Raw genomic sequence first — 113,354 nt, forward strand, 5'->3', positions numbered from 1 at the left:
ATCGTGGAGGCGGCCGGCGGCCAGCTCGGCGCGGTGATCGACCTGGTCAACGGCACCCAGACGGCGCGCTTCGCCTTCGACGCGCTGCGCAAGGGCGGCAAGCTGGTGATGGTGGGCCTGTTCGGCGGCGAGCTGGCCATCCCGCTGCCGCTGATGCCGATCCGCGCGCTGACCATCCAGGGGAGCTACGTCGGCAATCCCAAGGAGCTGCGCGCCCTCGTCGCCATCGCCGAGACCGGCGCACTGCCGGGAATTCCGATCACCGCGATGCCGTTTCCGGAGGCCAATACGGCGCTCAACCGCCTCCGCGACGGCAGCGTGGTCGGCAGGATCGTGCTCACGGCCGCGTGATCATCATTGCTGGTGCGGAAAGGTGTGAAACGGAAGATGGAGCCGGTTCTTTAATCAAGTCTTAGCCTCTAGCATCTGCGCAACAAAGCGAGAGCGGATATGGGCGTGGCTTTGCGGCATTTCCTGCGCGACATGACGCTGCTCGTGCAGGACGAAGCGGACCCGGCGCGGCAGCAAGGTGCCGCGATGGAATTGCTGCGACGGCTGGTGGGCCAGGGGGGGTGGCTTGCGCCCGACTTCAGCGCCGCCGGACCTGCCTTTCGCCAGGTGCTGCTCTACAACGATCCGCTCGATCGCTTCTCGCTCGTGGCCTTCATCTGGGGCAGCGAAGCGCGGCAGACGCCAGTGCATGACCATGGCATCTGGGGCGTGGTCGGCGTGCTCGAGGGCGAGGAGATTTCCACCGAGATGATCCCCGACCCTGGCGGCGGACCGATGCGCCCGGGTCGCCAGGACCGCCTCCAGGCCGGCGAGGTGATGCTGCTCGGGGCGCCCGCCTACGACATCCACAAGACCGCGAACGGCCAGCCTGGGGCGCCCGCCATCACCATCCACCTCTATGGCGGCAATATCGGCAGCGCCGAGCGGCGGGTCTATGACGAGGCGACCTCGGCGGCGACCGTGATCCGCAGCGGCTACGACAATCCGGTCTTGCCGAACCCCTGGTCGCTGCCGGTCGCGATCTTCGCCTGACGTGGCACCAGGAAACGCGAAGAGCGCCATGGCGGGGGCCATGACGCTCTTCGGTGTGTGGGCCCTGGGCCCCGGGTCGCAAGCCTCAGCGGCGAACGACGGTCCAGCCGCCCTGGGCAACCTCGGTGGCGCGCAGGTCGCCCAGCGAGACGGAGGTGCCGCCCTCGGCGATGTCGACCGGGCGGCGGCCGGAGCCCGCCAGCATGGTGCCGCCGGTGCGGTCGGGGCGGTTGTGGATGAAGCCATAGACCGGATAGACGCGGCCGAAGGTGGTGTCGGAATGGCCGGTCTGGATACGCACCGCCGACCAGTCATTCGCCGCCGAGACGTCGACCACGTTGACGCCGCGCATCACCGTGCCGCGGGCAATGCCGGGGCCGCCCCAATTGGCATGATGGATCTCGATCTCGCGGGCGCCGATCACCCGCTCGACCACAGCGACGTGGCCCATGCGCATCGCGCCGGTGCCCGGCATCGCCATCACCGAGCCGGGCTCGGGGCGGTGCGAACGGTCATACAGGCCCGAGGCATTGTGCCACCAGTCGCGGCCATTGCCGCTGATCGCCATGCCCGTCGCTTCGCGGGCGTAGGGTACGCAGGAGATGCCGCCGCCATAGCCGCCGCCGTATCCGCGCGAGGCGACCACCCGGCGACCGCCGCGACCCATGGAGTAAAGCCGGCCCGGCGGACGGTAGGTGCCCACGCGACCGAAGCTGACATGGCTGAAGCTTTGGTAGCCGAAGGCGCCACGCATGGCCTGGCTGCGGCCGGGCTGGGCAGCTGCGCCGCGCGCGCCATGCGGGCGGATCACCTGGGGTGCGGCGCTGCGCGCGACGGGCCGTGCGGATTGTCGATCGGGGGCTCGGGCTTCGGCTTCGGAAACACCGAAACCGCTGATCAGGACCACCGCCGCGAGAGCCACCGGGAACAACCGCATGCAAACCCCTTATTTCAACCGCCTCACCGTAACGTGAGGAAACTCTGCTGCGGTTTGGGTAAGCGGGGCGCGGTTAACAGACAACCCAGTTTGGGCGTTACCCGGCGTAACGCGATGTGATTCGTCGGAAACGCATGTTTCATATGCAGGGGTTGCGGACGTCAATCCTAACATTCGGCGACTTGGTGTTACACATCACAGTGTGGCGGCAGATTTGCCACATATGGGCGATACGCGATCGTATGCCGATTCCGCGGACCGGCCCCGAGGATTGGGGCCGGCCCGAAACCTGAACTCAGCGGCAGGCGGTGACCATGATTTCGACGAGATGACGCGGATCGGCCATGTTCGCCTGCACGCAGGCCCGCGCCGGGGCGCCGCCTTCGGGCAGCCAGTCGATCCAGAGCTTGTTCATCGCGTCGCGGTCGCGGATGTCCTTGAGCCAGATCTGCGCAACCAGCAGCCGGGTCTTGTCAGTGCCGTGGCCTTCGAGTGCGGCGTCGATCTTGGCGATCACCTGGGCAGTCTGGCCGGTGATGTCCTGGCTGAGGTCATCGGCGGTCAGGCCGGCGAGGAAGACGATGTTGTGGTATTCGACGGCGCTCGACAGAACCTTGTTGCTGCCGTGGCGGGTGATCTTGCTCATGCGGACGGATGCTCCTGCGGTGGAAACCAGCGCCTTCGTAGAACAGTTCGCCCGGCTTCGAAAGATTCCGCCGACCTGAGGCGCAAACGACCGCCGTACGTCACGGCACCGCGTATTCGCCCCCCGCCTCGGCCGCGAAGACCATCGTCTCGAACACGCTCGCGCCATGGATGGCCTCCGCGACCGGCAGCAGATAGGCCGGTCCGCCCGCCACGGCCGCCGCGAAGGCGGAGAGCTCGGCGCGCTCGATATCCGTGGTCGGGTAGTCGCGCGTCCAGCCCTGGCCCTCGCGCGGCGTGAAGATCACCTGCTCCTGCCCGCGCATCTCGACATGCGCCTTGTCGCCGAACAGCGCGATACGCCAGTAGCGCGGCGCATAGGCCAGCGTGGCGAAGCCGCCCGTCGCACCCGAGGCGAAGCGGAACAGCCCCGCCGTCGTGTCGTCCAGCCCATTGTCCAGCACCAGCGCCTTCGAGCGCACCGTCACCGCCGCGATCGGCCCGGCGAGATTCACCATCATGTCGATCATGTGGATGCCCATGCCGCCCATCCCGCCCAGCGGGCTCTCAGAGCGGTCCGCGCGCCACATGCCCGCCTTGTAGGCGATCGCGCCCGGCCCGCTGATATGCCCCTCGACATGGAGGATGGTGCCGAGCTCGCCGGCTTCGACCAGCGCCTTCATCTCCGCCGTGCTGGGCAGGAAGCGCCGGTTGTGGCCGAGGGCCAGGACCACGCCGGCCTTCGCACAGGCCTCCACGGCCGCCTCGGCGGAGGCCTTGCTCATGGTGAAGGGCTTTTCGACGAACACATGCTTGCCCGCACGGGCGGCGGCGATCACCTGGTCCGCATGCGCCTTGTGCGGCGTCGCCAGCACCACGGCCTTCACCGCCGGGTCGGCCAGCACGGCCTCATAGCTCGCCTCCAGCCGGATGCCCTGCGCCTTGGCGAACGCCTCCGCCCGCTCCGGCCGGCCCGTTGCGCCCGAGACGAAGCGGATGCCCGCCGCGTTGTTGCCCTGCACGCTGGCCACGAGCTTCTGGCCCCAGCCGCCCATGCCGATGATCGCGGTATCCAGCATCCGATATCCCCTCAACCCTGTTCCAGGCTCGCCGCCATGCGCGGCAGCTGCACCATGCCCCAGCCCACCACCAGTGCCGAGAGCGCGACCGCCACCAGCACCGGCCATTGCAGGCCGAACACCTCGCCCGCCGCCCCCAGCGCCAGCGCACCCGCCGCCGGGCAGCCGCGCGTGATCAAACCCCACAGGCTGAGCACCCGCCCGCGCATCGCAGGGTCCGCGGCACTTTGCGCCAGCGTCTGAACCGAGATGCCATGCACGCTCGCCGCCGCGCCCATCGCGGCACCCGCGACGAGACCCAGCGGAAACCACCCGGTAATGACGAACCCCGCCGTCGCCACCGCCTGGCATGCGATCGCCAGCACCGCATACCGGGTCGTGCCGCCCAACCGCCCGCGTGCGGCGACCAGCGTGCCCGCGACCAGCGCCCCGATCCCGAACGCCGCGGTGAGGAAGGCCAACGCCTCGGCCCCGCGCCCGAAGGCACGCTCGACGAAGGGCGGCAATATCTCCTGCACACCGCGCAGCAGGATGGCGGAAACCGCCGCAAACGCCAGCAACGGCCCCAGCCCGGGATGCCGCGCCGCATAGGTGATGCCCTCACGCACCTCGCCGAACAGACTCGCTGTCGCCGGATGCCCGCGCCGCTGCGCCGGATCGATCACCAGCATCGGCAAGGTCGCCGTCGCGATGAAATAGGCGAAGGCATTGCAGAAAATAGCCGGCGCCACGCCCGCATAGGCGATCAACGGCCCGGCCAGCGCCGGCCCCACGAACCGCGCCACGTTGAAGCACAGGGAATTCAGCCCCACCGCCGCCGGCAGATCGGCGCGGGGAACGATCCCCGGCATCAAGGTCTGCCGCGCCGGCTGCGCGAAACTCGCGGCAATCCCGGACAGCATCTCCAGCGCCAGCAACAACCCGATCGTCATCTGACCGGCCAGCACCAACGAACCCACGAGCAAGGCCACCACCCCGATTGCCGCCTGCGTCACCATCGCCAGCCGCACCCGGTCCACCCGGTCCGCAATGGCGCCTGCGATCGGTGAGGCGATGACCGCCGGCGCCAAGTCACAAAACGCGACCATCCCAACCCAGAACGCACTGCCGGTGAGCTGCCAGGCGAACCAGGACACCGCAATCCGGTGCATCCACAAGCCCGTCCAAGCAGTCAGCGACGCGCCGAAGAAAATCCGTGCATTCCGATGCGCCAGCGCCCGCGTCAGCGTGGAGAGGACAGCCATGCGGGGTTAAGCAAGGCCAGGGGGCGCTGCCCCCTGGACCCCCGCCGGGGATCGCGCCGATCCCCGGGCCCCTGCGTGTGTTGCCCCCGGGCATGGATGGGGTGAGCTAGTGGGAAGCGCCGGGGTGGGAAGGGGGCCCGTCGAGGGAGCTCCGCTGGCACTAGCGTTCCACGCGCCCCCTTCCCACCCCGGCTCGCTTCCTGCGAGCCTCAACACCCTACCAACCCGAGAACCAAGAGATGGAGGTCCAGGATCGACACGATCCTGGCGGGGTCCAGGGGCAGCGCCCCTGGCCTTGTTTCCCCCGCCTGGCTCACCCTCTCAGCGCGGGCGTGCTGCGGATTGGCGCACGCAGTCGCGGGCCAGGCGGTCGCGTTCGTAGGAGCGTCCGGCGATGTCGCTTTGAGCGCGTTCGTTGGAGATCGAGGTTTGGCTGCCGAGGCGATTTTCGCCTTCGTCGATGCGCATCTGCTGACCGCGGTCGCGGAACAGGACAACGCGCTCGGATTCGCGTCGGCAGGCTTCCTCGATGGTGGGGGCGCCGGCGGATGTGGTTGCGGTGGGCGCGGGTGCGGGTGACGGGTCGGAGAAGGCGCATCCGGCCATCATCAGCGTGGGCAGCAGCGGGAGAAGCAACGCGACTCGGGTCATGTCAGGCCTCGGCGGGGATGGCCTTCGACAGTAGCGCGCGCAGGCCCTCCGCGTCGAACCGGGCGCCGCGGTCGAGCGGCATGGCGGCGGCGGCCTCGATCAGGGCGGGGTGGAACTCGGCCCCTTCGCGGGTGAGCGTCCAGAGTGGAGCGAGGAAGGGCGCGCGCGGCAGGATGTCCACCAGCGCGAGCAGGCGCAGGCAGAGCGCGAGGCCGGGCAGGGTTGCCAGGCCGGCCCGGGCGTCGATGGCTTCGGCCCAGGCGGCGGCGTCGCGGTCGGCGAGGGCGAGGGTGGTGGCTTCCCCGTCGGGATGGGCGAAGCGCAGCAGGCGGGGCTGGCCGAAGGTCTCGGCCGCGGCGGCTTCGCGGGCGACGTCCCAGGCTTCGAGCAGATCGCGCGGGCGGACGGCGGGCAGCGCCTCGGGCGGGAGGGCGATGGCGTAGGTGAGGACGCCGTCGGGGGCGCGGGCGCAGCGGATGGAGGGCACGGGAATAAGGTGGCCATGCGGGCGCCGAAGCGCCAGGGCTTGAACGTGGCGCCGCCCGGCACAGCGTGGCTTGACTGCCCCGCTGGTCCGGGCAGGCTCGGCGCCATGACCCATCCCGCCGATCTCTCCCTTGCCGAACTGCGCCAACGCGTCGAGGCAGGCAGCCTCTCCGCCCTGGATTTGGCCGAGGCCTACCTGGAGCGGATCGCGGCGCGCGAGCCGGTGCTGCGCGCCTTCGCCTGGCTGGACCCGGCGCTGGTGCGCCGCGAGGCGGCAGCGATTGATCGGAGCTCGTCCAAGGGTTTGCTGTTCGGCGTTCCCTTTGCGGTGAAGGATGTGATCGACACCGCGGACCAGCCTTCGCAATACGGGTCGCCGATCTGGGCGGGGTGGCGGCCGCGCTCGGACGCCGCCTGCGTCGCCGCGGCGCGGCTCGCGGGCGCGAACATCATCGGCAAGACGGTGACGACGGAGTTCGCCACGCGCCATGCGGGGGCGACGACCAACCCGGCCAATCCCAGGCACACGCCGGGCGGTTCGTCCCAGGGATCGGCGGCGGCGGTCGGCGCGGGGGTGGTGCCGCTCGCCTTTGGTACGCAGACGGCGGGCAGCGTGATCCGCCCGGCGGCCTTCTGCGGTGCCGTCGGATTCAAGCCGAGCTACGGAACCCTGCACAGAGCCGGCATGAAAGTCATGAGCGAAAGCCTTGATACCATTGGGATTATGGCGCGCAGCGTGGTGGACGCCGCCTATGGCATGGCGGCCCTCACCGGGCGTTCGCCCGGCGACGTGACGGCGAAGCCCGCGCGCGCCCCGCGCCTCGCCGTGGTGATGGGCCCGCAGGCGGATCTCGCCGCGCCGGAGACGATCGCACTGTTTGAGCGCGTGGCCGAGGCGTGCCGCCGCGCAGGCGCCACGGTCACTCCGGTGACACTCACGCCGCCCATGGGCGAGGCGTTCGAGGCGCATCCCTTCGTGATGAACATGGAGAGCGCGGCGTCCATTGCGTGGGAGATGGACCATGCCCGCGCGCTTGTCTCCCCGGTCCTGGCCGAGCGCATGGAATGGGCGCGCGCGCAGGACCCACAGAAGCTGGAGGGCGGCCGCGCCGCCTTCGCCGCCGCGCGCGCCGCATTCCCGGCGATGATCGAAGGCTTCGACGCCGTGCTAACCCCCGCCGCCCCCGGCGAGGCGCCCGAAGGTCTCGGCTGGACCGGCGATCCCGGGTTCAACACGCTGTGGACGCTGCTGCATGTGCCCTGCGTCACGGTGCCAGCCGGAAGCGGGCCGCGCGGGCTGCCGCTCGGCGTGCAGGTGGTGGGGCGGATCGGCGAGGACGGCGCGACGCTCGCCTGGGGCGAGTGGGTGGCGCGGGCGATCGGCTGAGTGGAATTCGGGCGGCGGTCGTCAGCGAGGCGCCGTTGCCGGTCAAGCCGTAAATGCGGCGGCGCCGATCGGCTTCCTCGGCCGACCGCGCTTGGTGCTTCCGGTCGGTGGCAGCTTTGCCCAGCTGGAGGCGCTCACCGACCCTTTGCGCGCCGCGCGCGGCTGTTCGGTCGAGCGGGCGTGTTGAGTGGCGCTCTGCGAGCATGCGACGTCCGTACAGGGAACGCATGAGTGCGGCTGCCGCCCTTGCCGCGGCGGAACGTGACCTCTCCTCGGGGCGCATGGTCCCGGCTCTGCGAGGCTTCACGCTGGCAGAGGCGGACCCGGCCCACGCCTTGCCGGCCGCGATCGGTGCGGCGCGGGCTGCGCTGCGCCTGGCGTGGTGTGACACGGCGCTGCGGGCGGCGCGGCGCGCGCGCGTCCACCTCGGCGGCGCCCCGCTCGGCGAGCTCCCGGATGCCCAGGCTCAGCACGCGCATCTGCGGCGGGAGTTGCGCATCTGTCGGGCGCGGCTGCGTGAGGCGCCCGGCCCGGGCAACCTCGCGCCGGTCGTTGAGGTGCTGACCAGCGCCGGGCGGCTGCGCGCCGCGCGCGCGCTGCTCGGCACGGACCTGTCCGATCCGCTGCTGCGCCTGGCCGACGCCGGCCTCGCGCTGCGCGAAGGGCAGGGGAGCGGGGCGCTGGTCGCCCTCGCCGCCGAGCCGGGCCTGCCTGAGTGGTTATGCGCGCGCTTGGCCGACACCCTGCTCTCGGCAGGTGAGGGCGACGCCGCGCGGGCCCTCGCGGCCGCCCTGCCGCCCGCCCTCGGCCTGCCGATCCAGGTCCGCGCCGGGCTGTTCGACGACCCGCCCGAGGCGCGGCTTCGCGATGCCGAGGCCTGGCGCGACGCCGCCACGGACGTCTCCCAGGCGACCGACGCCGCGCGCCACGGCCTCACCGCCGCCCTCGACGCCGAGCGACTGCTGCTGGACCAGGTGCCGCGCCTGCCGGCCGCGCCGCACCGCGCGACGCTGTTCGCCTATTGGGATTCACCCGCGCCACCCGATGATGTCGCCGCCGTCTTCGCCAGCTGGGCGCGGCACAATCCCGGCCTCGCGCTGCGTCGCTTCGACCGCGTTACCGCGCAGGCCTATGTCGGGGAACGCCAGGGCGAAGCCGGCGTCGCCGGTTTCGACGCCTGCCCCAACCCCTCCTTCCGGTCGAACCTGCTGCGCGCCGCGGCGCTGTATGCGGAAGGCGGTCTCTACGCCGATGCCGATGAGCGCTGCCTCGCCCCGATTGCGGACTGGATCGCGCTGGCGCGGCGCGATTTCCTCGCCGCCGTGTCGTCCGAACGGCCGCACTACCTGCACACGCAGTTTCTCGGCGCGCCGCCGGGTCACCCGCTGTTGCGCGCCGCGCTCGCGACCATGATCGCGGATCTTGTGGCGGCGGGCCGGGCGGGTGTGGCGCTGCGGAACTGGGAGAGCGGCGGCCCGGGATGCTTCACCCGTGCGCTGATGGCGGTGCGTGCGGGCAGCGCGCCGACGCTGCGGCTGCTGAGCACGCCCGCCTATCGGGCGCGCGTGGAACTTGCCGACGACCTCGCCTACAAGCGCGACGCGGCAGCCAATTGGCGCGTCTGATCACCCCCGCGCCGGAAACACCCCCGGCGCGGTGGCGAGCTCCGCCACGGTATCAAAATCGCGCAGCACGGCGTCGTCGGGCATCTCGACCTCGACCATCCGGTCGGCGTGCTGGCCCGCAAGATGCCGCGCGCCGACATCGCCGGTGATGGCGAGCATGGCGGGAATGAATTCGCGAGACCAAAGCATCGGGTTACCCTGCTTGCCGCGATAGGTGGGCATGACGATCGCGCGCCCCTCCTCGGGGTCGAAGGCGGCGAGCAGCTTGTCGAGCATCGCCGCGCTGATCAGCGGCATGTCGCCCAGGCAGACCAGCACGCCATCGGCATCGGGGGGGATGGCGGCAAGGCCCGCCTTGAGGCTCGCCGACAGCCCCTCGGCGAAATCCTCGGCATGGATGAAGGCGACGCGGCGCCCGGCCAGGGCCGCCTGCACCGCCTCATGCTCATGCCCGGTAACCACGATGATGGGGTGCGCCTGGCTTTCCAGCACGCGATCGACCACGCGTGCCACCATGGGCGTGCCTTTGGTGTCGCGAACCAGCAGCTTGTTCAGCGGTGCCATGCGGCGGGACCGCCCGGCCGCGAGCACCAGCGCGGCGATCTTGCGGGCGCGGCGCGGCGCGTTGGGCGGCGGCGGTACCTTGGGCGCCTCACCGCGCGGCAGCGGCCGGGTCTCGATCTCCTTCAGCAACCCGCCCACGCCCATCGCCATGATGTCGCGCGGCGTGACCGCGATGCCGGCGAACAGCCGCTGCAGCACCCAGTCGAAGCCGTTGAGCTTGGGGCTCCGCGCGCACCCGGGCAGCACGATGGACGGCACCGCGCCCACGCTTCCCAGGCACAGCAAATTCCCCGGATCGACCGGCATGCCGAAATGCGCGATGGCGCCGCCGGCGCGGATGATCGCTGCCGGCCCGGTATCGCGCCGGTCCACCACGGCCGAGGCGCCGATCAGCAGCAGCATCTCCGCCCCTTCCTTGAGCAGGGCGCGGAGCGCGGCGGCGGCGGCGTGTTCCTCGTGCGGGGTGCGGCGCACCGGCAGCAGGGATCCGTGCAGCGCCTCCACCCGGGCGCGCGTCGCCTCGATGGTGCCCTCCATCACGCTTTCCTTGATCCCCGGCAGCTCGGTGAGGACGAGGCCCACCTTGAGCGGGCGGAAGGGGTGGACGGCGATGGGCGGGCGGCTGCCCTTGGCGATCGTCTCGGCCAGCTGCAGCACCGCGCCGGGCGAGGCGAAGGGGATGACCTTGATGGTCGCCACCATCTCCTTCGCACTCACCGGGGTGTGGTTGGGTAGCGTCGCGACAGTGAGGCTCTCATCCATCTGATTGATGCGGTCGATACGCGCGGCGTCCAGCACCAGCAGCCCGGCTGCCTCGGCCATCAGGTTCACCCGGCCGGTCGCCGCGCGGCTGCGCGCGAGCAGGGCGCCGCGCAACGCCTCGGCAAGCCGGTCCGCGGCCTCGTCCTCCGGTATCTCGCCGCGCGCGAGGCGGGCTGCGATGACCGAGCCATGGCCCTCGGCCCGCAAGGCGACGATCGCCTCCGCATCCAGCGCTGTGCCCTTCTTGATCACCCGACCCTTGAGCCGGATGGTGTGGGCGAGGATCGCGCCCTCCGCCTCCTCGAGCGGCGTCGCCCCGAAATTCACGCGCTGACCTTTGCCGCCATGGCGGGCTGAGCGCGCACCGCGCCGAGGGACGCGCCACGCCGGCACGCCACGATTTCCGCCATGATGGACAGCGCGATCTCGGCCGCCGTCACCGCGCGGATGTCGAGGCCCACCGGGGCATGGATGCGCGCGATCGCCTCGGCGCCATGGCCGAGCTCCGTCAACCGGGCCACACGCTTCGCATGCGTCCGGCGCGACCCTAGCGCGCCGATGTAGAAGGCGCCCGAGCGCAGCGCGATGTCGAGCGCGGGATCGTCGAGCTTCGGGTCATGGGTCAGCGTGACGACGGCGGTGCGCGTGTCCGGCGCGAGTTCGGCCATCGCATCGTCGGGCCAGGCATCGATCAGCGTCACGCCGGGCAGGCGTTCCTCGGTCGCGAAGGCGCGGCGCGGGTCGATCACGGTGACCGCGAAGCCCAGCGCCGGCGCCATCGGGGCGAGCGCCTGTGTAATGTGGGCGGCCCCGATGACCAGCAGCCGCAGCGGCGGATTGTAGGGGTGGATGAACCAGGCCTCACCCTCGAGGTTCAGGTTCCCGGCGGCATCGGCGTCGAGGGCCGCGAGAGCCGCCTCGGCCAGAGGGCCGGGCACCTGGTCGGCGGGAAACAGGTGCTGTGCGCCGTCCGACAGCCGCGTCAGCAGCGCGACCGGACGCTTGGCCGCGCGTTCCGCTTGCAACCGCGCGAGGGTCTCGGCCCTCACGCCAGCGGTTCCACGAAGACCTTGAGCTTGCCGCCGCAGGACAGGCCCACCTCCCAGGCGCGCTCGTCGCTGATGCCGAAATCGAGCAGCGCGGGCGCACCGGAGTTCATCGCGCCCTTGGCGGCATCGGCCACCGCACCCTCGATGCACCCGCCCGAGACGGAACCCGCGAGCTTGCCGCTCATCGTCACCGCGAGCTGGGAGCCGGCGGGGCGCGGGCTGCTGCCCCAGGTCTCCACGACGGTCGCGATCGCGACCTGCTCGCCGGCATCGCGCCATGCGCCGGCAATCGCCAGGATGTCTTCGGTCATATGGGTCTTCCCTGTGAGGAGGAGAGGGAGGCGACGAGGGCGCGCAGACTGTCGAGGTTGTGCACGGGGCGGAACTCATCGACATGCGGCAGCATCGCCCGGATGCCCTGGGATTTGGGTTCGAAGGCGGCGTAACGCAACAGCGGGTTCAGCCAGATCAGCCGACGGCATGAGTTTGCCAATCGCTCGGTCGCTGCCGCCAGGCCTTCGGCGCCGTCACGGTCCAGGCCATCGGTGATCAGGAGCACGACGGCGCCCTGGCCGAGCACCCGGCGCGACCAGTCCCGGTTGAAGCGGGTGAGCGATTCGCCGATACGCGTGCCGCCCGACCAGTCCGGCACCGCCTTGGCGACCTGCTCGAAGGCCACTTCGGCGTCCCTGTGGCGCAGCTGGCGGGTGACGTTGGACAGACGCGTGCCGAACAGGAAGGTCGCCACCCGTTCGCGGTCGTTGGACAGCGCATGGAGGAAGTGGATCAGCACCTGGGCGTAGCGCGCCATGGAACCCGAGATGTCGCACAGCGCCACCAGCGGCGGGGGCCGCGTCACCCGGCGGCGGCGTTCGAGGCCAAGGATCTCACCGCCGGTGCGCAGGCTCTCGCGCACCGTCGCGCGAAGGTCGGCCACGGGGCCGGCGGGGTCGGGGCGAAAGCGGCGGGTGCGGCGCTCGTCGAGCGGCAGGACCAGTTTTCTGATCTCGCGCTTGGCGTTGGCGATGTCGGCGGCCGACATCGCCTCGAAATCCATCCCCTGCAGGCGCTCGGCCGCACTCACCGTCGCCGTCATGTCGATCTCGGGCGGGCGGTCTTCAGGCGGGCGGGGCGGCGGCTTGGGGCCGCCCTGCATGGCCTCGGCTAGGCGTCGCGCGGCCGGCGGCGGCTTTTCGGGCGGGGCCTTCTGGCCCTCCAACATGGCCATCATCGCCGCGTGCTTTCCCGCCTCCGGGTCGCGCCAGAAGAGAGAAAAGGCCTGGTCGAAGATCTCGAAATGCTCGCGCCGGCGCAGCATCACCGCGCGCAGCGCGGCGTGGAACTGGCGCCGGTCGCCGATGTCGATCCGGGTCAGCGCATCCAACGCGGCCATGGTCTCGGCGGGACCCACGGGCAGGCCGGTTCGGCGCAGCAGCCGCCCGAAGGCGGCGAGGTTCGGGGCAAGGGCGTGGGGCCCCGCCGGTCGGTCGGACAGCGGCGTCATCGGCTCCACCTAGATCGCTTTCCGCTCGAATGTCATCAGGCGGGCGGTCGCTCGAGCGCGGCTGGATCGCCCCTAGCGGGTGATCATCCGGCCCTGCGCATCGTAGTAGATGGTTCGTCCGGAGCCATCGACACGGCTGCTGCCGGTGATGGCGCCGCGCGCGTCGCGGGTGGTGGTCGTCCCGGCGGTGTCGGTGTCGCGGCTGCCGCTCTGCCGCCCCGCGGGGTCGTAGAGCGTGTCCGTCCTGCCATTGCCGCTTGGCCGGCTTGACCCCGTGGGGCGACCGCCCTGGTCGTAGTAGCGGGTGGTGCCGGCGCCATCCTGCCGGCTGCTGCCGGTCGAACGACCGCTCGGGTCGGCGTAGCGCGTCGTCCCCGCGCCATCGACCCTGCTGCTGCCCCCGGGCGTCATCCCGAGCGAGGTGCCGTCCTTCTGCGCCTGCGCCGCCGGCGCCAGCGCCAGGAGGCCAGCAAGGAGCAAGGCGGAGCGGATCGGCGTCATGGCGGGGGTTCCTTCTGCGCCGAGCACCTTAGCGGTGTTCATCATTGACCCGTGGCTTCCCTGATCAGGCGTTCCGCCTCGTCGCCGCGCAGCTTGGTGATGTCGTCCTGGTATTTGAGCAGGACGCCTAGCGTCTCGTCCACCACTCCGGGCTCCAGCTCCACCGCGTCCAGCGCCGCAAGCGCGTTGGCCCAGTCGATCGTCTCGGCGACACCGGGCAGCTTGAAGTAGTCGCCCTCGCGCAGCGCCTGGACGAAGGTCACGACCTGGGCGGAGAGCGTCTGCGGGATCGCCGGCGCCCGCAGCTTCAGGATCGCCCGCTCCCGCGCCGCGTCGGGGTAGTCCACCCAATGATACAGGCAGCGGCGCCGGATTGCGTCATGCACCTCGCGCGTGCGGTTGGAGGTGATGATCACCACCGGCGGCACCACGGCCTTCACCGTGCCGAGCTCGGGAATGGTGATCTGGAAATCGGCCAGCACCTCAAGCAGGAAGGCCTCGAAGGGCTCGTCGGCGCGGTCCAGCTCGTCGATCAGCAGCACGGCCGGCTCGCCGGTGATGGCGCTGAGCAGCGGACGCTCCTGCAGGAATTCCGGCGCGTAGATGCCGCGCTCCATCGCGGCGCGGTCGCGCTCGCCGGCGGCCTCGGCCAGGCGGATCGCCATCAGCTGGCGGGCGTGGTTCCACTCGTAGGCCGCGGCGGAGAGATCGAGCCCGTCATAGCATTGCAGTCGCACCAGACGGCGCGGCAGCTGTGCCGCCAGCACCTTCGCGATCTCGGTCTTGCCGGTGCCCGGCTCGCCTTCGAGGAACAGCGGCCGTCCCATGGTCAGCGCCAGGTGGATGGTGGTGGCGAGCGCCTTGTCGGCGACGTAGCCACCCTCGGCCAGCAGCAGCCGCGTCGCGTCGACGGTCGCGGGCAGCGGCATCAGAGGAACATCAGCGCCAGGATCACCAGCCAGATCACCGACCCGCCCCAGAACCACAGCGACAGGCCGAACGGCTCCATCAGCAGCATTGTGCGCAGCGGGCTGATGACCATCGGCGCGTTGTCCACCACCGCCGGACCCGGGCGCGGCGCGGCGCCGTGCACGGTGATCGGCGCGGCCTCGTTCGGGTGCGCCAGGTATTCGGTGTCGGTACCCGAGACCGGCACACCCTGCCGCGCCGCCTCGATCGCGGCGTCCTGGCCGGCGGTGTCCGTCTGCGGGGCGGCAAACGCGGCGGCCGGGGCGTTGGCCGCGGTCATGTGCGCGGCGAAGCGGTCGAAGAACTGGTCGGCCATCTGCTTGGCGGTGGAATCGATCAGCCGGGCGCCGAGCTGCGCCATCTTGCCGCCGACCTGCGCCTTGACAGCGTATTTGAGGATGGTGCCCGCGCCGTCATCGGTGAGCTGCACGTCGGCCCCGCCCTTGGCGAAGCCCATCGCGCCGCCATTGCCCTCGCCGGCGATGGTGTAGCCATTGGGCGGGTCGAGGTTCTCGAGCTTCACGCGGCCGGCGAACTTCGCCGCCATGGGGCCGAGCTTGACCGCGATGCGCGCGGAGAAGCCATCCTCGGTCCGCTCCATCGTCTCGCAGCCGGGGATGGAGGCACGCAGCACCTCGGGCTCGTTCAGGCCTTCCCAGACAGCCTGACGCGGCGCCGCGATGTGGCGCTCACCAGTCATTTCCATGTGCTCGATCTCCGATTGTTGCAGGGAGAGTAGGGCCGGGGTCGCGTGGGTGAAAGAGGGGTCGGCGGAACCGGGTACGGGGAGCGGCGGTTTGGCGCCACCAGGCGTTTGGCGCCATGATGAAGGCGACGCGCAACCCAGCCGGAAATCCTCCCATGCCGTACATCATCGCCGACGACCTGCCCGACCAGCCCGCCGGCATCCGTTTCCGCGCGCTTCTTGATCGGCCCCAAATTCTCCGCATGCCCGGCGCGCACCTGGGCATCGCCGCCCTGCTCGCGAAGAAGGCGGGGTTCGAGGCGCTGTACATGTCGGGTGCCGCGATGAGCGCGACGATGGGCCTGCCCGACCTGGGCATGATCACGGTCGACGACGTCGCCTGGCACATACGCCAGGTGGTGCGCGCCTCGGCACTGCCGGTGCTCGTCGATGGCGACACCGGGTATGGTGAGGCGCTGAACGTCATGCACATGGTGCGCTGCTTCGAGGAGGCGGGGGCAGGGGCCGTGCATCTGGAAGACCAGCTGCTGCCCAAGAAGTGCGGGCACCTGAACGACAAGAAGCTCGCCGGTGCCGACGAGATGTGCGCCAAGGTCGCGGCCGCCCGGCGCGCCCGGCGCAACCTGGTCGTGATCGCCCGCACTGATGCCGTCGCGAGCGAGGGGATGGATGCAGCGGTCGATCGCGCCAAGCGCTACCTCGATGCCGGCGCCGACGCGATCTTCCCCGAGGCCCTGGTCACCGCCGACATGTTCCGCGAATTCGCCGCCCGGATGCCCGGCGTGAAGCTGCTGGCCAACATGACCGAGTTCGGCCGCACGCCGTTCTTCACCGCGGAGGAGTTCCAGGCGATGGGCTATGCCATGGTGATCTGGCCGGTGAGCCACCTGCGCATTGCCGCGCGTGCGATGGAGGATCTCTACACCGCCATTGCGCGGGAAGGCGGCACCCATACCTGCGTCGACCGCATGCAGACCCGGACGCAGCTGTATGAAACGATCAACTATCACGCCTATGAATCGCTCGACGCCAGCCTGATCGCGACGGTGGTGCCGGAGGCCATGCCGCAGGGTAGCTGATCAACTGATCGCGTAGGCGAAGATGAAGGCGATGATCACGAGCACAAGCGAGATCCCCAGGATCCAGCGCACGTGACCCGTGGTGCTGGCGCCGCGCACGGCATCGGTGGAGCCAGGCGGGCGGGGCGGCTCTTTCTCAGTCTCGGTCATGCCCTTGGGAACATTCCATGGACGGGAAGGTTTCATGGCGCGCTCCGCAGCCCGCTGGCATAAGGGAGGCCCGCGAAGGAGACCGGCGATGATGGCGCGGTGGAAGGCGCAGCCTGAACGCAGTGCGCGTGCGCGCGCGTCTCGCCGCGACGCGCGCTGATCCCGCATGGCAGCACTCGCGGCCCTGCTGCTGAGTCTCGCCGCACTAGGCGCGACGGTGATGGTCTTCATCGGCATCATGGGTGCCGGGCAGACCCAGGGGGCGATGAAGCCCGTGCTCTACGCCTGCATGGCGGTGGCGCTGGCGGTGCCGTTCGCCGCCTTCTGGGCCTGGGGGCGCGTGCGCGCCGGGGCGGGGTACGGGCCGGTGATGCTGGTGCTGCTGCTATGCGCGGCGGTGCCGGGGATCTTCGCTGCGGCGGGACAGCTGGTCGATGCAACCGCCGCGCCCGCCGCCGCCCGGCCTCGTCCCTCCGGCACGGATGCGCAGGCCTGGGCCGCCTTCTTCGCCATCCACCCGGACCCGGAGGCGGTGGATCTCAGCCACCTCGGCCTGGACGCCATCCCGCCCGAGGTGCTGCGCATGCGCCGCCTGGCCGAGCTCGTGCTGACCGGCAACCGCATCACGGCCATCCCCGACACGCTGCTCGATCTGCCGGAGCTGCGCATGGTGATGCTGCGCGACAATCCGGTGCCGGCCGAGGAATTCCGCCGCTTCGGCCAGGTCTCGGAGGCGGCGCTGGCGAGTGGCCGGCGCGCGCGGCCCTTCGCCATCGTGCAATGATGCCCGTGGCGCGCCGCGCCCGGACGCGCCAGGATCACCCGCGGGAGGACCCTGCCATGGACGCGCCTTTGCCACCGCAGAACCTGTGGGACCGCTCGGCGGAATCGCTCGGCAACGTGGTCGAGCTGCAGCACGTGAATCTGCAGGTGCCGGACCCGCTGCTGGCCACCGCCTTCTACATCAGCGCGCTCGGCCTGACGCGCGATCCGTATCTGATGACCGGCATCGACAACATGTGGGCCAATGCCGGCATCAGCCAGTTCCATCTACCGACCGGGCGCGCGCAGGTGCTGCGCGGCACGGTCGGCCTGATGCTGCCCGACCGCGCCCAGCTGCTCCACCGGCTCGACCGCGCGCGGCGCTGGCTTAGCGGCACCCGCTTCGCCTTCGCCGAGGCGGAGGACCATGTTGCCGTCACCTGCCCCTGGGGCAACCGGATGCGCTGCCATGCCCCGGACGCCGAGCGCTTCGGGCGCGTCACACTGGGCATCCCCTATGTGGAATTCGACGTCGCACCCGGCACGCTGGGCGGGCTCGCACGCTTCTATGAGCAGATCGTGGGCGCGCCGGCCGCCATCATGGACGGCACGCTGCAGGTCCGCGTGGCGCGCGAGCAGTACCTCGCCTTCCGCGAGACCGATACGCCGCAGCCGGAGTTCGACGGCCACCACATCCAGCTCGCCTTCGTCGATTTCGGCGGCGTGCACCGGAAGCTCAGCGAGCGCGGGTTGATCTCGCGCGAGGATAGCGAGCACCAGTACCGCTTCACCAGGCTGGTCGACCCCGAGGATGGCCGGCTGCTGTTTGAGGTCGAGCACGAGATCCGCAGCACCACACACCCGCTATTCGCCCGCCCGCTGGTTAACCGCAACGCTGCCATCAGCAACACCCGCTACGCACCGGGGCACGAGGCGACGCACTGGGCCATGCCCCCGGCTTGATTTTTGCAAGCGCTCTCAGGAGCGTCACACATCCCCGCCCCGGAGCCCGCATGCGCATCGCCTTCGTCCTCGCCCTCCTGCTCAGCTTCGGCGCCTCCGCCCAGGATGCCGACCACCCGCCCAATGCGCGCATGGTCGTGGGCTCCGATTTCGGCGTCGCACCGTGGATGATGCGCGGCCCCAATGGCCCCGAAGGCTTCGGCGTGGACCTGATGAACGAGATCGCCCGCCGCCTTGGCCGCCCGGGCGTCGAGATCGTGGACATCAACTTCTCCGGCCTGTTCGCGGCGCTGTTCGCCAAGCGCTTCGAATTCACCGCGAACCCGCTGAACATCACCGAGGAACGCGCCCAGCGCATGCTCTACACGGAGCCCTTCTTCGCCACCGGCAACGGCTTCATCGTCCGCCGCGGCGAGACGATGACAGGGCTGGAGGCGCTGCGCGGCCGTGCCATCGCGGTCAATCGCGGCACCATCTCCGACACCTGGGCGACGGCGAATGCGGAGCGCTTCGGCTTCGAGGTGCAGCGCTACGACACCTTCCCGGACAGCGTGCAGGCGGTCCTCACGCGGCGAGCCTTCGCCGCGATCAACGAGATCCCCACCGCGGTCTATGCGGCGAGCCAGAACCGCAACATCACCGTCGCCTTCAACGACTATACGGGCCGCAATTTCGGCATCGCCTTCCGCCAGGAAAGCCGCGAATACCGCAATCGCGTCGAGATGGTGATCGAATGCATGAAGCAGGACGGCTTCATGGCGCGCCTGCATGAGCGCTGGTACGGCGCGCCGCCGGCCGAGGGCACGTCGCTGACCACCGTCTTCCCCGGCTTCGGCCCGCCCGGCCTGCCCGGCTTCGAGGACACGCCCCACACCTTGACCTGCAACTGATCCGCGGGCGCGGATGGAGCGCTTCGCCGACTACTATCTCAACGCCGAGATCCTGCTGCGCTATGGCCCGGAGATCGTCGCGGGTCTTTGGGTGACGATCGGCGTCGCGGTCGCGACCGTCGCCATCGGCCTCGGGCTGGGCTTGGCGATGCCGGTCGCACTGATCGCGCGCGTGCCGGTGCTGCGGTGGGTCATCGCCTGCTGGATCGAGGTGTTCCGCACCCTGCCGCAGTTGGCCGTCATCATCTTCGTCTATTTCGGCCTGCCTTATGCGGGCATCACCATGTCGCCCTTCTGGGCGACAGCCGGCGCGCTGGGGGCGGTGCTCTCCGCCTTCGCCGCGGAAATCTTCCGTAGCGCCATCCAGGCGCTGCCGCCGGGACAATGGGATGCGGCGGCGGCCCTCGGGCTGCGCTTCCGCGCGACTTTCTTCCTGGTGATCCTGCCCCAGGCCATCCGCCTGGCCGTGCCGCTGCTGACCAACCGCACCATCGCCATCATCAAGGGCACCGCGCTGGGGACGGCGGTGTCGCTGCCGGAAATCCTTGGCCGCGCGCAATCGGCCATGGCGATCGCGGCAAACCCATCGCCGCTGACTCTTGCCGCCGTGCTGTACCTCATCCTGTTCCTGCCGCTGGTGGTCGCGAGCCGCTGGCTCGAAGCCAGCCGCGTGGTGCCGCGCTGATGCCCGAATGGCTCGACCTCCTGCTCGAAAACTTCGCCGACCCCGACAGCGCCGCCCGCGCCTGGCCGCTGCTGCGCCAGGGCGTGGGCTTGACCCTGAAACTCACCGCCGTCGCTCTGCCGCTGGGGCTACTGCTGGGCCTGCTCATCGGCATGGCCTATGCCCTTGGCGGCCGCGTCACCCGCGCGCTGCTCATCATCTACATCGACCTGTTCCGCGCCTTCCCCGTGCTGGTGCTGCTGATCCTCGTCTATGTCGGCCTGCCCTTCCTCGGCCTCACGCTGCCGGCCTTCGCCGCCGCCGTCCTCGCTTTGGTGCTCAACAATTCCGGCTACTTCGGGGAGATCTTCCGCGCCGGCCTGCTCTCCATCCCGCACGGCCAGCGCGAGGCCGCCGCCGCCCTCGGCCTTTCCCCATTCCGCACCATGCGCCTGATCATCCTGCCGCAAGCCCTGCGCGGCATCGCCGCACCTTTGGCGTCCAACGCGCTGGAGCTGGTCAAATCCACTTCCATCGCCTCGCTGGCCGCCCTGCCGGAGCTGCTGCGCAGCGCCCGCGTCGCGCAGGAGCAGACCTACAACCCCACGCCGCTGATGCTCGCCGCACTGATGTATTTCGTGCTTCTCTGGCCATTCGCGCGCCTCGTCGCGCGGCTGGAGCGACGCATGCTGGCAAGAGGTTCGCGATGAAAGCCTGGGGCACACGATGATCCCGCCCGCGCTTCCCCCGCCCACCCCAGGCATGGCAGACCACGCCATGCCCGATTGCGCCTTCACCGAGTCGAACGACCCCGCCGACATCCTCCACCGCGTCTTCGGCTACCAGCATTTCCGCGGTGCGCAGGAACAGGTCATCCGCCACGTCACCACCGGCGGCTCCGCGATGGTCCTGATGCCCACCGGCGGCGGGAAAAGCCTGTGCTACCAAGTCCCCGCCTTGTGCCGCCCCGGCGTGGGCGTGGTGATCTCCCCGCTCATCGCGCTGATGGAGGACCAGGTCGCCTCCATGCGCGAATTCGGCGTCGCGGCCGCCGCCCTGCATTCGGACCTTCCGCCCGACGAGGCGCGCGGCACGCTGCGCGACCTGCATCAGGGCCGCCTCAAGCTGCTCTATATCTCGCCCGAACGCCTGTTGCTCGACGGCACCATGCAGCGCCTGGCGGAGATGGAAATCGCCCTCTTTGCAGTCGATGAGGCGCACTGCGTCAGCCAATGGGGCCATCATTTCCGCCCCGAATACCGCTCCCTCTCCGCGCTGGGCCGCAACTTTCCCAACGTCCCGCGCCTCGCACTCACCGCCACCGCCGATCCACGCACGGCGGAGGATATCCGACGCCAGCTCGATCTCGCCGAGGCGCCGATCTTCCGCGCTTCCTTCGAGCGCCCCAACATCCTCGTCGAAGCCCGCCCGCGCGACCATGAATTCCGCCAGCTCAGCGGTTTCATCCGCGAGGTCGGCGGCACCGGCATCGTCTATTGCGCCACCCGCGCCCGCACCGAGCAATTCGCCGAGAAAATGCGCGGCGAGGGCCTGGACGCGCTCGCCTTCCACGCCGGCATGGAGGCATCCGCCAAGCGCGACGCCCATCGCCGCTTCGCCCGCGGCGAACAGGTGGTGATGGCCGCAACCATCGCCTTCGGCATGGGCATCGACCGGCCGGATGTGCGCTGGGTCGCGCACCTCAACATGCCGCGCAGCCCGGAATCCTGGTACCAGGAAATCGGCCGCGCCGGCCGCGACGGCCTGCCCGCCCGCGCGCTGCTGCTCTACTCCGCCGCCGATATCGCGGTGGCCCGCCACCACATCGAGGATTCCACTGCCGAGCCGGAGCAGAAGCGCATCGAGCGCCAGCGCCTCGACGCCATGATCGCCATCGCCGAGACCTCGGAATGCCGCACGCGGATGCTTCTCCGGTGTTTCGGCGAAGACACGGCTGGTCCATGCGGGCACTGCGACAACTGCGCCTCGCCACCAAAAATGTTCGACGGGTCCGTGGTGGCGCAGAAGCTTCTCTCGGCCATCCTGCGGACCGGGCAGCGCTTTGGCGCCCGCCACGTGATTGACGTGCTGCGCGGCAAGCCCAATGACCGCGTGCTGCAGCTCGAACACGACAAGCTTCCCACCTTCGGCGTGGGCAAGGATGTCTCCGAGCCCGAATGGCAGGGCGTGATGCGCCAGATGGTCGCTCGCGGCCTGATCGACCTGGTCGAGGCAGGCCAGCACGGCTCCATCCCCGTGGCGACCGAGGCTGCGCGCCCCGTTCTGCGCGGCGAGGAGAAAGTCTTCTTCCGCGCCCCCGAGGCCGACCCGATCCGCGGCCAGGCGAAGGCGCGCGCGGCGGTCTCCACCGACCCGGTCTTCGAGGCGCTGCGCCTCTGGCGGCGCGGTGTCGCCCAGGCCCAGGGCGTGCCGGCCTATGTGGTCTTCGTGGACAAGACGCTCGCCGATATCGTGGAGCGCCGGCCGGCGACGCTCGCTCAGTTGCTGGAGGTGCCGGGCGTCGGCCGCTCCCGCGTCGAGCGCTACGGCGCGGCGATCCTCGCGGTGCTCGGTGGCGAGGCCGGTGAGACGCCCGCCGCCCCGCCGCGCGCGCCGGGGGAGGGGCCGGACGCTGCGCTCTTCGCCGATGCCGAGGCCGCCGCGCGCGCCGTCGATGGCGGGGTGGCCGAGGGCCTGCGCGCCTGGCGCCGCTGCCTCGCACAGGGGATGGGCGTGCCGCCCTATGTGATCTTCGCCGACAAGACGCTCGACGCGCTGGCCGACACCGTGCCGGAGGATCTGGAAGGCGTGCCCGGGATCGGCCCGGCCAAGCGCGCTCGATACGGAGAGAGCCTGCTGCGGGTGTTGGCAGGCTGATTCCTTGATAAAACACGATTCAAAACGCTATAGGTAAATCGTCCTCCGCGCGATCGCGCCTGCGGATGCCGGCAGGGCAACGCCGAAAGTAAGGCGAGCTTACTTCCTTATGAGAAACGGCGGCCGAACAATGGCTTGGCCGAAAGACGCCCGGTAAGGTGACCTTACTTCCTTACCATCACGCCGGCACCAACACCCCGCCCGCCAACCGTAACCGCCGGTCATGGAACCGCGCCACGCTCTCGCGGTGCGCGATGGACAGGATCGCCGTTCCCGGCAGCCGTTCGCGCAACAGCGCGTACAGCGCAGCCTCGCTCTCCTGGTCCAGGCTCGCCGTCGCCTCGTCGAGGAACAGGTAGTCGGGCTTCACCAGCAAGGCGCGCGCGACCGCCAGGCGCTGCAGCTCGCCGCCCGAGAGGCTGCGCGCCCAGGGTGCGTCGCGGTCGAGCTGGTCCGCGAGCGCCGGCAGCCCGACATCGGTGAGTGCCGCGCCGATCTCCGCATCGGTGAAACGCGCCTCGTTTTCCGGGTAGGCGACGGCGCGGCGCAGCGTGCCGAGCGGCAGATAGGGCCGTTGCGGCAGGAACAGCATCCGAGCGCCTTCGGGTACCGAAAGCTGGCCCTGGGCAAAGGGCCAGATGCCCGCGATCGCTCGGAAAATGGTGGATTTGCCGGACCCCGAGGCGCCTTGCAGCATCAACGCTTCGCCGGGTGCCAGCGTGAGGGACGCACCCTCGGCCAGCACGCGCCCATCGGGCAGCGCGATGCGCGCATCGACCAGCGCGAAGTCCCCCGGAGCCCTGTGCAGCCCGCCCTCGCTGCGGGCGGCCTTGGCCAAGGCGTGGCGGAAGCCGGTGAGCCGATCGACCGTCGCGCGCCACTCCGTCAGCCGGGAATAATTCTCGACGATCCAGGAGAGCGAGCCCTGCACCTGCCCGAAGGCCGACGAGGTCTGCACCAACCCACCCAGCGGAATCCGCCCCGCGAAATAGGCCGGCGCCGCGACCACGATCGGGAAGATGCTCGCCACCTGGTTGAAGCCCGCGGTGAAGAAGGTCAGGCGCTTGGTGGCGGTCATGATCGCCCACCAATTCTCGGTCAGCGCGCGGAAGCGTCCCGACAGGCCGCGATGCTCATCGGTCTCGCCATGGTACAGGGCCACGCCCTCGCTATTTTCGCGCAGCCGCGCGAGAGAGAAGCGGAAATCCGCCTCGACCCGCTGCTGGAAGAAGTTGAGCGCGATCAGCGGCCGTCCGATGAGATGCGTCAGCAGCGTGCCGATCACCGAATAGATCAACGCCACCCACACCATGTAGCCGGGGATCGAGACGCCCAGGATCTCGACCGGCCCGGAGAGCGACCACAGCACGAGGATGAAACTGCCCAGCGTGACGAGGGCGTTCATGATGCCCAGCCCGAGCGTCAGGGTGTCATCGACGAACAGCCGCGCATCCTCGGCGATGCGCTGGTCGGGGTTGTCGGTCGCGGGATCGGTCAGTGCGATGCGGTAATGCGCGCCGGTCTCGAGCCACGACGTCAGCAGGTTCTCGGTGATCCAGCGCCGCCAGCGGATCTGCAGGGCCTGCTTCAGATACAGCTGGTAGACCGCGATCAGGATGTAGAGCACCGCAAGGATGACGAACCCCGGCAAAAACCCGTCCTCGCCCGACTGCCAGGTGAAGAGCAGCTCGAAGAAGCCGTCGCGGTCCTTGGTCTCGAGCGTGTTGTAGAAGGCGCGCTGCCAGTAGGTGAGCAGCACCGTCATCCCCACCAGCGACAGGTTGAGCGCGACGACCACGGCCAGAAGCGCGCGTGCCTTCCAGCGTTCCTCGCTGCGCCAGTAGGGTCCGGCGATCGACCAGACGTCGCGGAAGAAGGGGAGCAGGCGCATGCGGGAAGCCTCTGCGACGCGAAGGGGTGACGGGGCGGCGAGGCCTCAGGGCGAGGGCGGCTGGGCGTCCAGCACGGCGAGCCATTCGGTCACGCGCCGGCGGTTCATGCCGAAATCCGAATGCCCGAACAGGCTGCGCGAGTACAGGATCAACCCGGTGTTGCCCTGGCCGGGGATCAGATGCGCCACGATGATGTCGGGGAAGTTCATCACGCTGCTGCGCTCGACCCACTGCGCCTGGCGCCGCTCCGGCCAGGCGTAGAGCGGAAAGCAGCGCGGGCGGCCATCGGCGACGCGATTGAGCGCGGCCCAGGCGGCGTCCATGCCCATCGGCACCGGCGGAATGCGCAGATGCGCCGGCAGCGGGCTGCCATGCGGTGCGGCGAGGCAGGTGTTGGGCGAGGAGGGCATCGTGAAGGCGTCGAAATCGACGGGCGTGGCCTCAATGCCCGAGGCACTGTGGCGGAACAGGACGAGCGGTGATGTCATGGGATGATCCTCAATCGGATGACGCCGCGCACATCCTCGGCGGTTACGGGCTTGCCCTTGCGCAGGATGGCGATGCGCCCGGCCGCCTGCAGCCGCATCGCGGCGCGGCGCGTGGCGGTCATCAGCGGCCGCCAATCCTCCGGCGCGAGGGCGCGCGCGACCTCGGAGGGGCAGATGCTTTTCTCCGGCCCCACGGCTTCCGCCTGCGCGAGGATGGTGGCTTCGAGCAGCGAGTCTTTCGGCGGCTGGGTCATGGCACGCACCATTCTGCGCTGGCTTGGCCCGCGCTGTCCCAGCCGAAGCGCGCGCGGCGATGACCATCCGCGCACAGCCACAGCCATTCGAGCGCATCGAAGCGCAACACCAGCACCGCGAAGTGCTCGCGGCCGTCGCTTAAGGCGGAGGGCAGCGTGGGCGTCGGGATTGCCGCGCCGGGCGGCAGGGCCGTGGTGTAGACAAGCCGCGCATTGTCCGTGCTGGTCGCCCAGGCCGCGTCGGCGATGGCGTCTTCCGCGTGCAGGGTTGCGGTGCCGCCCAGGCGCAGCTGCACCTGGGCGCCGGCATCATAGGCGTGCACGGCCACGCGCGGATCGGCCGCGATCTCCATCGCCTTGCCCGAGCGGCGGTCGCTGTGCACGCGCAACGTGCGGGTCGGTGCATCGAAGCCTCGCAGCACCAGCGTGCGGATGCGCGGCGCGCCATCCGGCCCGATGCTGGCAAGGCTCGGCGTATGGATCGGGCTGCGCCGGTCGGCGACGCCCCGCGCGAGCAGGCGGAAGGCTTCCGCAAGCGTCTCGTCCAGGTCGTCGGCAAAGCCGGGGCGGGGACGCGTCACGCGAGGAGGGCTGCGGCGGCCGCGGTGCCGCTGTCCCAGGCCGCTTCGGCGCGGCCTTCCAGGCACCAGTCGCCGGCGAGCCCCAGGCGCAGCGCGGGGTTCCACAGGCATGGCGCGCCGAGGCCCTGCTCCAGCAGGGAATAGCGCCACCGATGCGCCTGGGCGTAGCGCGGTGCCGGGAGCGGCGCGCCGGAGTGGCTCGCCAGTGCCGCGAGCAGCAACGGGATCACGGCCGCGGCGGGCTGCTCCAGGTGTTGGCGCGAGAAAGCGGGGCCGGCCTGGATGACCCAGCATTCGGCGCCGGCCTCACGGCCCGGCTTGGAACTGTCGCGCGCCGCCCAACCGATGGTGTCTCCCTTGGGCCGCAGCGTGTCGGGGAGGGGGAGCTGCTCGGCAAAGCTCGCGAGTACGGTCCAGCAGGGGGCGTAGCGGATCGTGTCCAGACGCGTCGCGGCCTCGGGCCATATGGGTCCCACCAGCTCGGCCGCCTGCGGCGCAGGGGCGGTGACCAGCACCGCGTCGAAGGGGCCGGCCCGCGTCGGCGCGCTGGCTGGGAGCGGTGCGCCCGGCTTTGCCTCGGCGGCGTCCCAATGATCCAGGAACCAGGCGCCAGGTTCGCCGCTGATCACGCCGACATGGCGCCCGAAGCTGCCCGGAATACCCTTCGCGAGCGCGCGCGGCACCGCCGACATGCCCGGCACGCCGACGCGCCGTTCGGCGTCCGGCCAGGGCGCCGCGCCGGCGTCGTCCAGCGCCTGGGCGAAGCCGGGGCCGCGCGCGCGGAGGTATTGCGCGCCGTGGTCCCATTGCAGCTTTGCGCCGTCCACCTCGGCGCGGCGCGTGGCGAGCCGGCCGCCTGGGGCGCGCCCCTTGTCGAACAGGTGCGGCGCAAGCCCCGCGGCGATGAGCGCCCGGGCGGCGGCGATGCCGGCCAAGCCGGCGCCGATGATGGCGATGGAGCGTGTCATGCGCCCGGTATGGCGCCGGGGTGGTTTCGCGCAAGAGGGATGTTTAGGCTGGGGTGATGCAAGCCATCGTCGCCGCCGTTGCCGTGAGCCCCGCGCATGGATTCTCCAAGCCGGTGCACCCCTCGATCCGGCTGGTCGCCGGCTGGGGCGTGGCGGGGGACGCCCATAGCGGAGCACTGGTGAAGCACCGCTCGCGCGTGGCGAAGAACCCCGCGCAGCCGAACCTGCGCCAGGTGCACCTGATCCATGCCGAGCTGCTCGATGCGCTCGATCTGGAACCCGGCGCGGTGGGGGAGAACGTGGCGCTGCGCGGGGTTGATTTGCTCGGGCTGCCGGAAGGCGCGCTGCTGGGCTTGGGCGAGACCGCGGTCGTGCGCGTGACGGGCCTGCGCAACCCGTGCCGTCAGTTGGACAAGTATCGTCCCGGGCTGATGGCGTCGATGCTCGGGCGCGATGCGGATGGTGGCCTGGTCCGGAAGGCCGGCGTCATGGCCGTGGTGGTCACGGGTGGCGATGTGCGGCCCGGCGACGCGGTGCGGGTGACCCTGCCCGAGGGCGAGCACCGACGCCTGATGCCGGTCTAGCGGGTCGCGTCGAGCGCGCCCTGGAGCATGTAGGCGGCCGCAGCGCGGTCCACGACCTGGGCGCGCTTGCCCCGCGTCATGTCCGCCTCGCTGATGAGCATGCGGTTCACCGCCGCCGAGGAGAGCCGCTCGTCCCAGAGTGCGGCGGGCAGGCCGCACGCCTGCGACAGTGCCAGGGTCCAGTCGGTGGCGGCCTGGGCGGCCGGCCCGTGCGTTCCGTCCATCGAGAGCGGCAGGCCGACGACCAGCCCGCCCGCGCCTTCCTTGGAGGCAATGCGCGCGATCTCGTCCGCCATCGCCTTCAGCTTGCCGCGCGGGATGGCCGCATAGGGGCTGGCCAGCATCAGTGTCACGTCGCTGAGCGCGATGCCGACGGTCTTCGCACCCGGGTCCAGCCCGAGAAGGCGCTGGCCACGCGGCAAGGCGGCGCGCAGGTCGCGCAGGTTGAAGAGCGGCATGGGCGCCGTTATGGTCCGCCCCCCGCCATCCGGAAAGTCTTCAATGTCGCTGGACCAAGCCACCGTGCGCCGTGTCGCCGCCCTCGCTCGCTTGCATGTGGAGGAGGCTGACGTCGTGCGCCTGCAAGGTGAGCTGAACGGCATTTTGGGCTGGATCGAGCAGTTGCAGGAAGTGGACGTCACCGGCGTCGAGCCGATGGCCGGCGGCGGCGCGAGTGCACTGCGCTGGCGCGCCGATGCAGTGACCGATGGCGGCATGGCGGAGAAGGTGCTGGCCAATGCGCCGGATCGCGAGGGTGAATATTTCGGCGTGCCGAAGGTGGTCGAATGAGCGTGACCGACTGGGGGATCGCCGAGGCCCGCGCGGTGCTCGCGAAGGGCTCGATTTCCGCCGAGGAATTGACCCGCGCGCATCTCGCCGCGATCGAGGCGCTGAACCCGCGCCTGAACGCCTTCATCACCGTCACCGGCGAGCAGGCGATGGATGCCGCGCGAGCCTCCGATGCGCGGCGGGGCAGGGGTGAGGCCGGGCCGCTGGAAGGCATTCCGCTCGGCGTGAAGGATCTGTTCTGCACCGCCGGCGTGCGCACCACGGCGGGGTCGAAGATCCTGGGCAATTTCATCCCGCCCTATGAGAGCACCGTCACGGCGCAGCTGCTGCGCGATGGCGCGGTGTTCCTGGGCAAGGCGAACCTCGATGAATTCGCCATGGGGTCTTCGAATCTCACCTCGGCCTTCGGTGACGTCGAGAATCCCTGGAAGAGGCACGGCCAGAACACCAGGCTGGTGCCGGGCGGATCCTCGGGTGGATCGGCGGCGGCGGTTGCGGCGCGGCTCGTGATGGGTGCCACGGGTACCGACACGGGGGGGTCCATCCGCCAGCCCGCTGCGTTCTGCGGCATCACCGGCATCAAGCCGAGCTATGGGCGCTGCTCGCGCTTCGGCGTGGTGGCGTTTGCCTCTTCGCTCGACCAGGCCGGTGCCTTCGCGCGCAGCGTTGAGGATTGCGCCATCCTGCTCGGCAGCATGGCGGGCTTCGATCCGCGCGATTCCACCTCCGCCGATGTGGCTGTGCCAGATTTCGCGGCGGCCGTGGAACGCGGCGTGAAGGGGCTTCGCATCGGCGTGCCGCGCGAGTACCGGCTTGACGGGCTTTCGACCGAGATCGCCGCGCTGTGGGACCAGGGCCTCGCCTGGCTGCGCGAGGCAGGGGCGGAGATCGTGGAGATCAGTCTGCCGCACACGCGCTACGCGCTGCCGACCTACTACATCGTGGCCCCGGCCGAGGCGTCGTCCAACCTCGCGCGCTATGATGGCGTGCGTTTCGGCCTACGCGAGAGGGGCGATGACCTGCGCGACCTCTATGAGCGCACGCGTGCCGCGGGCTTCGGCGACGAGGTGAAGCGCCGGATCATGATCGGCACCTATGTGCTCAGCGCAGGCTACTACGACGCATACTACCTGCGCGCACAGAAGATCCGCGCCCTGATCACGCGCGACTTCACCGATGCCTTCCAGACCGTCGATGCGATCGTGACGCCGACCACTCCCTCGGCCGCCTTCGCCGAAGGTGAGAATACCGATGACCCCGTGATGATGTACCTGAACGACGTCTTCACCGTGACCGCTAACCTTGCGGGACTGCCGGGTATGTCGGTGCCGGCCGGGCTGGACGGGCAGGGGCTGCCACTGGGCCTGCAGGTGATCGGGCGCAATTTCGACGAGGAGACGGTTTTCGCCGTGGGCCGCGCGATCGAGCGGGCGGCTGCATTCACGGCAAAGCCGGCGGTGATGGCATGACCTATATCCTTGAAGGCGATACCGGCCCCTGGGAGATTGTCTGCGGCCTGGAAGTCCACGCCCAGGTAATCAGCCAATCCAAGCTGTTCTCGTGTGCGGCCACCACCTTCGGTGCCGAGCCCAATTCGCAGGTGAGCTTCGTCGATGCCGGCTTCCCCGGCATGCTGCCCGTCATCAACGCCGAATGCGTGGCCCAGGCCGTGCGGACAGGCCTTGGCCTGAACGCACAGGTCAATCTCTGGTCCCGCTTCGACCGCAAGAACTACTTCTACGCGGACCTGCCCAGCGGCTACCAGATCAGCCAGTTCGCGCACCCGATCATCGGCACCGGCGTCATCGAGATCACCCTCGCCGACGGCACCACCAAGCCGATCGGCGTGACGCGCCTGCACCTGGAACAGGATGCGGGAAAGTCGCTGCACGACCAGCACCCGTCGAAGAGCTTCATCGACCTGAACCGTGCGGGCGTCGCGCTGATGGAGATCGTCTCCGAACCCGATATCCGCTCGCCCGAGGAAGCCGGCGCGTACCTCACCAAGCTGCGCCAGATCCTGCGCTATCTCGGGACCTGCGACGGCAACATGGATGAGGGGTCCATGCGCGCAGACGTGAACGTCTCCGTCCGCAAGGCCGGCGAGGAATTCCGCACACGGTGCGAGGTGAAGAACGTCAACTCCATCCGCTTCGTGATGCTTGCGGTTGAGGCCGAGGCGAAGCGCCAGATTGCGGTCTGGGAAGCGGGCGAGGAAGTGCGCCAGGAGACGCGCCTGTTCGATATCCAGCGCATGGAGACGCGGTCCATGCGCTCCAAGGAAGATGCGCATGACTACCGCTATTTTCCGGACCCGGACCTTCCCCCCTTGGTGCTGGATGCGGCCTGGGTGGAAGAGCTGCGCCTCGCGCTGCCGGAACTGCCCGATGCGCGGCGCACCCGCTACGTGGCCATGGGCCTAACGCCCTATGACGCGCACGTCCTGACGCTGGAGAAGGAGACCGCCGCCTTCTTCGACGTGGTGGCCGCGGGTCGCGACGCCAAGGTCGCTTCGAACTGGGTCACGGGTGACTTCTTCGCCGCGCTGAACAAGCACAAGCGCGACATCACCGACCCGCCGGTGAGTGCCGAAAACCTCGGCGCCATGCTGGACCTGATGGCTGACGGGACCCTCTCCGGCAAGCTCGCCAAGGAAGTCTTCGAAGCGATGGTCGAGACCGGCAAGGCTCCGGGTGCCATCGTCGAGGAACGCGGCCTTCGCCAGGTGACCGACACCGGCGCCATCGAAGCGGTGATCGACGGCGTCATGACCGCCAATGCCGACAAAGTCGCCGAGTATCGCGGCGGGAAGGACAAGCTCTTCGCCTTCTTCGTCGGCCAGACGATGAAGGCCATGCAGGGCAAGGGCAACCCGGCCGTGGTCAACCAGGTCCTCAAGGCGAAGCTCGGCGGGTAGAAGGCGCTTCGGCTGCGCCCTCTACCGTGTGCGCGGTACTAGGCGATCAGCGCACTCTGGTCTGCGATGGCCCGGCCTTCATAGACGCCGAAGTTCAGGTAGTGGGTCAGCGGGTTGATCCCCGCCGCCGCGACATCGGCATTGGCCGCCAGATAGGCACTGGTGTCGAAGGCGGCCGAAGGGTCGCGCCCTTCCTTGAACCCGAACAGGTTGTAGTGGGTCATCGGGTCGAGACCGGACGCCCGCACATCCGCGTTGTTCGCGAGATAGACGCTCGAGTCGAACAACACGTTCGGATCGCGACCTTCCTTGGCACCGAAGCGGATGAAGTGCTCGCGCGGGTCGATCCCCGAGGCTGCCACGTCCGCATTGGACAGCAGGTAGAACTCGGCATCGAACCCATCCGCCGTCGCCTTGCCGATCGCCGTGTAGGAGGCGCGGCCCTCGGCGCGGCCGAAGTTCAGGAAGTGATCCAGCGCGTTGATCCCGGACGAGGCCACGTCCTGGTTGTTCTTCAGATACAGCCCCGTGTCGAAGTCGATCGAAGTGTCGCGCTGCTCCTTCGCGCCGAACAGCCGGAAGTGTTCGAGCGGGTTGAGGCCCGAGGCCGCCACGTCCTTGTTCGCCGCCAGGTAGCCCGAGGTGTCGAAGAAGGCGTTCGGGTCGCGTCCTTCCCTGGCCCCGACCTGGCGGTAATGCGCCACGGGGTCGATGCCGGCGGCGAAGACGTCGGCGTTCTGGCGCAGGTAGAACACGCTGTCGAACAACGCGTCGCCGTCGGCGAGGTTCACGCTGCCGTTGGAGAAGCTCAGCCGCTCGACGCCGCTGAGCGTGTCGCTGCCCTCGCCGCCGGAGACGAACACCAGGTTCCCGGAAACGGTGATGTCCGCGCTGGCGAAGGTGCCGGCGAACACGGCCGTGTCGGTCCCGTCGCCGCCGAGGATGATGTCGCTGCCGGCGCCGCCACTGAGCGTGTCATTGCCCCCCTCCCCGGAGAGCGTGTCGGCGGCATTCCCGCCGACGAGGCTGTCGGGGCCCGGCGTACCCGGGACGACGCCGCCCGGGGCACCCAGGGCCAGGCTCACCACGACGGGGTCGTGGTCGGAGACTCGGAAGGGCGAGGTGCCGTCGAAGTATCCTGGCAGCCGCCCGAAATCGAGGTTGTAGTCGAGCGCATCCGCCTCGTTTGAATTCAGGTGCCACTCGCCCACGCTCGCAACCTGCGCGCCGAGGCTTGCATTGCTCAGGATGTAGTCGAGTGCGCCGAGCTGGCCATCGAAGACGTAGGAGTAGGGATTGTCGAGCCGTAGCTGCAGGTTTTCGAAGCCCGCGCCTTCGAGGTAGCTGATCGGCGCTTCCTTGAAATAGCTGTTCAGGTCGCCGAGGATCAGCTTGTCCGCGTCCGTGGTTCCGGTCGGGTTGGTCGCGAGCCAGGCGTCGAGCGCCTTGGCGGCGAGCAGGCGCTGGTTGTTCCAGCCGCCCGCACCGTCGCCGGCATCCGCATCGAGGCCGTTGCCGGCGCCGCTCTTGGACTTGAAGTGGTTGACGACCGAGGTGAAGGTCTCGCCGCTCGCGATCTCCTCCCAGGTGACGGCGAGGGCGTTGCGGCTCGTGTTCGTGCCGTCGAAGATCGTGCCGATGGTGCTCTGCGCGAGAAGGTCGGCCGAGACGTCGGCGTTGCTGAGCACCTGCACCGTGGTGCCGGCGGCAATGCGCACCTGCGTGGTGTCGTAGATGTAGCCGACCGCGATCGCATCGCCGCCGAGTAGCTGTCCGCCGGGCGGCACATAGGCGAAGGTCTTGCCGGTGGCGAGGTTGAGGCGGTTGACGATGAGTTCGATCGCATTGCCCGACGAGCCCGGCGTGAAGTCGTTCTCCAGCTCGATCAGGCCGTAGATGTCCGCATTGAGTTCACTCAGCGCGGTGATCAGCTTGCCGACCTGACGGTCGAACTCGACCTGATTGTTGGCGCCGCGGCGCTCGAGCCCGCTCGCGGTCAGGACGTTGTCGGCTTCCTCGCCGAGCGTCTTGAAGAAATTCAGCACGTTGAAGCTCGCGATATCGAGCGAGCCGCTGCGGGCCGGCGGCGCCTCATCGCGCGGCACCGTGTTCGCGAAGCTGTTGGAGCCGTTCGTGACCGAGCGCACGTGCCATTCGGAAAAGGCGAAGTCGAGCACGCCGGTGAGGTCGCTCACCGTGTCGCCCATGCTGGGCGCGGCGGCGTCGGAGAAACCCTGGAAACCGTCGAGATTGCCAATCGGGCGGTTCTGGATGTTCTCGCCGTCATCATAGGTGATGGTGCGGCTGCCGATCAGCTCCAGGTGCTGGGCGTTGCCGGCGACGTTCGGGGCATTGTCGTGGGTGTACTGGTAGGGACGTTCTCCGGCGACGAGGCGGATCTCGTTGAAGCGGTCCAGGTCGAACATCTCGGTGATGGTCAACGTTTGCGGGAAGCTGACGATCATGCCCTCGTAGCGTTCGATATCCGGGTTGGTGCCGGCCCCCGTCACGCCCGCCTCGGGCAGGGTGACGTCGACCGCGAGCGTGCGCACATCCGCGACCGCGGCGGCCTGCACGACCGAGACGCTGGTCAGCGTGATCTGGGTCACGCCGAAGGCCTCGCCGACGACGCCGGTCACCTGCACGCGGTCGCCGAGATTGACCGCGCCCGCGAGGCTGTTCTGGAAGATGAAGATGCCCTCGGAGGTCAGCCCGCTGAGATCCCAGTCGACATTCTCTTCCTGCAGGAAGAAGCCGTTGATGTTGCGCAGCGTGTCGGTGTCGCCGTCCTGGAAATCGCCGACCACGATCGCGTCGACCGTTACGGTCTGGCCGACCAGGGCGCTGGCCGCGCCCGCGCCCTGAATGGCGCTGATCCTGGTGATCGCCAGGTCGTCATTGGTGATGGTGCCGACCGCGACCGCATCGCCCAGCGCGAGGCCCGAGGAGGGGTTCGACAGGGTGACGGTGAACGTCTCGTTCGCCTCGCCCGTGGTGTCGCCCACGACCTGCACGGTGACCGCCGCAGTCGCCGCACCGGCGGCGAAGCTCGCAGTGCCGGTCAGGGCGCTGGCGATGTCGTTGGCGCTCGCCGAGGTAGGGAAGGTGATGGCGTAGTCGACGGTGGCGGCGGCCGTGGTGTCCGTGCGCGTGAGCGTAAAGGCGAGGGGCGTGGTGCCGGCGTTGCCTTCGAGGATGGCGGCGTCGGCGATGGAGACCGTGGCGGCGGTGCCGGCGGTCGAGGTGACGAGGATGTCGTCGATCCCGGCCCATTCGTCATTGCCCGCGGCGTTGACGGTGATGACGCGGACCTGCACCTGGGCCTGGTTCTCGGCGGCGGTCGGCAGGGTGACCGAGACCGGCGTGACCAGCGTCGCGAGGCTCGGGCCGCTGGTCGCATCGGCGACGAAGCCGGCGGGGATATCGGTCCATGCACCGCTCGCCCCGACGCGATACTGGACCGCCAACTGCTGGACGGCGTTGTCGACGCTGGCGTCAAGATCGCGGGCGTTGAACGAGAACACCACGTTGGAAACGCCGGTGGTGTTAAGCAGCACCACGATATAGGGGGCATCGGCGGTGCCGGAGCCGTTGAGGGCGATGGTGGGGTTGGTCAGCGCGAATTCCGCAACGCCGCCGGTCGCGAAGGTGGCGGGGTTCGTCTCGTTCGCTTCGACGTTGAGCGACACGACGCCGCCGACCAGGGGGCCGGTGCTGTCGCCCAGCACCAATTGGGGATTGGTGCCGATCGCGACCGCGTCGTTGTCCCCGCGATAGCCGATGATGGAGGGCACGTTGTCCCAGTTTCCATCCGTCGCGATCAGGCCGCCATCGGACCAATCCTGCGCAAAATTCCCGCCGAGCAACGCGTGGTAGACGTTCGACATGTAACTGGCGCCCCGATTCCAGCCATGACTCAATCGTCACGGCAATTCGGGTTCCTGATCGCCTTTACCGGGTCTTCACTCAACGAAACCCCAGTGAAAGTTTCATGTCCTGTTAATGCTTCACTTCCCGCCGGAGCCGTGCATCCTGGCGAGAGAGCCGTCTGGAGCCCGCATCGTGAAGACCATGAACCGCGCCGCCGCGGCCTTCCTTGCCGCCACCCTGGCCACGCTCGCGCCTGCCATGGCGCAGACCCTGACGCTCGGCTACGGCGCCACGGTCACGACACTTGACCCGCATTATCATAACCTTGGCCCCAACAACGCGGCGAGCCTGCACCTGTTCGACGCCCTCATCTGGCGCGACGCGCGCGCCCGGGCGCATCCCATGCTGGCCGAAAGCCTGGTGCCGCTCACCGATACGCTGTGGGAGGTGAAGCTGCGCCAGGGCGTCACCTGGCATGATGGACGCCCCTTCACCGCCGATGACGTGGTGTTCACATTCGAGCGCGTGCCGCAGGTGCAGAACAGCCCGGGCAGCTTTGCAGGCTTTCTCCGCGCGATCGAACGGTTGGAGGTGGTGGACGCGCATACCATTCGCATCCACACCCACCAGCCGCATCCGAACCTGCCGATCGACCTAGCCTCCGTGATGATCATCGCGCGCCACGCGGCGACCGGTGTAGGGGTCGAGCAGTTCAATGCCGGCGCCGCCGCTATCGGCACCGGGCCGTATCGCCTGCTCGCCTATCGCTCCGGCGACCGGATCGAATACGCTCGCAACGAGGCTTACTGGGGCGGCCAGGAACCCTGGCAACGCGTGACGCTGAAATTCCTGCTCAACGACGGGGCGCGCACGGCGGCGCTGCTCGCCGGCGATATCGACCTCATCGAGCAGATCCCGACGACGGACCTCGCGCGGCTGCGGCGCGACCCCCGCCTGGTGGTGACCGAGATCCCCTCGCTGCGCACCACCTATATGCTGCCGGACTATTCGCGCCCCGGCCCCCACCCGACCATCACCGACAATGCCGGCGTGCCCTTGCCGCGCAACCCGTTCCTCGACCCGCGCGTGCGCCGCGCGCTCTCCATGGCGATCAACCGCGATGCGCTGGTGGAGCGCGTCATGGACGGCGCCGCCCAGGCCACCGCGCAATGGGTGCCGGAGGGCGTGTTCGGCTACAACCCGGCGGTCCGCCCGATGGCCTTCGACCCGGAAGGGGCCAAGCGCCTGCTCGCCGAGGCCGGCTTCCCCGAGGGCTTCCGCATCGTCCTCGCCACGCCCAATGATCGCTGGCCCAACGACAGCCGCCTCAGCCAGGCCGTGGCGCAGATGTGGACGCGCATCGGTGTGCGCACCTCGATCGATGCCATGCCCTTCACCGCCTTCGTGCCGCGCCGCACGCGCCAGGATTTCGCGATGCAGCTGGGCGCTTGGGGCAGCAGCACCGGGGAGGCGTCGAACTACCTGCTGTCGATCGTCGCGACCTACGACCGCGCCCGGCTGATGGGCGCGGGCAACATGTCGCGTCACTCAGACCCGCGCATCGACGACTACCTGGTCCGCGGCGCCGCCATCATGGATTCGGAAGCGCGCGAGGCCATCTGGCGCGAGGCGACCGCCTACTACGCGGAGCAGGTGCCCATGATCCAGCTGGTGCAATACCTCAACACCTGGGCGCATCGCCGCGGCCTGGTGCATGATCCGCGAATGGACGAGCGCACCCTCGCGATGGGTGTCAGGCCGGTGCGCTGAACCGAAGGGAAAAGCTTCGCCATGGGCTATGATCCGCGCGACCATCATCCGCTCACCTGGCACGACGCCACGGCGGGCTTCGTGAGCGGCACGGATACGCCGCGCGCCTACCTCGAGCGCTGCCTGTACACCATCGCCGAGCGTGAGCCGGGCATCCTCGCCTGGGTCACCCTGAACGAGTCCGGCGCGCGTGCCGCCGCCGACGCAGCGACCGCCCGCTGGCACGACGGCACGCCGCTCTCGCCGATCGACGGCATGCCCATCGGCATCAAGGACCTGCTCGAAACGCTCGACATGCCGACCGAGCAGGGCTGCGTCGCCTATCGCGGCAACTTCCCCAAGCGCGACAATGCAGCGGTGGCAGCGCTGCGGGAGGCCGGCGCCGTCATCCTGGGCAAGACCGTGACGACGGAGCTCGGCGCGTCCGAACCTGGCCCCACGCGCAACCCGTTCGACGCGACCCGGACGCCGGGTGGTTCATCCTCGGGGTCGGCCGCCGCGGTGGCGGCGCGCATGGTGCCTGCCGCGATCGGCAGCCAGGTCGGCGGCTCGATCATTCGGCCAGCCAGCTATTGCGGCAATGTCGCGCTCAAGCCGACCCAGGGTGCGATCAACCGCGGCGAGCGCCAGGCGACGTCGATGAGCACGCATGGCGTCCATGCCGGCTGCATCGAGGATGTGTGGCAGGTGGCGATCGAGGTCGCCAGGCGCGCCGGGGGCGACCCCGGGCGCATGTCGCTGAAGGGTCCGGACGGCGCCCCGCCGGCGCGCCGCCCGCGCACCCTGGCGGTGCTGGAGAGCGAGGGCTGGGCGAGCCTCGATGCTCCCAGCCGGACGGCGTTCGAGACGCTGCTGGAGCAGCTCGCGGGCCTGGGCATCCGTATCCTGCGCCGCGCCGGCCACGACGCCATCGAGACGCTGGAGGCGCGTCTGGCCGATTCGCGCGCGATGGCCAACAGCATCACGGGCTGGGAGGGCCGCTGGTCGCTGCGCGCCCTGGTGGCGAACCACCCCGACGGCGTGAGCGAGCGCGCCAAGCGCCGCCTCGCGACCGCCGAGGCGATGACCGTCGTGGGCTACGAGGCGCGGCTTGCCGAACGAGCCGATGCCCAGGCCGCGCATGCCCGCATCGCGCCACTGGCCGATGCGGTGATCATGCTGTCCTCGCCGGGGCCGGCGCCGGTCTGGGCCGGCGACGTGCCGGGCAAGCCGCTGAACCCGCGCCCGACCGGCGATATCACCTTCAATGCACCCTCTTCGGCGCTGTTCGCGCCGGCGGTGACCATGCCCCTGCTTGCGGTGGGCGGCCTCCCGCTAGGGGTCCAACTCATGGGCCAGCAGGGGCAGGACGCGGAGATGGTCGCGCTTGCGCGCTGGCTCCTCGCGGAGGCCGCCCCCGTCGTGGTGTGACATGGCCGGCGCCTTGCTGAGCGTCACCGCACCCGCCGCCATGACGACACGTGATGGACATGCGGGCGATTTCATCGCGCCTGGCATTGTGCAATTCACGGCCTCGGCGTTCGTGCATTACCGAACATCCATTTATCGGGAGAAGTCATGAGCGTCGGTCTGATTGCCTTGCTGGATGACATCGCAGCCCTCGCCAAGGTCGCGGCGGCGTCTCTCGACGACATCGCAGGCCAGGCGGCAAAGGCGGGTGCCAAGGCGGCGGGCGTCGTCATCGACGACGCGGCAGTGACCCCGCGCTACGTCGTGGGCTTCGCGGCGAGCCGCGAATTGCCGATCGTGCGGCGCATCGCCGTGGGCTCACTGAAGAACAAGCTGCTGATCCTGCTGCCGGCGGCGCTGGCGCTCAGCCTGTTCGCACCCTGGGCGGTCACGCCGCTTCTCATGCTGGGCGGGGGCTTCCTCTGCTACGAAGGTGCCGAGAAGGTGCTGGAGATGGTCTGGCCGCACGCGGCGGAGATGGCGCCTGATGCCGGCGCAGCCCCTGCCGATCCAAAGCTGCTCGAGGAGGAGCGTGTCCGCGGCGCGATCAAGACGGATTTCATCCTCTCGGCCGAGATCATGGCGATCACGCTCGGAACCATGCCGGATTCGGCCTTCTGGATTCAGTGCGTCGTCCTGGCGGCCGTCGGCGTCGGCATCACGGTCGCGGTCTACGGCGTCGTCGCGCTGATCGTGAAGGCGGATGATGCCGGCATTTCGCTCGCCGTGAACGAGGCGCCGGCGCGAAGCCTGCTCGGCTTGCGCGGCGCCACCGGCACGCCCTCTGGCGCCGACCGCGCTCTTCGCCCGGTCACCCAGGCGATCGGCCGAGGCCTTGTGAGCGGCATGCCGGGCTTCCTGAAATTGCTGGGGCTGGTGGGGACGGCGGCGATGGTCTGGGTCGGTGGCGGCATCATCATCCATGGCCTGGAGGAATTCGGCCATGGCAGCCTCGGCCACGCGCTGCACGGTGCCGCGCACGCCAGCGCGCTCGCTGTGCCCGCGATCGGCGGCGCCCTCGAGTGGCTGGTGACCGCCGCTGGTTCAGGGCTGTTCGGCCTTGTCGTCGGCGGGGCGCTGGTCGTGGTTCTGCACAGGGCGGTGTTTCCCGCCGTCGCGCGCATCCGCGGCGTGGAGGCGCGACACACGCCCTGACCCTCACTTCCCCGGGCGAACCGTTCGCTGGCCACGCGCCGGCGGACAGGGCAGGCTCGGCCAAAACGAGGGGAGGGGACCATGGCCGACATCGCGCGCCGCGCCTTGGGCGGGCTTTTTCTGGCTGCACCGGCCTTGGCACAGCCCGCTCGCCCGATCGTGATCATCGTGCCTTTCCCGCCCGGCGGGTCCACCGACGTCACCGCCAGGTTGCTCGCCGAGCGCATGGCGCCGCTGCTCGGACAGCCCGTGCTGACCGAGAACAGGCCCGGCGCGCAGACCATCATTGGGGCGGAATACGTGGCCCGCTCGGCACCCGATGCCCTGACGCTGCTGATGTCCTCGGGCACGACGCTCACCATCAACCCGCTGATCGGTCGCAACCTGCCGTACCGGGTCGAGGACTTCGCCCCGGTCGCCCATGTTGCGACGCTGCCCTTCGCGATCGCGGTGCGCAACGGCCTGCCCTCCGGCATGGCGGAGTTCGTGGCGCATATCCGCGCCAATCCAGGACGTATCAACTGGGGCCATAATGGCCGCGGCAGTTTCAACCACATCGCCGGCGCGCTGATCGAGGAACGACTCGGCCTTCGCTGGCAGGATGTGCCCTATCGCGGCGACGCACCGCAGTTGAACGACGTTCTCGCCGGAACCCTCGACGCCATGCTGGTCGGCGGCGCCTCGGCGATTGCCGGGGAACGCACCGGCCGGGCGCGTATCGTGGCATGGACCGGCGAGCGGCGGCTGCCGAACCGGCCGACGGAACCCTGCTTCGAGGAAGCCTGGCCCGGAACGGTCGCGGTGACCTGGTTCGGCCTGCTCGCACCCGCCCGTTCGCCTGCGGCACAGATCGAGCGCCTCAATGCGGCCGCCGCGGCTGCGCTCGTCGACCCGCTTCTGCAGGACCGGCTGTTGGCGGAAGGCATTCTCTCCGCAGGCGGCAGCGTCGGTGAATTTTCGAATTTCCTCCAGCGCGAACGGGATCGCTGGGCACCCCTGCTGCGCCGCCTCGATATCCAGCTTGGCTGAACGGAGCAACCCATTCTGGCCTCGCTTTTCAAGGTCCAAGTAAGGTCCGAAATGGCCGTTTTAATCGGTGCGGCATCGTCTCGGTCCGAAAGTCAAACGTATAACGAAATCGGAGCCACCAGCGGTAGTTGATAGGTCTGTCAATTCTACTTGAGGTAACGTGGATGGGCTCGCCGCATTAAGCGGGCATCGCGCACCCCTACAGTGCGGGATAACCCAATTCCGCAGCCCCTCAACGGAGTATGAATTATGACATGCATAACCAAGCCGGCGCCACTCTTCCCCACTGCGGAGGGTTCGCCTCGCAGTTCCGGCACTCGTGCGCTTCGCACCCACTATGACACGCTCGAGATCACCATCGACGAGGCCGCCAGGACCCACTGGTGCCATATGCGCCCCTACGGACGCCCGTGCTTCACGGCGGAGCTCCTGCGCGACTGCGCCGAGGTGCACCGTTCACTTCGGACCATGTTCGAGCTTGACGCACCGGTTCAGTACCACGTCCTGGCCTCGCGCACGGCCGGCGTGTTCAACCTGGGCGGCGACCTGGTGCATTTCGCCGAGAGCATCCGGGCCGGCAATCGCGCCGCCCTGCGCCGCTACGGCGAAGCCTGCATCCGCATCGCCTATGACAACTACATCGCCTGCGACCTGCCGATGATCACCATCGCGCTGATCCAGGGCGACGCGCTCGGCGGCGGCTTCGAGTCCGCTCTCGCCCACGACCTGATCGTGGCCGAACGCCACGCGAAGTTCGGCCTGCCCGAGATCCTGTTCAACCTCTTCCCCGGCATGGGGGCGACGAGCTTCCTCAACCGCAAGATCGGCCCGGTTGCCGCCGAGCGACTGATCATGAGCGGTCGACTGTATACCGCCGAGGAGCTGCACGCGATGGGCGTCGTCGACGTGCTGGCCGAGGATGGCGAAGGCGAGGTCGCGGTGCGGCGTCTGATTGCGGAACAGGGCCGGAAGCACAATGCGCATCTCGCGATCTATCGTGCCCGCCGTCGCGCCAATCCGGTCACCTATGCCGAATTGTCCGACATCGTCGACATCTGGATCGATGCCGCCCTCGGGGTGAGCGAGCACGACCTGCGCAAGATGCAGCGCCTGGCCATGGCGCAGGATCGCCGCGTCCAGGCCCTGCCGCCGCAGGCTTACGGGCTGGCCGCAGAGTGAGAGGTATACGCAAGGCCGGCCCAACTTACGGGCCGGCCCGCGAGGGTCACGCCGTATTGCCGTGCCGTTCGCCACCCTTGGTGTCGGGCAGGGACTGCCGCACCCGCTCGATCTCCGTCCGGATGCGGGCGGCGAGCGCCGGCGTCGCGTGGGCAGCCGTGAACTCCTCGGGCGGCAGCGATTCGGCGGCCTGGCAGCTCTCCTCGACCGCGCGCGCGCCGAGGTTCGCGGCGATGCTCCGGATGCCGTGCGCCGCGGCGCGGAAGGCCAGGATGTCGCGCGCGGCGGCGGCGGCGACCATGCCGTCGAGCTGCGCGAGCGCATCGGTGAGGAAATCCTCGGCGAGTTCCGCCACGAACTCGGCGCCGCCCAGATCCAGCAGCCGCCCGATCACCTGGGGATCGAGTGCGGCCCCGCCGCCGCCGGCGCGATAGCGCGGATGCTCGCTGATCGCGGCAACCTTCACGGTCTCCGGCGTGCTCGCGGGGCGGTCGGACGAGGCCTCGGCCTGGGCCGATAGGCGATCGACCAGCTCCAGCAGGATGCGCGGTTCCACCGGCTTGAGCAGGAACGCGTCAAACCCGGCCTCCAGGCAGCGCTGCGGCGCATCCGAGGTCGCATCCGCGGTCAATGCGACGATCGGCACCGGCCGGCGCCCGAGTGCCGCAAACCGGTGCAGCTTCACCACCTCCACCCCGCCCATGCCCGGCATGTTAAGGTCCATCAGCACGCAATCGACGCCGCTGCCCTCGAGAATGTCCAGCGCCTCCTCGCCATTGGTCGCAAGCAGCACGCGGTGCCCCGCGCGTTCGAGGATGGTGCCGAGCACGCGGCGGTTCATCTGGTTGTCGTCGACCACGAGCACGCGGCGGGGTGCGGCGCTGAGCGGGATCGGCTGGCGCGCGTCCGGCGCCTGGGCGGGGCCGAGTGCCGCGAACAGCGCGGCCCGCAATTCGCGATCATCGGCTTCGGCCGAGACCCGGACGCGGCAGAGGCGCCGGATCAGCACGGGCGGCAGGCCGGGCGGCGCCTCGTGCGTCGCGAGGATGACGGGCAGGGAGTGCGGCGCGCGGAAGCCCGGCGGCGGGCCCGCGCCCACGATGAGCAGCGCGCGCCGTTCCTGTAGCGGCAGGCGGCGAAGCTCGGCCATCACCGCCTCGGTGGTGTCGCAGGCCTGGATCCGGTGCCCGGCCGCCCCCAGGCGCTCCGCGAGCGCCGTGCCATCACTGCCGCGCATGGTCATCATCAGCAGCGTCGCCGGGCCGGGGTCGAGCGCATCGGTGGCGCTCGCGCCGCCGTCGAACTCGAACCAGAAGGTGCTGCCTTCGCCCGGGCGGCTCTGCACGCCAATGTCTCCACCCATGGCGAGCACGAGGCGCCGACAGATGGCGAGGCCCAGGCCGGTGCCGCCGTAGCGATGCAGCGTGTCCGGATCCGCCTGGGCGAAGCTCTCGAAGATGCGCGACTGTGCCTCGAGCGGAATGCCGATGCCGGTGTCGGATACCTCGAAGCGGAGCCGGTGGCCGCCAGCCTCCAGTGGCACCGCGTCGACCGCGATGACGACACCGCCGAACTCGGTGAATTTCAACGCGTTGGCACCGAGGTTGAGGAGGATGCCGGTAAGATGGCGCGGATCCGCCTGGATCCGCAGCGGCACGCGCGGGGTCAGGTGGAAGGAGAGCTCGATGCCCTTCTCGGCGGCCTGGCTTGCCAGCAGGCGGTCCACCTCGCCCAGCAGGTGTTCGAGCTCCACCGCCTCGACCTGGACGGGCGTCGCGCCGGCCTCGATGCTGGCGAAGTCGAGGATCCCCTCGATCTGGGCGAGCAGGGAGCGCGCCGCGCCGTCAACCGTGCGCACCATGTCGCGCTGCTCATGGTCGAGCGTCGTGGTGCGCAGCATGGTGCCCATGCCGATGATGGCGTTGAGCGGGGTGCGCAGCTCATGGCTGACGCCGGCGAGGAAGATGCTCTTCGCGGCATTGGCCGCCTCCGCCTCGCGCCGCGCGCTCGATAGTTTCTTGATCAGCGTCGCCGCATAGAGCGGCACGGCGACGATGCCGAGGAGAAGGCCGGTGGCCAGGTGGGTCTGGCCCTGCCAGAACGGCGTGAGCAGTATCACGGCAGAGAAACAGGCACCGCTCAGCGCCATCGCGCCATAGAGCCAGGCCACACCGAAGCGGAAGCCGTTGCCCAGCGTCGCCCAGAGATAGATCGGCCACAGGATCGCGGCGTGCTCGCCACCGGCGTAGAGCGTCAGCGACAGGAACCCCACATCGGTCAGCAGGGCGGCTCCGCGGCGAACGCCATTCGGCTCCGGGTAGGCCCGGATGTGGATGAAGAACGCCACGGACAGCGCCACGTAGAACAAGGTCTGCTCGATCGCGACCGAGCCCGCCGGCATCACCAGCAGCATGTAGCCGCCGACGACGAAGCAGAAGGCGATGCGGTTGAGCGCCATCTCCCCCTCGCTGCCGGATTGGTCGACGGCGATATCGTGGGCAGGTCGCCATGGCAGGTTGCGCAGCCAGGCGAGCACGGTCATTTCGCTGCGGCCGAGACCGCCTGGGCATAGGGTGCGGCGTTCGGGTGATTGGCGATGAGGGCGGCTAGGGCCTTGGGCGTCATCGGCCGGCCGATATGGTAGCCCTGGACGATATCGCACCCGAGCGCGGCCAGCTCGCGCATTTGGGCTTCGGTCTCGACGCCCTCGGCCGCGATCTCGAGCCGCAGGTTGCGACCAAGGGTGACGATGGCTGCGATGATGGCGGCATCCGCATTGGCCGGCTTCAGTCCTTCGACGAAGGACCGATCGATCTTGAGCCGATCCAGCGGCAAATGCTTGACGTAGGAGAGCGCCGAATAGCCGGTGCCGAAATCATCGACCGAGATGGTGAGCCCGATGTCACGCAGCTGTGCCAGAACGCGCGACACCTCCTCCGCGTCGCGGATGACCGCGCTCTCGGTCACCTCCAGATCAAGGCAGCGCGGGTCTAGCCCGGTTTCCGCCAGCGTCGCCTGCACCAGCCGGATCAGATCGACCCCGCGCAACTGCAACGGCGAGATATTGACCGCGACTCGGAAGCACGGGGCGCCGGGCGGGTTCCACAGGGCCGCCTGGCGGCAGGCCTCGGCGAGGACCCAGGCGCCGAGCGGCCGGATCAGGCCTGTCTCCTCCGCCAAGGGCAGGAAATCGCGGGGCTCGATGAGGTTGCCATCGGGTTGGCGCCAGCGCACCAGCGCCTCGACGCCGTTGATGCGGCCCGTGTGCAGCGACAGTTGCGGCTGGTAGAGAAGCACGAATTCGCCGCGCGAGAGACCACTGCGGATATCGGCTTCCAGCACCATCAGCCGGCGCGCCAGCACGTCCATGCCGGCGTCGAAGAAGCGATAGGCGCCGGTCCGGTCCGCCTTGGCCTGGTACATCGCGAGATCGGCCCGGCGCAGCAGTTCCTCGGCCGAGACGCCATCCTGCGGCGACAGCGCGATGCCGATGGAGGAGCCGACCACAACCTCGCGCCCCTCGATCAGGAAGGGGCGGGACACGGTCTCCGCCACGCGTTCGGCCAGCTGGGCGGCTTCCTCGGGCCCGGCGATGTCGGCCTGCACGATCGCGAACTCGTCGCCACCCAGGCGCGCGACCACATCGCCCTCCCGCACCACGGCGAGCAGTCGCCGGGCGATGGCGCGCAGCACGCCGTCGCCGACCTGGTGGCCAAAGACGTCGTTGACGGTCTTGAAGCGGTCGAGATCGATGAAGTGCAGGGCCAGGCGCTGGTCATCGGCTCGGGCGCGCGTTCGCGGCAGCCGTTCTGTCAATGAGAAGCGGTTCGGCAGGTCGGTCAGGCTGTCATGGTGGGCGAGATGGCGCAGCCTGTTCTCTGCGGCCTTGCGCTCGGTGATGTCGACCGAGGAGGTGAGCACCGCCACCACGTCGCCGGCCGCGTCGCGAAGCGGCGCCTTGGCCGTGAGGAAGACGCGGGTACGCCCTTCGCGATCGGGGAATTCCTCCTCGTGATTCGCGACGGCGGTGCCGTACTGGAACACCAGGCGGTCCGCATCCGCCGAGCGCGGCCCGCGTTCCCCGAGCAGGAGCGCCATGTCGTGGCCGATGATGTCGCCTGGCGCATGGCCGAGGCTGGCGGCCAGATGGGCGTTGGCGAAGACGCAGCGCCCATCCGGCCCGGTCGCGCTGATCAGAGCGGGCAGGGTGTCGATCACCTGGGCAAGCGCCTCGCGGCTGTCATGGAGGAGGCGCTGGCGCGAGCGCTCGCTGTCGGCGAGTTCCCGCTCGAGCGCCTTGGCCTGGTTCCGCAGGATCTTGCGGTGCAGGTTGAGCGCAATGAGGTTGCGGATGCGGGCGCCGAACTCGGCATGGTCGACGGGGCTGAGCAGGAAGTCCGTGGCGCCCGCATCGAGCGCGTCGAGCCGGAAGCGACGATCATTATAGGCGGTGATCACCACGATGGGCACGTCGATGCCATGCGGCATGGCACGCACGCTGCGCGTGAACTCGGCGCCATCCATGCCCGGCATGCGGTAATCGGTTATGATGACGTCGGGTTGATGAGCGCCGAGCCAATCAAACGCCGATTGTGGATCACCGAAAGAATCGATCCTGGCGCCCGGCGACACGGTCTCCGCGAGCTTCGCGTAGACGCGCCGGTTGATGTCCTGATCATCAAGGATCAGGAGGGATGGAATGTGCGCCTCCAAAACCGCGATTACCTGCCCATTTGCTGAAGCCCAGCTATTACTAGCATGAGTTTCGCGTTTACAAGCTTCGCATGTCGATTGGGTTACCGTTCGGCGGTAAGCGGTGCATCATTCTCCTGCGAGGCGCGCCGCCATCATGGGCGCGCCGAGCCGCATCAGCCCCGCCACGTCAGGCGCCCGGTCGAGCATCAGGATGGCGTCCGCGAGCTGGCGGGTGCGGTCCGGGCCGAGCACCGCCTCGCACAGGGCAGTGAATTTCTGCCGCAGTTCGTCCTCGGTCAGGAAGTTGCCGGGCTCGCCCTTGGGCACCACGACCTTGCGGGTGAAAACCGCGCCACGTGCTCGCACCGTCAGCTTGCCCGACATGTTGGTCGGGAACTCCGCCTCGATCTCGGGGTCCTGTTCGCAGGCGATCTTCGGCATCAGCGCGCGCAGGTCCGCGTCGTTCATCCAGCCGTAGCTGTCCCAGCCGAAATGGCCCCGCGCCAGCGCACAGGCGATCACGAATGGGCCGCTAAACTGCCCATCGACCACGTTCTGCGGGTTCTGCTTGTAGGCGAGAGGCTGGCCCACCAGCAGCATGCCCTTGGCGGGCAGACCCAGGCTGACGCTGTCGATCTCCTCGGCCTTGAGGCCTTGTTCGGCACGGATGGCGAGCGCCGCGTCGACACCGGCATGGCCATAGCGGCAGGAGGGATAGGGCTTCACGGCCGTGTTCATCAGCTCCCACTCGACGCCAAGCCCCTGCAGCGCACGGACCGGCACCGGATTCGGAGCGTATGCGCGCAGGAAGCCGGCCTTTCCCTCGAGCGACTCGCCGGCACCGCGAAAGCCTTCGCGCGCCAGCTGCGCCGCGGCGAGGCCGCCCATCGCCGCCCAGCCGACCTGGAAGCGCTTGGTCCAGGCGCCATTGTTGAGGAATTGCAGGCTGCCGGCGGATTGGCTGAGCGCCACGCCGAACGCGTCCTCGATCTGCGCCGCGTTCAGGCCGAACACCCGGCTGGCGGCGGCCGCGGCGCCGAACACGCCGCAGGTGGCGGTCGGATGATAGCCGCGGTCGTAGTGGTCGCCCGCCGGCAGCGCCACGGCAAGGCGGCAGGTTACCTCATACCCGGCGACGATGGCGGCCAGCACGGTCTTGCCATCGGCACCCATCATCTCGGCCGCGGCGAGTGCGGCGGGAATCACCGGGGCCCCGGGATGCAGGCTGCCCGCGGCATGGGTGTCGTCGAAGTCGAGGCTGTGGGCGAGGGCGCCGTTGAGCAGCGCCGCGCCGGCCGGCGTATATCGCGTCGCGTCGCCGAACACCGCGGCACCGCCGGCAGCGAGCCCGAGCGCGCGCACCATGCCCAGCAGGGGTGCGGTGCTCTCCGCGTCATGCCGCCCGCGCACGATGTTGCCGACCAGGTCGAGCAACAGCGCGCGCGTGCGGTTGCGGACGGCCTCGGGCAAGGCATCATGCTGGATGGCGGCGCTGAACGCGGCGAGCTCGCGGGTGACGGCGGCCATGATTATTTCCTCCTGAAGGCTGCAACAGTTTTGTCCCGGTTGTGTCGCGACGCAAGGCGGCTTGCCGGGAAGCACCCTTGCGTGGCAGGGGAGGGCGCATGGGCACCAGGCGGCATCTCATCTTCTCCACCGGCGCATTGCTGTCGGGGTGCGCCGCAAGCGGGTCCCCCGCGCCGACGCCGATTGCCGCTCCGGTCATGGCCGAGCCGGTCCAGGATGGTCCGCAGCCATCCATCCCCTTCGACCGCTTCCTCGACGGGCTGCGTGCCGATGCGCGGCGTGCGGGCGTGCGCGAGGCGACGCTGAACCGCGCGCTCGGCCAGGTGCGGCCGCTGCAGCGCGTGATCGAGCTCGACCGCCGCCAGGCGGAGACGGTGCTTTCCTGGGAGGAGTACCGCGACCGCATCGTCTCGCCGACACGCATCCAGGCCGGGCAGCGGCACTATGCCGAGAACCGGGAATTGCTGCAGCGGATCGGGGCGCGTTACCGCGTCTCGCCGCGCGTCGTCGTGGCGATCTGGGGCATGGAGACGAATTACGGCGGCAATACCGGCGGCTTCGGCGTGGTCGAAAGCCTCGCCACCCTCGCCTGGGAAGGCCGCCGCGCGAGCTACTTCCGGGGCGAGCTGCTCTCGGCGCTGCGCATCCTCGACGCCGGCCACGTCACGCCCGAACGGATGCGCGGCAGCTGGGCCGGCGCGATGGGCCAGCCGCAATTCATGCCCTCCAACTTCGAACGGCTGGCGGTGGATTTCGACGGCGATGGGCGCCGCGACATCTGGGACAGCCGGCCCGACGCCCTGGCCTCCATCGCCAACTACTTCGCCCATTTCGGGTGGCGCGAAGGCGAGGACTGGGGCATCGCTGCGCGCGCGCCCACCGGCTTCGACCCCGGCAGCGCCGATCCCAACGCGCGCCGCGCGCTCCGGGACTGGGCCCGCGCCGGCTGGCGTCGCGCCGATGGCGGCGCCCTGCCGCAGACCGACGCCGAAGCCGGGATCGTGGTGCCGAACCGCTCGACGTCGGGCGAGGTGTATCTGGGGCTCACCAATTTCCGGGTGATCCGCCGCTACAACCCCCCGGTGAACTATGCGCTCGCCGTCGGCCTGCTGTCGGAGCGGGTTGCTTGAGGCATTTCGCCTGGCTGTTTCTCCTGGTGCTTACCGGCTGCTTCGGGCCGACGCCGCAGCCGCGCTACCTGGTGGGCGAGCCCTATCGGCTTGGCGGCGTCTGGTCCTATCCGCGGGAGAGCTTCGCCCTCTCCGAGACCGGGATTGGCCAGGCCCTCGCCGACCGCACGGCGCGCCTCACCGCCAATGGCGAACGCTGGGATGCGCGCCTGCCGATGGCCGCCCACCGGACCTTGCAGCTGCCTGCCGTGCTGCGCGTCCAGAACCTCGAGAACGGCCGCGCCATGCTGGTGCGCGTGAACGACCGCGGGCCGGAGCGCGCCGGGCGGATCCTGGGCCTGTCGGCGCAATCGGCCGCCTTGCTCGGCATCGCCGAGGGCGGCACCGCGCAGCTCCGCATCACGGTCGAGGCGGAAATGTCCCGGGCGCTCGCGAACCGGACCGCCGGGCGCCAGGTGGAAGCGCTTCCGGTCGAGGCGGCGCCGCGTGCCAGCGTGAGTTCCGAAAGCCTCGCCCCGCCACCCGGCGCGCGCGACGCGGGTGGTTCCGCCATCCGCCCGGTCGCAGCGCTGGCGAGCGAGGCCGTGAGTGGCTTTGCCGAGGTGACGATTCCGAGTGCGGTCACCCAGGGATCGCCGCAGCCGGGGGTGCTGGTGATCGAGGCCGGCACCTTCTCCCGCGCCGATGCCGCGAACCTGCAACTGGCCCGGCTGCGCCCCCTCGGCGCCAGCATCGAACAGCGTGGCCGCGGTACCAGTGCGACCTACCGGGTGCGGATCGGCCCGGTCGCGGCCCTCGCCGAGGCCGATCGAGTGCTTGAGCGGGTGCTGTCTTCGGGCGTATCCGAGGCTGCCATCCGCGTCGAGTGACCCACCGCGCGAGTCGCGCATGAGGGAGGCCATCATGGCCGAGGTATCGCTGTTCGCCAGACTGTCCCGCCGCCTGCTGCTCGCCGGTGGCAGCGCCGTGGCGCTGATCCCTGGCGGCGCCTTGGCCCAGGCGCGCCCGCAGCAGCCCCGCCGCGCGCCGGCGGCGGCGGCGCCTGCCGGTTCGCCGGCACAGAGCCCGCTCGGCCCGATGGACACGCTGGCCCGCCAAGCGCTGCTGATCGATGCCGATACCGGCGCGGTGCTGCTCGAGAAGAGCGCCGATGAGCGGATGCCGCCTTCGTCGATGTCCAAGCTGATGACGATGTATGTGGTATTCGAGCAGCTCAAAGCCGGGCGGCTGCAGCTGACCCAGGAATTCCCCGTCTCCGAACGCGCCTGGCGCATGGGCGGGTCCAAGATGTTCGTCCAGCTCGGCACCTCGATCCCGGTCGAGGCGTTGATGCGCGGCGTCATCGTGCAATCGGGCAACGACGCCTGCATCGTGCTCGCCGAGGGGATTTCGGGTTCCGAACAGCAATTCGCCGAGTTGATGAACACTGCGGGCCAGCGGATCGGCCTGCGCAATTCGAACTTCCGCAACGCGACCGGCTGGCCCGATCCGGAACACCGCATGAGCGCGCGCGACCTCACCATCCTCGCGCGGCGCATCATCGCCGATTTCCCCGAATACTATCGCTACTACAATGAGCGCAGCTTCCGCTGGCATGAGATCACGCAGGAAAACCGCAACCCGCTGCTGGCCCGCGTCGCCGGCGCCGATGGCCTCAAGACCGGCCATACGGAGGAGGCGGGCTATGGCCTTACCGGCAGCGTCAAGCGCGGCGAACGGCGGCTGATCCTGGTGATCAACGGCCTGCCCTCGATGCGGGCGCGCGCCGAGGAGAGCGAACGCCTGATGGAATGGGCGTTCCGCGAATTCGAGAATGTGGTGCTTTTCCGTGCCTCCGAGACCATCGAGGAGGTGCCGGTCTGGCTTGGCGAGCGGCCGACGGTGCCGCTGGTGGGTGGGCGCGACGTCGTGCTCAGCCTGCCGCGCAACTGGCGCTCGCGCCTGCAGGTGCGCCTGCGCTACGACGCGCCGCTGCCCGCGCCCGTCGCTCGCGGTCAGGAGATCGGGCGGATGGAGGTGGCGGGGCAGGGCGTGCCCGCGATGCAGGTGCCCTTGATCGCGGGCGCGGATGTCGGCCGGCTGAACCTGTTTTCCCGCGTGCCGGCCGTCCTCGGCCGCTGGGTCTTCGGTGCCTGAGGCGCGCGCGCGCTTCATCACGCTCGAGGGCGGGGACGGGGCCGGCAAGACCACCCAGGCGCGGCGCCTGGCCGAGGCGCTGAGTGCGGCCGGCCATCCCGTGCTGCGCACGCGCGAGCCGGGCGGGTCGCCGGGGGCGGAGCGGATCCGGCGGCTGCTGCTCGACGGCACCGGCTTCGAACCGGTGGCCGAGGCCATGCTGCATTTCGCCGCAAGGCGGGAGCATGTGGTGCGGACCATCTGGCCGGCACTGGCGGCCGGCATCACCGTCATCTGCGACCGCTTCGCCGATTCGACCCTGGCCTACCAGGGGGCGGGGCAGGGGCTGGACCGCACGGTGTGGTCGCTGCTGCGCGCGCTGGCGCTCGGTGACTTCGCGCCGGATCTGACGCTGGTGATGGATGTGCCGGTGAGCCTCGGCCATGCCCGCGCCATCCGGCGCGGCGTGGTCGACCGCTACGAAGAGCTGGAAGGCAGCTTCCACGACCGGGTCCGCGCGGCCTTCCTCGCCATCGCCGCCGCCGAGCCCGACCGCTGCGTGGTGATCGACGCCAGCTGCGACCCGGACACGGTCTTCGCCGCGGTCTGGGCGGCGGTGTCGACCCGAGGTGTGCGGCAACCGGCGCATCCGCTCCCCATATCGTCCTGATGCTGGACCCGCGGGCCAATCCCGAGCTGATCGGCCATGAAGACGCCGCCGCCGCCCTCGAACGCGCGGCGCGCGCCGACCGGCTGCACCATGCCTGGCTGATCGCCGGGCCCGAGGGGGTCGGCAAGGCAACGCTCGCCTATCGCTTCGCGCGTTTTCTTCTCGCCGGGCGGCCGGATGCGACACCACTTCTGCATGTTCCCGCCGAGAGCAGCGTCTTCCGCCGTATCGCCGCCGCCGCCCATGCCGACCTGCTGACGATCGAGGCCGGCACCCTGCAGGGCGACCGCAAGCGCAGCGACGTCATCAATGTCGACGCCGCGCGCCTGATCCCGGGCTTCTTCGCGCTGACCGCGGCCGAGGGCGGCTGGCGCGTGGTGGTGGTCGACGGCGCCGAGCTGATGAACCCCGCCGCGGCGAACGCGATACTGAAGGTGCTGGAAGAACCACCCCCCCGCGCGGTGCTGCTGCTGGTCTCCTCCACCCCCGGGCGCCTGCTTCCGACCATCCGCAGCCGCACCCGGCGCCTCGATCTGCATCCTCTTCCGGATGCGACGCTCCACCCGATCATCGCGGAATGGCTGCCGGGGATGGCGGAAGCCGAACGGCACGCGCTGGCACGGCTGTCCGGCGGGTCTCTGGGCCGTGCTCTCCAGCTCGCCGAAAGCGGTGGTCCCGCGGTGCACGCGATGGTCGAGGATGCGCTGCAGGCGCCGACACCCGTCCGCGTCATGCAGATCGCGGACCGGCTCGCTGCCGATCGTAACGGTGCCTCCTTCGGCCTGTTCTTCACGCTGCTGCGCCGAGGTCTGGCCGAGGCGAGTGCCGATGCCGCGCGTGGCACGACAGCGCCGGGCTGGGTGTCCGCGCGTCCGCTTGCCGATTGGGCGGGGCTATGGGATAGGCTCGGGCGCCTGGCGGAAGAGACGGAGCGGCTCAACCTGGACCGCAAGCAGGCCGTTCTCACCGGGCTTTCCTGGCTCCGCCCCGACAGCGCGTGACGCGAGGCTCCGCGCCACTCCGACAACTTGAGCAGGACCATCGATGCCGCGCCCGCCCATCTATCTGACCACGCCGATCTACTATGTGAATGACAGGCCGCATATCGGGCATGCCTATACCTCGCTTGCGACCGATGTCATGGCGCGGTTCTGCCGGCTCGACGGGGGCGAGGTCTTTTTCCTCACCGGCACCGACGAGCACGGCCAGAAGGTGGAAAAGGCAGCCCAGGATGCCGGCGAGGACCCGCAGGCCTTCACCGACCGGGTGAGCCAGAGTTTTCGGGACCTTGCGTCGCGGATGGGGTTCTCCAACGACGACTTCATCCGCACGACCGAGCCACGCCACAAGCGCGCCTGCACCGCCCTGTGGGAGAAGCTGGTCGCCAACGGCCAGATCTATCTCGGCCACTACGAGGGCTGGTACGCGGTGCGCGACGAGGCCTTCTACGGCCCGGACGAGCTGACCGAGCGTGACGGCCAGAAATTCGCCCCCAGCGGTGCCCCGGTGGAATGGGTGCGCGAGCCTTCTTACTTCTTCCGGCTGGGCGACTGGGCGGAAAAGCTGCTCGCCTTCTACGAAGCGCATCCCAATTTCATCGCGCCGGCGACGCGCAGGAACGAGGTGCTGAGTTTCGTGCGCTCCGGCCTGCAGGATCTCTCGATCAGCCGCACCAGCTTCACCTGGGGCGTGCCGGTGCCCGGCGACCCCGCGCATGTGATGTACGTCTGGCTGGACGCGCTGGCGAACTACATCACCGCGCTCGGCTACCCGGATCAGGAGGCACCGCTGTGGCGGTTCTGGCCGGCGGAAGTTCATTTCGTCGGCAAGGACATCCTGCGCTTCCACACCATCTACTGGCCCGCCTTCCTGATGGCCGCCGACCTGCCGCCGCCCAAGCGCGTCTTCGCGCATGGCTGGTGGACCAATGAGGGGCAGAAGATCAGCAAGTCGCTTGGCAATGTGATCGACCCGCTGGCGCTGATCGACGAATTCGGGCTCGACCCGCTGCGCTATTTCCTGCTGCGCGAGGTGCCGTTCGGAAATGACGGCGACTTCTCGCGCAATGCGCTGATCGCGCGGCTCAACGGTGAGCTGAATGATGGCTTGGGCAACCTCGCGCAACGGACGCTCACGCTCATCCAAAAGAACTGCGAGGGGCGCCTGCCGGCGCTGCCAGGCGAAGCGGGGGGCGCCGAGGGCGCGGCCTTCATCAACGTCACGATCGACCCGCTCGTCGCCGAGGTGCGCGCGCTGATCTCGGCGCAAAAATTCGATGCCGCGCTCGGCGTCATCTTCGCCGCGATTCGTGAAGCCAATGGTTATGTGACGCGCGAGCAGCCCTGGGCGCTGCGCAAGACCGACCTCGCGCGCATGGCCGCTGTGCTGCGCAACCTGCACACCGCGCTCCGCGTTTTCGCCACGATCCTGCAGCCCTTCATGCCCGGGACGATGGCGGCGCTGCTGGACCAGCTCGGCGTGCCCGCGGATCAGCGGGATCTCGCGTCGCTCGACACACTCCTGGCGGAGGGCACTGCCCTGCCGGCCCCATCCCCCATCTTCGCGAAGGCTGCGGTCGCCTGATGCTCGTCGATAGCCATTGCCACCTGGACTACTTCGCCGAGGCCGAGATCGACGCCGTGGTTGACCGTGCGCGTGGGGCAGGGGTGGGCACCCTGGTCACCATCGGCACCCGCTTTCATCAGGCCGCGACGGTGAAGGCCCTGGCCGAGCGCTTCCCCGACGTCTGGGGCACCATCGGCGTCCATCCGCACAATGCCGGCGAGGGCGAGATGCCGACGGTCGAGGCTCTGGTCGCCGAGGCCGCGCATCCGCGTATCATCGGCATCGGCGAAAGCGGGCTCGACTATTTCTATGACAAGGCGCCGCGCGACCTGCAGCAGGAAGGCTTCCGGCGCCACATCCGCGCGGCACGCCAGGCGGGGGTCCCGCTCGCGATCCATGCCCGCCAGGCCGATGAGGATATCGCCGACATCCTGGAGGCGGAGCACGCCCGCGGCGGCCCCTTCGACTTCCTGCTGCACTGCTTCTCCTCCGGACGGCAGCTTGCGAAGCGGGCGGTGGCGCTGGGCGGCTATGTCTCGCTCTCGGGGATCATCACCTTCCCGAAAAGCCAGGAGATCCGCGACATCGTCGCCGACCTTCCGGGCGACCGGCTGCTGGTGGAGACCGACAGCCCCTACCTCGCGCCCGTCCCGTTCCGCGGCAAGCGCTGCGAGCCGGCGATGGTGGCCCACACCGCCAAGGTGCTGGCGGAGGTGCGCGGCCTGAGCATCGCGGAAACCGAAGCGCTGACGACGGCCAATTTCCTGCGCCTCTTCACCAAGGTTTCGAATGCCGGCTGACGTGCCGCTCCGTGTGACCCTGCTCGGCACTGGGGCCTCCGCCGGCGTTCCCCAGATCGGCCCGATCTGGGGGGCCTGCGACCCCACCGATCCACGCAATCGGCGCACCCGCAGCGCCATCCTGGTCGAGGGCCCCGATGGCCGGCGCCTGCTGGTCGATGCCGGCCCCGACCTGCGGGCGCAGCTGCTCGCCGCCTGCGTCGGGCGGATCGACGCGCTGATGTTCACCCATCACCACGCCGACCACATCATGGGCGTGGACGAGCTGCGTGTGATCAACCGCGCGATCGGCCGCGAGCTGGAGGCGCATGCCCTCCCGGCCACGCTCGATGCCCTGCGGCGGCGCTTCGACTACGCCTTCCTCCCGCCCACGCCACCCTTCTTCTTCCGCCCCGCCCTCGTCGGCGTCCCGGTGCAGCCGGGAGAGACGGCGCATCTGGCCGGCCTCGCGGTGCGCTTCCTGTCCCAGGACCACGGCGTGATGGAGACGCTGGGCATCCGGATCGGTGATTTCGCCTATTCGACCGACCTGGTCCGAATGCCCGAGGCGACCCTGGCAGCACTTCATGGTCTCGATACCTGGGTGGTGGCATGCTTCCAGCGCGAGCCGCACCGGGTGCACGCGAGTCTGGGGCAGGTCCTGAAATGGGTGACGGAGCTGCGGCCACGGCGCGTGATTCTGACCCATATGGGCATCGACCTCGACGCCGGCTGGATGGCGGCAAACCTTCCCGCCGGGGTGGAGGCGGGGCTCGACGGGATGACGCTGGAGGTTGGTTGAGCAAGGGGCCTTCCGTGACGCCGGGGGATACCCCACATTGAACCAAGGCCGGGGGCGGGTCGTGCGAGTCCATCAGGACGCTCCCGCTCCGGCGCAGGAAAGGATTGAGTAATGCGGGACCGTGATCCGCTCGAAGTCTACAACAACACGCTCGTCCCAATGGTCGTCGAGCAGACGGCGCGCGGCGAGCGCTCATACGACATCTATTCGCGCCTGCTGAAGGAACGTATCATCTTCCTGACCGGTCAGGTGTTCGACCAGGTGGCGTCGCTAATCTGCGCCCAGCTGCTGTTCCTGGAGAGCGAGAATCCGAACAAGGACATCGCCTTCTACATCAATTCTCCCGGTGGCGTCGTGACTGCCGGGCTCGCGATGTACGACACCATGCAGTATATCCGCAGCCCGGTGAGCACGGTGTGCATCGGTCAGGCGGCGTCGATGGGCTCGCTGCTGCTCACTGCCGGCGAGAAGGGCAAGCGCTACGGCCTTCCGAACAGCCGCATCATGGTCCACCAGCCCTCGGGCGGCGCCCAGGGCCAGGCTACGGATATCGAGATCCAGGCCAAGGAAATCCTCAAGATCCGAGAGCGCCTGAACCAGATCTACCGCAAGCACACCGGCCAGGAACTCGCGGCCATCGAGGCCAAGCTCGAGCGGGACAGCTACATGTCGGCCGAGGAAGCCAAGGAATGGGGCCTCATCGATCACGTTGTCGAGCAGCGGCCGCTGACCCCAGGCGAGGTGGCGGCCAAAGGCTGAACCCGGCACGAAAGGTGCTTTGTGTTTCCCCCAGGATGAACCTGGGGCTACAGTCCCGTGACGCTCCCCCGTTTTCTGCGGGGAGCCTGGAGTGCCCATGACGAAGTCAGGCGATTCAAAAAATACCCTTTATTGCTCGTTCTGCGGCAAGTCCCAGCACGAAGTCCGGAAGCTCATCGCCGGTCCGACGGTCTTCATCTGCGACGAGTGCGTCGAGCTTTGCATGGATATCATCCGCGAAGAGCACAAGACGCAGCTCGTCAAGACGCGCGATGGGGTGCCGACGCCCAAGGAGATCTGCAAGGTTCTGGATGACTACGTCATCGGGCAGGACCACGCGAAGAAGGTGCTCTCGGTCGCGGTGCACAACCACTACAAGCGCCTTGCGCACGGTGCGAAGGGTGGCGACGTCGAGATCGCCAAGTCCAACATCATGCTGCTGGGGCCAACCGGTTCGGGCAAGACCCTGCTCGCGCAGACCCTGGCCCGCATTTTGGACGTGCCTTTCACCATGGCCGATGCGACGACCCTGACGGAGGCCGGCTATGTCGGCGAGGATGTGGAAAACATAATCCTCAAGCTGCTGCAATCCGCCGACTACAATGTGGAGCGGGCGCAGCGCGGCATCGTCTACATTGACGAGGTCGACAAGATTTCCCGCAAATCGGACAATCCCTCGATCACCCGCGACGTGAGCGGCGAGGGCGTGCAGCAGGCGCTGCTGAAGATCATGGAAGGCACCGTCGCCTCCGTGCCGCCGCAGGGCGGGCGCAAGCATCCGCAACAGGAATTTCTGCAGGTCGATACCTCGAACATCCTGTTCATCGTGGGCGGCGCCTTCTCGGGGCTCGAGAAGATCATCGGCGCGCGCGGCAAGGGCTCGGGCATCGGCTTCGGTGCCGAGGTGCGGGATCCCGAGCAGCGCCGCACCGGCGAGTTGCTGCGCGAGGTCGAGCCAGAGGATCTGCTGAAGTTTGGCCTGATCCCCGAGTTCATCGGCCGTCTGCCCGTCCTGGCAACGCTGGACGACCTCGATGAGAAGGCGCTGATCGAGATTCTCACCAAGCCGAAGAATGCCCTCGTGAAGCAGTACCAGCGCCTGTTCGAAATGGAGGGCGCCAAGCTCACCTTCACCGAGGATGCAATGAAGTCCGTCGCGGCGCGCGCCATTCAGCGCAAGACCGGCGCCCGCGGCCTGCGTTCGATCATGGAGCAGATCCTGCTGCACACCATGTTCGACCTGCCGGGGCTCGAGGATGTCGACGAGGTCGTGGTGAACAAGGAGGTGGCGGAGGGCCGTGGCCAGCCACTCTTCATCTACGGCGAACGCAAGGCCGAACAATCAAGCGCGTGATGTCCCCAACGAAGGTCGGCCTTCGGGCGGCCCTTGTTCTAACCATTTGGGCGCGCCATCTCAGCGCTCCCGCGGTGCCCGCTCCGTGCCACGCTCAACCGGCCATCCCATCGGCCGGGGGCGGGGCAGGCGCCGATCGTCCCAAGCGAGGTCCCAATGGCGGATAAACCTGTTCCCACCCTGAAGGGTGATCTTCTTCCTGTCCTGCCGTTGCGGGACATTGTCGTCTTCCCCCACATGATCGTGCCGCTCTTCGTCGGCCGAGAGAAATCCGTCCGGGCGCTCGAAGCGGTGATGAAGGAGGACAAGCAGATCCTCCTCGTCGCGCAGAAGAACGCTGCCCAGGATGATCCCGGGGCAGATGAGCTCTACGAGATCGGCACGGTGTCCACGGTGCTGCAGCTGCTCAAGCTCCCCGACGGCACGGTGAAGGTGCTGGTCGAGGGCGGCAAGCGCGCGCGCATCCTGGGCTACCGGGAGACGCAGAGCCATTTCGAGGCCTTTGTCGAATCGATCGACGATGTCGCAGTCGAAGGCCGTGAGGCCGAGGCGCTGGCACGCAGCGTGGTTGGCCAGTTCGAGCAATATGTGAAGCTCAACAAGAAGATCGCCCCCGAGGTGTTGGTCTCGATCAACCAGATCGACGACCCGCAGAAGCTGGCGGACACCATTGCGAGCCACCTGAACCTCAAGATCAGCGAGAAGCAGGAGCTGCTGGAGACCATCGGCGTCACCGCCAGGCTCGAGCGAGTCTTCGCTCATATGGAAGGCGAGATCGGCGTCCTGCAGGTCGAGAAGCGCATCCGCAACCGCGTCAAGCGGCAGATGGAGAAGACCCAGCGCGAGTACTATCTGAACGAGCAGATGAAGGCCATTCAGAAGGAACTCGGCGAGGGCGAGGACGGCAAGGACGAGGCCGCCGAGCTCGAGGCCAAGATCAAGGCCACGAAGTTCACCAAGGACGCACGCGAAAAGGCGCTGGCGGAGCTCAAGAAGCTGCGCAGCATGTCGCCCATGAGCGCCGAGGCGACGGTGGTGCGCAATTACCTCGACTGGATGCTGACCATCCCGTGGAAGAAGCGCAGCAAGGTCAAGAACGACATCGTCGAGGCCGAGGCCGTGCTCAACGCCGACCATTTCGGGCTGGAGAAGGTCAAGGAACGCATCATCGAGTACCTGGCGGTGCAGTCGCGTTCGCCCAAGATCAAGGGCCCGATCCTTTGTCTTGTGGGACCGCCCGGCGTGGGCAAGACGTCGCTCGGCAAGTCGATCGCGCGTGCGACAGGTCGCAACTTCGTCCGCATGTCGCTCGGCGGCGTGCGTGACGAGGCCGAGGTGCGTGGCCACCGCCGCACCTACATCGGCTCGATGCCCGGCAAGGTCATCCAGGGCATGAAGAAGGCGAAGACGTCGAACCCGCTTTTCCTGCTCGACGAGATCGACAAGCTCGGCGCTGATTGGCGCGGCGACCCGTCGTCCGCACTGCTGGAGGTGCTGGATCCCGAGCAGAACGGCACCTTCGCGGACCACTACCTGGAGGTCGATTACGACCTCTCGGACGTGATGTTCGTGACCACGGCGAACAGCCTGCGCATGCCGCAGCCGCTGCTCGACCGCATGGAGATCATCCGCATCCCCGGCTACACCGAGGATGAGAAGGTGCAGATCGCCAAGCGCCACCTGATCAAGAAGCAGTCCGAGGCGAACGGTCTCAAGGAAGGCGAGTGGAGCCTGTCCGACGAGGCGCTGCTGGACCTCGTCCGCTACTACACGCGTGAGGCCGGTGTGCGCAGCCTGGAGCGGGAGATCGCGGGCCTGGCGCGGAAATGCGTGAAGGAGATCGTCTCCAAGCAGGCGAAGAAGGTCGCGATCACGCGCAAGAACCTCGAGAAGTTCGCCGGCGTCCGCAAGCACCGCTACGGTGAGGCCGAGGCCGAGGATATGGTGGGCGTTGTCACCGGCCTCGCCTGGACCGAGGTCGGCGGCGAGATCCTGACGATCGAAAGCGTTCTTCTGCCCGGCAAGGGCAATGTGAAGACGACTGGCAAGCTCGGCGACGTCATGCAGGAGAGCGTGTCCGCGGCACTCTCCTACGTCCGCAGCCGCTCCATCACCTTCGGCATCAAGCCCACGGTGTTCGAGAAGCGGGACATCCACGTGCACGTGCCCGAAGGGGCGACGCCGAAGGATGGACCCTCGGCTGGTGTCGCGATGGCGACGTCGATCGTGTCCGTGCTCACCGGTATCCCGGTGCGCAAGGATATCGCGATGACCGGCGAGATCACGCTGCGCGGCCGCGTGCTGCCGATCGGCGGGCTGAAGGAGAAGCTGCTCGCTGCACTGCGCGCCGGGATCAAGACGGTGTTCATTCCGAAGGACAACGAGAAGGACCTGGCTGACATCCCGGACAATGTGAAGAAGGTCCTGGAGATCATCGCCGTCAGCCACGCTGACGAGGTGATCAACAAGGCCCTGGCCCGCAAGCCCGAGGCGATCACCTGGGAAGAGCCGCCCGAGACGCCGGCCGCACGCGCAACGGACGAGCCTGCGGGGACCGTGCGCCCGCATTGAGACGAAAGCGGGGGAGAAATCCCCCGCTTCCGCTCCGATGTTTCTTGCTTTTTCGCGACGCCGCGCGCCCAAGCCTTCGCGCGTGGAGGCTCGGTCGTATACACGCGCCCCGTCAGTTGACGCCCTCGATTCGCCCTGCCAAAAAACCGCTCGCGCAGGGGAGCTTCGCTCGTGAACAAGGCCGATCTCATCACTGCTGTCGCCGAAGCCGGCGATCTCCCCAAGGTCAAGGCGGGCGAGCTGGTCGACGCGGTCTTCGCGGCCATCACGAATGCCCTGAAGCAGCGTGAGGAAGTGCGACTGGTGGGATTCGGCAGCTTCGCCATCTCCAAGCGCAAGGGCGGCATTGGCCGGAACCCGCGCACCGGCGAGGATATTACCGTCCCCGAGACCACCACAGTGCGTTTCAAGGCCGGCAAAATGCTGAAGGAAGCTGTGGGCGCTTAGCTCAGCTGGTAGAGCGCCTGCTTTACACGCAGGATGTCGGCGGTTCGAACCCGTCAGCGCCCATTGACTTGGTCTCCCGCGGGACGTATTTCGCCGCGACGCAGTTTGCGGGTGTAGCTCAGTTGGTTAGAGCGCCGGCCTGTCACGCCGGAGGTCGCGGGTTCGAGCCCCGTCACTCGCGCCACGCGCTGCAATCGCCCAGTGTCGGGCGCCAGAGATCAGCCTCTGCATGGCGACTTCGTGAAACCTGAATTCCAAAGTGCGGCGACCCCTGTGAAATCCATAGGCAGGGTGCGGCGGGCTATGGCAACGGTCGCGGTGCGCGGCTATGGTCCGCGCAATGCTGCGCTGCGAAGTCACCGCACCGCAGCGCGCAAAGGCCGTACCTGAATGCCGCAGCCCACCCTCCTCGCTGGATACTTCCCCATCCTGGTGTTCCTCGGCATTGCGGCCGGAATCGCCATCGCGATGGTTGGCGGCTCGATCCTGGCGGCGCGGCAGAAGCCGGATGCGGAAAAGCTCTCGACCTATGAGTGCGGCTTCGAGCCCTTCGACGACACGCGCCGGCGCTTCGACGTGCGGTTCTACCTGGTTGCGATCCTGTTCATCATTTTTGATCTCGAAGTGGCGTTCCTGTTCCCCTGGGCGGTTTCGCTCGGCGAGATCGGGTGGCTCGGCTTCCTCTCGATGATGGGCTTCCTTGGCGTGCTGACGGTTGGGTTCATCTATGAATGGCGCAAGGGTGCGCTGGACTGGGAATGACGCCATGAGCGGCTCCACCGACATCGCCTGGAACAAGAATGCGCTCCCACCTGGGGCCGCGCAGGACGCCGTCGTGAAGGGCGTCACCGACGAGATCGACGAGAAGGGTTTCGTCATTGCCAATATCGACAAGGTGGTGAACTGGGCGCGCACCGGCTCGCTCTGGCCGATGACCTTCGGCCTCGCCTGCTGCGCGGTGCCGATGATCCACGCCTATATGGCGCGCTACGACCTGGATCGCTTCGGCGCCATCCCGCGCGGGTCGCCGCGGCAGTCTGACGTGATGATCGTGGCCGGCACGCTGACCAACAAGATGGCTCCCGCCCTGCGCAAGGTCTACGACCAGATGGCCGAGCCGCGTTGGGTGATCTCCATGGGCAGCTGCGCCAATGGCGGCGGTTATTACCACTACAGCTACTCGGTCGTGCGCGGCTGCGATCGGATCGTGCCGGTCGATGTCTACGTGCCGGGCTGCCCGCCGACGGCGGAGGCGCTGGTCTACGGGATCCTGCAGCTGCAGAAGAAAATCCGCCGCACGGGGAGCATTCTTCGTGGCTGAGGACATCATCGAAGCGCCGGCGCCGAACCCGCTGCTGGGCTTGGGCGAAAGCATCATGGCCGCGGCCGCTGGCGCGGTGACCGCCGTCTCGCTCGCGCGCGGTGGTGCGGAGTTGGTGCTGCATGCCGACCGCACGCGCTGGGCGCCGCTGCACGGTCTGCTGCGCGACGGCTTCGCCTTCGAGCAACTGATGGATCTCTGCGGCACCGATTTCCCGGCTCGGGCCGAGCGGTTCGAGGTGGTGACCAACCTGCTCTCGCTGTCGCTGAACCGCCGCGTCCGGGTGATCTGCACCACCGATGGCGATCAGCCGGTGCCCTCGCTCTCCGCCCTCTGGCCGGTCGCAGTTTGGTATGAGCGCGAGTGCTGGGACATGTACGGCGTGGTCTTCGCGGGCCTGGCCGATATGCGCCGCCTGCTCACCGATTACGGCTTTGAGGGCCATCCGCTGCGCAAGGATTTCCCGCTCACCGGCCATGTCGAGCTGCGCTACGACGAGGCTCGCAAGCAGGTGGTCTATGAGCCCGTGCAGCTCGCCCAGGATTTCCGGAACTTCGATTTCATGAGCCCCTGGGAAGCGATGACCACTCTGCCCGGCGACGAGAAGGTTCACCTCATCCGCGAGGAGCGCGCGAAGATCGAGCGCGCGGAACCCGCCAAGCCCGAGCTCCCGCGATGAGCAGCATCCTTCCCTACGTGCCGGCGGACGAGGGAGCGCCGCTGCTGAGCGGCGAAGACGCCACGCACACCATCAATTTCGGCCCTCAGCACCCCGCGGCGCACGGCGTGCTGCGCCTGATCCTGGAATTGAAGGGCGAGGTCGTCGAGCGCGCAGACCCGCATATCGGGCTGTTGCATCGCGGCACCGAGAAGCTGATCGAGTACAAGACGTACATCCAGGCGCTGCCCTACATGGACCGCCTCGACTACGTCTCGCCCATGTGTATGGAGCACAGTTTTGCCATCGCGACCGAGCGCCTGCTCGGCATCGAAGGCGAGGTGCCGGAGCGCGGCAAATGGCTGCGCACACTGTTCGCCGAACTCACCCGCGTGCTGAACCACCTGCTCAACGTGACCACCTATGCCCTCGATTGCGGCGCCATCACCCCCGCGCTCTGGGGCTTCGAACAGCGCGAGAAGCTGCTAGAATTCTACGAGGCCGCGGGCGGCAGCCATTACCACGTAAACTACTTCCGCCCCGGCGGCGTGGCGAAGGATATTCCGCCCGAGACCATGGCGCGGATCGGCGACTGGATGCGCCAATTTCCCGCCTTCCTCGACGATCTCGAAGGCCTGCTGACGGACAACCGCATCTTCAAGCAGCGCACCGTCGATATCGGCGTGATGACCGCCGAGCAGGCCATCGCCTGGGGGTTTTCCGGCCCCTGCCTGCGCGCTTCGGGGTGTGCATGGGACCTGCGCAAGTCGCAGCCCTACGACATGTACGACCGCGTGGAATTCGACGTGCCGGTCGGCGTCCAGGGTGATTGCTACGACCGATATCTGGTGCGGATGATGGAGATGCGGCAGTCGCTGCGCATCATCGAGCAGTGCCTCAACGCGATCCGGCCGGGGCCGGTGAAGATCGCCGACAACAAGATCACGCCGCCGTCGCGCTCGGACATGAAGCGCTCGATGGAAAGCCTCATCCACCACTTCAAGCTCTACACCGAGGGCTACCACGTGCCCGAGGGTTCGACCTACGCCGCGACCGAGGCGCCCAAGGGCGAGTTTGGCATCTACATGGTCGCCGACGGCACCAACAAACCCTATCGCTGCAAGATCCGGGCACCTGGCTATGCGCATCTGCAGGCGATGGAAGTGCTCTCCAAGGGGCATATGCTGGCCGATGCGGTCGCGATCATCGGCTCGCTCGACATCGTCTTCGGGGAGATCGACCGATGACCGAACCCGACAGCTTCGCCTTCGACGAGGCCAGTGAGACCGAGGTCCAGAGATTCATTGCGCGCTATCCCGAAGGCAAGCAGGCGAGCGCGGTGATCCCGCTGCTCTATGTCGTGCAGCGCCAGATGGGCCGGGCGACCGGCAGCGCCTGGGTGCCGCGTGTCGCGATGGACGTGGTCGCCTCGCGCCTGGCCATGCCGCCGATCCGCGTCTATGAGGTCGCGACCTTCTACTTCATGTTCAACATGAAGCCGATCGGCCGCTACCACCTGCAGGTCTGCGGCACCACGCCGTGCTGGCTGCGCGGCTCGGACGACGTGCTGCGCGCCTGCAAGGATGCGGGCGGGCTCAAGGGCTATGGCGACACCAGCGCGGACGGGCTGTTCACGCTGACGGAGGTCGAGTGCCTGGGCGGGTGCGTCAACGCCCCGATCCTCGCCATCGACGACGACTACCACGAGGACCTGACCTATGAGGCGACCGTGGCGCTGATCGAGAAGCTGAAGCGCGGCGAGCGCCCGGAGCCCGGCAGCGCGATCGGCCGCCAGACGAGCGCGCCCATCGGCGGCCCGCTGACATTGACGGAAGGGGCCGAGTAATGGCGCTCCAGGACAAGGACCGGATCTTCACCAATCTCTACGGCGTCCAGCACTGGGGCCTGGAGGCGGCGCGCAAGCGCGGCAATTGGGACGGCACAGCCGGCATCATCGCCAAGGGCCGCGACTGGATCATCGAGGAGATGAAGAATTCCGGCCTCCGCGGTCGCGGCGGGGCAGGGTTTCCGACGGGCATGAAGTGGTCCTTCATGCCCAAGCAGGCCTCCGAGCGTCCGCACTACCTGGTGGTGAACGCCGATGAATCCGAGCCCGGCACCTGCAAGGACCGCGACATCATCCGCCACGATCCGCACACGCTGATCGAGGGCTGCCTCATCGCCGGTGTCGCGATGGGCGCGCATGCCGGCTACATCTACATCCGCGGCGAATACTACAACGAGAGCGTGGTCCTCGAAGCCGCGATCGCCGAGGCCTATGAGGCCGGGCTGCTCGGCGCCAACGCCGCCGGCGGGGGTTGGGACTTCGACCTCTACGTCCATCGTGGGGCAGGGGCCTACATCTGCGGCGAAGAGACGGCGCTGATCGAAAGCCTCGAGGGCAAGAAGGGCATGCCGCGCCTGAAGCCGCCCTTCCCGGCGGCGGTGGGCCTCTATGGCTGCCCGACCACGGTCAACAATGTCGAAACCATCGCCGTCGTGCCGACCATTCTGCGCCGTGGTGCCGCGTGGTTCGCCGGTTTTGGCCGCCCGAAAAACAGCGGTACCAAGGTCTTCTGCATCCAGGGCCACGTGGAAAAGCCCTGCAATGTCGAGGAGGAGATGTCGATCCCGCTGCGCGAGCTCATCGAGCGTCACGCCGGCGGCGTTCGTGGCGGGTGGGACAACCTGCTTTGCGTCATCCCCGGCGGCAGCTCCACGCCGCTCATCCCGAAATCGGTCTGCGACGACGTGCTGATGGATTTCGACGCACTGCGCGAGCAGCGCACCGGGCTGGGCACCGCGGCCGTCATCGTGATGGACAAGTCGACCGACCTCATCAAGGCGATCGCGCGTCTGGCCGCCTTCTACAAGCATGAGAGCTGCGGACAGTGCACGCCGTGCCGCGAGGGGATGGGCTGGCAGAAGCGGATGATGGACCGCATGGTCGAAGGCCGTGCCGATGTCGCCGAGATCGACCTGCTGGAAAACGTCACCCGCCGCATCGAGGGCCACACCATCTGCGCGCTCGCCGATGGCGGCGTCTGGCCGGTGCAGGGACTGATCCGCCACTTCCGCCCGATGATGGAAGAGCGCATCGCGGCCTACAAATCCCGCACGCTGCCGCTGGCGGCCGAGTGACGGCGATGAAGGTCCGCGACGTAACCGACACCATCGACGCCAATGACGCGATGCTGATGGGCAGCCACTTCCAGAACGTGAACCTCGTCGAGACCCGCTTCGAACAGTTCAACCTTTCTCGCGCCCATTTCGAGGATGGCACCATGCCGGGCGTCACCTTCACCAACGCGAACATCGCCGGTGCCGGCTTCGACAACGTGAACCTGCAAGGGGCGACCATCCGCAACGCCAACCTCACCGGCCTGTCCATCGCCGACAGCAACCTCGGCAGCATGCGCGTCGAGGGTGTGTTGGTGAGCGAGATGCTCACGCGGTTCAATCTCTCCCGCGCCCATCCCGAGGACGGCACCCCGCCCGTCACCAATTTCATCAACGCCAACCTGGCCGGCGCCGGTTTCGACAATGTGAGCCTGGTCGGCGCGACCATCCGCAACGCCAACCTGACCGGCGTCACCATCGCTGACAGCAATATGAGCGGCATGCTGGTCGAAGGCGTGCTGGTGAGCGAGATGCTCGCCCTTTGGAAGAAGGAGCACGGCTGATGGCCAAGCTCAGCGTCAACGGCATCGAGGTCGAAGTCCCCAACGGCGCCTCCGTCATCCAGGCCTGCGAGGCTGCCGGCGTGGAGATCCCGCGCTTTTGCTATCACGAGCGCCTCTCCGTCGCCGGAAATTGCCGCATGTGCCTGGTCGAGGTGGAGAAGGCGCCGAAGCCGGTCGCCTCCTGCGCTTATCCCGTCGCCGAGGGCATGAAGGTCTTCACCGACACGCCGATGGTGCGCAATGCGCGCCGCGGCGTGATGGAATTCCTGCTCATCAACCACCCGCTGGATTGCCCGATCTGCGACCAGGGCGGCGAGTGCGACCTGCAGGACCAGGCCGTGGGATACGGCATGGACGGATCGCGCTACACCGAAGAAAAGCGCGCGGTGAAGGACAAGTATGTCGGCCCGCTGATCAAGACGATCATGACGCGCTGCATCCAGTGCACCCGCTGCGTGCGCTTCGCCGCCGAGGTCGCCGGCACGCCGGAATTGGGCGGCACCAACCGCGGCGAGAACATGGAAATCGGCACCTATGTCGAGAAGGCGCTGACTTCCGAACTTTCCGGTAACCTCATCGACATCTGCCCGGTGGGCGCGCTGACCTCGCGGCCCTATGCGTTCGTCTCGCGGCCATGGGAGCTGCGCAAGACCGACAGCATCGACGTGCAGGACGCGACGGGCACAGCCACGCGCATCGACAGCCGCGGCCCGGAAGTGCTGCGCATCTTGCCCCGCGTGAACGAGGCGGTGAACGAGGAATGGATGGCCGATCGCGGCCGCTTCTCCTTCGATGGACTCAAGCGGAAGCGCCTGGACCGGCCGTGGATCAGGCGCGGCGGCAAGCTGACGCCGGCCACCTGGCCGGAAGCCTTCGCGGCCATCGCGGCGAAGCTGGATGCGACCGCGCCCGAGCGCATCGGCGCCATCGCCGGCGACTTGTCGGATGCGGAGAGCACGCTCGCGCTGCGCGACCTGATGCGCGCCTATGGCGCGGTTCACCTCGATTGCCGGCAGGATGGCGCGGCCATCGATGCGACGCGTGGCGACTTCTTCCGTTTCAACAGCTCGATCGCCGGCATTGACGAGGCGGATGCTATCCTGCTCATCGGCACCGACCTGCGCCGCGAGTCGCCGGTGATCAATGCCCGTGTCCGCAAGCGCTGGACGCAGGGTGGCGTCGCCATCGCCTATGTTGGCCCGCCGACCGACCTCACCTATCCCGCGCAGCATCTGGGCGATACGCCCGCTGCGATGGAGGGCTTTGCCGAAGCGCTCGGTGCGGCCAAGCGGCCGATGATCATCCTCGGGCGTGGCGCGCTGGCACGGGCCGATGGTGCGGCCATCCTCGCCGCAGCCTGGGCGCTCGCGAAGGAGTCCGGCGCGCTGACGCCGGAGTGGCATGGCTTCAACCTTCTGCACCTCTTTGGTGGTCAGGTCGGCGCGCTGGAACTCGGCTTCGTCCAGGGCAAGACGCTGGGCGCGATGATGGGCGGCGAGGTGGACGCGCTCTGGCTGCTCGGCGCCGATGGCTTTGATCCGGCGCGCATCGGTTCGGAGACCTTCGTCATCTACCAGGGCCACCACGGCGACCGCGCCGCGGCGCGCGCAGATGTCATCCTGCCCGGCGCCGCCTACACCGAGAAGGACGCCACCTACGTCAACACCGAGGGCCGCGCACAGCGTGCCTTCCGTGCCATCCACCCGCCCGGCGAGGCGCGTGAGGACTGGCGCATCCTGCGCGCCTTCAGCGAGGGCGTTGGCAAGACGCTGCCATACGATACGATCGACGCGGTGCGCGCGGCGCTCGCCGTGGCGGCACCCTGCTTCGCTGCCATCGACGCGCTGCCGGCGCCAGGCTGCACCGACACGGCCGGTCCGTCGGCAGAGGCTCCGCTCAGCGATTCGGCGTTCGTCTACCCCTTGGCGAGCTACCACCTGGCGGACCAGATCGCGCGCGCTTCCGAGGTGATGGCCGAATGCGCCAGCATCTATGGCGGCGCCGCGCCCCGACTGGCGGCGGAATAGGCCATGAGCGACTTCATCGCCACGCCCTTCGGGACGCTCGTCATCACGGTCGCCCAGGCACTCGCGCTGCTGGTGCCTCTGCTGCTTGCCGTCGCCTATCTCACCTATGGCGAGCGCAAGGTCCTGGCCGCCATGCAGATGCGCAAGGGGCCGAACGTGGTCGGCCCCTTCGGCCTCGGCCAGCCCTTCGCCGACGCCATCAAGATGCTGATGAAGGAGACCATCATCCCGTCCGGCGCCTCGCGCGCGCTGTTCATGATGGCGCCGATGATCACCTTCGGCCTCGCCATGATCGCCTGGGCGGTGATCCCGGTGAATGATGGCTGGGCGATCGCCGACATCAATGTCGGCATCCTGTACCTGTTCGCGATCTCCTCGCTCGGCGTCTACGGCGTCATCATCGCGGGCTGGGCGAGCAATTCGAAATACGCGTTCCTTGGCGCGCTGCGCTCGGCCGCGCAGATGGTTAGCTACGAGGTCTCGATCGGCTTCGTCATCGTCACCGTATTGCTGTGCGTGGGTTCACTGAACCTCACTGCCATCGTGCGCGCGCAGGAGCAGGTGTGGTTCTTCATCCCGCTCTTCCCGATGTTCATCATATTCTTCATCTCGGCGCTTGCCGAAACCAACCGCGCGCCGTTCGACCTGCCGGAAGGCGAAAGCGAGCTCGTGGCCGGTTTCTTCGTGGAATATTCCTCGCTGTCCTTCGGGCTGTTCTTCCTCGGCGAATACGCGAACATGATTTTGATGTCCGCCCTCACGACCATCCTGTTCCTGGGTGGCTGGTATCCGCCGCTCGCGATCGTGCCCTTCACCTGGGTGCCGGGGCCGGTCTGGTTCATCCTAAAAATCTGCCTGTGCCTGTTCACCTTCGTCTGGGTGCGCGCGACCTTCCCGCGCTATCGCTACGACCAACTGATGCGGCTGGGCTGGAAGATATTTCTGCCCTTCAGCCTGTTCTGGCTGGTGCTCACCGCCTTCGTGCTGAAGCTCGCCGGGTGGTTGCCGGCATGATGGAGACCCTCCGATGATCGACCGCATGGCCAGCGCGATGCTGCTGCGGGAGCTCGTCTCCGGCATGGCGCTCACGCTGAAGTATTTCTTCAAGCCGAAGGTGACGCTGAACTACCCCTATGAGCGCGGCAGCCTTTCGCCACGCTTCAAGGGCGAGCACGCGCTGCGCCGCTACCCGAATGGCGAGGAACGCTGCATCGCGTGCAAGCTGTGCGAGGCGGTGTGCCCGGCCCAGGCCATCACCATCGAGGCCGAACCGCGCGAGGATGGCTCCCGCCGCACCACGCGCTACGACATCGACATGACCAAGTGCATCTATTGCGGGCTGTGCGAAGAAGCCTGTCCGGTGGACGCCATCGTCGAGGGCCCAAACCTGGAATTCGCCGCCGAGACGCGCGAGGAGCTGATCTACCAGAAGGACAAGCTCCTCGATAATGGCGACCGGTGGGAGCCGATGCTGGCCGAGCGCCTTCGCCTGGATGCCCCCTACCGATGATCGCGACCCTCGCCTTCTACGCCTTCGCCGCCGTGCTGATCGGCTCCGCCGTCATGGTGGTGAGCAGCCGCAACCCGGTGCACAGCGTGCTGTTCCTGATCCTCGCCTTCTTCAATGCGGCCGCGCTGATGCTGATCGCGGGCGCCGAGTTCCTCGCGATGATCCTGGTCATCGTCTATGTCGGCGCGGTCGCGGTGCTGTTCCTCTTCGTCGTGATGATGCTCGACATCGATTTCGTACGCCTTCGCGAGGGCTTCCAGCGCTATGCGCCGATCGGCGGCGCGGTCGGCGCGGTGCTGTTCGTCGAACTCATCTTCGTCCTGGGCGCCTGGCGCTTCGCCTCCGATGCCGCCGATCTGCGCATCAATCCCACGCCCGGCGGCAGCGTGTCGAACACGCAGGCCATCGGGCGCATTCTCTACACGGACTACATCCTGCTGTTCCAGCTTGCCGGGCTCGTGCTGCTGGTGGCGATGATCGGCGCCATCGTTCTGACGCTGCGCGCACGCCCTGGGACGAAGCGGCAGAACATCGACGCGCAGGTGAACCGCACCGGCAGCGTCGGCCTGGTGCAGGTGCCGATGGGTGCCGGCCTGCGCGAGATGGGCATCCTGCGTCCGCCCGAGCCGGACGCGCCCAAGCCGATCGCCGCGCCGGCCGACCACGGGGGTCATCACTGAGATGAGCATCGGCCTGGGCCACTACCTGACGGTGGGCGCGATCCTCTTCGTGCTCGGCGTCTTCGGCATCTTCCTCAACCGGAAGAACGTCATCGTCATCCTGATGTCGGTGGAACTCATCCTGCTCGCGGTGAACATCAACCTGGTGGGTTTTTCGGCCGCACTCGGCGACCTCACCGGCCAGGTCTTCGCGATGTTCATCCTCACCGTCGCCGCCGCCGAGGCCGCCATTGGCCTTGCCATCGTCGTCATCTATTTCCGCAACAAGGGCAGTATCGAGGTGGACGACATTTCCACCCTGCGGGGTTGAGAGCGCGATGTTCGTCGGAGCCGTCTTCTTCCCCCTGCTGGGCGCCACGCTCGCCGGGTTCTTCGGACGCTGGCTCGGCGATCGCGCCTCGCAATGGGTGACGGTGCTGTGCATGGCGCTGGCCGCGGTGTGCGGCACTTCCGCGTTCATCCAAGTGGCGCTCGGCCATGCGCCGGCGGTGATCGAGATCGTCACCTTCATCGACGTCGCGGGCTTCGAGGTGAACTGGGCGCTGCGCTATGACACGCTGAGCGTCGTGATGGTGGCGATGGTGACCTTCATCTCGACGCTGATCCACCTCTACTCCGTCGGCTACATGAGCCACGACCAGACGACGCCGCGCTTCTTCGCCTATCTCAGCCTCTTCACCTTCATGATGCTGATGCTCGTGACGGCGGACAACCTCGTGCAGCTCTTCTTCGGCTGGGAGGGCGTGGGCCTCGCGAGCTACCTGCTCATCGGCTACTGGTACGAGAAGGAGAGCGCGAACCGCGCGGCGATGAAGGCCTTCATCGTGAACCGGGTGGGCGATGTCTTCTTCATGCTGGGCCTTGCGCTCACCTACTGGACCTTCGGCACCATCGAATTCGCGACCATGTTCGCGAGCATCGACCAGCATCTGGGCGATACCATCCTGGGGATGCGATCGCTCGAGGTGATCGGCGTGCTATTGTTCCTGGGTGCCTGCGGCAAGTCGGCGCAGTTGGGCCTGCACACATGGCTGCCCGATGCGATGGAAGGGCCCACGCCCGTCTCCGCGCTGATCCACGCCGCGACCATGGTCACCGCCGGCGTGTTCCTCGTGGCGCGCATGTCGCCGATCTTCGAGCAGGCGCCGGTCGCGCTTACCATTGTCACCATCGTCGGCGCCTCGACCGCGCTGTTTGCGGCGACGATCGGGTGCGTGCAGAACGACATCAAGCGCATCATCGCCTACTCGACCTGCTCGCAGCTCGGCTACATGTTCTTCGCGGCCGGCGTCGGCGCCTATCAGGGCGCGATCTTCCACCTCTTCACCCACGCCTTCTTCAAGGCGCTGCTGTTCCTCGGCGCCGGCTCCGTCATCCACGCGATGAGCGACGAGCAGGACATCCGCAAGATGGGCGGAATCTGGAAGAAGATTCCCGCGACCTATGCGGTGATGTGGGTAGGCTCGCTCGCGCTCGCCGGCGTGCCGTTCTTCGCCGGCTACTACTCCAAGGACTTCGTGCTGGAGGCGGCCTATGCCTCGCACAGCGTGGCGGGGATGTACGCCTTCATCTGCGGCTGCATCGCGGCCTTCCTGACCGCCTTCTATTCCTGGCGGCTGATCATCCTCACCTTCCACGGCGCCCCGCGCGCCGACCACCACACCATGGAGCATGTCCACGAAAGCCCATGGACGATGCTGGTGCCGCTGGTGCTGCTCGCCATCGGCGCCATGGCCGCGGGCGCCATCTTCGTCGAGTTCTTCGTGGGCCATGAGTGGGAGGCCTTTTGGAACGGCGCCATCGTCAACGGTGCGGCAAACCACATCATGCATGACGTGCACGAGGTTCCGGGCTGGGTGCCGCTGGCGCCGACGGTGATCGGCATCGCCGGAATCGCACTCGCCTATGCGCTGTATATGCTCGCGCCGCAGATCCCCGGCCAGCTCGCCGCGCGCTTCCACGGCGTCTACCTGTTTCTGCTGAACAAGTGGTATTTCGACGAGCTCTATGACCGCATCTTCGTCCGCCCGGCGCGGCGTCTCGCCTATACGTTGTGGAAGGTGGGCGATGCGCGGATCATCGACGGCATGCCGAACGGTGCCGCCAGTCTGGTGCTGGAAGGCACGCGCGGCGCCGTCCGCATCCAGTCCGGCCGGGTCGCCAGCTACGCCTTCTCCATGATCATCGGCCTCGTAGCCTTCATCACGATTTTCCTGCTCGGAGCCACGCGATGAATGCCGCCGGCTTCCCGCTGCTGTCGCTGCTGACCTTCCTGCCGCTGGTTGGTGCCCTGATCATCCTCTCGGTGCGCGGCGACGAGGCGGTCGTCGCGTCGAACGCGCGGTGGACCGCGCTTTGGACAAGCCTCATCACCTTTGCCTTGTCGCTCATCCTGTGGGTGCAGTTCGACAAGGGCAGTGCGGATTTCCAGTTCGTCGAGCGCCTCGCCTGGATGCCGAATTTCGGCCTCAACTACGCGATGGGCGTGGACGGCATCTCGGTGCTGTTCGTCCTGCTCGCGACCTTCCTGACGCCGCTGTGTATCCTCGCCTCCTGGGAGACCATCACCAGCCGCGTGCGCGAGTACATGATCGCCTTCCTGGTGCTCGAGACCATGATGGTGGGCATGTTCTGCGCGCTGGATTTCGTGCTGTTCTACGTGTTCTTCGAGGCCGTGCTGATCCCGATGTTCCTCATCATCGGTGTCTGGGGCGGGGCGCGGCGGGTCTACGCGGCCTTCAAGTTCTTTCTCTACACGCTGCTCGGCTCGGTGCTGATGCTGCTGGCGATCCTGCTGCTGTGGTATCGTGCCGGCACGACCGACATCATCCAGCTGATGGCCACGCCCATCCCGGCGGCGATGCAGACCTGGGTGTTCCTGGCTTTCTTCGCCTCCTTCGCGGTGAAGGTGCCGATGTGGCCGGTGCACACCTGGCTTCCGGACGCGCATGTGGAGGCACCGACCGCCGGGTCCGTCATCCTCGCCGGCGTGCTGCTGAAGATGGGCGCCTATGGCTTCCTGCGCTTCTCGCTGCCGTTGCTGCCCGAGGCGTCCGCGATGTTCGCGCCGTTCATGTTCACGCTCTCGGTCGTGGCGGTGATCTACACCTCGTTCGTGGCCCTCGCGCAGGAGGATATGAAGAAGCTCATCGCCTATTCCTCCGTGGCGCATATGGGCATCGTGACGCTGGGCATCTTCACCTTCAACGCGCAGGGGCTGTCCGGCGCGCTCTACACCATGCTCAGCCATGGCATCGTTTCCGGCGCGCTCTTCCTCTGCGTGGGCGTGCTGTATGACCGGGTGCATTCGCGCGAGATCGCGCGCTACGGCGGCGTGGCAAAGATCATGCCCGCCTATGCGCTGGTGTTCATGCTGTTCACCATGGCCTCCGTCGCGCTGCCGGGCCTGGCCGGGTTTCCGGGCGAGTTGCTGGTGATCGTCGGAGCCTGGCGGGTCAATCCCTGGGTCGCACTTGGTGCGGCGACCGGGATGGTCCTCGGTGCCGCCTACATGCTGTTCCTCTACCGCCGCGTCGCCTTCGGCCGGATCGGCCGCGACGAGCTGAAGGCGCTGCTCGACATGTCGCCGCGCGAGCACGCGATCTTCGCGCCGCTGATCATCGTGACGCTGTGGATGGGCATCTACCCGCAGAGCTTTCTCGATTTCTTCGCGGCGACGGTGACGCAGCTTGTCGCGCGGCACGAAGCCGCGCTCGGCGCCGCGCGCCTGGCAGGGATGTAGCGTCATGCGTCTTTTTGCTCATCCTGAACTCGTCGTCATGATGCTCTTCATGGTGATCGGCGTCGGCTACCTCATGACGCTGATCCAGAAGAAAAAGCCGAAGAAGAAGCCGCGCAACCCCTATGTGCGCGGCAATGAGCGGGATGGCCCACCATGACATGGACCCTCATCCTGCCGGAGCTCGTCCTGGCACTGGGCGGCCTCGGCCTGCTGGTCGCGGGCGTGGTGCCGAAGCGGGTGATGCATTTCCCGATCGCGATGGGCACGCTCGCCGCACTTCTAGCGGCGGCGGCGCTGACCATCGCGCAGCCGGACGGCGTGGCCTTCTCCGGCCTCTACGTGGCCGACGCCTTTTCCCGCTTCGGCAAGTTGCTGGTCCTCGCTGGTGCGGCGCTCGGCATCATCCTCGCCATCGATTTCAACGAGCGCTCCGGACTCGCACGCTTCGAGTTTCCGCTGCTGCTGCTGTTCGCCACCGTCGGCATGATGGTGATGGTCTCGGCCAACGACCTGATGACGCTGTATGTCGGACTCGAGCTGATGTCCCTGGCACTCTACGTCGTGGCCGCCTTCGATCGCGACAATGAACGCTCGGCCGAAGCAGGCCTCAAATACTTCGTCCTCGGCGCGCTGGCCTCCGGCCTGCTGCTCTATGGCGCTTCGCTGGTCTACGGCTTCGCCGGCAGCACGAATTTCGACCAGATCGCGCGGGCGCTCAGTACGCCGGAGAGTGCGAGCACCGGCCTCGTGGTGGGCGTCGTCTTCGTCGTCGCCGGCCTGTGCTTCAAGATTTCCGCCGTGCCCTTCCACATGTGGACGCCCGACGTCTATGAGGGCGCGCCGACGCCGGTGACCGCCTTCTTCGCCGGCGCGCCCAAGATCGCGGCCGTGGTCCTGCTGGTGCGGGTTCTCGCCGGCCCCTTTGGCGAACTCGCCGCGCAGTGGCAGCAGGTGATCGTGCTGGTGTCGGCGCTGTCGATGATCCTCGGCGCTTTCGCCGCCATCGGGCAGACCAACGTGAAGCGGCTGATGGCCTATTCCTCCATCGCCAACATCGGCTACGCGCTGATGGGCCTCGCCGTCGCGACCGATGCCGGGCTGCGCGGGTTGCTCATCTACATGGCGATCTACCTGGCGATGACGCTCGGCAGCTTCGCGGTACTGATCTCGATGCGCCGGGATGGACGCGCCGTCGAACGCATCGAGGACCTGGCCGGGCTCGGTCGCACCGACCCCATGATGGCGCTGTGGATGGCGATCTTCATGTTCTCCATGGCGGGCGTGCCGCCGATGGCGGGCTTCTTCTCGAAGCTCTACGTCTTCCTGCCGGCGGTAGAGGCCGGGTTCTGGGAGCTCGCGATCATCGGCGTGCTCACGAGCGTGGTCGGTGCCTACTACTATTTGCGCATTGTGAAGGTGATGTACTTCGATGCGTCGGCCGGCGCCTTCGACGCCCGGCCCATGGGCCTCTCCCTGGTGCTCAACGTGACCGGAATGTTCACCCTGTTGTTCATCCTGTTCCCCGCGCCGCTGATCGCCGCGGCGCAAAGCGCGATCGCCTCTATCCTCGAGTGAAGTTCTCGCTCCGCATCGAGCAGAGCCTGCCCAGCACCCAGACCGTCGCCGTCGCCGAGGCGCGCGCCGGCGCACCCGAGGGCACCGCCATCCTGGCGCGGCAGCAGACGGCCGGTCGGGGCAGGGGGGAACGCGCCTGGAGCAGCCCGATGGGCAATCTTTCCCTCAGCCTGGTCCTGCGGCCGCAGGCGCCGATGCGCGATTCACCGCAATGGGCCCTGCGGGCCGCGGTCGCCCTGGCCGAGACCCTGCTGCCCTACGCGCCCGAGCTGCGGCTGAAATGGCCCAATGACGTGATGCTCGGCAACGCCAAGCTCGCCGGCATCCTCGCCGAGGCCGAGGCGGACGCCGAGGGCGGCATAGCGCATCTCGTGCTCGGCATCGGCGCCAATCTCGCGCATGCACCCGAGCTTCCTGGCCGCGCCACGGCCTGCCTGCCACCTCCACACCCAGCGCCGGAGGATGTCGCGGAAGCCTTGCTCGGCGCCATCGCGATGTGGCACGCCGCACCCTTCGCCGCCGTGCGAGAGGCTTGGCTTGCCCGCGGGCCGAGCCTCGGCGCCCCCCTCACGCTGCGCGACGGGCGCAAGGGCCTCTTCGCGGGAATGGCGGAGAATGGCAATCTGTTGCTCGACGTGGCCGGCCGCACCCAGGCGATCTTCGCCGGCGAGCTTGATTAAATTTCCCGCGGGCCTCGCCCCGCCACACGCCTCAGACCCGGCATCACCGGGCAAGGTTCAGGACTGCGCCATGCTCCTCGCCATCGATGCCGGCAATACCAACGTCGTCTTCGCCGTCCATGACGGGATCGAGTGGCGCGGACGGTGGCGCATCGCCACGCGCGACGACCGCACTTCGGATGAATACGCGGTGTGGCTGCTCGCTCTGTTCCAGCATGTTGGACTCAAGGCGACCGACGTCACGCGCTGCGTCATCGGCACCGTCGTTCCCGCCGCGCTCTACGACCTGCGCCGCCTCTCCCGCACCTGGTTCGATTGCGAGCCGCTGGTCGCACGCGCCCCGCTCGACTGGGGATTTGAAATTCGCGTCGACCAGCCTCAGGAAGTGGGTGCCGACCGGCTGCTCAATTCGCTCGCCGCGCACACGCTGTATCGTGGTCCGCTCATCGTCATCGATTTCGGCACCGCCACCACCTTCGACGTGGTCGCCGAGGATGGTGCCTATGTCGGCGGCGTGATAGCGCCCGGCATCAGCCTGTCGATCGAGGCCCTGCACCGCGCCGCCGCGCGGCTGCCGCGCATCGGCATCGGCCGTCCACAGGCGGTCATCGGCACCTCGACCGTGCCGGCCATGCAATCGGGCATCTACTGGGGCTATGTCGGACTGATCGAGGGCCTGGTGACGCGCATTCGCGGTGAGTTCGGCGCGCCGCTGAAGGTGGTCGCGACCGGCGGTCTCGCGCCGCTGTTCGCCGAAGGCACCACCATCATCGAGAAGACCGATCCCGATATCACGCTCGAAGGCCTCCGCCTGTTGGCCGAGCGCAACCGCGCCCCCATATTGAGCCGCGGCGCGTTGCGCGAATAGCGCACGGACTCTATCTGCGCGAGTAACCCGCGACCTGCCGCCATAAATCGCATAAGAAGATTATATGCCCCCCTACGACATTGGCTCCGGCCAGAACGACCTGGCTTTCATTCCCCTCGGTGGTACCGGCGAGATTGGCCTGAACCTCAACGTCTATCGCTGCGACGGCGCGTTGCTGGCGGTCGATTGCGGCATCGGCTTCGGCGGCCCCGCGCTGCCCGAGGTGGATGTGATGGTCCCCGACCCCGCCTGGCTCTCCGAGAACCGCGAGGATCTAGTGGGCCTCGTCATCACCCACGCGCATGAGGACCATGTCGGCGCCGTCGCCCATCTTTGGCGGCAGTTCCGTTGCCCCATCTTCGCGACACCCTTCGTCGCCGCGGTGCTACGCCGCAAGCTTGGCGAGGCCGGTCTGCTGGGCGAGGTGAAGCTGCACACCATCAAGCGCAACGGCCGCTGGAAGCTCGATCCCTTCGATCTCGAATTTCTCGAAGTCACCCATTCCGTGCCGGAGGCGCAGGCGCTCGTCATCCGCACCCGCCACGGGCTGATCCTGCACACCGGCGACTGGAAGCTGGACCCCGAGCCTTTGACCGGCCCGCCGACCGACGAGGAGGCGTTCCGCCGCCTGGGCGACGAGGGCGTGCTCGCCATGGTCTGCGATTCGACCAACGCCATGGTCGAGGGCCATTCGGGCAGCGAGGCCGAGGTGAAGCGCAACCTCGCCGGCATCATCAAGGGGCTGAAGGGCCGCGTCGCGGTCACCTGCTTTGCGACCAACATCGCGCGCGTCTCCTCCATCGCCAAGGCCGCCGAGGCCGCGGGGCGCCAGGTCGCGATCTTCGGGCGCTCGCTGCGCAATGCCGAGGCCGCGGCGCGCGAATGCGGGTACCTGTCCGATGTCGCCCCCTTCCTGCCCGAGGAAGAGGCCGGCTACCTGCCCGACGACAATTTGCTGATCATCTGCACCGGCAGCCAGGGCGAGGATCGCTCCGCGATGGCCAAGATCGCGTCCGACACCCACCCGCAGATCGCGCTGGGCGATGGCGACACTGTGATCTTCTCCTCCCGGCGGATACCCGGGAATGAGAAGGCTATCCAGATCGTGCAGGACGGACTCGCTCGCCGCGGCTGCCGCGTGATGACCGACGAGGACCACATGGTCCATTGCTCCGGCCACCCGGCGCGAGATGAACTCAAGCGCCTCTACGCTCTGGTCCGCCCGCGCTACGCCGTGCCCGTGCATGGCGAATGGCGCCACCTCACCGAACACGCGGCACTCGCCCGCGAGTGCGGCGCCCAGTCGGTGATCATCGAGGATGGCGACGTCCTGCGCCTGGCCCCCGGCAACCGCCCGAACGTCGTCGAGGGCGTGCCGGTTGGCAAGCTCGCGATCGACGTGGACCGGCTGTTGCCGCTCGATGGCGGCGTGCTCGCCGCGCGCAAGAAGATGCTGTTCAACGGCGTCGTGGTCGCCTCGGTCGCGGTCGATGCCGGGGGCCGTGTCGTGGGCCGCGCCCAGGTTTCCGCGCCGGGCCTGTTCGAACCCCAGGATGCCGAGCCAGGCCAGATCGCGGACGACCTCGCCCGCAGCGTGGCCGAGATGCCGGCCGGGCTGAAGCGCGACGATGACGGGCTGCGCGAGGCGATGCGTGCCGCGTTGCGCAAGGCAGTCTCCCGCCGGCTGCGCAAGCGGCCGACCGTCGAGGTGCATCTGCTGCGGGTCTGACACGGGCGGCGATTGGGGGCTTTCCCTCGCCGCGAACACGGCCCACATGCCGCGCATGACATGGTTCAGCGGTATCGTCGTCTACATCCTGATCTGGTGGACGGCGCTGTTCGTGGTGCTGCCCATCGGCACGCGCCCTGATCCCGAGGGCGACGTGACCGCCGGCGGCTGGCGCGGAACGCCACGCGAGGCGCGAATCGGGCGGAAGCTGCTCGGAACGACGCTACTGGCCGCTGTTCTGTGGATCGGGGTCTGGGTCGTGATCGATAGCCACTGGATCAGCTTCCGCAGCGGCCCCTTCTCCTTGCCGGATCGGTGAGCCTGCAAAAAATTTAGGCGGCTAACAGGGTAAGGACCCCGCGCCGCCTTTGTTTCGGGCATCTTCGGTCTCAACGCCGAATTTTCGCCCTAGTTTGCCGTTGAGCCCGCTTCGAGCCCGGGCCAATCTTCATGACAGAGAGAGGTTGTTCCTCTTTCTGCCGTGTGACTGGCGTTTCCTCCCTAAACTTGGGCCGCGATCCTGACGGGTTGCGGCCCGTTTTTTGTTTAATGCGCCGCGCGCGCGGTGCCAAGCGGTTTTCGAAAAAAGCACGGTATATTGTGGACGAAAGTTACGAGTGCGGGTCCGACACTGTAAGTATATTGCGTTGCACAAATTCGTCACCGGCTTGCCACCGGCGATCGCAGGTCAACCGCCCAGCGATTTCCGCCGCACGGGAATCTGATCTATGGTCCGGCGCCTTCACTCGCCTCAAGGATCTTCATGCGCCTCTCCCGCGCCTTCCTGCCCACGCTCAAGGAAACCCCCGCTGAAGCGCAGATCGCCTCGCATCGCCTGATGCTGAGGGCGGGGATGGTGCGGCAGACCTCGGCCGGCATCTATGCCTGGCTGCCCGCCGGGCTGCGCGTGCTGCAGAAGGTGGGGCAGATCGTGCGCGAGGAACAGGACCGGGCCGGGGCGCAAGAAATCCTGATGCCGACTATCCAGAATGCCGATCTCTGGCGCCAGTCGGGCCGCTACGAGGATTACGGCGAGGAAATGCTGCGCATCAAGGACCGTAATCAGCGCGAGATGCTGTTTGGTCCGACCAATGAGGAAATGGTCACTGATCTCTTCAAGGATTACGCGAAGAGCTACCGCGACTTGCCGCGCAACCTCTACCACATTCAATGGAAATTCCGCGACGAACGGCGCCCTCGCTTCGGTGTCATGCGCGGCCGCGAATTCCTGATGAAGGATGCCTATTCCTTCGATGTGAACCCCGAGGCTGCGCAGCACAGCTACCGCCAGATGTTCCTGGCTTATCTGCGTACCTTCGCCCGCATGGGCCTGAAGGCGATCCCGATGCGCGCCGATACAGGGCCCATCGGCGGCAATCTGTCTCACGAATTCATCATCCTGGCCGAAACCGGCGAATCCCAGGTCTTTGTGAGCCAGGACCTGCTCGACCTCGATCCACTCGCCGATACGCCGGATTTCGCCGGCGACCTGGCCCCGCATGTGGATCGCTGGACGCAGCACTACGCCGCCACCGAGGAGATGCACGACGAGGCCGCCTGGTCCGCGCTGGCCGAGGGCAAGCGCGTATCCGCCCGCGGTATCGAGGTCGGCCACATCTTCTATTTCGGCACCAAGTACAGCGCCTCGATGGGACTCACCGTCCAGGGCGCGGACGGCAAGCCGATCACGCCCGAGATGGGCAGCTACGGCATCGGCGTCTCGCGTCTGGTCGGCGCGATCATCGAGGCGAGCCATGACGAGGCCGGCATTATTTGGCCCGATGCGGTGGCCCCCTTCGCCGCCGCCATCCTGAACCTCAAGGCCGGCGACGCAACCTGCGACGCGCTGTGCGAGCAACTCTACGCCGCCCTCGGCGCTGAGGCCGTCTATGACGACCGCGACGCCCGCCCTGGCCAGAAATTCGCCGAGGCCGATCTGTGCGGCTACCCCTGGCAGGCCATCATCGGGCCGCGCGGTGCCGCGAATGGCCGCGTCGAACTGAAGCGTCGCGCCACCGGCGAGCGGCTGGACCTTTCCCGCGAAGACGCCATCGCGCGCATCAAGCGCGCCTGATGTTCGGTCCCTTCGAGCGTATGATTGCCTTCAGGTATTTGCGCGCGCGCAAAGGGGAGCGGTTCGTCTCCCTCATCGCCTGGTTCAGCCTTATCGGGATCGCATTGGGCGTCGCGACGCTGATCATCGTGATGTCGGTGATGAACGGCTTCCGCCAGGAATTGCTGGGCAAGATCCTGGGGCTGAACGGCCATATCGGCGCCTTTGCGATCGCCGGCCCGCTGCCGGATTACGACGCCATCGCCGCGCGCATCCGCAACGTGCCCGGCGTCGTCTCCGCCACGCCCGTGGTCGAGGGGCAAGTGCTGCTAACCTCCGAAGGCGGCGGCGCCCGCGGCGGCCTCGCGCGCGGCATCAAGCCCGAGGATCTGCGCGCGCGGGAAATCATCGCCGGCAATATCATCGCCGGCACACTCGATGATTTCGGCGGCGAGGATTCCATCGTCATCGGCCAGCGCCTGGCCAATGCCATGGGCCTGCGCATCGGCGACCGCATTACGCTGGTCTCGCCGCAGGGCCGCACTACCGTCTTCGGTTCCGTGCCGCGGCTGAAGGCCTATGTCGTCGTCGCCACCTTCGATGTCGGCATGAACGAGTATGACAGCAGCTACGTCTTCCTCCCGCTCGCCGCCGCGCAGATCTATTTCCAGACTGGGCAGGGCGTCACCCAGGTGGAGACCTTCGTCACCGACCCGATCCGCGTTCGCCCGGTGATGCGCGCCATTCGAGAGGCGCTGGGGTCCACGCCTCTGCGCATCATCTCCTGGGAGGACCAGAACTCCTCCTTCTTCAACGCGGTGCAGGTGGAGCGGAACGTGATGTTCCTGATCCTGACGCTGATCATCGTGGTGGCCGCCTTCAACATCGTCTCGAGCCTGATCATGATGGTGAAGGACAAGGGGCGCGATATCGCGATCCTGCGCACGATGGGGGCGACGCGCGGCGCGGTGATGCGGGTGTTCCTGCTCTGCGGCGCCTCGATCGGAATTTTGGGCACGCTCACCGGCTTCCTGCTGGGGATGGTATTCTGCTGGAACATCGAGAGCATCCGCCAGGGCCTGATGGCGTTGACCGGCACGCCGCTGTTCAGCCCCGAGGTGTATTTCCTCACCCGCCTTCCCGCGATCCTGGACTATGCCGAGGTCACGCAGGTGGTTCTGATGGCGCTCGGCCTGTCGCTGCTGGCGACCCTCTATCCCAGCTGGCGGGCGGCCAGGACGGATCCGGTGGTGGCCCTGCGCAATGAGTAACCCCCCGCCGCTTGAGCTCCGCGCCGTCACCCGCAGTTTTACCACCGAAGCTGGCGCCCTGCCGGTGCTGACCGGCGCCGACCTGACCATCCAGGCGGGCGAGATCGTGGCACTCGTGGCCCCCTCGGGCACCGGCAAGTCGACGCTATTGCATCTCGCCGGTCTGCTGGAGATGCCCGATGGTGGTGAGGTCTTCATCGAGGGTCGCGCCGCCGGCAAACTCGCCGATGATGCGCGCACGACCATCCGGCGCGACACCATCGGCTTCGTCTACCAGTTCCATCATCTGCTGCCGGAATTCACCGCGGAGGAGAACATCATCCTCCCGCAGATGGCCGCAAAGACGGCGCATGGCGCCGCGACGATCCGCGCACGCGCCCTGCTCGCGAGCTTCGGGCTCGCGGGACGGGAGGGGCATCGGCCAGGCAAGCTTTCGGGCGGCGAGCAGCAGCGCGTCGCCATCGCCCGCGCGCTCGCGAATGCACCGCGGATCCTCCTGGCCGACGAGCCGACCGGCAATCTCGACGTGGCGACCTCGGCGCGCGTATTTGCGGAGCTGATGCAGGCCGTGCGCGGGCAGGGGGTGGCCGCCCTCGTCGCGACGCACAACCCCGAACTGGCTCGGCAGATGGACCGGGTGGTGACGCTGCGCGACGGGCGCGTGACCGAAGCCTAGACCAAGGCGAGCGTCAGCCCCGCGACCGCCATGGCTGCGCCGGCGCCGCGCAGAGCGAAGCCGCCGCGCAAGATATAGCCGGCGGCCGCCCCCAGGCCATGGAGCACCGCCGTTCCCGCGAGCATCCCCGCAAGGAACAGCGCCCCGCCACCGGCCGGACCCTCGGCGCCATGCGCGAGCCCGTGGCAGAGACCAAAGCCGGCGACCGCGACAAGGGCCAGGGCGCCCACCGTGGGCACGGCCAGCGCCACAGCCAGGCCGAGTGCTGCGACCGAGAGCGCCACCGCGAGCTCGACACCGGGCGGGGCAAAGCCACCGAGGCCCAGTGCGGCGCCCGCGGCCATCGCAGCGAGGAAGACTGCCGGCAGGCGCCAGCCGCCGCCCTGCGCCACCAGCATGCCGACCGCGACCATCGCCAGCAGATGATCGAGGCCAGCAAAGGGATGCAGGAAACCCGAGGCGCCGTGACCCGGATGCGCCGCGGCCGGGGAGGCGACGGCAAGCAGGGCAAGGGCGGCGAGCGCAGGCTTCATGGTGCAGGTGTCCCGGTGAACCAAACGGCAGCTTCTGGCATCGCGCCGAGCGCCGCAAGCCGTGGTAAACTCGCCCGATGGATTCGACCGGCGGCTTCATTCACCTCCACGCGCATTCCGCCTATTCGATGAGCGAGGGCGCGATCAAGGCCGAGAAACTGCCGGTCCTGGCGGCGGCGGCAGGCATGCCGGCGGTCGCGCTGACCGACACGGCGAACCTGTTCGGCGCCCTCGAATTCGCCCAGGCCTGCGCGGCCAAGGGCATCCAGCCCATCATGGGTTGCCAGCTTGGCTTGGCCCGGATCGCCACCGACCCTGAGCGCCCGGAGGCTGCGCGCCAGAATCCGGACCCGATCGTGGCCCTGGCGCTGGATGCGCGCGGCTTCGACAACCTCCAGCGGCTTTCCTCGCACGGGTTTCTGCGCGACGACGCGTCGGGCCGCCCGGCCATCACGCTGGAGCTGCTCGCGCAGCACGCCGAGGGTATCTTCCTGCTCACCGGCGGCACCACCGGCCCGCTGGGCCGGCTGCTGGGCGAGGGGCGGCGCGATGCCGCCGCCCGCCTACTCGCCCAGTTGGCAGAGGCCTTTTCCGGCCGCGTCGCGGTGGAGCTGCACCGTCACGGCCTAGCCATCGAGCGCCTGATCGAGCCCGGGCTGCTCAGCTTGGCCGATGCGGCGCGGCTTCCGATCGTGGCCGCCAACGACATCTACTTCGCCGAGACCAAGACCCATGAGGCGCATGACGCGCTGCTCTGCATCGCCGCCTCGCGCACCATGGCGGAGCAGGACCGCCGGCGGGTCACGCCGGAGCACTGGTTCAAGCCCGCTTCCGCCATGCGGACACTCTTCGCGGACTTGCCGGATGCCTGCGACAACACGATGGCCATCGCGCGGATGAGCGCCGTGATGGCCGAGACGAAGAAGCCGGCACTGCCGATCTGCCCCAAGGTCCGGCCCGGCATGAGCGAGGCCGAGACGCTGCGCGCCGATGCCGTTGCCGGGCTGGAGGCGCGACTAGAGGCACTCGGCGAGGCTGGACTCTCCGCCCCGCGCGAGACCTATGTCACGCGTCTCGACTACGAGCTGACCGTCATCGAGAACATGGGGTTCGCGGGCTATTTTCTAATCGTCGCCGACTTTATTGGCTGGGCGAAGGCGAACAAGATCCCGGTCGGCCCCGGCCGTGGCTCCGGCGCGGGATCGGTCGCGGCCTGGGCGCTGTTGATCACCGACCTCGACCCGCTGCGCTTCGGGCTGCTATTCGAGCGCTTCCTGAACCCCGAGCGCGTCTCGATGCCCGACTTCGACATCGATTTCTGCCAGGACAAGCGTGACAAGGTCATCGAATATGTCGTTGACCAGTATGGATACGACCGCGTCGCGCAGATCATCACCTTCGGCAAGCTGCAGGCCAAGGCCGCCGTGCGCGATGTCGGCCGCGTGCTCGGCCTGCCTTATGGCCAGGTGGACAAGATCGCGACGCTGATCCCGTTCAACCCGGCCAAGCCCGTCACCCTCAGCCAGGCGATCGAGGGCGAGGAGAAGCTGCGCCAAGCGCGCGACAGCGACGAGCAGGTTGCCCGGCTACTCGACATTGCCCTGCAATTAGAAGGGCTTTACCGCAATGCCTCAACCCACGCCGCAGGCGTGGTCATCGGGCGAGAGCCGCTGATCGGCATCGTGCCGCTCTACCGCGACGCGCGGACCGAGATGCAGATGCTGGTCACGCAATACTCGATGAAATACGTCGAGCAGGCGAGCCTGGTGAAGTTCGACTTCCTTGGCCTCAAGACACTGACCGTCATCGAGAAGACACTCGAAATCCTGGCCGGGCAGGGGGTTGCGGTGGATATCGCAACCATCCCCTTGGATGACGCGCCCACCTTCGCCATGCTCCGCAAGGGCGATGCGGCGGGCGTGTTCCAGTTCGAAGGGCAGGGGATGCGCGACTGCCTACGGCAGATGCGGGTGGACCGGTTCGAAGACCTGATCGCCGCCGTGGCGCTCTATCGGCCGGGTCCCATGGCGAACATCCCCTCCTACTGCCAGCGCAAGGCAGGAGAGAAATGGGAAAGCCCGCATCCGGCCATCCACCACATCCTCTCCGAGACCTACGGCATCATGGTCTACCAGGAGCAGGTGATGCAGATTGCCCAGGATCTGGCGGGCTACTCTCTCGGGGCCGCGGACCTGCTGCGCCGTGCCATGGGCAAGAAGATCCGCTCGGAAATGGCGACACAGCGCGAGATCTTCGCCAAGGGTGCCACCGAGCGCGGCGTGAGTGCGGAGAAAGCCGGCGAGATCTTCGACCTGATGGAGCGCTTCGCCGATTACGGCTTCAACAAATCCCACGCCGCCGCCTATGCCCTGGTCAGCTACCAGACCGCCTGGCTGAAGGCGAACCACACCGTCGCGTTCCTCGCCGCGTCGATGTCGCTCGACATGGGAAATACGGACAAGCTCGCCGGGCACATGCAGGAAGCCGCGCGGCTAGGCGTGCCGGTGCTGCCGCCGGACATCAACAAGAGTGCCCATGACTTTGTCGTCGAAGAAGCGCCCGAGGGTAAGCCGGCGATCCGCTTCGCGCTCTCGGCCGTGAAGCGCGTCGGTGAGGGCGCGATGAAGGACCTGTGTGCGGCGCGTGCGGTGGGCGGGCCGTTCACCTCAATCTCCGATTTCACCGGGCGGGTGGAACCGCGACTGCTCAACAAGATGCAGATCGAGAACCTCGGCAAGGCCGGCGCCTTCGACGCGCTCTGCGCCAACCGTGCGAGCCTGGTGGCGGGTGCGGAGGTGCTCATCCGCCGTGCCCAGTCCGCCGCGGAGGAACGCGAGAGCGGGCAGATCGGCCTGTTCGGGGCGGACGCGCAGCGCAATGAGCCCATCCGGCTGCCGGCGATCCCGGACTGGCCCTTGTTGGAAAAGCTCGCCTATGAGGCCGAGGCGGTGGGCTTTCACCTCTCCGCCCATCCGCTTGATACCTACAAGATCACGCTCAAGCGCCTGGGCGTGGTGGGGTCCGCCGCCATCTCGGACCGGGCGCGTGCCGGCACCACCCGGATGAAGCTCGCCGGCACGGTGGTGAACGCGAAGGAGCGCACCACCAAGACCGGCAGCCGAATGGCCTGGGTGCGGCTGTCCGACTCGCAGGGCGGGTTCGAAGTGACCTGCTTCTCCGAGGTGCTGAACCGCTCGCGCGAGTTGCTGGTCGAAGGGCGCGCCATTCTGGTGACCGCCGAGGCCAAGATGGAGGGAGAGGCGCTGCGCCTCACCGCGCAGGAGGTCGAGAGCCTGGAGAAGGCGGCGGCAGGCATCGCCCAGGGCGTGCGACTCTGGCTCGACCAGACCGCGGCGGTGGAGCCCATCCGTCTGCTGCTGGAACGCGAGGGCCGCGGGAAGGGTCGCGTCGTGCTGGTGCCGATGACCGGACCCGGCCAGGAGGTGGAGCTCGCTTTGCCCGGCAGCTTCAACGTCGGTCCGCGACTGATGCAGGCGATGAAGGTCGTGCCGGGCGTCGCAAGCGTCGAGGAGCTTTGATTTGCCCCACAGGCTTATCCCCCATCGTTTTTCTTTCCATAATGTATCTTATGCGGCAATTGGATGATGTGGATAATACCTCTCGCCTGACCTCTCCTTCGATCTCAATCGCTTAGCGCCCCACGAGGCCCCGCCATGCCCAGCGCCCTATCCCCTGCCGATGCCCTAAACCGGCTGCTCGCCACCATGGCGCGGCTGCGAGATCCGGTTGGCGGCTGCCCTTGGGACCTGGTGCAGGATTTCGCGACCATCGCGCCCTATACGATCGAGGAGGCCTACGAGGTCGAGGATGCCATCCACCGCGGCGACCGCGGTGCACTGCTCGATGAGCTTGGCGACCTACTCTTCCAGACGGTCTACCACGCGCAAATGGCTGAAGAAGAAGGCGCTTTTGCCTTCGCCGACGTGGCGGAAACTATTCACAGGAAGATGGTCCTGCGCCATCCGCACGTCTTCGCCGACTCCGAGGCACGCACCGCCGCCGAGCAGACCCAGGCCTGGGAGGCGCAGAAAGCCGGCGAGCGCGCCGCCCGTGCTGAAACTGGCACGCTGGCGGGGATCCCCCTCGCCCTCCCTGCCCTGACCCGTGCCCAGAAGCTCACCCGCCGCGCGGGCCGCGTGAGGTTCGACTGGCCGGACGCCGCCGCCGTGCTGGACAAGCTGGAGGAGGAGGCCGCGGAGCTGAGGGCCGAGCTGCCCACCGCGGACCCCGCGCGCCTTGCCGATGAGGTAGGCGACCTGTTGTTCGTGCTGGCCAACCTCGCGCGCAAGCTGGACCTTGATGCCGAGGCCTGCCTGCGCGGCGCGAACCGCAAGTTCGAGCGTCGCTTCGGGGTCATCGAGGCCACTCTGGCCCAGGATGGCCGCACGCCGGCGGACGTCTCGCTGGAGCAGATGGAAGAGCTCTGGAAGCAGGCCAAACGCCAGGAGCGCGGCGAGACATGATCCGCGCGTTGATCCTTGCTCTGCTGCTGGCCCCGCCTGCCCTGGCGCAGACCCTGTTCGATGCAGGACGCGTCGGCATGGTCGAAATGTACCGCCCGCAGTCGGGGGAGGATGACCGCCCGCAGCTCCGCCTCGTCCGCGGCGGGCAGAGGCTGTGGCAGACGCGCGCGTGGGGCTTCGAGGTGCTGGACCCACCGCTGCGGACGGCCGTCGACACGCCCATGCTCACGGGCATCACCGGCTGGTCCGGAGGCGCCTATTGCTGCTGGACCCTGCATGTCTTCGCCCGCACGGCCCAGGGCCTGGCCCACGCCGGCGACATCCCGTTGGGCAAGCGCTCACCGGAGCATCTGCGCCTGCAGGAACCGGACTCCACGCTCATCCGCATCGCCGACCCGGCGCATGATTTCTGGGACTATGTGAGCAGCCTGGGCGCGGATATCGGCCCCCTCGTGCCCTTCGCCTGGGACGGACGGCGCCTGGCCGCCGATGCCGCGGCGATGCGCCGCGCCTCCGCCGCTGACTGCCCCGCGGTGCCGACTCCGGATCCCGGGAGCTGGTCCCGCTTCAACCCTGGCCAGCCAAACCCGGCCACTGAGCTTGCCCGGGCGTCCCTGTGCCGGATCTACATCGGCCAGGCCGCGTCCGTCGACCAGGTGTTGGCACTCTTCCCCGCGGAGGAGCGCGCCTTGCGGGAGGCGACGGAGCGCCAGATGAAGGCGCGTCTGGCCTGTTCCACCCATGCCGCGATCCTGCGCCGCATCAACGACCGCACGCCGCTCATCCCGACGACGTGCCGCCAGAATGGCCCGGATTACACGGCCGTTTCCACGCTTCTCGAAAGGCGGCCGAGCCGTTAGCCGCGCATCACGGGCAAGGGGATGAACTCCGCCTCATCGCCCCGCACCTTCGCAAAGCGGCCGGCCTGCCAATCCGCCTTGGCCTGCTCGATCCGGTCCCGACGCGAGGAGACGAAATTCCAGAAGATGTGGCGCGGCCCATCCATCACCGCCCCACCCAGCAGCAGCAACCGCGCGCCGGACTCGCCCGCGGTCAAGGCGAGCGCGTCCTTGGCGCGGAACAGCAGCATCCGGCCCGCCTCGAACCGCACGCCGGCCACCGAGACGCTGCCCGAGACGATGTAGGCGGCACGCTCCTCATGCTGCTCGGGCAGCGGCACGCGGGCACCGGGTGCCAGGATTGCGTCGGCATAGAAGCAGGGCGAGGCGCCCGTCACGGGCGAGCGCAGCCCCCACCCCTCCCCGGCGATCAGCCGCAGCGCCAGGCCGTCCTCCTCGACCAGCGGCAGCGTTTCCGCCGCGTGATGCGCGAAGGCAGGTGCGATTTCCTCCTGGTCCTTGGGCAGCGCGGCCCAGCTCTGGATGCCGAACAGGGCGCGCGTGCGGTCCCGCGTGGCGGCGTCGCTGCGTTCGGAATGCGCGATGCCGCTGCCGGCCGTCATCCAGTTCAGCGCGCCCGGGGCGATCGCCTGCTGCACGCCGAGGCTGTCGCGGTGCAGGATCTCGCCCTCGAAGAGGTAGGTCACGGTCGAAAGCCCGATATGCGGATGCGGCCGCACATCCAGGCCCGTGCCGGTAAGGAACTCGCCCGGGCCCATCTGATCGAAGAAGATGAAGGGACCGACCATCTGACGCTCCTGCGCGGGCAGCGCGCGGCGCACCTCGAACCCGCCCACGTCGTGGGCGCGCGGGATGATCACCGCCTCCAGCCCGGGCGGCGGCGCGGGACAGTTCGGGTCCTCCGCTTCCAGCCGGCTCATGGCGTCGCATCCGGATAGCTGATCTGCATCACTTCGATCTCCTCCATGCCCGCCGGCGTGCGCAGCCGCACCGTGTCGCCCACTCGCTTGCCCAGCAAGGCCCGCGCGATCGGCGCCACCCAGGAGATGCGGCCGAGATCGGGTTCCGCCTCGTCTACGCCGACGATCGTGATCCGGATCTCGCTGTCATCGGCACGTGCATAGGTGACGCTTGCGCCGAAGAACACCTGGTCCCGCCGGGTCTGCGCGCCCGGATCGACCACCTGCACCCGCTCCAGCCGCTTGGTGATGAACCGCACCCGACGGTCGATCTCATGCAGCCGCCGCTTGCCATACTTGTAGTCGGCATTCTCCGACCGGTCGCCAAGCGATGCGGCCCAGGACACGATCTCGACCACCTTGGGCCGCTCCTCCACCCAGAGACGCTTCAGCTCCGCCTGCAACCCCGCCGCCCCGGGCGCGGTCATGTAGAAGGGGGTGCCTGAGGGCAGGCCGGGCGGCCCGGCCTGGTCATCCTCGTCCGCGTCAGCCAAGCAGGGCGTCCCGCGCTTCGGCCCAGCTCGCCTCGTCGGGTGCCGCGATCAGGCCGCCGCTGTGCACGAGCGGCGAGTAGGGGGCGCCGTCGAAGCGCGCCGAGAAGCCGCCGGCCTCGGCATGAATGAGCACGCCGGGCGCGTGATCCCACGGCATCATCTTGTTGTAGAGAAGCATATGCGCCGCCCCAGAGGCGACCAGCCGATACTCATGCGCCGAACAGCGATACCCCACGGCCGAGGCGAGCTTGCCCATGTTCCCGGTCACGGTCGAACGCTGCGGCTCGCGCAGGTAGCCCCACGAGATCGCGCCCACCATCTGTGCCACGGGAACGGGTGCAGCGACGCGGAGCGGCGCACGCGATCCATCCTCGCGCTCCACCCAGGCACCCTGCCCGACAAGCGCAATGGCGCAGTCATCGGCGAAGGGCTCGTGGATCCAGCCCGCCTCGACCACACTGTCTCGGATCGCGGCCACCATGCAGCCGAACAGCGGCACGCCGGCGGCGAAGTTCGAGGTCCCATCCACCGGGTCCACCACGAAGGCGAGGCCCGGCTCGGCAAGGCGATAGAGCAGGTCCGGATCCGCTGCCGTGCCTTCCTCGCCGACGACGACGCAGCCGGGAAACATCCGCAGCAGCCCGGCGCGGATGACGAGCTCTGCGCCTTCATCGGCATCGGTGACCAAGTCGAGCGGTCCGGACTTCGTGCGGATTGCGCCGGGGCCGAGGTTGCGGAAGCGCGGCAGGACCTCGGCTCGGACGGCCTCGCGCAGCAGCCGCGCGACGGCGCTCGCCTCGGCGCGCGTGATCATCCGACTTCGTGCAGCTGGTCGAAGCGCGCGCGGTCGGCAGCCGAAAGCCGCACCGTCAGCCGTATCGTGTCCTCGGCATCCTGACGCGCCAGGACTTCGCCATGGGCGTAGAGCCAAGCGAGCCGGGCACCATCGGCCGGGGCGACCGCCGCTTCAAGCGTCACCAGCCCGGCCGAAAAGCGCGCATCAAGCGCGAGGCGCAGCGTCTCCAGCCCTTCTCCAGTCAAGGCCGAGACGGCGATCGCGCCGTGCTGGTTGGCCCGCTCGGCGGCTTCCGACGCGCCAGGCGTGCCATCGAGCAAATCCACCTTGTTGAGCACCTCGACCACCCGTTCCTCCCAATCGGCATCGAGCGCGGGGTGCGGGCCGACCGCGAGGGCGCCGAGCACGCCCAGCACATCCTCGCGCTGCGCTGCGCTGTCGGGGTGGGAGATGTCGCGGACATGGAGAATGATGTCGGCGGCCGCGACTTCTTCGAGCGTTGCTCGAAACGCCTCGACCAGCTGCGTCGGCAGGTCGGATATGAAGCCCACCGTGTCGGACAAGATGGCGCCGCGGCCGGAGGGCAGCTTGATCGCCCGCATGGTGGGGTCGAGCGTGGCGAAGAGCTGGTCCTGGGCATAGACGCCGGCCCCGGTCAGCGCGTTGAACAGCGTCGATTTGCCGGCGTTGGTATAGCCCACCAGCGCGATCACCGGCTCCGCCTGGCGCACCCTCGCACTGCGGTGCAGTCCGCGCGTGCGGCGCACCTGCTCCAGCTCCTTTTTCAGCTTCACGATGCGCTCGCCGATCAGGCGGCGGTCGATCTCAATCTGGCTTTCACCGGGACCGCCGAGGAAGCCGAAGCCGCCGCGCTGCCGCTCCAGGTGGGTCCAGGACCGCACCAGCCGCGTGCGCTGGTATTCCAGATGCGCGAGCTCCACCTGCAGCGAGCCTTCCCGCGTGCGCGCGCGCTCGCCGAAGATCTCCAGGATCAGGCCCGTGCGGTCGATGACCTTGCAGCCCCAGGCGCGCTCGAGGTTGCGCTGCTGCACCGGCGAGAGCGCGGCATCGACCACGGCCACGCTGATCTGCTGCTCGGCGATCGCCGCCGTGCCCATCGCCACTTGGCCTTCGCCCAGCAGCGTGGCGGAACGACGCTCGCGCAGCGGGTGGATGGCGGTGTGCAGGATGGTCAGCCCGATGGAAGCAGCGAGTCCCACCGCTTCGGCAAGCCGCGCCTCGGCCGCACGCTGGACGTTGCCCTCGCTGTTGCGGGTGCGCTCGTATGGCAGGATCACGGCCGCACGCGTCGGCCCAGGCAATCCGTTGTCGTTGCTCGCTGTCATTCCGGCACAATCTGGGGCCGGTGGCGGGCGAGGGAAAGCCCCCTGCCCGCGCCAAGCTCAATCAACGCCGGCGGTCGCGACCTCGCGCGTCAGCGTCAGCCGGCTTTCGGAGGGCGGCGGGCTGGCGCTCGCGGCCGTCGGGACGCCGTCGAACAGCTGGATCGGCGCGCCCGGCATCACCGTGCTGATCGCGTGCTTGTAGACGAGCTGCGTGTGCCCGTCGCGGCGCAGCAGCACGGAGAAATTGTCGAACCAAGTGATGATGCCCTGCAGCTTCACGCCATTGACAAGGAACACCGTTACCGACGTCTTGCTCTTGCGGACGTGGTTCAGGAAGACATCCTGCACGTTCTGCGACTTTTCGGCGGCCATGGGCTCGTCCTTTTTTCTTGTCGGCTGCGCCTTATGGGCAGTCCGAACCGGCAGCACGGTGCCGCTCCTGCGACACCAAGGTCCCCTAGCATTGAATAGTGCGCGGGCCTTGTCCAGCATTTATGCTGCACCTGCGAAGAGATTTACCCGGCGAGCCAAGCCGCCAGCGCATGACCATCGGCGAACACGGCATCCGGGGCGGCTGCGGCGACGCCGCCATCATGCGCCGCATCGCCCAGGAGAACCGCGCGGAACCCGGCGCGGCGCGCCGCTTCCATGTCGAGCGCGGTGTCGCCCACGTACCACACGGTGGCATCCTCCCCGACAGCGCAGGCGGTGAGCGCCATGCGCATGGGTGCCGGGTCCGGCTTGTCGGCGGCCGCATCGCCGGCGCCCACCAGGGCGGCGAAATGCGAGTCCCACCCCAGATGCGCCGCTTCGGCCCGCAGCAAGGCGCCCTGCTTGTTCGAGACGACCGCCACCGGGACCCGGCGCGCCGCAACGCGCACCAGCTCCTCCGCCCCCGGCATGGGCCGCAGCACCTCGATGTGGCGTGCCTTGACGCCGGCGTAGAAGATGTCGCGCGCCCGCTCCCACTGGTCGCCGAACAACGCCGGAAAACTCTCGCGCAGCGAATGCCGGACGCGCGCCTTCACCTCAGCCTCGGTCCAGACCGGCATGCCGAAGGCAGTGAAGGTGGCGGCCAGACCCTCGGTGATGGCCGCCCAGCCATCGACGAGGGTGTTGTCCCAATCGAACAGGATGGCGTCGGGATGCGGGAGGCTCACGCCGCATTCCGCAAACCGCCCTGAACATGGCGCGCGAATATCTCGAACAGGCGGCGCACCACCGGGCCGACCTTGCCGTCGCCCACCGGCGCACCGTCGATCCTGGTGATCGGCTTCACGAAGGAGGTGGCGGAGGTGATGAAGGCCTCGCGGGCGTTGCGCACGTCATCGAGCGAGAATTCCCGCTCCTCGAAGGCGACACCGAGATCGGCGAGCTCGGCCATCAGGGCACCGCGGGTGCAGCCCGGCAGGATCGCGTGGTCCAGATGCCGCGTGCGGATCGCGCCCTCGGCATCGACGATCCAGAAGGTGGTTGCGGCCCCTTCGGTGACCAGGCCGGTCGCCTCGTCATAGAGGATGGCCTCGATCGCCCCCTGCTCGCGGGCGGTCTGGCGCGCGAGGCAGTTCGGCAGCAGGTTCACGCTCTTGATGTCGCGCCGCGCCCAGCGCAGGTCGGGCAGGGTGATGCAGGCAGCCTGCCACTTGTCCACATCCACCGGGTAGGGCGGAATGCGCTTGATCGTGACCACAAGTGCGGGCGGCACGGGCGTCTTGGGGAAGGCGTGGTCGCGCGGGGCTACGCCGCGCGTCACCTGCATGTAGAGCAGGCCTTCCGTCACGCGATTGCGCCGCGCCACCTCGCGCAGCACCATCGACAATGCCGCGCGCGACATCGGCATGGGCAGCTTGATCTCGCCCAGGGACCGCTCCAGGCGGCCGAGATGGCGCTCCTCATCGACGTACCTGCCGGCGTGGAGATGCACGACCTCATAGATGCCGTCGCCGAACTGGTAGCCGCGATCCTCGATGTTTACCGCCGCCTCCGATTGCGGCAGGTAGCGGCCATTCACATAGGCGATACGCGACATCCAGATTTCCCCTCAGACGACGGCGCCCCGCTCATCGGCGTGCACGCCCAGAAACTTCAGCTTGCGGTGCAGCGCGCTGCGCTCCATGCCGACGAAATTCGCTGTGCGGCTGATATTGCCACCGAAGCGCATCAGCTGCGCCTCGAGATATTGCCGCTCGAACAATTCGCGCGCCTCACGCAACGGCAGGGTCATGATCTCGCTGGAACGGTCGAGCTTCAGCACGGCGGGTGCCGCCGCGCCCACCTGGGGCGGGAGCATCTCCGCGCGGATCGCGTCGCTGACACCACCAGGCGCCATGATCAGCAGCCAGTCGATCAGGTTGCGCAGCTCGCGCACATTCCCGGGCCAGTCATAGGCTTGCATCGCGGCCAGCGCGTCCTCGGCGATCTCGCGCGCCGGCACGCCGGAGCTTTCGGCCGAGCGCGCGACGAAGTAGCGCGCAAGCGTGGGTACATCCTCGCGCCGGTCGCGCAGCGCGGAGACGCGCAGCGGCACCACGGCCAGTCGGTAGAACAGATCCTCGCGAAAGCGCCCCTGCGCGATCTCCGCCTGCAGGTCGCGGTTCGAGGTCGCGATCACCCGCACATCCACCTTCACGCGCGTCGCACCGCCGATGCGCTCGAAGCCCTGTTCCTGCAAGGCGCGCACGATCTTGCCCTGGGTCTCGAGCGGCATGTCCGCCACCTCGTCGAGCAGCAGCGTGCCATTGTGCGCGCGCTCCAGCACGCCGGCGCGGCGCGGCTGGGCGCCGGCATCCTGACCGGCCTCGACGCCGAACAACTCCTCCTCGAAGCGGGCGGGGTTCAGCGTGGCGCAGTTCAGCGCGACGAAGGGACCATCGGCGCGCTTGGAGCGGGCATGGATCATCCGCGCCGCGACCTCCTTGCCTGCTCCAGCCGGCCCCGTGATCAGCACGCGGCTGCCGGTGGGCGCGACCTTCTCGATCGAACCGCGCAGCTGGATGATGGATTGGCTGACGCCCACCAGGTCGGTCTCGGCACCGGCGCGCAGGCGGAGTTCGGAATTCTCCCGCCGCAGTCGCGCTGCTTCCAACGCGCGGGACACGATGAGCAGCAGCCGATCCGACTTGAACGGCTTTTCGATGAAGTCGTAGGCGCCGTTCTGGATCGCCTGGACCGCGGTCTCGATATTCCCGTGGCCCGAGATCATAACGACCGGCAGCGCCGGCTCCTCGCGGATCATCGCCTCGAGGATGCCCAAGCCATCCAGGCGCGAATTCTGCAGCCAGACGTCGAGCACAACGAGCGCCGGACGACGGGCACGGAAGGCCGCGAGCGCGGTGTCCGAATTGGCGGCCTGGCGCGTCTGGTAGCCTTCGTCGGACAGGATGCCCTCGACGAGCGCCCGAATGTCGGGCTCGTCGTCGACAATCAGAATCTCATGCGCCATGCGCAAGCCTCATCGTATCCCGCGCATCGGGCTCGCCCGCCTCGGCGGCACGCAGCGGCAGCACCAGCACGGCACGCGCCCCGCGTTCGGCGCCGCGATCCTCCAGCGACAGTCGCCCGCCATGGTCTTCCATGATCTTCTTCACGATGGCGAGTCCCAGGCCAGTGCCCTTCGCCTTGTGCGTCACATAGGGTTCGGCCAGCCGCTCGCGCTCATCGCCTTCCGGCAGGCCGGGGCCGTCATCCTCAACAGCGATTTCCACCCAAGCGCCTTCCCCTGTCAGGGACAGGGTGACGTGTCCTCGAATTCCGTCAATGCCGTCCCCCTCCTGCCCAAGGATCGCATCGGCGGCGTTCTGAAGCAGGTTGGTCAGCGCCTGCCCGATCAGCCGCCGGTCGCACGAGGCGACGAGCGGCGCCTCCGGAACACGCACGATATACTCGATCGCGGCGTGCGCGTTCTGTTGCAGGACCAGGGCATCGCGCAGCACCTCGGCGAGCGGTTCGGGCCGCATCACCGGCTGCGGCATGCGCGCGAAGGCGCTGAACTCATCGACCATGCGGCCGATATCGCCGACCTGTCGCACGATCGTGTCCGTGCACTGGCGAAAAGTCTCGGGGTCGGAGGTGATCTCCTTGAGGTATTTCCGCTTCAGCCGCTCCGCGGAGAGCTGGATCGGGGTGAGCGGGTTCTTGATCTCGTGCGCGATGCGGCGTGCCACATCCGCCCAGGCCGCCTTGCGCTGCGCCGACAGCAGTTCCGTGACGTCGTCGAAGGTGACGACGAAGCCCTCGACGCGACCGTTCTGCATTTCCGCGCCGAGGCGTGCCAGCAGCGTCCGCCGGTTCGACGGCGAGCCGATGCGCAGCTCGGCCGTGTGGCTGCGCTCCGGTGCGGCGCGCGCGGCGTCCAGCAGCGGCGAGAATTCCGGCACCATGCCGGCGAGCGGCAACCCAATGCCGCTGTCGAGTTCCACGCCGAGCAGCGCGGCCGCACTCCGGTTGGGAAGGTTGATCCGGCCCTCGGCATCCAGCCCGACCACACCCGCGGAGACGCCGGCGAGCACCGTCTCCGTAAAACGTCGGCGCTCATCGATCTGGCGATAGGCTTCCAGCAGCTCCGCCCGCTGTGCAGAAAGTTGGCTGGTCATCCGGTTGAAGGCGCGGCTGAGGCTCGCGACCTCGTCATCGGCGCGGCCTTCCTCGACCCGCGTCGTGAGGTCGCCGGCGCGCACGCGCTCGGCCGCCTGGATCAGGCGCGAGATCGGTCGCGCGAGCTGGTTCGCGAAGACCAGGCCCACCAGGACTGCACCAAGCAGGAGCAACAGCGAGGCCACCGCGAAGATCATCACGAAGCTGATCTGCAGGCCGGAGCGGTTGCGCTCCAGCGCCTCGTACTGGGCGACAGCCTCCTCGGTGCGTTCCATATGCGCGATCACCGCGCCGTCAATCGGCCGGCCGATCATCAGCATGTATCCCGGCGCGATATCGAGGCCGACGACGGCGCGCACGCGCCCCTCCTGCTCGCCGGGCAGCACGGCAACTTCCCCGGTGCGCGCCAACTCCACGGCCCAGACCGGCGGTCGGTCGAGCATGAAGCTTGTCGCGAGGCCCGCATGGGCCATGACCTGCCCCAGCGTAGGTTCGAAGACGAAGGCCTCGGTCAGCCCGCGCAGCTGCGTATGCGTCGCGAGCAGGCGCGCGAAGGCTAGGCCATTGTCGGGCAGGAAGACCCGCGCGCGATTGAGATCCGCCGCCATGGCCAGCGCATCGCCACGGATGTTCTGGCGATGTTCCTCAAGATAGGCGCGGCTCACCGAGAGCGAGGCGTCTAGCGCGGTGCGCACCCGGTCCGAGAACCAGGCCTGGATGCCGTAGTTGAAGAACGCCGCCGCAAAGCCCGCCACCAGCATGGCAGGAACCACCGCGACCAGCCCGAACAGCGCCACAAGCCGCACATGCAGCCGCGAGCCTGCCGAGCCGCGCCGCCGTTCCAGCCACATCCGCACGAGCCGCGCCAGCAGCGAGGCCAGCAGCAGCAGCACGAAGGTGAGGTTCACGAGCACCAGGCCCGCCACCTGCCCCGGCCTCGCGGGGCCGAACGGGGTGCCACCCGACAGTTCCGAGAAGGTGAAGACGCCCAGGATCAGCGCGCCGACGGCAAGGGCAAGCGTTGCCGCCCGGCCCAGCAGCACTTCGAAGACTTGGCGCACCCAGCGGCGGCCACCGCCCTCGTCAGCGGATTGCGGGCTCGCCCGTGCCGACGGCCGGCCCGGAGAGGCGTTCATCAGGGCAGGCCGCGCACCACCGGCAGCTCAAGCTCCCGGATCTTCTTGCGCAGCGTGTTGCGGTTCAGCCCAAGCATCGATGCCGCCTTGATCTGGTTGCCGCGCGTGGCGGCCAGCGCCAATCGTAGCAGCGGGCGCTCCACCTCCGCCAGCACACGCTCATAGAGGTCGCGCACCGGCATGCCGTCCCGGTGGGCCGCCATGAAGCTGGCGAGGTGACGTTCCACCGCCTGCTCCAGGCTGCCGCCACCCGGGCCCTGCTCGGCCTCGGCCATCGGCGTCGCCTCGGCAAGTTCGGCGGTGACCGCATCGCCGCCGATGACCTCCTGGGGATAGAGTGCGGCCAGGCGCCGCATGAGGTTCTCGAGCTCGCGCGCATTGCCCGGCCAGGCGTGCTGCTTGAGCCGCTCCAGCGCCTCGGGATCCAGCTGCTTCGAGGGCAGGCCGGAGGCGCGGGCACGGTCGAGGAAGTGGCGCGCGAGCAACGGGATGTCCTCGATCCGCTCGCGCAGCGGCGGCAGGCGGATCGGGACGACGTTGAGCCGGTAGAACAGGTCCTCGCGGAACATGCCCTGGCGGATCAGCTGCCGCAGGTCCCGGTGGGTGGCGGCGACGATGCGCACATTGGCCTTCATCGGCTGGCGGCCGCCGACGGTGGTGAACTCGCCCTCCTGCAGCACGCGCAGCAGGCGCGTCTGCGCCTCGGGCGGCATGTCGCCGATCTCGTCGAGGAAGAGCGTGCCTCCGGCCGCCTGTTCGAATCGGCCGACGCCGCGGTTCAGCGCGCCGGTGAAGGCGCCGCGTTCGTGGCCGAACAGCTCGCTCTCGATCAGCTCGCGCGGGATCGCGGCCATGTTGATGGCGACGAACGGCCCGGATCGGCGGCGCCCGTAATCATGCAGGGCGCGCGCGATCAGCTCCTTGCCGGTGCCGCTCTCGCCGGTGACCATCACGGTGAGGTCGGTGGTCGTGAGTCGGGCGACGGTGCGATAGATCTCCTGCATGGCGGTCGAACGACCGACGAGCGGCAGCTTTTCGCCCTCGGCCGGGGCACCCTCGCCTTCCTCATGGACCACGGCGGTCGCCGGGGCAGCGAGCGCCCGCTCCACCACCGCCAGCAGCTCCTTCAGGTCGAAGGGCTTGGGCAGGTATTCGAAGGCGCCGCGCTGCGTGGCCTTCAGCGCGGTCGCGAAGGTGGATTGCGCGCTCATCACCACCACGCGCAGCTCCGGGCGCACGCGCTTGATGCGTGGTACCAGGTCGAGCCCGTTCTCGTCGGGCATGACCACGTCGGTGATGACGAGGTCGCCTTCGCCATCCTCCACCCAGCGCCACAGCGTCGCCGCCGAGGAGGTCGCGCGCACCTGGTAGCCGGAACGCGCGAGCGCCTGGCTCAACACGGTGCGGATGGCGCGGTCGTCATCGGCGATGAGGACGGTGCGGGCCTCGGTCATGCCGCGGCTCCCGTCTCGGCGCCGGGTGGCGGGACCGCGAGGGAGAGGCGGAAGATGGTCCGCCCCGGGCGGCTGTCGCACTCGATCAGACCGCCCTGGTCGGCGACCAGCTTGGCGACGAGCGCGAGGCCGAGGCCCTGGCCACCGCGCTTCGTCGTGACGAAAGGCTCGAACAGCGTGGCACGCAGCCCCTCGTCGATGCCAGGGCCATTGTCGCGCACGCTGACCTCCAGCGGCAGATGCACGCGCTGCGAACTCCCGGGAACCGCGATCCGGACACCATGTCGATACGACGTCGCCAAGACCAATTCTCCCCCAACCGGATCAACCGCTTCCGCAGCGTTCTTCACGAGGTTGAGCAAAATCTGCACCAGCTGGTCACGATTGCCCCAGACGAGAGGCAGGGAGGGGTCGTATTCCTCGATGATGCGGAGGTGCGCGGCAAACCCGCTCGCCGCGATCCGCCGCACATGGTCCAGCACCTGGTGGATGTTGACGGCAGAACGCTCGACCGGGTGCTCGGAGAACATGTCGAACCGGTCGACCAGCCCTGTGATGCGGTCTACCTCGTCCAGGATGAGCTGGCACAGCTCCCGGTCCGCCTCCAATGCGGCCTGTTCCAGCAGCTGGGCGGCACCGCGAATGCCGGATAGCGGGTTCTTTACCTCGTGGGCCAGCATGGCCGCCATGGCGGAGGCACCGCGTGCCGCGCCGCGGAAGTTCAACTGCCGGTCCAGCATCTGCGCCGTGGAGCCATCCTCGAGCATGGCGATAACGCTGCCCGGCATCTCGGGCAAGGGGGCGGCATGCACCGTGACGCCGCGGCGATGCATGCGCGGGCTCTCGAGCGTGAGGTCGTGGTCGGAGACCCGCGCCTCGAAGCGCCGCACCTGCTCGAGCAGGGCAAAGAAGCGATTGTCCGGAGGCAGCAACTCCGCCAGCGGCATGTCGAGCAGCCCGGTGGCGGACGCACCGAAGAATTGCTCGGCGGCGTTGTTCACGCTGCGGAAGCGGTTCTCGGCATCGAGCACGATGGTCGCGACCGGCAGAGCGGCGAAGACGAGCGAAGGATCGGGCGCTGGCGCGATGCGCGCCGGCAGGAACCGCGCGACAAGGCGCGACTTGCGGCTTGCCCCGCTCACGCCGCCATCCGCCCCTGGTCCTGCCGCCCCTGGTCCTGAAAGCCGAGGCGCGCGGCGTCGACGCCGATCTCGATCAGGGGATCGTAGAAGGCGTCGATCAATCGCAGGACTTCCGTTGCTTCCACGACGTGGTTAATCTTCACACGGAACTCGGCCGAACCCGGCAAGCCTTTGGAATACCAAGCAACGTGCTTCCGCGCGAGACGAACGCCCGTGTTGCTGCCGTGATGGGCGAGCATCGCCGCGTAATGATCTGTCAAGATTGTCTTTTGCTGGGCGAGCGACGGTTCGTCCGGGACAGTTCCCGTTGCCAGGAAGGCGGCAATCCTGGCCATCAGCCAAGGCCGCCCATAAGCCCCGCGTCCGACCATGACACCATCCGCTCCTGACAGGCGCAGCGCCTCGGCCGCATCCTCCGGCGTCAGGATGTCGCCATTGGCGATCACCGGGATGCCAACAACTTCCTTCACCTGGCGGATGAACGCCCAGTCCGCGGTGCCGGTGTAGAATTGCTGCCGCGTGCGGCCATGCACCGTGACCATGCGGATGCCCGATTCCTCGGCGATGCGAGCCAGGCGCGGTGCGTTGAGGCTGCTGTGGTCCCAGCCCATCCGCATCTTCAAGGTCACTGGAACACCGACCGCGCGTACCGTCGCCTCGAGGATCCGCGCCGCGGCCACCTCATCGCGCATGAGCGCCGAGCCCGCGCTCTGCCCGACTGCGACCTTCTTCACCGGGCAGCCGAAATTGATGTCGATGACTGCCGCGCCGCGATCCACCGCGAGCTTCGCCGCCTCCGCCATCACCACCGGGTCGCAGCCGGCGAGCTGGACGGAGGCGGGGCCGCCGAAGCCATCCACCTCGGCCATCTTCAGGGTCTGCCGGTTTTCCCGCACCATCGCCTGGGAGGCGATCATCTCGCTCACCACCATCGGTGCTCCCAGCGCCCGGGCCAGCTGGCGGAACGGCAGGTCGGTGACCCCGGACATTGGTGCCAGGATCACCGGTTGTTCGATCCGAACGCTGCCAATGGTGATGGGGCGCAATAGCTTCAGAACGGCGTCGTGCCGTGGATTTTCGCGAGTGTTGCTCATGATTTAATCAACTTAAGCCCAGCCGCGCCGGAGTGCTAGGCCTTCCGCGGCGGTTGCGAGAAAAACAAGCATCCGTCTACGCCCCTCGCCTCGGATCGGGGCGTCGGTTATGAGGCAGCAATGCGCATCATCGCCCTGCTCCTGGCCGCGGGCCGCGGCGCCCGCTTCGGCGGCGACACGGCGAAGCAATTTGCCCAGATCGGCGACCGCACCGTGCTGCGCCACGCCGCCGAGGCCCTGCTCGCCGAAGGCCTAGTCACCGCCCTGCTCCCGGTCTGCCAGCCCAGCGAGCAGGCGCAGGTCGCCGCGCTTCTCGCAGGGCTGCCGACCCTGGCGCCCATGGCCGGCGGCGCGACGCGCCAGGCGAGTGTCCGTGCGGGACTCGAGGCCATGTCCGGCGACGCGCCGGACCTCGTGCTGATCCACGATGCCGCGCGCCCCATCATCCCCGGCGGCACCATCGCGCGGCTGATCGCCGAACTCGCCGATCATCCCGGCGCCATTCCGGCTCAGCCCGTCTCGGACACGCTCAAGCGCGCGGAGGGCGGCGTCATCGCCGCGACGGTGCCGCGCGAGGGTCTGTTCCGGGCGCAGACGCCCCAGGCCTTCCGCTTCGCCCCCCTGCTCGCCGCACATCGCACCGCGGCAGCGGAGGTCACCGACGACGCGGCCCTGCTGGAGCTGATGGGGCTCGTCGTCGCCCTCGTCCCGGGATCCGAGCGCAACATCAAGATCACCCACCCCGAGGACCTGGCCCGCGTGACCTCCCTGATGACCCCCGCCCTGTTCCCCCGCATGGGCACCGGCTTCGACGTGCATCGCCTGGTCGCGGGGCGCCCGCTGGTCCTGTGCGGCGTGACCGTCCCGCACGCGCTCGGCCTTGACGGCCATTCCGATGCGGATGTCGGCCTGCACGCGCTGTGCGACGCGATCTACGGCGCGCTGGCCGAGGGCGATATCGGCCGGCACTTCCCGCCCTCCGAGGCGGAATGGAAGGATGCCGACAGTGCGCGCTTCCTCCGCCACGCGGCCGCGCGGATCGCCGCGCGCGGCGGCGTGCTCGCCAATGCCGATGTCACGCTAATCTGCGAACGCCCCAAGATCGCCCCGCACGCGGAGGCGATGCGCACGCGCCTGGCCGAGCTGCTCGGCGCGCCGGTGTCGCGCATCTCGGTCAAGGCCACCACCACCGAGCGCCTGGGCTTCACAGGCCGTGGCGAAGGCATCGCCGCGCAGGCCGCCGCGGTGGTTCTGCTACCCGACTAACGCCTCATGCACCCCCGAGCCGTACCATCATGCCCGGGACCGATGCGGCAGGCTCCGGTCGGCCGTAGTAGAACCCCTGGGCCGCGGTGCAGCCCATCGCTTTCAACCCGTCGCGCTGCTCCTCCGTCTCTACGCCTTCGGCGGTGATCTGCAGGCCCAGGGCGGAACCCAGCTCCGCGACCGCGCGTATGATGGCGAGGGATTCGAGGCCCGCGGGCAACTCGCGGACGAAGCTGCGATCGATCTTGAGCCGGTCGAAGGGCAGGTTGCGCAGCTGCGCCAGCGAGGAATAGCCCGTCCCGAAGTCGTCGACCGCGATGCGCACCCCCATCGCGCGGATCGCCTCGATCTGCGCCCTCACCGCCTCGGTCTGCGCGAGTGCGAGGGATTCCGTGATCTCGATCTCGAGCCGCGAGCCCGCCAGGCCCGAGGCCGCCAGCGCATCCCGCACGATCGACGCCAGCCGGCCATTGGCGAATTGCGCGACCGCGACGTTCACCGCCACGGTCATCGACGCCGGCCAGCCCGCCGCCTCCACGCAGGCCGCGCGCAGCACCCATTCGCCAATGGCCGAGATCATTCCGCGCTCCTCGGCGACGGGGATGAAGGCCATCGGCGGGATCATGCCGCGCTCGGGGTGGTTCCAGCGGATCAGCGCCTCGAACCCGGTCACCCGCTCGGTCGAGAGGTCCATCAGCGGCTGGTAGTGCAGGATGAACTGCCGCCGCGCGAGCGCCTCGCGCAAGCCGGAGGCGATGGCGTGCCGGGTTCTCGCGCGATGCTCCATCAGCGGCTCGAAGCGGCGCGGCGCGCCGCTCACGTCGAGCTTGGTCTCGGCGAGGGCCAGCCCGGCGCAGTGCAGCAGGGGTGCGGCTTCCGTGCCGTCCTCGGGGGCCAGCGCGATGCCGGCGCGCGCCACCATCACCACGGCCTGGCCGCCGATGAGGGTGGGCTCGGACAGGCGCGCGACCAGGCGCCGCGCCACGCGTTCGGCCACGGCCGCGCTGTCGACGCCGGGCTGCAGCACCGCGAATTCATCGGCCCCGATCCGCGCGACGAGGTCATGGGTGCGCAGCCCCTCGCGCAGCCGGCGCGCGGCCTCACGCAGCACCGCATCGCCGGCGCCGTGGCCGAGCCCGTCATTGAGCGATCGGAAGCTGCGGAAATCCAGCATGAGGATGGCGCAAGGACGCTGCCGCCGGTCGCGCAACTCGGCGTCGAGCTTGGCGAGGAAGCTCTGCCGGTCCGCGAGCCCGGTAAGCGGGTCCAGGTTCGACGCGGGCGAGGCGGTTTCCACCAGACGCGGGCGCAGCAGCAGCACGCCGCCGGGCAGCAGCGCCAGGTGGCAGGCGAGCGATGGCGCCCCGCGCATCGCGATCTCGCCGCCATCCCCGTCCTCCAGCGCCGCCGCCATCGCGCGTTGCAGAAGCTTCGCCGAGGCCGGGGTGAAGCGCGGGCTCTCGGCCAGCACGCGCCCGATCTCGGCGCCAGGCGTCGGCGGCGTGGCGAGTCCGAGCAGCTGCATCGCGCCGGTATTGACCATCAGAAGGCGCAGCGACCGGTCGCACAGGATCACCGGCTCGGGCAGCGCGCGCACCGCCTCCAGCGCCAGGTCGGAATGCGGAGACGACTCTGCGCCATCCACCTCGGTGAGGGTTTTCCTCATCCTCGGCCCCTCCATTTCGGAGGGCACCGGATCGGCGTGCCGCAGCGTCATGCTCGCCATTTCCGCCTCGAGTGGCGCGGCCGGGATCAACCACGCCAAGCGAGCCTAGGCGGCAAAGCTGAACAAAGGATGGAGGCGGCGGCTCAGCCGCGCTCGAGGATCGAGACGTAGTTGGCCACCGCCGCCCCGCCCATGTTGAACACCCCGGCGAGATCTGCGCGCGGCAGTTGCATCGCGCCCGCATTGCCGGTGAGCTGCATCGCGGCCAGCACGTGCATGGACACCCCCGTGGCCCCGATCGGGTGGCCCTTCGCCTTGAGCCCGCCCGAGCGGTTCACCGGCAGCCGGCCATCGGCGGCCGTCCAGCCCTCGAGCGCGGCGCGGGCGCCCTGCCCTTCGGCGGTCAGGCCCATCGCCTCGTATTCGATGAGCTCGGCGATGGTGAAGCAGTCATGCGTCTCCACGAAGGAGAGGTCGGCGAGCGCGGTGCCGGCCTCGGCATGGGCACGCTGCCAGGCGGCGGCGGCACCTTCGAAGCGGATGATGTCGCGCCCGGCGATCGGCAGCAGGTCGTTCACCTGCACGGCGGCGCGGAACCGCACCGACTTCGCCATGGCCTGCGCGGTCTCTTCATCGGCGAGCACCAGGGCGGCGGCGCCGTCGGAGACCAGCGAGCAGTCGGTGCGCTTGAGCGGACCCGCGACATAGGGGTTCTTCGCACTCTCCTCGCGGCAGAAAGCGTAGCCGAGATCCTTGCGCATCTGCGCCCAGGGATTGTCCACGCCGTTGCGGTGGTTCTTGGCCGCGATGGCCGCGAGCGCGTCGGACTGGTCGCCATGACGCTGGAAATACGCCTCCGCAATGCGGCCAAAGACGCCGGCGAAGCCGCCGGTGATGCCCCCCTCGCTCGCCTGGTGGCTGGCGGTGAGCAGGATCTCGCCCACCCGCTGGCCACTCACCGCCGTCATCTTCTCGGCCCCCACAACGAGGGCGATGCGGCCGCGTCCGGCCCGGATGAAGTCGCGCGCGCCATGGATCGCGGCGGACCCCGTGGCGCAGGCATTCTCGAAGCGGGTGATCGGCTTGAACCGCATCTCGGGGACATGCTGCAGCACCAGCGAGGAGGGAAAGCCCTGCGGCGTGAAGCCCTCGCCATAGACGCCGACGAACCCGGCATCGACCTCCTCCGGCGCCACGCCGGCATCCTCGATGGCGGCGCGCGCGACGCGGCCGATAAGGGTTTCGAGATCCGGCGCGTCCTCCAGCTTGCCGAAGGCGCTGTGCGCCCAGCCGATGATGCAGGCGTCGGTCATGGCCGAATTCCTTCCCTGAGAGCGGGCGCCAACCTAGCCATGCGGCGCCGCGCGGGGAAGCGGGGCGCTACAAGGCGCGCATCCTGTTGTTCCGGGCGTTGTGCTCAACCTCGACCAGGCCCAGCAGTTCGAGCACGGGCGGCACGTAGTTGGCGAAGCGACCCCGCAGGCCCTTCTTCAGGCCGTACCAGCCGCCCACGGGATTGCCGGGATCCCGGGCCCAGGCCTCGACCGTGCCCGGTGCGGCGGGCTTCTGCTCGTCCGCGCTGCCGAGCGGCACCCAGTCGCCGGCGGCCTTGAGCATGGCGACCACATCCTCGATGCAGCGCAGGCGATAGTGCAGCTCGGTCTTGCCGACCTGCACGACCAGGGCCGGCACCGGGGCGTCGGCGTCACGCCATGCCAGGAATTCCGACTGGCCGCTCGGCGTCGTCAGCACCCAGGGAACGGATCTGCTACTCTCGCCGGCGACCGCATCCATGACCATGCCCCCCGTATTTGATGATGATCTTCACCCCTTCGCGAGCGGCAAGGCCACGACTAAAAGCGCCCATGGTCCGACGCCTTTCCCTTGCCGTGATCGGCGCCGGCATTGCCGGCCTGGCTGCGGGCATCGGCCTCGCCGCGGCCGGCCATCACGTCACCTTGTTCGAGCGCTTCCCCGAGGCTCGGCCGCTGGGCTCGGGCTTGATGTTGCAGCCGACCGGCCTCGCCGCGCTGGAGCGGATCGGACTGCGCGGGGCGATCACCGCACTGGGTGCGCGGATCGACCGGCTGCATGGCAGCACCGACCGCGGCGCCACGGTGTTCGACCTCGCCTATGCCGATCTTGCGCCCGGCCTGCACGCCCTGGCCGTGCACCGCGCGGCGCTGCACGGGGTGCTGTGGGCGGGGTTCTGTGCCTCGGGCGCGACGGTCGAGGCGGGGCGCGCCATCACCGGCATCGATACCGCCTCGGATGGTGGCGCGCACCTGGTCGACGCCGCCGGACGCACCACGCCACGATTCGATCTGGTGCTGGACGCCTCGGGTGCCAATTCCACGCTGCGGCCGGAACCCGGCGGCCGGCCCTTCGCCTATGGCGCCGTGTGGGCGAGCGTGCCCGATACCGGCCTCGCGCCGTGCAGCCTCACCCAGCGCTACATCGCGGCGCGCGCGATGCTGGGCTGGCTGCCGGTCGGCCAGGCCGTCACCGGAGGGCCGCCGCTCGCCGCTTTTTTCTGGAGCCTGAAGCCCTCCGGGCATGCCGACTGGTCGCGAGGCTTCGATGCCTGGCGTGACGAGGTCGCGACCCTGTGGCCGGAGATGGCGCCGGTCGTGGCCGCCCTGCCCGGCCCCGAGGCGCTCACCCTCGCCCGCTACACCCAATACACCGCGCGCACGCCGTTCCGCGGGCCCCTCGTACAGCTGGGCGATTCCGCACACGCGACCTCCCCGCAGCTCGGCCAGGGTGCCAATGCCGCGCTGCTCGACGCGATGGCGCTGGCCGATGCGCTGGAGCGGTGTGACGAGATCCCGGCGGCCCTGGCGGATTACGCGGCTTCAAGGCGGGCTCATGTGCGCTTTTACCAGCGCGCCTCCTGGCTCATGACGCCCTTCTTCCAGAGCGACTCCGCGAGCCTCGCCTGGATGCGGGATCGCGTGTTCGACCGGCTGAAGCTGGTGCCCTATCTGCGGCGCGAGATGATCCGGACCCTGGCGGGGCTCAAGACCGGCGTGTTCCGCCACGCGGATGCGGAGCGTCTCGCCGGGAGCGGAAACTGGCGCGCCCTGAGGGACTCGAACCCCCAACCAGCCGAGTAGAAGTCGGCGGCTCTATCCAGTTGAGCTAAGGACGCAAACTCAGTGGGACCAGTTCTCGGTGCGGCCGAACTTGAAGTTGTCGGCATAGGCCTTGGGCTTGATCGCGGGCGCGGGCGGCTTCTCGGCCTCAAGCTCATAGGCGATGCCGCGGGCCTCGGCATAGGCGATGGCGGTCGCCTGGGTCGGGAAGAACAGGCGAACCTGGGCCGCGGTGTCGCCCGAGCCGGCCCAGCCGGTCAGCGGATCGGCGCGCTGCGCCTCGCCTGGTTCCCACTCGAACATCCATTCCGTCTTCGACGCGCGGCCGGACTGCATGGCCGACTTCGCCACCGGATGAATTCGCGCACGTTGCGCCATCGAGCCTTCCTTTCCACAACCATCGGGGCGGCGGGACTCGAACCCACGACCTCCTGTACCCAAAACAGGCGCGCTACCAGGCTGCGCCACGCCCCGTCGGCAGCGCGCGCAACTTATGGGCGCGAGAGCCGCACGTCCAGCGGATCAGGGCTGGGTGCCGAACAGCCGGTGCAGCACGCGGTCGCCAACGCGCAAATTCAGCCGCTCCGCCGCCCCACCGGCCAGTTCCAGCGTCGCCCGCACCGGCCCGCGGCTTTCTACGGTCGCGAGGCTCAGCGGCACCGTCCGCTCGGCGATGCGATGGATGCGCCCGTCGGCGGCGATGAACACCATGTCGAGCGGGATGAGGGTGTTGCGCATCCACATCGCGCTCTCGCGCGCCGCACCCCAGTCGAAGATCATCCCCTCGTCATCGGCGAGTGCGGTGCGGAACATCAGCCCGACCATCTGCTGGTCCGGCCCCAGCGCCATCTCGACATTGAAGTCGATCCGGCGACCGTCGCGCGTGGCGATGACGAGGCGCTCGGTCGGCAGCCGCGGCTGCGGCTCGGTGACGCCCGGCTGGGCGAGGGCGGCTATCGGGAACAGCCCCGCAAGGCTCATCAGGGATCGGCGTTTCATGGCGCCGAGTATGCCACGCTTTCGGGCAGGTCGCGCATGACGGCTTCGCAAACCCGCACCACCTCGGCCCGCACCGGGCGAGGGTCCTGCGGCGGATCGACCAGCGTGGTGAACCAGTGCTCCGGCGGATCGCGCCCGGCGGCGCGTGACCAGGACAGAGCGCGCAGCACGGCCTCGGCGGCCGGCGGCAGCCGCTCGGGCGCGACGTGGCCGTTGAGCACGCCCCAGAGCCCGGCCCAGCAGCGCGCCACGGACCACGGATTGTACCCGCCCCCGCCGGTCACGATCAGCCTCGGTGCGAAGCCCATCACCGCGCGCAGCGTCGCGAAATAGGCGTTGTTGGAGAGCGCGAGCCGCGCGAGCGGGTCCTCCGCCAGCGCGTCGGCGCCCGCCTGCACCAGGATCGCCTGCGGCCGGAAATGGCGGATCAGCGGCAGGATGGCGGCCTCGCGCACGAAGGCGGCCTCAGCGTCGCAATAGCCCTCCGGCACCGGGATGTTGCGCGACAGCCGGGACGAGGCAGCACCGGTGAACGGCCAGCGCCCGGCTTCGTGCACCGAGAGCGTCATCACGCGCGGATCCTCGGCGAAGGCCATCTCCACGCCGTCGCCGTGATGCGCGTCGAGGTCGAGGTACAGCACGCGCTCCAGGCCCTGGTCGAGCCAGGCCATGACGCCGAGCACCACGTCATTAAGGTAGCAGAAGCCCGAGGCCCGAGCCGGTTGACCATGGTGCGTGCCGGAGCCCGGCACATGCACCACGCCGCCAGCACGCGTGAGCTGGGCGGCCAGCAGTTGCCCGCCAGCGCCGGTGCGCGGGCGGTCCCACATCTGCGGATAGACCGGGTTGCCGCGCGCCCCGATGTCGAAGCGCGCCTTGTCGTGGTCGCAGATGGCCTGCGTCGCCTGCGCCCGCTCCAGGGCCGCGACGTAGTCGGGCGCATGGAAGCGGGTGAGCTGGGCGGCCTCCGCGCGCGGGCTGTCGCGGTATTGCTCCGGCGTCACCCAGCCGAGCGCGCGGATTAGGTCGAGCGCCGTCGAGACGCGAGGGATCGAGAGCGGATGCTTTCCCCCGAAGGAGGAGCGCCGGTAGATCTCGGAACCGATCAGGATGGGTGGCATGTCGCAGGGATGTTGGCGCCGCGCTCGCGCCTGGCAAGGCGGCGCACACGCATCACCCAGCCGCCGGGATCGCGCGCCCACCCACTAGGCGCAGGATGCGCGTCGGCCGCTCCACGCCCACCAGCCGGTGGGTGATGAGGATCACGCTGCGCCCGGCGGTCGCACTCTCCAGCGTCTCGAGAAAGGCACGCTCATTGGCGGCATCGAGGCCCGCAGCCGGCTCGTCGAGGATCAGCACCGAAGCCGGCGAGAGCAGCACGCGGGCAAGGACCAGCCGCCGCGCCTGCCCGCCCGAGAAGCGCACCCCCGCCTCGCCGCATTGCGTTGCGAGGCCGTCAGGCAGCGCCCGCACCACCTCCCCGACCCGGGCGCGGTCGAGCGCCTGCCACAGCGCCGCGTCATCGGCCCCGGGGTCGGCGATGCGGAGGTTGGCCGCGATGGTGTCGTCGAACAGCCGCGCATCCTGGGTCAGGCAGGCGATGCGCGTGCGCACCAGTGCCGCCGGCAGGTCCGCGATATCGACGCCCCCCAGCGTGATGCGTCCGCCGGCGGGTGCCGCGAGCTTCAGCAATAGCGCCGCGAGCGTGGATTTCCCGGACCCCGAGGGACCCAGCAGCGCGACGCGCGCGCCTTCCGGCACATCGAGGTCCAGCGACTCGAACACCGGGGCACGATCCGGCGTCCAGGCGAAGCGCACGGCTTCAACGCCCAGCGCGTGGCCGATCGGTGCGGCCGCGGGCGTGGCAGGGTCGGACACCGGCGGCGCCGTGTCGGCCGCCTCGAACAGCCGCGCACCAGCGGCGGCGGCCGCGGCGATCGAGGCACCCGCGCGCGGCATCAGCCCCAGCGCTTCGGCCGAAGCGACCGCAAGGAACACCGCCAGCACCGCCGGCGCCATGCCCTCCGCGCCCATCGCCAGGCCCCAGCCCAGCGCGCCGAGCAATGCGAGCCGGATCAGCACCGCGCCCGCGGCGCCGCCGATCGCCGCCTCGCGCGCCACGCGCCGCTCGGCTTCGGCCAAGGCCGCGCCTTCCGCGGCGACGCGCGCGCCGGCGCGGGCCTCGGCATTGGCGGCGAGCGTGTCCTCCATCCCGGTCAGCGGATCGACCACGGCCGCGCGCAGGGCGCCCTGGCGGGATGCGACAGCGGTCGCGACGCGGGCCGCGCGCGGCGCAAGCAGGGGCGGCAGCAGCAACGCCAGCGCCAGCGGCACCACCACCACGGCGGCCAGCGCGGTCGAGGCGAAGCCAAGCACGACGGCGATGCCGAGCACCGCCGCGATTGCCGCGGCACCTGGCACCAGGGCACGCAGGTAGAACCCGTCCAGCGCCTCCACATCCGAGACCAGGCGCCCGAGCAGGTCGCCCATCCGGCGCATGCCGATGCCTGCGGGGAGGCGTTCCGCCAGGCGCCCGAAGAACCAAACGCGGGTGTCGGCCAACGCCCGGAAGGTCGCCTCATGCGTCACCAGGCGCTCGAGGTAGCGCGCGACAGGTCGCGCGACGACAACGCCGCGCAGCATCACGAACGCTAGCCCGCCGCCGCCCACGAACAGCGTCCCGGCGTGGATGCCGTCGGCGACACCGCGCCCGGCCAGCGCCATCAGCGCAAGGCCGAGCAGCACCGAGACAACCGACACCGTCACGCCGGCGAAGAGCCAGCCGCCGCGCGCGCCCCACAACCCGAGGACCCGTCCGAGCACCGCGACCATGGCCACGATCAATCCCCCGCCATCTGCTTGCCCAGCGCCCGGCCGCCGGCAAGGTCCAGCACCGCGGCGCCCCAGGCGCGAAAGCCCCGCGCATGCGTCGCGATAATGGCGGTACGGCCCAGGCACAGCCGCTTGAGGCTCTCCATCACCTCCGCCTCCGTGCCCGGATCCAGGTGCGCGGTCGGCTCGTCGAGCAGCACCAGCGGCGCGTCGCGCAGAAAGGCGCGGGCCACCGCCACGCGCTGCGCCTGGCCGCCGGAGAGGCCGAAGCCGCCCTCCCCCACCACCGTGTCCAGGCCGAGTGGCAGGTCGGCGGCGAAATCCATCACGCGCGCCGCCGCGGCGGCGTCCTGCACCGCCGCCTCATCCGCCTCCGGCCGGCTGAGCCGGATGTTCTCGGCCAGCGTGCCGCGGAACAGGTGCGCCCGCTGGCCGACATAGGCCGTCATGCGGCGTAGCTCGTCGGGGCGCAGCGCCATCGCGTCACGGCCGTTGAAGGCGATGCGACCGCCATCGGGGCGGGCGAAGCCCATCAGCAGGCGCAGCACGGAGGTCTTGCCCGCACCCGAGGCGCCCATGAGCACCAGTGTCTCCCCCGCGCCCACGCGGAAGCTCAGCCCATCCAGAGCCGCGCCGCGCGCAGAGTCGTAAGTGAGGCTGACATTGTCGAAGGTGACGGTCACACGTGGTGGCACGGTCTCGAGCACGAGCCCGCCGCCGGTGCCCACGGCGCCGAGCAGCGGCGCGAGGTCGGCGGCAGCACCAGTGGCACTCAGCCGCTCATGATAGGCCTGGGCGAACAGGCGCAGCGGCTGGAAGAAGGCCGGCACCAGCAGCAGCGCGAACAGCGCCGCCGTCGGATCCGGATGCGCCTCGCCCAGCACCGCGCCGTGCCGGATCGCGATGCAGGCGAGGGTCGCGGCCGCGATTAGCTCCATCGCGCCGGAGGACAGGAAGGCCACCCGCAGCACCTTCATGGTGCGCACCCGCAGCTCCTCGGCGCGGACGCCGAGGGCTGATTGCTCCGCCTTCTCGCGATTGAACAGGACCAGGGTCGGCAGGCCGCGCATGCGGTCGAGGAAGCGGCCTGAGAGCGCCTGCAGCGCCCCGAATTGCCGCCGGCTCGCCGCCGCAGCCCCGATGCCGGCACCGGCCTGCGCCACCGGCACCATGAGCCCCGCGACCACCAGGATCCAGCCGGTGACGCCATCCATCGCGCCCGCCGCGCCCGCCACCATGAGTGGCCCGATGATCG

General features: G+C 68.7%; 105 protein-coding genes and 4 tRNA genes (2 of these 109 running past the window's edge). 62 read left to right on the top strand and 47 right to left on the bottom strand.

The window, feature by feature from the left end:
• Together GXW79_RS01345 and GXW79_RS01350 are read left to right on the top strand one after the other, a co-directional pair.
• Window positions 1–351 carry the final stretch of an alcohol dehydrogenase gene (locus GXW79_RS01345; RefSeq protein ID WP_211872406.1) on the top strand. It extends 705 nt beyond the left edge of the window, so the window shows 351 of its 1,056 coding nt (coding positions 706–1,056); its start codon lies off the left edge, out of view; it ends in the stop codon at window positions 349–351.
• A gap of 105 nt (window positions 352–456) precedes the next feature.
• Window positions 457–1,044, top strand: coding sequence for a cysteine dioxygenase family protein (locus GXW79_RS01350; RefSeq protein WP_211872407.1), 588 nt, complete (start codon window positions 457–459; stop codon window positions 1,042–1,044).
• A gap of 85 nt (window positions 1,045–1,129) precedes the next feature.
• Here GXW79_RS01350 and GXW79_RS01355 read toward each other — a convergent pair whose 3' ends face one another.
• The 6 genes from GXW79_RS01355 to GXW79_RS01380 all read right to left on the bottom strand — a co-directional run bounded on the left by GXW79_RS01355 (window position 1,130) and on the right by GXW79_RS01380 (window position 6,087).
• Window positions 1,130–1,981: a CHAP domain-containing protein gene (locus tag GXW79_RS01355; protein ID WP_246503600.1), complete on the bottom strand. Its 852-nt coding sequence runs from the start codon at window positions 1,979–1,981 to the stop codon at window positions 1,130–1,132.
• A gap of 295 nt (window positions 1,982–2,276) precedes the next feature.
• Window positions 2,277–2,627 (bottom strand): RidA family protein, encoded by a 351-nt coding sequence (locus tag GXW79_RS01360; protein ID WP_211872408.1) that lies wholly within the window; start codon window positions 2,625–2,627, stop codon window positions 2,277–2,279.
• Window positions 2,628–2,727: 100 nt separating this feature from the next.
• Window positions 2,728–3,705: a Gfo/Idh/MocA family protein gene (locus GXW79_RS01365; protein ID WP_211872409.1), complete on the bottom strand. Its 978-nt coding sequence runs from the start codon at window positions 3,703–3,705 to the stop codon at window positions 2,728–2,730.
• Window positions 3,706–3,716: 11 nt separating this feature from the next.
• The gene (locus GXW79_RS01370; RefSeq protein ID WP_211872410.1) at window positions 3,717–4,949 is read right to left on the bottom strand and encodes an MFS transporter; all 1,233 of its coding nucleotides are present in this window, start codon (window positions 4,947–4,949) and stop codon (window positions 3,717–3,719) included.
• Between the two features lie 321 nt (window positions 4,950–5,270).
• The gene (locus tag GXW79_RS01375) at window positions 5,271–5,600 is read right to left on the bottom strand and encodes a hypothetical protein (RefSeq protein WP_211872411.1); all 330 of its coding nucleotides are present in this window, start codon (window positions 5,598–5,600) and stop codon (window positions 5,271–5,273) included.
• A gap of 1 nt (window position 5,601) precedes the next feature.
• Window positions 5,602–6,087, bottom strand: a complete 486-nt coding sequence (locus tag GXW79_RS01380; protein ID WP_246503601.1) for a hypothetical protein — start codon at window positions 6,085–6,087, stop codon at window positions 5,602–5,604.
• 105 nt (window positions 6,088–6,192) lie between these two features.
• Between GXW79_RS01380 and GXW79_RS01385 the strand changes: the two genes are divergently transcribed.
• Window positions 6,193–7,473 (top strand): amidase, encoded by a 1,281-nt coding sequence (locus GXW79_RS01385; RefSeq protein ID WP_211872412.1) that lies wholly within the window; start codon window positions 6,193–6,195, stop codon window positions 7,471–7,473.
• 227 nt (window positions 7,474–7,700) lie between these two features.
• Complete coding sequence (locus GXW79_RS01390) at window positions 7,701–9,098, top strand: glycosyltransferase (protein WP_211872413.1); 1,398 nt, start codon at window positions 7,701–7,703, stop codon at window positions 9,096–9,098.
• On the opposite strand, the gene GXW79_RS01395 is transcribed toward GXW79_RS01390, so the two are convergent.
• The 7 genes from GXW79_RS01395 to GXW79_RS01425 form a co-directional block, all read right to left on the bottom strand.
• Window positions 9,099–10,751 carry an NTP transferase domain-containing protein gene (locus tag GXW79_RS01395; protein WP_211872414.1) on the bottom strand — a complete coding sequence of 551 codons (1,653 nt, stop codon included), beginning with the start codon at window positions 10,749–10,751 and terminating at the stop codon, window positions 9,099–9,101. It lies immediately after the preceding gene.
• Window positions 10,748–11,473, bottom strand: coding sequence for an XdhC family protein (locus GXW79_RS01400; RefSeq protein WP_211872415.1), 726 nt, complete (start codon window positions 11,471–11,473; stop codon window positions 10,748–10,750). The genes GXW79_RS01395 and GXW79_RS01400 overlap by 4 nt, the downstream gene beginning before the upstream one ends.
• Window positions 11,470–11,784 carry an XdhC family protein gene (locus GXW79_RS01405; RefSeq protein WP_211872416.1) on the bottom strand — a complete coding sequence of 105 codons (315 nt, stop codon included), beginning with the start codon at window positions 11,782–11,784 and terminating at the stop codon, window positions 11,470–11,472. The genes GXW79_RS01400 and GXW79_RS01405 overlap by 4 nt, the downstream gene beginning before the upstream one ends.
• Window positions 11,781–12,977 (bottom strand): vWA domain-containing protein, encoded by a 1,197-nt coding sequence (locus GXW79_RS01410; RefSeq protein WP_211872417.1) that lies wholly within the window; start codon window positions 12,975–12,977, stop codon window positions 11,781–11,783. The genes GXW79_RS01405 and GXW79_RS01410 overlap by 4 nt, the downstream gene beginning before the upstream one ends.
• Window positions 12,978–13,049: 72 nt before the next feature.
• The gene (locus tag GXW79_RS01415) at window positions 13,050–13,478 is read right to left on the bottom strand and encodes a hypothetical protein (protein ID WP_211872418.1); all 429 of its coding nucleotides are present in this window, start codon (window positions 13,476–13,478) and stop codon (window positions 13,050–13,052) included.
• Between the two features lie 41 nt (window positions 13,479–13,519).
• A complete protein-coding gene (locus tag GXW79_RS01420) occupies window positions 13,520–14,407 on the bottom strand; it encodes an AAA family ATPase (RefSeq protein ID WP_211872419.1) in 888 nt (295 codons plus the stop codon).
• The gene (locus GXW79_RS01425; protein WP_211872420.1) at window positions 14,407–15,153 is read right to left on the bottom strand and encodes an SRPBCC family protein; all 747 of its coding nucleotides are present in this window, start codon (window positions 15,151–15,153) and stop codon (window positions 14,407–14,409) included. The genes GXW79_RS01420 and GXW79_RS01425 overlap by 1 nt, the downstream gene beginning before the upstream one ends.
• A gap of 155 nt (window positions 15,154–15,308) precedes the next feature.
• Here GXW79_RS01425 and prpB point away from each other — a divergent pair, with 155 nt between their 5' ends.
• Window positions 15,309–16,232, top strand: coding sequence for a methylisocitrate lyase (prpB, locus tag GXW79_RS01430; protein WP_211872421.1), 924 nt, complete (start codon window positions 15,309–15,311; stop codon window positions 16,230–16,232).
• On the opposite strand, the gene GXW79_RS01435 is transcribed toward prpB, so the two are convergent.
• Complete coding sequence (locus GXW79_RS01435; RefSeq protein ID WP_211872422.1) at window positions 16,233–16,382, bottom strand: hypothetical protein; 150 nt, start codon at window positions 16,380–16,382, stop codon at window positions 16,233–16,235.
• 166 nt (window positions 16,383–16,548) lie between these two features.
• Here GXW79_RS01435 and GXW79_RS01440 point away from each other — a divergent pair, with 166 nt between their 5' ends.
• The 6 genes from GXW79_RS01440 (at window position 16,549) to recQ (ending at window position 22,538) form a co-directional block, all read left to right on the top strand.
• Window positions 16,549–17,166 carry a leucine-rich repeat domain-containing protein gene (locus tag GXW79_RS01440; RefSeq protein ID WP_211872423.1) on the top strand — a complete coding sequence of 206 codons (618 nt, stop codon included), beginning with the start codon at window positions 16,549–16,551 and terminating at the stop codon, window positions 17,164–17,166.
• Window positions 17,167–17,222: 56 nt separating this feature from the next.
• A complete protein-coding gene (locus GXW79_RS01445) occupies window positions 17,223–18,107 on the top strand; it encodes a hypothetical protein (RefSeq protein ID WP_211872424.1) in 885 nt (294 codons plus the stop codon).
• A 50-nt stretch (window positions 18,108–18,157) separates the two neighbouring features.
• On the top strand, window positions 18,158–18,997 hold the full coding sequence (locus GXW79_RS01450; RefSeq protein ID WP_211872425.1) for an ABC transporter substrate-binding protein: 840 nt from the start codon (window positions 18,158–18,160) through the stop codon (window positions 18,995–18,997).
• 13 nt (window positions 18,998–19,010) lie between these two features.
• Window positions 19,011–19,682: an amino acid ABC transporter permease gene (locus GXW79_RS01455; protein ID WP_211872426.1), complete on the top strand. Its 672-nt coding sequence runs from the start codon at window positions 19,011–19,013 to the stop codon at window positions 19,680–19,682.
• A complete protein-coding gene (locus tag GXW79_RS01460; protein WP_211872427.1) occupies window positions 19,682–20,371 on the top strand; it encodes an amino acid ABC transporter permease in 690 nt (229 codons plus the stop codon). Before GXW79_RS01455 ends, GXW79_RS01460 begins: the two co-directional genes overlap by 1 nt.
• A gap of 67 nt (window positions 20,372–20,438) precedes the next feature.
• The gene (gene recQ / locus GXW79_RS01465) at window positions 20,439–22,538 is read left to right on the top strand and encodes a DNA helicase RecQ (RefSeq protein ID WP_211872428.1); all 2,100 of its coding nucleotides are present in this window, start codon (window positions 20,439–20,441) and stop codon (window positions 22,536–22,538) included.
• Window positions 22,539–22,716: 178 nt separating this feature from the next.
• Here recQ and GXW79_RS01470 read toward each other — a convergent pair whose 3' ends face one another.
• The 5 genes from GXW79_RS01470 to GXW79_RS01490 are packed head-to-tail and all read right to left on the bottom strand — an operon-like array spanning window position 22,717 to window position 26,721.
• Entirely contained in the window at window positions 22,717–24,429 is a 1,713-nt protein-coding gene (locus tag GXW79_RS01470; protein ID WP_211872429.1) for an ABC transporter ATP-binding protein/permease, read from the bottom strand.
• A 45-nt stretch (window positions 24,430–24,474) separates the two neighbouring features.
• Window positions 24,475–24,918, bottom strand: coding sequence for a DUF1499 domain-containing protein (locus GXW79_RS01475; RefSeq protein WP_211872430.1), 444 nt, complete (start codon window positions 24,916–24,918; stop codon window positions 24,475–24,477).
• The gene (locus tag GXW79_RS01480; RefSeq protein ID WP_211872431.1) at window positions 24,915–25,172 is read right to left on the bottom strand and encodes a DUF3253 domain-containing protein; all 258 of its coding nucleotides are present in this window, start codon (window positions 25,170–25,172) and stop codon (window positions 24,915–24,917) included. The genes GXW79_RS01475 and GXW79_RS01480 overlap by 4 nt, the downstream gene beginning before the upstream one ends.
• The gene (locus GXW79_RS01485; RefSeq protein ID WP_211872432.1) at window positions 25,169–25,753 is read right to left on the bottom strand and encodes a pyridoxamine 5'-phosphate oxidase family protein; all 585 of its coding nucleotides are present in this window, start codon (window positions 25,751–25,753) and stop codon (window positions 25,169–25,171) included. Before GXW79_RS01485 ends, GXW79_RS01480 begins: the two co-directional genes overlap by 4 nt.
• Window positions 25,750–26,721, bottom strand: coding sequence for an NAD(P)/FAD-dependent oxidoreductase (locus GXW79_RS01490; RefSeq protein WP_211872433.1), 972 nt, complete (start codon window positions 26,719–26,721; stop codon window positions 25,750–25,752). Before GXW79_RS01490 ends, GXW79_RS01485 begins: the two co-directional genes overlap by 4 nt.
• Before the next feature lie 56 nt (window positions 26,722–26,777).
• Between GXW79_RS01490 and GXW79_RS01495 the strand changes: the two genes are divergently transcribed.
• Entirely contained in the window at window positions 26,778–27,305 is a 528-nt protein-coding gene (locus GXW79_RS01495) for an MOSC domain-containing protein (protein WP_211872434.1), read from the top strand.
• On the opposite strand, the gene ruvX is transcribed toward GXW79_RS01495, so the two are convergent.
• Window positions 27,302–27,763, bottom strand: a complete 462-nt coding sequence (gene ruvX, locus GXW79_RS01500) for a Holliday junction resolvase RuvX (protein WP_211872435.1) — start codon at window positions 27,761–27,763, stop codon at window positions 27,302–27,304. The two genes, GXW79_RS01495 and ruvX, sit on opposite strands and share 4 nt — an antisense overlap.
• Before the next feature lie 43 nt (window positions 27,764–27,806).
• Here ruvX and gatC point away from each other — a divergent pair, with 43 nt between their 5' ends.
• The 3 genes from gatC to gatB are packed head-to-tail and all read left to right on the top strand — an operon-like array spanning window position 27,807 to window position 31,011.
• A complete protein-coding gene (gatC, locus tag GXW79_RS01505; protein WP_211872436.1) occupies window positions 27,807–28,094 on the top strand; it encodes an Asp-tRNA(Asn)/Glu-tRNA(Gln) amidotransferase subunit GatC in 288 nt (95 codons plus the stop codon).
• The gene (gene gatA / locus GXW79_RS01510; protein WP_211872437.1) at window positions 28,091–29,563 is read left to right on the top strand and encodes an Asp-tRNA(Asn)/Glu-tRNA(Gln) amidotransferase subunit GatA; all 1,473 of its coding nucleotides are present in this window, start codon (window positions 28,091–28,093) and stop codon (window positions 29,561–29,563) included. Before gatC ends, gatA begins: the two co-directional genes overlap by 4 nt.
• Window positions 29,560–31,011 (top strand): Asp-tRNA(Asn)/Glu-tRNA(Gln) amidotransferase subunit GatB, encoded by a 1,452-nt coding sequence (gatB, locus tag GXW79_RS01515; RefSeq protein WP_211872438.1) that lies wholly within the window; start codon window positions 29,560–29,562, stop codon window positions 31,009–31,011. Before gatA ends, gatB begins: the two co-directional genes overlap by 4 nt.
• Before the next feature lie 38 nt (window positions 31,012–31,049).
• On the opposite strand, the gene GXW79_RS21335 is transcribed toward gatB, so the two are convergent.
• Window positions 31,050–34,898, bottom strand: coding sequence for an ExeM/NucH family extracellular endonuclease (locus tag GXW79_RS21335; protein WP_281414641.1), 3,849 nt, complete (start codon window positions 34,896–34,898; stop codon window positions 31,050–31,052).
• Window positions 34,899–35,082: 184 nt separating this feature from the next.
• On the opposite strand from GXW79_RS21335, the gene GXW79_RS01525 reads away from it, so the two are divergent.
• The 5 genes from GXW79_RS01525 (at window position 35,083) to GXW79_RS01545 (ending at window position 41,463) form a co-directional block, all read left to right on the top strand.
• On the top strand, window positions 35,083–36,651 hold the full coding sequence (locus tag GXW79_RS01525) for an ABC transporter substrate-binding protein (protein ID WP_211872575.1): 1,569 nt from the start codon (window positions 35,083–35,085) through the stop codon (window positions 36,649–36,651).
• A 21-nt stretch (window positions 36,652–36,672) separates the two neighbouring features.
• Window positions 36,673–38,061: an amidase gene (locus GXW79_RS01530; protein WP_211872439.1), complete on the top strand. Its 1,389-nt coding sequence runs from the start codon at window positions 36,673–36,675 to the stop codon at window positions 38,059–38,061.
• Window positions 38,062–38,208: 147 nt separating this feature from the next.
• Window positions 38,209–39,255, top strand: a complete 1,047-nt coding sequence (locus tag GXW79_RS01535; RefSeq protein WP_211872440.1) for a DUF808 domain-containing protein — start codon at window positions 38,209–38,211, stop codon at window positions 39,253–39,255.
• Between the two features lie 81 nt (window positions 39,256–39,336).
• Window positions 39,337–40,284 (top strand): tripartite tricarboxylate transporter substrate binding protein, encoded by a 948-nt coding sequence (locus tag GXW79_RS01540; RefSeq protein ID WP_211872441.1) that lies wholly within the window; start codon window positions 39,337–39,339, stop codon window positions 40,282–40,284.
• Between the two features lie 249 nt (window positions 40,285–40,533).
• Window positions 40,534–41,463 carry a crotonase/enoyl-CoA hydratase family protein gene (locus GXW79_RS01545; protein ID WP_211872442.1) on the top strand — a complete coding sequence of 310 codons (930 nt, stop codon included), beginning with the start codon at window positions 40,534–40,536 and terminating at the stop codon, window positions 41,461–41,463.
• A 46-nt stretch (window positions 41,464–41,509) separates the two neighbouring features.
• Here GXW79_RS01545 and GXW79_RS01550 read toward each other — a convergent pair whose 3' ends face one another.
• From GXW79_RS01550 to GXW79_RS01560, 3 genes are all read right to left on the bottom strand, one after another.
• Entirely contained in the window at window positions 41,510–44,005 is a 2,496-nt protein-coding gene (locus GXW79_RS01550) for a hybrid sensor histidine kinase/response regulator (RefSeq protein ID WP_211872443.1), read from the bottom strand.
• Window positions 44,002–46,176, bottom strand: coding sequence for a GGDEF/EAL domain-containing response regulator (locus tag GXW79_RS01555; protein ID WP_211872444.1), 2,175 nt, complete (start codon window positions 46,174–46,176; stop codon window positions 44,002–44,004). Before GXW79_RS01555 ends, GXW79_RS01550 begins: the two co-directional genes overlap by 4 nt.
• Before the next feature lie 108 nt (window positions 46,177–46,284).
• Window positions 46,285–47,685, bottom strand: coding sequence for an MmgE/PrpD family protein (locus GXW79_RS01560; RefSeq protein ID WP_211872445.1), 1,401 nt, complete (start codon window positions 47,683–47,685; stop codon window positions 46,285–46,287).
• Window positions 47,686–47,783: 98 nt separating this feature from the next.
• Between GXW79_RS01560 and GXW79_RS01565 the strand changes: the two genes are divergently transcribed.
• The 37 genes from GXW79_RS01565 (at window position 47,784) to GXW79_RS01745 (ending at window position 83,350) form a co-directional block, all read left to right on the top strand.
• The gene (locus tag GXW79_RS01565; RefSeq protein ID WP_211872446.1) at window positions 47,784–48,815 is read left to right on the top strand and encodes a lytic murein transglycosylase; all 1,032 of its coding nucleotides are present in this window, start codon (window positions 47,784–47,786) and stop codon (window positions 48,813–48,815) included.
• On the top strand, window positions 48,812–49,684 hold the full coding sequence (locus tag GXW79_RS01570) for an RlpA-like double-psi beta-barrel domain-containing protein (RefSeq protein WP_211872447.1): 873 nt from the start codon (window positions 48,812–48,814) through the stop codon (window positions 49,682–49,684). The genes GXW79_RS01565 and GXW79_RS01570 overlap by 4 nt, the downstream gene beginning before the upstream one ends.
• A 19-nt stretch (window positions 49,685–49,703) precedes the next feature.
• Window positions 49,704–50,951: a D-alanyl-D-alanine carboxypeptidase family protein gene (locus tag GXW79_RS01575; RefSeq protein WP_246503603.1), complete on the top strand. Its 1,248-nt coding sequence runs from the start codon at window positions 49,704–49,706 to the stop codon at window positions 50,949–50,951.
• The gene (gene tmk, locus GXW79_RS01580) at window positions 50,944–51,600 is read left to right on the top strand and encodes a dTMP kinase (protein ID WP_211872448.1); all 657 of its coding nucleotides are present in this window, start codon (window positions 50,944–50,946) and stop codon (window positions 51,598–51,600) included. The genes GXW79_RS01575 and tmk overlap by 8 nt, the downstream gene beginning before the upstream one ends.
• Complete coding sequence (locus tag GXW79_RS01585; protein WP_211872449.1) at window positions 51,600–52,601, top strand: DNA polymerase III subunit delta'; 1,002 nt, start codon at window positions 51,600–51,602, stop codon at window positions 52,599–52,601. Before tmk ends, GXW79_RS01585 begins: the two co-directional genes overlap by 1 nt.
• 43 nt (window positions 52,602–52,644) lie before the next feature.
• The gene (metG, locus tag GXW79_RS01590; protein ID WP_211872450.1) at window positions 52,645–54,183 is read left to right on the top strand and encodes a methionine--tRNA ligase; all 1,539 of its coding nucleotides are present in this window, start codon (window positions 52,645–52,647) and stop codon (window positions 54,181–54,183) included.
• Window positions 54,183–54,965 (top strand): TatD family hydrolase, encoded by a 783-nt coding sequence (locus GXW79_RS01595; protein ID WP_211872451.1) that lies wholly within the window; start codon window positions 54,183–54,185, stop codon window positions 54,963–54,965. The genes metG and GXW79_RS01595 overlap by 1 nt, the downstream gene beginning before the upstream one ends.
• A 1-nt stretch (window position 54,966) precedes the next feature.
• Window positions 54,967–55,746, top strand: coding sequence for an MBL fold metallo-hydrolase (locus GXW79_RS01600; RefSeq protein WP_367614774.1), 780 nt, complete (start codon window positions 54,967–54,969; stop codon window positions 55,744–55,746).
• Between the two features lie 111 nt (window positions 55,747–55,857).
• Entirely contained in the window at window positions 55,858–56,505 is a 648-nt protein-coding gene (clpP, locus tag GXW79_RS01605; protein WP_211872453.1) for an ATP-dependent Clp endopeptidase proteolytic subunit ClpP, read from the top strand.
• A 97-nt stretch (window positions 56,506–56,602) separates the two neighbouring features.
• Window positions 56,603–57,859 carry an ATP-dependent Clp protease ATP-binding subunit ClpX gene (gene clpX, locus GXW79_RS01610; RefSeq protein WP_211872454.1) on the top strand — a complete coding sequence of 419 codons (1,257 nt, stop codon included), beginning with the start codon at window positions 56,603–56,605 and terminating at the stop codon, window positions 57,857–57,859.
• Window positions 57,860–58,015: 156 nt separating this feature from the next.
• Window positions 58,016–60,430 (top strand): endopeptidase La, encoded by a 2,415-nt coding sequence (lon, locus tag GXW79_RS01615; RefSeq protein WP_211872455.1) that lies wholly within the window; start codon window positions 58,016–58,018, stop codon window positions 60,428–60,430.
• A gap of 171 nt (window positions 60,431–60,601) precedes the next feature.
• Window positions 60,602–60,877, top strand: coding sequence for an HU family DNA-binding protein (locus GXW79_RS01620; protein WP_211872456.1), 276 nt, complete (start codon window positions 60,602–60,604; stop codon window positions 60,875–60,877).
• Window positions 60,868–60,940, top strand: a tRNA-Val gene (locus tag GXW79_RS01625). Before GXW79_RS01620 ends, GXW79_RS01625 begins: the two co-directional genes overlap by 10 nt.
• A gap of 44 nt (window positions 60,941–60,984) precedes the next feature.
• Window positions 60,985–61,061 (top strand) — tRNA-Asp (locus GXW79_RS01630).
• A 206-nt stretch (window positions 61,062–61,267) separates the two neighbouring features.
• Window positions 61,268–61,639: an NADH-quinone oxidoreductase subunit A gene (locus GXW79_RS01635; protein WP_211872457.1), complete on the top strand. Its 372-nt coding sequence runs from the start codon at window positions 61,268–61,270 to the stop codon at window positions 61,637–61,639.
• A 4-nt stretch (window positions 61,640–61,643) separates the two neighbouring features.
• Entirely contained in the window at window positions 61,644–62,198 is a 555-nt protein-coding gene (locus GXW79_RS01640) for a NuoB/complex I 20 kDa subunit family protein (protein WP_211872458.1), read from the top strand.
• Window positions 62,191–62,877, top strand: coding sequence for an NADH-quinone oxidoreductase subunit C (locus GXW79_RS01645; protein ID WP_367614775.1), 687 nt, complete (start codon window positions 62,191–62,193; stop codon window positions 62,875–62,877). The genes GXW79_RS01640 and GXW79_RS01645 overlap by 8 nt, the downstream gene beginning before the upstream one ends.
• Complete coding sequence (locus tag GXW79_RS01650; RefSeq protein ID WP_211872460.1) at window positions 62,874–64,103, top strand: NADH-quinone oxidoreductase subunit D; 1,230 nt, start codon at window positions 62,874–62,876, stop codon at window positions 64,101–64,103. The genes GXW79_RS01645 and GXW79_RS01650 overlap by 4 nt, the downstream gene beginning before the upstream one ends.
• Entirely contained in the window at window positions 64,100–64,702 is a 603-nt protein-coding gene (locus GXW79_RS01655; protein ID WP_211872461.1) for a complex I 24 kDa subunit family protein, read from the top strand. Before GXW79_RS01650 ends, GXW79_RS01655 begins: the two co-directional genes overlap by 4 nt.
• Entirely contained in the window at window positions 64,702–65,997 is a 1,296-nt protein-coding gene (nuoF, locus tag GXW79_RS01660) for an NADH-quinone oxidoreductase subunit NuoF (RefSeq protein WP_211872462.1), read from the top strand. The genes GXW79_RS01655 and nuoF overlap by 1 nt, the downstream gene beginning before the upstream one ends.
• 5 nt (window positions 65,998–66,002) lie before the next feature.
• Window positions 66,003–66,539 carry a pentapeptide repeat-containing protein gene (locus GXW79_RS01665; RefSeq protein ID WP_211872463.1) on the top strand — a complete coding sequence of 179 codons (537 nt, stop codon included), beginning with the start codon at window positions 66,003–66,005 and terminating at the stop codon, window positions 66,537–66,539.
• Window positions 66,539–68,566, top strand: coding sequence for an NADH-quinone oxidoreductase subunit NuoG (gene nuoG, locus GXW79_RS01670; RefSeq protein WP_211872464.1), 2,028 nt, complete (start codon window positions 66,539–66,541; stop codon window positions 68,564–68,566). The genes GXW79_RS01665 and nuoG overlap by 1 nt, the downstream gene beginning before the upstream one ends.
• A gap of 3 nt (window positions 68,567–68,569) precedes the next feature.
• Window positions 68,570–69,580 carry an NADH-quinone oxidoreductase subunit NuoH gene (gene nuoH / locus GXW79_RS01675; protein ID WP_211872465.1) on the top strand — a complete coding sequence of 337 codons (1,011 nt, stop codon included), beginning with the start codon at window positions 68,570–68,572 and terminating at the stop codon, window positions 69,578–69,580.
• A 13-nt stretch (window positions 69,581–69,593) separates the two neighbouring features.
• Window positions 69,594–70,076, top strand: coding sequence for an NADH-quinone oxidoreductase subunit NuoI (nuoI, locus tag GXW79_RS01680; RefSeq protein WP_211872466.1), 483 nt, complete (start codon window positions 69,594–69,596; stop codon window positions 70,074–70,076).
• Window positions 70,073–70,756: an NADH-quinone oxidoreductase subunit J gene (locus tag GXW79_RS01685; protein WP_211872467.1), complete on the top strand. Its 684-nt coding sequence runs from the start codon at window positions 70,073–70,075 to the stop codon at window positions 70,754–70,756. The genes nuoI and GXW79_RS01685 overlap by 4 nt, the downstream gene beginning before the upstream one ends.
• 1 nt (window position 70,757) lies before the next feature.
• A complete protein-coding gene (gene nuoK / locus GXW79_RS01690) occupies window positions 70,758–71,066 on the top strand; it encodes an NADH-quinone oxidoreductase subunit NuoK (protein ID WP_211872468.1) in 309 nt (102 codons plus the stop codon).
• 7 nt (window positions 71,067–71,073) lie between these two features.
• Window positions 71,074–72,990, top strand: a complete 1,917-nt coding sequence (gene nuoL / locus GXW79_RS01695) for an NADH-quinone oxidoreductase subunit L (protein WP_211872469.1) — start codon at window positions 71,074–71,076, stop codon at window positions 72,988–72,990.
• Window positions 72,987–74,498 carry an NADH-quinone oxidoreductase subunit M gene (locus GXW79_RS01700; protein WP_211872470.1) on the top strand — a complete coding sequence of 504 codons (1,512 nt, stop codon included), beginning with the start codon at window positions 72,987–72,989 and terminating at the stop codon, window positions 74,496–74,498. Before nuoL ends, GXW79_RS01700 begins: the two co-directional genes overlap by 4 nt.
• A gap of 4 nt (window positions 74,499–74,502) precedes the next feature.
• Window positions 74,503–74,655 (top strand): hypothetical protein, encoded by a 153-nt coding sequence (locus GXW79_RS01705; protein WP_211872471.1) that lies wholly within the window; start codon window positions 74,503–74,505, stop codon window positions 74,653–74,655.
• Window positions 74,652–76,073, top strand: a complete 1,422-nt coding sequence (nuoN, locus tag GXW79_RS01710; RefSeq protein WP_211872472.1) for an NADH-quinone oxidoreductase subunit NuoN — start codon at window positions 74,652–74,654, stop codon at window positions 76,071–76,073. The genes GXW79_RS01705 and nuoN overlap by 4 nt, the downstream gene beginning before the upstream one ends.
• Window positions 76,070–76,753, top strand: coding sequence for a biotin--[acetyl-CoA-carboxylase] ligase (locus tag GXW79_RS01715; protein WP_211872473.1), 684 nt, complete (start codon window positions 76,070–76,072; stop codon window positions 76,751–76,753). The genes nuoN and GXW79_RS01715 overlap by 4 nt, the downstream gene beginning before the upstream one ends.
• 70 nt (window positions 76,754–76,823) lie before the next feature.
• The gene (locus GXW79_RS01720; protein ID WP_211872474.1) at window positions 76,824–77,621 is read left to right on the top strand and encodes a type III pantothenate kinase; all 798 of its coding nucleotides are present in this window, start codon (window positions 76,824–76,826) and stop codon (window positions 77,619–77,621) included.
• Window positions 77,622–77,685: 64 nt separating this feature from the next.
• Entirely contained in the window at window positions 77,686–79,350 is a 1,665-nt protein-coding gene (locus GXW79_RS01725; protein WP_211872475.1) for a ribonuclease J, read from the top strand.
• A gap of 46 nt (window positions 79,351–79,396) precedes the next feature.
• Window positions 79,397–79,669 (top strand): DUF1467 family protein, encoded by a 273-nt coding sequence (locus GXW79_RS01730; RefSeq protein WP_246503604.1) that lies wholly within the window; start codon window positions 79,397–79,399, stop codon window positions 79,667–79,669.
• 444 nt (window positions 79,670–80,113) lie between these two features.
• Complete coding sequence (gene proS, locus GXW79_RS01735; RefSeq protein ID WP_211872476.1) at window positions 80,114–81,424, top strand: proline--tRNA ligase; 1,311 nt, start codon at window positions 80,114–80,116, stop codon at window positions 81,422–81,424.
• Window positions 81,424–82,674 carry a lipoprotein-releasing ABC transporter permease subunit gene (locus GXW79_RS01740; protein ID WP_211872477.1) on the top strand — a complete coding sequence of 417 codons (1,251 nt, stop codon included), beginning with the start codon at window positions 81,424–81,426 and terminating at the stop codon, window positions 82,672–82,674. Before proS ends, GXW79_RS01740 begins: the two co-directional genes overlap by 1 nt.
• Window positions 82,667–83,350: an ABC transporter ATP-binding protein gene (locus GXW79_RS01745; protein WP_211872478.1), complete on the top strand. Its 684-nt coding sequence runs from the start codon at window positions 82,667–82,669 to the stop codon at window positions 83,348–83,350. Before GXW79_RS01740 ends, GXW79_RS01745 begins: the two co-directional genes overlap by 8 nt.
• Here GXW79_RS01745 and GXW79_RS01750 read toward each other — a convergent pair.
• Entirely contained in the window at window positions 83,347–83,883 is a 537-nt protein-coding gene (locus GXW79_RS01750) for a HupE/UreJ family protein (protein ID WP_211872479.1), read from the bottom strand. The two genes, GXW79_RS01745 and GXW79_RS01750, sit on opposite strands and share 4 nt — an antisense overlap.
• 77 nt (window positions 83,884–83,960) lie before the next feature.
• Here GXW79_RS01750 and dnaE point away from each other — a divergent pair, with 77 nt between their 5' ends.
• The 3 genes from dnaE (at window position 83,961) to GXW79_RS01765 (ending at window position 89,227) form a co-directional block, all read left to right on the top strand.
• On the top strand, window positions 83,961–87,422 hold the full coding sequence (dnaE, locus tag GXW79_RS01755) for a DNA polymerase III subunit alpha (protein WP_211872480.1): 3,462 nt from the start codon (window positions 83,961–83,963) through the stop codon (window positions 87,420–87,422).
• A gap of 135 nt (window positions 87,423–87,557) precedes the next feature.
• The gene (mazG, locus tag GXW79_RS01760) at window positions 87,558–88,367 is read left to right on the top strand and encodes a nucleoside triphosphate pyrophosphohydrolase (protein ID WP_211872481.1); all 810 of its coding nucleotides are present in this window, start codon (window positions 87,558–87,560) and stop codon (window positions 88,365–88,367) included.
• Window positions 88,364–89,227, top strand: coding sequence for a hypothetical protein (locus GXW79_RS01765; RefSeq protein ID WP_211872482.1), 864 nt, complete (start codon window positions 88,364–88,366; stop codon window positions 89,225–89,227). The genes mazG and GXW79_RS01765 overlap by 4 nt, the downstream gene beginning before the upstream one ends.
• On the opposite strand, the gene GXW79_RS01770 is transcribed toward GXW79_RS01765, so the two are convergent.
• The 12 genes from GXW79_RS01770 to dusB form a co-directional block, all read right to left on the bottom strand.
• A complete protein-coding gene (locus tag GXW79_RS01770) occupies window positions 89,224–90,147 on the bottom strand; it encodes a pirin family protein (protein ID WP_211872483.1) in 924 nt (307 codons plus the stop codon). The two genes, GXW79_RS01765 and GXW79_RS01770, sit on opposite strands and share 4 nt — an antisense overlap.
• The gene (gene greB / locus GXW79_RS01775; protein WP_211872578.1) at window positions 90,144–90,614 is read right to left on the bottom strand and encodes a transcription elongation factor GreB; all 471 of its coding nucleotides are present in this window, start codon (window positions 90,612–90,614) and stop codon (window positions 90,144–90,146) included. Before greB ends, GXW79_RS01770 begins: the two co-directional genes overlap by 4 nt.
• 58 nt (window positions 90,615–90,672) lie before the next feature.
• Window positions 90,673–91,494, bottom strand: coding sequence for an inositol monophosphatase family protein (locus GXW79_RS01780; protein WP_211872484.1), 822 nt, complete (start codon window positions 91,492–91,494; stop codon window positions 90,673–90,675).
• On the bottom strand, window positions 91,491–92,822 hold the full coding sequence (gene hflX / locus GXW79_RS01785) for a GTPase HflX (protein WP_211872485.1): 1,332 nt from the start codon (window positions 92,820–92,822) through the stop codon (window positions 91,491–91,493). Before hflX ends, GXW79_RS01780 begins: the two co-directional genes overlap by 4 nt.
• Before the next feature lie 57 nt (window positions 92,823–92,879).
• Entirely contained in the window at window positions 92,880–93,194 is a 315-nt protein-coding gene (hfq, locus tag GXW79_RS01790; protein ID WP_211872486.1) for an RNA chaperone Hfq, read from the bottom strand.
• Between the two features lie 143 nt (window positions 93,195–93,337).
• A complete protein-coding gene (locus GXW79_RS01795; RefSeq protein WP_211872487.1) occupies window positions 93,338–93,982 on the bottom strand; it encodes an HAD family hydrolase in 645 nt (214 codons plus the stop codon).
• Window positions 93,979–94,851 (bottom strand): D-amino-acid transaminase, encoded by an 873-nt coding sequence (locus GXW79_RS01800; protein ID WP_211872488.1) that lies wholly within the window; start codon window positions 94,849–94,851, stop codon window positions 93,979–93,981. Before GXW79_RS01800 ends, GXW79_RS01795 begins: the two co-directional genes overlap by 4 nt.
• Window positions 94,852–94,863: 12 nt before the next feature.
• Window positions 94,864–96,264, bottom strand: coding sequence for a nitrogen assimilation response regulator NtrX (gene ntrX, locus GXW79_RS01805; RefSeq protein WP_211872489.1), 1,401 nt, complete (start codon window positions 96,262–96,264; stop codon window positions 94,864–94,866).
• A complete protein-coding gene (locus GXW79_RS01810) occupies window positions 96,254–98,551 on the bottom strand; it encodes a sensor histidine kinase NtrY-like (RefSeq protein ID WP_211872490.1) in 2,298 nt (765 codons plus the stop codon). The genes ntrX and GXW79_RS01810 overlap by 11 nt, the downstream gene beginning before the upstream one ends.
• On the bottom strand, window positions 98,551–100,005 hold the full coding sequence (gene ntrC / locus GXW79_RS01815; protein ID WP_211872491.1) for a nitrogen regulation protein NR(I): 1,455 nt from the start codon (window positions 100,003–100,005) through the stop codon (window positions 98,551–98,553). The genes GXW79_RS01810 and ntrC overlap by 1 nt, the downstream gene beginning before the upstream one ends.
• Window positions 100,002–101,105, bottom strand: a complete 1,104-nt coding sequence (locus GXW79_RS01820) for a two-component system sensor histidine kinase NtrB (RefSeq protein WP_246503643.1) — start codon at window positions 101,103–101,105, stop codon at window positions 100,002–100,004. The genes ntrC and GXW79_RS01820 overlap by 4 nt, the downstream gene beginning before the upstream one ends.
• Window positions 101,106–101,143: 38 nt before the next feature.
• A complete protein-coding gene (gene dusB / locus GXW79_RS01825) occupies window positions 101,144–102,241 on the bottom strand; it encodes a tRNA dihydrouridine synthase DusB (RefSeq protein ID WP_211872492.1) in 1,098 nt (365 codons plus the stop codon).
• A gap of 120 nt (window positions 102,242–102,361) precedes the next feature.
• Between dusB and GXW79_RS01830 the strand changes: the two genes are divergently transcribed.
• Window positions 102,362–103,507: a bifunctional 2-C-methyl-D-erythritol 4-phosphate cytidylyltransferase/2-C-methyl-D-erythritol 2,4-cyclodiphosphate synthase gene (locus tag GXW79_RS01830; protein ID WP_211872493.1), complete on the top strand. Its 1,146-nt coding sequence runs from the start codon at window positions 102,362–102,364 to the stop codon at window positions 103,505–103,507.
• Between the two features lie 4 nt (window positions 103,508–103,511).
• On the opposite strand, the gene GXW79_RS21565 is transcribed toward GXW79_RS01830, so the two are convergent.
• The 3 genes from GXW79_RS21565 to GXW79_RS01845 form a co-directional block, all read right to left on the bottom strand.
• The gene (locus GXW79_RS21565; protein WP_281414642.1) at window positions 103,512–105,173 is read right to left on the bottom strand and encodes a putative bifunctional diguanylate cyclase/phosphodiesterase; all 1,662 of its coding nucleotides are present in this window, start codon (window positions 105,171–105,173) and stop codon (window positions 103,512–103,514) included.
• A 143-nt stretch (window positions 105,174–105,316) separates the two neighbouring features.
• On the bottom strand, window positions 105,317–106,486 hold the full coding sequence (locus tag GXW79_RS01840) for an acetyl-CoA acetyltransferase (protein WP_211872495.1): 1,170 nt from the start codon (window positions 106,484–106,486) through the stop codon (window positions 105,317–105,319).
• A gap of 67 nt (window positions 106,487–106,553) precedes the next feature.
• Complete coding sequence (locus GXW79_RS01845; protein WP_211872496.1) at window positions 106,554–106,967, bottom strand: DUF6855 family protein; 414 nt, start codon at window positions 106,965–106,967, stop codon at window positions 106,554–106,556.
• Between the two features lie 71 nt (window positions 106,968–107,038).
• Here GXW79_RS01845 and GXW79_RS21720 point away from each other — a divergent pair, with 71 nt between their 5' ends.
• Window positions 107,039–108,289: an FAD-dependent oxidoreductase gene (locus tag GXW79_RS21720; protein ID WP_367614779.1), complete on the top strand. Its 1,251-nt coding sequence runs from the start codon at window positions 107,039–107,041 to the stop codon at window positions 108,287–108,289.
• Here GXW79_RS21720 and GXW79_RS01855 read toward each other — a convergent pair.
• From GXW79_RS01855 to cydD, 7 genes are all read right to left on the bottom strand, one after another.
• Window positions 108,248–108,324, bottom strand: a tRNA-Arg gene (locus GXW79_RS01855). The genes GXW79_RS21720 and GXW79_RS01855 overlap by 42 nt on opposite strands.
• 4 nt (window positions 108,325–108,328) lie before the next feature.
• Window positions 108,329–108,646 carry an ETC complex I subunit gene (locus GXW79_RS01860; protein WP_211872497.1) on the bottom strand — a complete coding sequence of 106 codons (318 nt, stop codon included), beginning with the start codon at window positions 108,644–108,646 and terminating at the stop codon, window positions 108,329–108,331.
• A 22-nt stretch (window positions 108,647–108,668) separates the two neighbouring features.
• Window positions 108,669–108,742: transfer RNA gene (locus GXW79_RS01865), tRNA-Pro, on the bottom strand.
• Window positions 108,743–108,790: 48 nt separating this feature from the next.
• Entirely contained in the window at window positions 108,791–109,267 is a 477-nt protein-coding gene (locus GXW79_RS01870) for a DUF192 domain-containing protein (RefSeq protein WP_211872498.1), read from the bottom strand.
• Window positions 109,264–110,388 carry an acetoin utilization protein AcuC gene (locus GXW79_RS01875; protein WP_211872499.1) on the bottom strand — a complete coding sequence of 375 codons (1,125 nt, stop codon included), beginning with the start codon at window positions 110,386–110,388 and terminating at the stop codon, window positions 109,264–109,266. The genes GXW79_RS01870 and GXW79_RS01875 overlap by 4 nt, the downstream gene beginning before the upstream one ends.
• A 52-nt stretch (window positions 110,389–110,440) precedes the next feature.
• Entirely contained in the window at window positions 110,441–112,099 is a 1,659-nt protein-coding gene (gene cydC, locus GXW79_RS01880; protein WP_246503645.1) for a thiol reductant ABC exporter subunit CydC, read from the bottom strand.
• 8 nt (window positions 112,100–112,107) lie between these two features.
• On the bottom strand, window positions 112,108–113,354 hold the 3' portion of the coding sequence (gene cydD / locus GXW79_RS01885; protein ID WP_211872501.1) for a thiol reductant ABC exporter subunit CydD. Its footprint extends 370 nt past the window's final position; the window shows 1,247 of its 1,617 coding nt (coding positions 371–1,617); its start codon lies beyond the right edge, outside the window; its stop codon occupies window positions 112,108–112,110.

The organism is Plastoroseomonas arctica (assembly GCF_018128965.1).
In the GTDB taxonomy this organism is placed as follows: Bacteria; Pseudomonadota; Alphaproteobacteria; order Acetobacterales; family Acetobacteraceae; genus Plastoroseomonas; species Plastoroseomonas arctica.

Bases quoted from the DNA above. Each gene is read 5' to 3' on its own strand.
- recQ (WP_211872428.1), top strand. From the start codon at position 20,439: ATGCCCGATTGCGCCTTCACCGAGTCGAACGACCCCGCCGACATCCTC.
- clpP (WP_211872453.1), top strand. From the start codon at position 55,858: ATGCGGGACCGTGATCCGCTCGAAGTCTACAACAACACGCTCGTCCCA.
- GXW79_RS01810 (WP_211872490.1), bottom strand. From the start codon at position 98,551: ATGAACGCCTCTCCGGGCCGGCCGTCGGCACGGGCGAGCCCGCAATCC.
- hflX (WP_211872485.1), bottom strand. From the start codon at position 92,822: ATGACAGCGAGCAACGACAACGGATTGCCTGGGCCGACGCGTGCGGCC.
- GXW79_RS01475 (WP_211872430.1), bottom strand. From the start codon at position 24,918: ATGACATCACCGCTCGTCCTGTTCCGCCACAGTGCCTCGGGCATTGAG.
- GXW79_RS01355 (WP_246503600.1), bottom strand. From the start codon at position 1,981: ATGCGGTTGTTCCCGGTGGCTCTCGCGGCGGTGGTCCTGATCAGCGGT.
- nuoF (WP_211872462.1), top strand. From the start codon at position 64,702: ATGGCGCTCCAGGACAAGGACCGGATCTTCACCAATCTCTACGGCGTC.
- GXW79_RS01840 (WP_211872495.1), bottom strand. From the start codon at position 106,486: ATGACCGACGCCTGCATCATCGGCTGGGCGCACAGCGCCTTCGGCAAG.
- metG (WP_211872450.1), top strand. From the start codon at position 52,645: ATGCCGCGCCCGCCCATCTATCTGACCACGCCGATCTACTATGTGAAT.
- GXW79_RS01360 (WP_211872408.1), bottom strand. From the start codon at position 2,627: ATGAGCAAGATCACCCGCCACGGCAGCAACAAGGTTCTGTCGAGCGCC.
- ruvX (WP_211872435.1), bottom strand. From the start codon at position 27,763: ATGCCGCTCTTCAACCTGCGCGACCTGCGCGCCGCCTTGCCGCGTGGC.
- GXW79_RS01635 (WP_211872457.1), top strand. From the start codon at position 61,268: ATGCCGCAGCCCACCCTCCTCGCTGGATACTTCCCCATCCTGGTGTTC.
- gatA (WP_211872437.1), top strand. From the start codon at position 28,091: ATGAGCGTGACCGACTGGGGGATCGCCGAGGCCCGCGCGGTGCTCGCG.
- mazG (WP_211872481.1), top strand. From the start codon at position 87,558: ATGCCCAGCGCCCTATCCCCTGCCGATGCCCTAAACCGGCTGCTCGCC.
- GXW79_RS01455 (WP_211872426.1), top strand. From the start codon at position 19,011: ATGGAGCGCTTCGCCGACTACTATCTCAACGCCGAGATCCTGCTGCGC.
- nuoK (WP_211872468.1), top strand. From the start codon at position 70,758: ATGAGCATCGGCCTGGGCCACTACCTGACGGTGGGCGCGATCCTCTTC.
- prpB (WP_211872421.1), top strand. From the start codon at position 15,309: ATGCCGTACATCATCGCCGACGACCTGCCCGACCAGCCCGCCGGCATC.
- GXW79_RS01440 (WP_211872423.1), top strand. From the start codon at position 16,549: ATGGCAGCACTCGCGGCCCTGCTGCTGAGTCTCGCCGCACTAGGCGCG.
- GXW79_RS01730 (WP_246503604.1), top strand. From the start codon at position 79,397: ATGCCGCGCATGACATGGTTCAGCGGTATCGTCGTCTACATCCTGATC.
- greB (WP_211872578.1), bottom strand. From the start codon at position 90,614: ATGACCGCGCCCGGGGCGGCGGGGTTGCAGGCGGAGCTGAAGCGTCTC.
- GXW79_RS01655 (WP_211872461.1), top strand. From the start codon at position 64,100: ATGACCGAACCCGACAGCTTCGCCTTCGACGAGGCCAGTGAGACCGAG.
- GXW79_RS01490 (WP_211872433.1), bottom strand. From the start codon at position 26,721: ATGACACGCTCCATCGCCATCATCGGCGCCGGCTTGGCCGGCATCGCC.
- GXW79_RS21335 (WP_281414641.1), bottom strand. From the start codon at position 34,898: ATGTCGAACGTCTACCACGCGTTGCTCGGCGGGAATTTTGCGCAGGAT.
- GXW79_RS01740 (WP_211872477.1), top strand. From the start codon at position 81,424: ATGTTCGGTCCCTTCGAGCGTATGATTGCCTTCAGGTATTTGCGCGCG.
- GXW79_RS01435 (WP_211872422.1), bottom strand. From the start codon at position 16,382: ATGACCGAGACTGAGAAAGAGCCGCCCCGCCCGCCTGGCTCCACCGAT.
- clpX (WP_211872454.1), top strand. From the start codon at position 56,603: ATGACGAAGTCAGGCGATTCAAAAAATACCCTTTATTGCTCGTTCTGC.
- gatC (WP_211872436.1), top strand. From the start codon at position 27,807: ATGTCGCTGGACCAAGCCACCGTGCGCCGTGTCGCCGCCCTCGCTCGC.
- GXW79_RS01870 (WP_211872498.1), bottom strand. From the start codon at position 109,267: ATGAAACGCCGATCCCTGATGAGCCTTGCGGGGCTGTTCCCGATAGCC.
- GXW79_RS01650 (WP_211872460.1), top strand. From the start codon at position 62,874: ATGAGCAGCATCCTTCCCTACGTGCCGGCGGACGAGGGAGCGCCGCTG.
- GXW79_RS01705 (WP_211872471.1), top strand. From the start codon at position 74,503: ATGCGTCTTTTTGCTCATCCTGAACTCGTCGTCATGATGCTCTTCATG.
- GXW79_RS01540 (WP_211872441.1), top strand. From the start codon at position 39,337: ATGGCCGACATCGCGCGCCGCGCCTTGGGCGGGCTTTTTCTGGCTGCA.
- GXW79_RS01725 (WP_211872475.1), top strand. From the start codon at position 77,686: ATGCCCCCCTACGACATTGGCTCCGGCCAGAACGACCTGGCTTTCATT.
- GXW79_RS01830 (WP_211872493.1), top strand. From the start codon at position 102,362: ATGCGCATCATCGCCCTGCTCCTGGCCGCGGGCCGCGGCGCCCGCTTC.
- GXW79_RS01385 (WP_211872412.1), top strand. From the start codon at position 6,193: ATGACCCATCCCGCCGATCTCTCCCTTGCCGAACTGCGCCAACGCGTC.
- GXW79_RS01495 (WP_211872434.1), top strand. From the start codon at position 26,778: ATGCAAGCCATCGTCGCCGCCGTTGCCGTGAGCCCCGCGCATGGATTC.
- GXW79_RS01415 (WP_211872418.1), bottom strand. From the start codon at position 13,478: ATGACGCCGATCCGCTCCGCCTTGCTCCTTGCTGGCCTCCTGGCGCTG.
- GXW79_RS01685 (WP_211872467.1), top strand. From the start codon at position 70,073: ATGATCGCGACCCTCGCCTTCTACGCCTTCGCCGCCGTGCTGATCGGC.
- GXW79_RS01800 (WP_211872488.1), bottom strand. From the start codon at position 94,851: ATGTCGCGTATCGCCTATGTGAATGGCCGCTACCTGCCGCAATCGGAG.
- GXW79_RS01560 (WP_211872445.1), bottom strand. From the start codon at position 47,685: ATGGCCGCCGTCACCCGCGAGCTCGCCGCGTTCAGCGCCGCCATCCAG.
- GXW79_RS21565 (WP_281414642.1), bottom strand. From the start codon at position 105,173: ATGAGGAAAACCCTCACCGAGGTGGATGGCGCAGAGTCGTCTCCGCAT.
- GXW79_RS01750 (WP_211872479.1), bottom strand. From the start codon at position 83,883: ATGAAGCCTGCGCTCGCCGCCCTTGCCCTGCTTGCCGTCGCCTCCCCG.
- GXW79_RS01765 (WP_211872482.1), top strand. From the start codon at position 88,364: ATGATCCGCGCGTTGATCCTTGCTCTGCTGCTGGCCCCGCCTGCCCTG.
- GXW79_RS01480 (WP_211872431.1), bottom strand. From the start codon at position 25,172: ATGACCCAGCCGCCGAAAGACTCGCTGCTCGAAGCCACCATCCTCGCG.
- GXW79_RS01780 (WP_211872484.1), bottom strand. From the start codon at position 91,494: ATGATCACGCGCGCCGAGGCGAGCGCCGTCGCGCGGCTGCTGCGCGAG.
- GXW79_RS01370 (WP_211872410.1), bottom strand. From the start codon at position 4,949: ATGGCTGTCCTCTCCACGCTGACGCGGGCGCTGGCGCATCGGAATGCA.
- GXW79_RS01860 (WP_211872497.1), bottom strand. From the start codon at position 108,646: ATGGCGCAACGTGCGCGAATTCATCCGGTGGCGAAGTCGGCCATGCAG.
- GXW79_RS01720 (WP_211872474.1), top strand. From the start codon at position 76,824: ATGCTCCTCGCCATCGATGCCGGCAATACCAACGTCGTCTTCGCCGTC.
- GXW79_RS01585 (WP_211872449.1), top strand. From the start codon at position 51,600: ATGCTGGACCCGCGGGCCAATCCCGAGCTGATCGGCCATGAAGACGCC.
- nuoI (WP_211872466.1), top strand. From the start codon at position 69,594: ATGATCGACCGCATGGCCAGCGCGATGCTGCTGCGGGAGCTCGTCTCC.
- nuoH (WP_211872465.1), top strand. From the start codon at position 68,570: ATGAGCGACTTCATCGCCACGCCCTTCGGGACGCTCGTCATCACGGTC.
- nuoN (WP_211872472.1), top strand. From the start codon at position 74,652: ATGACATGGACCCTCATCCTGCCGGAGCTCGTCCTGGCACTGGGCGGC.
- GXW79_RS01770 (WP_211872483.1), bottom strand. From the start codon at position 90,147: ATGAGCCGGCTGGAAGCGGAGGACCCGAACTGTCCCGCGCCGCCGCCC.
- GXW79_RS01545 (WP_211872442.1), top strand. From the start codon at position 40,534: ATGACATGCATAACCAAGCCGGCGCCACTCTTCCCCACTGCGGAGGGT.
- GXW79_RS01365 (WP_211872409.1), bottom strand. From the start codon at position 3,705: ATGCTGGATACCGCGATCATCGGCATGGGCGGCTGGGGCCAGAAGCTC.
- GXW79_RS21720 (WP_367614779.1), top strand. From the start codon at position 107,039: ATGGTCCGACGCCTTTCCCTTGCCGTGATCGGCGCCGGCATTGCCGGC.
- GXW79_RS01535 (WP_211872440.1), top strand. From the start codon at position 38,209: ATGAGCGTCGGTCTGATTGCCTTGCTGGATGACATCGCAGCCCTCGCC.
- GXW79_RS01700 (WP_211872470.1), top strand. From the start codon at position 72,987: ATGAATGCCGCCGGCTTCCCGCTGCTGTCGCTGCTGACCTTCCTGCCG.
- GXW79_RS01450 (WP_211872425.1), top strand. From the start codon at position 18,158: ATGCGCATCGCCTTCGTCCTCGCCCTCCTGCTCAGCTTCGGCGCCTCC.
- GXW79_RS01445 (WP_211872424.1), top strand. From the start codon at position 17,223: ATGGACGCGCCTTTGCCACCGCAGAACCTGTGGGACCGCTCGGCGGAA.
- ntrC (WP_211872491.1), bottom strand. From the start codon at position 100,005: ATGACCGAGGCCCGCACCGTCCTCATCGCCGATGACGACCGCGCCATC.
- GXW79_RS01595 (WP_211872451.1), top strand. From the start codon at position 54,183: ATGCTCGTCGATAGCCATTGCCACCTGGACTACTTCGCCGAGGCCGAG.
- gatB (WP_211872438.1), top strand. From the start codon at position 29,560: ATGACCTATATCCTTGAAGGCGATACCGGCCCCTGGGAGATTGTCTGC.
- GXW79_RS01530 (WP_211872439.1), top strand. From the start codon at position 36,673: ATGGGCTATGATCCGCGCGACCATCATCCGCTCACCTGGCACGACGCC.
- GXW79_RS01640 (WP_211872458.1), top strand. From the start codon at position 61,644: ATGAGCGGCTCCACCGACATCGCCTGGAACAAGAATGCGCTCCCACCT.
- GXW79_RS01845 (WP_211872496.1), bottom strand. From the start codon at position 106,967: ATGGATGCGGTCGCCGGCGAGAGTAGCAGATCCGTTCCCTGGGTGCTG.
- GXW79_RS01470 (WP_211872429.1), bottom strand. From the start codon at position 24,429: ATGCGCCTGCTCCCCTTCTTCCGCGACGTCTGGTCGATCGCCGGACCC.
- ntrX (WP_211872489.1), bottom strand. From the start codon at position 96,264: ATGGCGCATGAGATTCTGATTGTCGACGACGAGCCCGACATTCGGGCG.
- cydC (WP_246503645.1), bottom strand. From the start codon at position 112,099: ATGGTCGCGGTGCTCGGACGGGTCCTCGGGTTGTGGGGCGCGCGCGGC.
- GXW79_RS01420 (WP_211872419.1), bottom strand. From the start codon at position 14,407: ATGCCGCTGCCCGCGACCGTCGACGCGACGCGGCTGCTGCTGGCCGAG.
- GXW79_RS01460 (WP_211872427.1), top strand. From the start codon at position 19,682: ATGCCCGAATGGCTCGACCTCCTGCTCGAAAACTTCGCCGACCCCGAC.
- hfq (WP_211872486.1), bottom strand. From the start codon at position 93,194: ATGGCCGCCGAAAAGTCGCAGAACGTGCAGGATGTCTTCCTGAACCAC.
- GXW79_RS01425 (WP_211872420.1), bottom strand. From the start codon at position 15,153: ATGGAAATGACTGGTGAGCGCCACATCGCGGCGCCGCGTCAGGCTGTC.
- GXW79_RS01875 (WP_211872499.1), bottom strand. From the start codon at position 110,388: ATGCCACCCATCCTGATCGGTTCCGAGATCTACCGGCGCTCCTCCTTC.
- GXW79_RS01390 (WP_211872413.1), top strand. From the start codon at position 7,701: ATGAGTGCGGCTGCCGCCCTTGCCGCGGCGGAACGTGACCTCTCCTCG.
- GXW79_RS01405 (WP_211872416.1), bottom strand. From the start codon at position 11,784: ATGACCGAAGACATCCTGGCGATTGCCGGCGCATGGCGCGATGCCGGC.
- dusB (WP_211872492.1), bottom strand. From the start codon at position 102,241: ATGAGCAACACTCGCGAAAATCCACGGCACGACGCCGTTCTGAAGCTA.
- proS (WP_211872476.1), top strand. From the start codon at position 80,114: ATGCGCCTCTCCCGCGCCTTCCTGCCCACGCTCAAGGAAACCCCCGCT.
- GXW79_RS01410 (WP_211872417.1), bottom strand. From the start codon at position 12,977: ATGACGCCGCTGTCCGACCGACCGGCGGGGCCCCACGCCCTTGCCCCG.
- GXW79_RS01525 (WP_211872575.1), top strand. From the start codon at position 35,083: ATGAACCGCGCCGCCGCGGCCTTCCTTGCCGCCACCCTGGCCACGCTC.
- GXW79_RS01550 (WP_211872443.1), bottom strand. From the start codon at position 44,005: ATGACCGTGCTCGCCTGGCTGCGCAACCTGCCATGGCGACCTGCCCAC.
- nuoG (WP_211872464.1), top strand. From the start codon at position 66,539: ATGGCCAAGCTCAGCGTCAACGGCATCGAGGTCGAAGTCCCCAACGGC.
- dnaE (WP_211872480.1), top strand. From the start codon at position 83,961: ATGGATTCGACCGGCGGCTTCATTCACCTCCACGCGCATTCCGCCTAT.
- GXW79_RS01575 (WP_246503603.1), top strand. From the start codon at position 49,704: ATGAGGGAGGCCATCATGGCCGAGGTATCGCTGTTCGCCAGACTGTCC.
- GXW79_RS01565 (WP_211872446.1), top strand. From the start codon at position 47,784: ATGGGCACCAGGCGGCATCTCATCTTCTCCACCGGCGCATTGCTGTCG.
- GXW79_RS01375 (WP_211872411.1), bottom strand. From the start codon at position 5,600: ATGACCCGAGTCGCGTTGCTTCTCCCGCTGCTGCCCACGCTGATGATG.
- GXW79_RS01665 (WP_211872463.1), top strand. From the start codon at position 66,003: ATGAAGGTCCGCGACGTAACCGACACCATCGACGCCAATGACGCGATG.
- nuoL (WP_211872469.1), top strand. From the start codon at position 71,074: ATGTTCGTCGGAGCCGTCTTCTTCCCCCTGCTGGGCGCCACGCTCGCC.
- lon (WP_211872455.1), top strand. From the start codon at position 58,016: ATGGCGGATAAACCTGTTCCCACCCTGAAGGGTGATCTTCTTCCTGTC.
- GXW79_RS01745 (WP_211872478.1), top strand. From the start codon at position 82,667: ATGAGTAACCCCCCGCCGCTTGAGCTCCGCGCCGTCACCCGCAGTTTT.